94 protein-coding genes and 2 pseudogenes (2 of these 96 cut by a window edge) are annotated in these 115343 nt (G+C 44.4%); 60 read left to right on the forward strand and 36 right to left on the reverse strand.

Translation table 11 applies throughout. From position 1 onward, the window contains the following. Positions 1 to 154, forward strand: partial view of a TolC family protein gene (locus tag HMPREF1536_RS19300; RefSeq protein WP_028729512.1) — the 3' end only. 1142 nt of this gene lie to the left of the window's left edge; the window shows 154 of its 1296 coding nt (coding positions 1143-1296); the start codon falls outside the window, past its left edge; its stop codon occupies positions 152 to 154. Positions 155 to 565: 411 nt separating this feature from the next. Then, positions 566 to 1105 carry a GNAT family N-acetyltransferase gene (locus HMPREF1536_RS19305; RefSeq protein WP_028729511.1) on the forward strand — a complete coding sequence of 180 codons (540 nt, stop codon included), beginning with the start codon at positions 566 to 568 and terminating at the stop codon, positions 1103 to 1105. A gap of 43 nt (positions 1106 to 1148) precedes the next feature. Here HMPREF1536_RS19305 and HMPREF1536_RS19310 read toward each other — a convergent pair whose 3' ends face one another. The 16 genes and pseudogenes from HMPREF1536_RS19310 to HMPREF1536_RS19385 all read right to left on the reverse strand — a co-directional run bounded on the left by HMPREF1536_RS19310 (position 1149) and on the right by HMPREF1536_RS19385 (position 19081). Continuing rightward, positions 1149 to 2267, reverse strand: a complete 1119-nt coding sequence (locus tag HMPREF1536_RS19310; protein WP_028729510.1) for a hybrid sensor histidine kinase/response regulator — start codon at positions 2265 to 2267, stop codon at positions 1149 to 1151. A gap of 110 nt (positions 2268 to 2377) precedes the next feature. Then, positions 2378 to 3562: a glycosyltransferase family 2 protein gene (locus HMPREF1536_RS19315; RefSeq protein ID WP_028729509.1), complete on the reverse strand. Its 1185-nt coding sequence runs from the start codon at positions 3560 to 3562 to the stop codon at positions 2378 to 2380. A 16-nt stretch (positions 3563 to 3578) separates the two neighbouring features. Beyond that, positions 3579 to 4472 carry a glycosyltransferase family 2 protein gene (locus tag HMPREF1536_RS19320; RefSeq protein ID WP_028729508.1) on the reverse strand — a complete coding sequence of 298 codons (894 nt, stop codon included), beginning with the start codon at positions 4470 to 4472 and terminating at the stop codon, positions 3579 to 3581. Beyond that, positions 4465 to 5640, reverse strand: coding sequence for a glycosyltransferase family 2 protein (locus HMPREF1536_RS19325; protein ID WP_028729507.1), 1176 nt, complete (start codon positions 5638 to 5640; stop codon positions 4465 to 4467). The genes HMPREF1536_RS19320 and HMPREF1536_RS19325 overlap by 8 nt, the downstream gene beginning before the upstream one ends. Positions 5641 to 5821: 181 nt before the next feature. Next, positions 5822 to 6586, reverse strand: a complete 765-nt coding sequence (locus tag HMPREF1536_RS19330; RefSeq protein WP_028729506.1) for a class I SAM-dependent methyltransferase — start codon at positions 6584 to 6586, stop codon at positions 5822 to 5824. Between the two features lie 20 nt (positions 6587 to 6606). Beyond that, on the reverse strand, positions 6607 to 7722 hold the full coding sequence (locus tag HMPREF1536_RS19335; protein WP_028729505.1) for a glycosyltransferase family protein: 1116 nt from the start codon (positions 7720 to 7722) through the stop codon (positions 6607 to 6609). Further along, positions 7719 to 9164 (reverse strand): lipopolysaccharide biosynthesis protein, encoded by a 1446-nt coding sequence (locus HMPREF1536_RS19340; RefSeq protein ID WP_028729504.1) that lies wholly within the window; start codon positions 9162 to 9164, stop codon positions 7719 to 7721. Before HMPREF1536_RS19340 ends, HMPREF1536_RS19335 begins: the two co-directional genes overlap by 4 nt. A 5-nt stretch (positions 9165 to 9169) precedes the next feature. Beyond that, positions 9170 to 10102: a glycosyltransferase family 2 protein gene (locus HMPREF1536_RS19345; protein WP_028729503.1), complete on the reverse strand. Its 933-nt coding sequence runs from the start codon at positions 10100 to 10102 to the stop codon at positions 9170 to 9172. 10 nt (positions 10103 to 10112) lie between these two features. Beyond that, positions 10113 to 10736, reverse strand: a complete 624-nt coding sequence (locus tag HMPREF1536_RS19350) for an acyltransferase (RefSeq protein WP_028729502.1) — start codon at positions 10734 to 10736, stop codon at positions 10113 to 10115. Positions 10737 to 10745: 9 nt separating this feature from the next. Next, positions 10746 to 11858, reverse strand: a complete 1113-nt coding sequence (locus HMPREF1536_RS19355; RefSeq protein ID WP_028729501.1) for a glycosyltransferase family 4 protein — start codon at positions 11856 to 11858, stop codon at positions 10746 to 10748. Next, positions 11842 to 13070, reverse strand: a pseudogene (locus tag HMPREF1536_RS19360) (glycosyltransferase). Before HMPREF1536_RS19360 ends, HMPREF1536_RS19355 begins: the two are co-directional and overlap by 17 nt. A 22-nt stretch (positions 13071 to 13092) precedes the next feature. Next, positions 13093 to 14550, reverse strand: coding sequence for an O-antigen ligase family protein (locus HMPREF1536_RS19365; protein WP_028729500.1), 1458 nt, complete (start codon positions 14548 to 14550; stop codon positions 13093 to 13095). 2 nt (positions 14551 to 14552) lie between these two features. Further along, the gene (locus tag HMPREF1536_RS19370) at positions 14553 to 16712 is read right to left on the reverse strand and encodes a GumC family protein (RefSeq protein ID WP_028729499.1); all 2160 of its coding nucleotides are present in this window, start codon (positions 16710 to 16712) and stop codon (positions 14553 to 14555) included. A 3-nt stretch (positions 16713 to 16715) separates the two neighbouring features. Next, positions 16716 to 17501 (reverse strand): TolC family protein, encoded by a 786-nt coding sequence (locus tag HMPREF1536_RS19375; RefSeq protein WP_028729498.1) that lies wholly within the window; start codon positions 17499 to 17501, stop codon positions 16716 to 16718. A 12-nt stretch (positions 17502 to 17513) separates the two neighbouring features. Further along, positions 17514 to 18683 carry a sugar transferase gene (locus tag HMPREF1536_RS19380; RefSeq protein ID WP_028729497.1) on the reverse strand — a complete coding sequence of 390 codons (1170 nt, stop codon included), beginning with the start codon at positions 18681 to 18683 and terminating at the stop codon, positions 17514 to 17516. A gap of 32 nt (positions 18684 to 18715) precedes the next feature. Next, positions 18716 to 19081, reverse strand: a complete 366-nt coding sequence (locus tag HMPREF1536_RS19385; protein ID WP_028729496.1) for a response regulator — start codon at positions 19079 to 19081, stop codon at positions 18716 to 18718. Between the two features lie 193 nt (positions 19082 to 19274). On the opposite strand from HMPREF1536_RS19385, the gene HMPREF1536_RS19390 reads away from it, so the two are divergent. Next, complete coding sequence (locus tag HMPREF1536_RS19390) at positions 19275 to 21743, forward strand: alpha-L-arabinofuranosidase C-terminal domain-containing protein (RefSeq protein ID WP_044193244.1); 2469 nt, start codon at positions 19275 to 19277, stop codon at positions 21741 to 21743. Between the two features lie 239 nt (positions 21744 to 21982). Here HMPREF1536_RS19390 and HMPREF1536_RS19395 read toward each other — a convergent pair whose 3' ends face one another. Together HMPREF1536_RS19395 and glyA are read right to left on the reverse strand one after the other, a co-directional pair. Continuing rightward, positions 21983 to 24331: a family 20 glycosylhydrolase gene (locus tag HMPREF1536_RS19395; protein ID WP_028729494.1), complete on the reverse strand. Its 2349-nt coding sequence runs from the start codon at positions 24329 to 24331 to the stop codon at positions 21983 to 21985. Positions 24332 to 24511: 180 nt separating this feature from the next. Then, positions 24512 to 25792, reverse strand: a complete 1281-nt coding sequence (gene glyA, locus HMPREF1536_RS19400; protein ID WP_028729493.1) for a serine hydroxymethyltransferase — start codon at positions 25790 to 25792, stop codon at positions 24512 to 24514. 205 nt (positions 25793 to 25997) lie between these two features. Between glyA and HMPREF1536_RS19405 the strand changes: the two genes are divergently transcribed. Then, positions 25998 to 26732, forward strand: a complete 735-nt coding sequence (locus HMPREF1536_RS19405; protein WP_028729492.1) for a class I SAM-dependent methyltransferase — start codon at positions 25998 to 26000, stop codon at positions 26730 to 26732. A gap of 150 nt (positions 26733 to 26882) precedes the next feature. On the opposite strand, the gene HMPREF1536_RS19410 is transcribed toward HMPREF1536_RS19405, so the two are convergent. Further along, on the reverse strand, positions 26883 to 28079 hold the full coding sequence (locus HMPREF1536_RS19410; protein WP_028729491.1) for a DUF4272 domain-containing protein: 1197 nt from the start codon (positions 28077 to 28079) through the stop codon (positions 26883 to 26885). Positions 28080 to 28216: 137 nt separating this feature from the next. Between HMPREF1536_RS19410 and HMPREF1536_RS19415 the strand changes: the two genes are divergently transcribed. Then, complete coding sequence (locus tag HMPREF1536_RS19415; protein ID WP_028729490.1) at positions 28217 to 30892, forward strand: DEAD/DEAH box helicase family protein; 2676 nt, start codon at positions 28217 to 28219, stop codon at positions 30890 to 30892. Positions 30893 to 30907: 15 nt separating this feature from the next. On the opposite strand, the gene msrB is transcribed toward HMPREF1536_RS19415, so the two are convergent. Then, positions 30908 to 32002, reverse strand: a complete 1095-nt coding sequence (gene msrB / locus HMPREF1536_RS19420) for a peptide-methionine (R)-S-oxide reductase MsrB (protein WP_028729489.1) — start codon at positions 32000 to 32002, stop codon at positions 30908 to 30910. Between the two features lie 288 nt (positions 32003 to 32290). On the opposite strand from msrB, the gene HMPREF1536_RS19425 reads away from it, so the two are divergent. The 11 genes from HMPREF1536_RS19425 (at position 32291) to dapA (ending at position 44591) form a co-directional block, all read left to right on the forward strand. After that, complete coding sequence (locus HMPREF1536_RS19425; RefSeq protein WP_028729488.1) at positions 32291 to 33349, forward strand: DUF362 domain-containing protein; 1059 nt, start codon at positions 32291 to 32293, stop codon at positions 33347 to 33349. A 139-nt stretch (positions 33350 to 33488) separates the two neighbouring features. After that, positions 33489 to 34316 carry a 3'(2'),5'-bisphosphate nucleotidase CysQ gene (cysQ, locus tag HMPREF1536_RS19430; protein ID WP_028729487.1) on the forward strand — a complete coding sequence of 276 codons (828 nt, stop codon included), beginning with the start codon at positions 33489 to 33491 and terminating at the stop codon, positions 34314 to 34316. Between the two features lie 104 nt (positions 34317 to 34420). Continuing rightward, complete coding sequence (locus tag HMPREF1536_RS19435) at positions 34421 to 35974, forward strand: SLC13 family permease (RefSeq protein ID WP_028729486.1); 1554 nt, start codon at positions 34421 to 34423, stop codon at positions 35972 to 35974. A gap of 17 nt (positions 35975 to 35991) precedes the next feature. Next, positions 35992 to 36600, forward strand: a complete 609-nt coding sequence (cysC, locus tag HMPREF1536_RS19440) for an adenylyl-sulfate kinase (RefSeq protein ID WP_028729485.1) — start codon at positions 35992 to 35994, stop codon at positions 36598 to 36600. A gap of 48 nt (positions 36601 to 36648) precedes the next feature. Continuing rightward, positions 36649 to 37557: a sulfate adenylyltransferase subunit CysD gene (cysD, locus tag HMPREF1536_RS19445; RefSeq protein WP_028729484.1), complete on the forward strand. Its 909-nt coding sequence runs from the start codon at positions 36649 to 36651 to the stop codon at positions 37555 to 37557. Between the two features lie 10 nt (positions 37558 to 37567). Beyond that, positions 37568 to 39031: a sulfate adenylyltransferase subunit CysN gene (gene cysN, locus HMPREF1536_RS19450; protein ID WP_028729483.1), complete on the forward strand. Its 1464-nt coding sequence runs from the start codon at positions 37568 to 37570 to the stop codon at positions 39029 to 39031. A gap of 3 nt (positions 39032 to 39034) precedes the next feature. After that, positions 39035 to 40138 carry a cholesterol-responsive sulfotransferase gene (locus HMPREF1536_RS19455; RefSeq protein ID WP_028729482.1) on the forward strand — a complete coding sequence of 368 codons (1104 nt, stop codon included), beginning with the start codon at positions 39035 to 39037 and terminating at the stop codon, positions 40136 to 40138. A gap of 27 nt (positions 40139 to 40165) precedes the next feature. Beyond that, positions 40166 to 41125, forward strand: coding sequence for a PCMD domain-containing protein (locus HMPREF1536_RS19460; RefSeq protein WP_028729481.1), 960 nt, complete (start codon positions 40166 to 40168; stop codon positions 41123 to 41125). A gap of 3 nt (positions 41126 to 41128) precedes the next feature. After that, a complete protein-coding gene (gene ligA, locus HMPREF1536_RS19465; RefSeq protein ID WP_028729480.1) occupies positions 41129 to 43129 on the forward strand; it encodes an NAD-dependent DNA ligase LigA in 2001 nt (666 codons plus the stop codon). Continuing rightward, positions 43126 to 43644, forward strand: a complete 519-nt coding sequence (locus HMPREF1536_RS19470; RefSeq protein WP_028729479.1) for a DUF6913 domain-containing protein — start codon at positions 43126 to 43128, stop codon at positions 43642 to 43644. The genes ligA and HMPREF1536_RS19470 overlap by 4 nt, the downstream gene beginning before the upstream one ends. Positions 43645 to 43697: 53 nt before the next feature. Further along, positions 43698 to 44591: a 4-hydroxy-tetrahydrodipicolinate synthase gene (gene dapA, locus HMPREF1536_RS19475; RefSeq protein ID WP_028729478.1), complete on the forward strand. Its 894-nt coding sequence runs from the start codon at positions 43698 to 43700 to the stop codon at positions 44589 to 44591. A gap of 62 nt (positions 44592 to 44653) precedes the next feature. Here dapA and HMPREF1536_RS19480 read toward each other — a convergent pair whose 3' ends face one another. Then, the gene (locus HMPREF1536_RS19480; RefSeq protein ID WP_028729477.1) at positions 44654 to 46318 is read right to left on the reverse strand and encodes an AMP-binding protein; all 1665 of its coding nucleotides are present in this window, start codon (positions 46316 to 46318) and stop codon (positions 44654 to 44656) included. 299 nt (positions 46319 to 46617) lie between these two features. Between HMPREF1536_RS19480 and hypD the strand changes: the two genes are divergently transcribed. After that, positions 46618 to 49026 carry a trans-4-hydroxy-L-proline dehydratase gene (hypD, locus tag HMPREF1536_RS19485; protein ID WP_028729476.1) on the forward strand — a complete coding sequence of 803 codons (2409 nt, stop codon included), beginning with the start codon at positions 46618 to 46620 and terminating at the stop codon, positions 49024 to 49026. A 2-nt stretch (positions 49027 to 49028) separates the two neighbouring features. Further along, positions 49029 to 49937, forward strand: coding sequence for a glycyl-radical enzyme activating protein (locus HMPREF1536_RS19490; protein ID WP_028729475.1), 909 nt, complete (start codon positions 49029 to 49031; stop codon positions 49935 to 49937). 13 nt (positions 49938 to 49950) lie between these two features. Here the strand turns inward: HMPREF1536_RS19490 and HMPREF1536_RS19495 are convergent, their stop codons facing one another. Then, positions 49951 to 50826: a helix-turn-helix domain-containing protein gene (locus tag HMPREF1536_RS19495; RefSeq protein WP_028729474.1), complete on the reverse strand. Its 876-nt coding sequence runs from the start codon at positions 50824 to 50826 to the stop codon at positions 49951 to 49953. Positions 50827 to 50990: 164 nt separating this feature from the next. On the opposite strand from HMPREF1536_RS19495, the gene HMPREF1536_RS19500 reads away from it, so the two are divergent. The 3 genes from HMPREF1536_RS19500 to HMPREF1536_RS19510 are packed head-to-tail and all read left to right on the forward strand — an operon-like array spanning position 50991 to position 56411. Then, the gene (locus tag HMPREF1536_RS19500; RefSeq protein ID WP_028729473.1) at positions 50991 to 52013 is read left to right on the forward strand and encodes an efflux RND transporter periplasmic adaptor subunit; all 1023 of its coding nucleotides are present in this window, start codon (positions 50991 to 50993) and stop codon (positions 52011 to 52013) included. Beyond that, positions 52010 to 55090, forward strand: a complete 3081-nt coding sequence (locus HMPREF1536_RS19505; RefSeq protein WP_028729472.1) for an efflux RND transporter permease subunit — start codon at positions 52010 to 52012, stop codon at positions 55088 to 55090. The genes HMPREF1536_RS19500 and HMPREF1536_RS19505 overlap by 4 nt, the downstream gene beginning before the upstream one ends. A 31-nt stretch (positions 55091 to 55121) precedes the next feature. Beyond that, the gene (locus HMPREF1536_RS19510) at positions 55122 to 56411 is read left to right on the forward strand and encodes a TolC family protein (RefSeq protein WP_081693405.1); all 1290 of its coding nucleotides are present in this window, start codon (positions 55122 to 55124) and stop codon (positions 56409 to 56411) included. A 63-nt stretch (positions 56412 to 56474) separates the two neighbouring features. Here the strand turns inward: HMPREF1536_RS19510 and HMPREF1536_RS19515 are convergent, their stop codons facing one another. Beyond that, a complete protein-coding gene (locus tag HMPREF1536_RS19515) occupies positions 56475 to 58496 on the reverse strand; it encodes a hybrid sensor histidine kinase/response regulator (protein ID WP_028729470.1) in 2022 nt (673 codons plus the stop codon). A gap of 25 nt (positions 58497 to 58521) precedes the next feature. Continuing rightward, a complete protein-coding gene (locus tag HMPREF1536_RS19520; protein ID WP_028729469.1) occupies positions 58522 to 59403 on the reverse strand; it encodes a helix-turn-helix domain-containing protein in 882 nt (293 codons plus the stop codon). A gap of 163 nt (positions 59404 to 59566) precedes the next feature. Between HMPREF1536_RS19520 and HMPREF1536_RS19525 the strand changes: the two genes are divergently transcribed. After that, the gene (locus tag HMPREF1536_RS19525; RefSeq protein ID WP_028729468.1) at positions 59567 to 59926 is read left to right on the forward strand and encodes an Hpt domain-containing protein; all 360 of its coding nucleotides are present in this window, start codon (positions 59567 to 59569) and stop codon (positions 59924 to 59926) included. 95 nt (positions 59927 to 60021) lie between these two features. Here the strand turns inward: HMPREF1536_RS19525 and HMPREF1536_RS19530 are convergent, their stop codons facing one another. Beyond that, positions 60022 to 60474 (reverse strand): NanQ anomerase/TabA/YiaL family protein, encoded by a 453-nt coding sequence (locus tag HMPREF1536_RS19530; RefSeq protein ID WP_028729467.1) that lies wholly within the window; start codon positions 60472 to 60474, stop codon positions 60022 to 60024. Between the two features lie 212 nt (positions 60475 to 60686). Here HMPREF1536_RS19530 and HMPREF1536_RS19535 point away from each other — a divergent pair, with 212 nt between their 5' ends. From HMPREF1536_RS19535 to trhA, 3 genes are read left to right on the forward strand one after another with little or no spacing between them, the layout of a single operon-like run. Further along, positions 60687 to 62897: a heavy metal translocating P-type ATPase gene (locus HMPREF1536_RS19535; protein WP_028729466.1), complete on the forward strand. Its 2211-nt coding sequence runs from the start codon at positions 60687 to 60689 to the stop codon at positions 62895 to 62897. 12 nt (positions 62898 to 62909) lie between these two features. After that, the gene (locus HMPREF1536_RS19540) at positions 62910 to 63116 is read left to right on the forward strand and encodes a heavy-metal-associated domain-containing protein (protein WP_028729465.1); all 207 of its coding nucleotides are present in this window, start codon (positions 62910 to 62912) and stop codon (positions 63114 to 63116) included. A 7-nt stretch (positions 63117 to 63123) separates the two neighbouring features. After that, positions 63124 to 63783, forward strand: a complete 660-nt coding sequence (gene trhA / locus HMPREF1536_RS19545) for a PAQR family membrane homeostasis protein TrhA (RefSeq protein ID WP_028729464.1) — start codon at positions 63124 to 63126, stop codon at positions 63781 to 63783. A gap of 43 nt (positions 63784 to 63826) precedes the next feature. On the opposite strand, the gene HMPREF1536_RS19550 is transcribed toward trhA, so the two are convergent. The 4 genes from HMPREF1536_RS19550 to HMPREF1536_RS19565 form a co-directional block, all read right to left on the reverse strand. Continuing rightward, positions 63827 to 65146: a TldD/PmbA family protein gene (locus HMPREF1536_RS19550; protein ID WP_028729463.1), complete on the reverse strand. Its 1320-nt coding sequence runs from the start codon at positions 65144 to 65146 to the stop codon at positions 63827 to 63829. A gap of 1 nt (position 65147) precedes the next feature. Continuing rightward, the gene (locus tag HMPREF1536_RS19555) at positions 65148 to 66680 is read right to left on the reverse strand and encodes a TldD/PmbA family protein (protein ID WP_028729462.1); all 1533 of its coding nucleotides are present in this window, start codon (positions 66678 to 66680) and stop codon (positions 65148 to 65150) included. Positions 66681 to 66686: 6 nt separating this feature from the next. Next, positions 66687 to 67928 (reverse strand): anaerobic sulfatase-maturation protein, encoded by a 1242-nt coding sequence (locus HMPREF1536_RS19560; RefSeq protein WP_028729461.1) that lies wholly within the window; start codon positions 67926 to 67928, stop codon positions 66687 to 66689. A 95-nt stretch (positions 67929 to 68023) separates the two neighbouring features. Beyond that, positions 68024 to 69037 (reverse strand): N-acetylmuramoyl-L-alanine amidase family protein, encoded by a 1014-nt coding sequence (locus HMPREF1536_RS19565; protein WP_044193175.1) that lies wholly within the window; start codon positions 69035 to 69037, stop codon positions 68024 to 68026. Positions 69038 to 69396: 359 nt separating this feature from the next. Between HMPREF1536_RS19565 and HMPREF1536_RS19570 the strand changes: the two genes are divergently transcribed. Then, complete coding sequence (locus HMPREF1536_RS19570; RefSeq protein ID WP_028729459.1) at positions 69397 to 69618, forward strand: hypothetical protein; 222 nt, start codon at positions 69397 to 69399, stop codon at positions 69616 to 69618. Positions 69619 to 69709: 91 nt separating this feature from the next. On the opposite strand, the gene HMPREF1536_RS19575 is transcribed toward HMPREF1536_RS19570, so the two are convergent. Continuing rightward, positions 69710 to 70843, reverse strand: coding sequence for an AAA family ATPase (locus tag HMPREF1536_RS19575; RefSeq protein ID WP_044193173.1), 1134 nt, complete (start codon positions 70841 to 70843; stop codon positions 69710 to 69712). Between the two features lie 178 nt (positions 70844 to 71021). On the opposite strand from HMPREF1536_RS19575, the gene HMPREF1536_RS19580 reads away from it, so the two are divergent. The 20 genes and pseudogenes from HMPREF1536_RS19580 to HMPREF1536_RS27220 all read left to right on the forward strand — a co-directional run bounded on the left by HMPREF1536_RS19580 (position 71022) and on the right by HMPREF1536_RS27220 (position 92687). Continuing rightward, on the forward strand, positions 71022 to 71936 hold the full coding sequence (locus tag HMPREF1536_RS19580; RefSeq protein ID WP_028729457.1) for a tyrosine-type recombinase/integrase: 915 nt from the start codon (positions 71022 to 71024) through the stop codon (positions 71934 to 71936). 490 nt (positions 71937 to 72426) lie between these two features. Continuing rightward, positions 72427 to 73692, forward strand: a complete 1266-nt coding sequence (locus HMPREF1536_RS19585) for a DUF3575 domain-containing protein (protein WP_233426420.1) — start codon at positions 72427 to 72429, stop codon at positions 73690 to 73692. 13 nt (positions 73693 to 73705) lie between these two features. Beyond that, the gene (locus HMPREF1536_RS19590) at positions 73706 to 74599 is read left to right on the forward strand and encodes a DUF5119 domain-containing protein (protein WP_028729456.1); all 894 of its coding nucleotides are present in this window, start codon (positions 73706 to 73708) and stop codon (positions 74597 to 74599) included. Between the two features lie 23 nt (positions 74600 to 74622). After that, on the forward strand, positions 74623 to 75579 hold the full coding sequence (locus HMPREF1536_RS19595) for a fimbrillin family protein (protein ID WP_081693402.1): 957 nt from the start codon (positions 74623 to 74625) through the stop codon (positions 75577 to 75579). A gap of 7 nt (positions 75580 to 75586) precedes the next feature. Next, positions 75587 to 76537 (forward strand): fimbrillin family protein, encoded by a 951-nt coding sequence (locus tag HMPREF1536_RS19600; protein ID WP_028729454.1) that lies wholly within the window; start codon positions 75587 to 75589, stop codon positions 76535 to 76537. An 81-nt stretch (positions 76538 to 76618) separates the two neighbouring features. Beyond that, positions 76619 to 77635, forward strand: coding sequence for a fimbrillin family protein (locus tag HMPREF1536_RS19605; RefSeq protein WP_028729453.1), 1017 nt, complete (start codon positions 76619 to 76621; stop codon positions 77633 to 77635). A 283-nt stretch (positions 77636 to 77918) separates the two neighbouring features. Then, positions 77919 to 78914 carry a fimbrillin family protein gene (locus HMPREF1536_RS19610; protein ID WP_028729452.1) on the forward strand — a complete coding sequence of 332 codons (996 nt, stop codon included), beginning with the start codon at positions 77919 to 77921 and terminating at the stop codon, positions 78912 to 78914. Between the two features lie 192 nt (positions 78915 to 79106). After that, positions 79107 to 80312, forward strand: coding sequence for an ATP-binding protein (locus HMPREF1536_RS19615; protein ID WP_028729451.1), 1206 nt, complete (start codon positions 79107 to 79109; stop codon positions 80310 to 80312). Between the two features lie 141 nt (positions 80313 to 80453). Next, positions 80454 to 81482 carry a BF2992 family fimbrillin-A clan protein gene (locus tag HMPREF1536_RS19620; protein WP_028729450.1) on the forward strand — a complete coding sequence of 343 codons (1029 nt, stop codon included), beginning with the start codon at positions 80454 to 80456 and terminating at the stop codon, positions 81480 to 81482. A 4-nt stretch (positions 81483 to 81486) separates the two neighbouring features. Continuing rightward, positions 81487 to 82608, forward strand: coding sequence for a fimbrillin family protein (locus tag HMPREF1536_RS19625; protein ID WP_028729449.1), 1122 nt, complete (start codon positions 81487 to 81489; stop codon positions 82606 to 82608). A 20-nt stretch (positions 82609 to 82628) separates the two neighbouring features. Then, entirely contained in the window at positions 82629 to 83714 is a 1086-nt protein-coding gene (locus HMPREF1536_RS19630; protein ID WP_028729448.1) for a fimbrillin family protein, read from the forward strand. Positions 83715 to 83730: 16 nt separating this feature from the next. Then, positions 83731 to 84825, forward strand: a complete 1095-nt coding sequence (locus HMPREF1536_RS19635; RefSeq protein WP_081693400.1) for a fimbrillin family protein — start codon at positions 83731 to 83733, stop codon at positions 84823 to 84825. Between the two features lie 25 nt (positions 84826 to 84850). Beyond that, on the forward strand, positions 84851 to 86929 hold the full coding sequence (locus tag HMPREF1536_RS19640; RefSeq protein WP_028729446.1) for a DUF4906 domain-containing protein: 2079 nt from the start codon (positions 84851 to 84853) through the stop codon (positions 86927 to 86929). 6 nt (positions 86930 to 86935) lie between these two features. Continuing rightward, positions 86936 to 89032, forward strand: a complete 2097-nt coding sequence (locus HMPREF1536_RS19645; RefSeq protein ID WP_157395734.1) for a DUF4906 domain-containing protein — start codon at positions 86936 to 86938, stop codon at positions 89030 to 89032. 44 nt (positions 89033 to 89076) lie between these two features. Beyond that, a complete protein-coding gene (locus HMPREF1536_RS19650) occupies positions 89077 to 90255 on the forward strand; it encodes an OmpA family protein (protein WP_044193170.1) in 1179 nt (392 codons plus the stop codon). Positions 90256 to 90308: 53 nt separating this feature from the next. After that, a pseudogene (locus HMPREF1536_RS28250) lies at positions 90309 to 90410 on the forward strand (HU family DNA-binding protein); the annotation flags it as partial. Between the two features lie 68 nt (positions 90411 to 90478). Continuing rightward, on the forward strand, positions 90479 to 90973 hold the full coding sequence (locus tag HMPREF1536_RS19655) for a hypothetical protein (RefSeq protein WP_028729443.1): 495 nt from the start codon (positions 90479 to 90481) through the stop codon (positions 90971 to 90973). A 186-nt stretch (positions 90974 to 91159) separates the two neighbouring features. Further along, entirely contained in the window at positions 91160 to 91612 is a 453-nt protein-coding gene (locus tag HMPREF1536_RS19660) for an HU family DNA-binding protein (RefSeq protein WP_028729442.1), read from the forward strand. A 21-nt stretch (positions 91613 to 91633) separates the two neighbouring features. Then, positions 91634 to 91840: a hypothetical protein gene (locus HMPREF1536_RS19665; RefSeq protein WP_028726708.1), complete on the forward strand. Its 207-nt coding sequence runs from the start codon at positions 91634 to 91636 to the stop codon at positions 91838 to 91840. Next, a complete protein-coding gene (locus tag HMPREF1536_RS27220) occupies positions 91830 to 92687 on the forward strand; it encodes a D-Ala-D-Ala carboxypeptidase family metallohydrolase (RefSeq protein WP_044193168.1) in 858 nt (285 codons plus the stop codon). The genes HMPREF1536_RS19665 and HMPREF1536_RS27220 overlap by 11 nt, the downstream gene beginning before the upstream one ends. On the opposite strand, the gene HMPREF1536_RS19675 is transcribed toward HMPREF1536_RS27220, so the two are convergent. The 4 genes from HMPREF1536_RS19675 to HMPREF1536_RS19690 all read right to left on the reverse strand — a co-directional run bounded on the left by HMPREF1536_RS19675 (position 92680) and on the right by HMPREF1536_RS19690 (position 94797). Continuing rightward, the gene (locus tag HMPREF1536_RS19675; RefSeq protein ID WP_028729441.1) at positions 92680 to 92994 is read right to left on the reverse strand and encodes a type II toxin-antitoxin system RelE/ParE family toxin; all 315 of its coding nucleotides are present in this window, start codon (positions 92992 to 92994) and stop codon (positions 92680 to 92682) included. The two genes, HMPREF1536_RS27220 and HMPREF1536_RS19675, sit on opposite strands and share 8 nt — an antisense overlap. Next, positions 92979 to 93200 carry a hypothetical protein gene (locus HMPREF1536_RS19680; RefSeq protein ID WP_044193166.1) on the reverse strand — a complete coding sequence of 74 codons (222 nt, stop codon included), beginning with the start codon at positions 93198 to 93200 and terminating at the stop codon, positions 92979 to 92981. The genes HMPREF1536_RS19675 and HMPREF1536_RS19680 overlap by 16 nt, the downstream gene beginning before the upstream one ends. Positions 93201 to 93310: 110 nt before the next feature. Beyond that, positions 93311 to 94135 carry a hypothetical protein gene (locus HMPREF1536_RS19685; RefSeq protein ID WP_028729440.1) on the reverse strand — a complete coding sequence of 275 codons (825 nt, stop codon included), beginning with the start codon at positions 94133 to 94135 and terminating at the stop codon, positions 93311 to 93313. Positions 94136 to 94236: 101 nt separating this feature from the next. Beyond that, complete coding sequence (locus HMPREF1536_RS19690) at positions 94237 to 94797, reverse strand: NUDIX hydrolase (RefSeq protein ID WP_028729439.1); 561 nt, start codon at positions 94795 to 94797, stop codon at positions 94237 to 94239. An 89-nt stretch (positions 94798 to 94886) separates the two neighbouring features. Between HMPREF1536_RS19690 and sucC the strand changes: the two genes are divergently transcribed. From sucC to HMPREF1536_RS19720, 6 genes are read left to right on the forward strand one after another with little or no spacing between them, the layout of a single operon-like run. Further along, a complete protein-coding gene (sucC, locus tag HMPREF1536_RS19695) occupies positions 94887 to 96032 on the forward strand; it encodes an ADP-forming succinate--CoA ligase subunit beta (protein ID WP_028729438.1) in 1146 nt (381 codons plus the stop codon). 5 nt (positions 96033 to 96037) lie between these two features. Continuing rightward, on the forward strand, positions 96038 to 96895 hold the full coding sequence (sucD, locus tag HMPREF1536_RS19700; protein ID WP_028729437.1) for a succinate--CoA ligase subunit alpha: 858 nt from the start codon (positions 96038 to 96040) through the stop codon (positions 96893 to 96895). A gap of 57 nt (positions 96896 to 96952) precedes the next feature. After that, on the forward strand, positions 96953 to 98401 hold the full coding sequence (locus tag HMPREF1536_RS19705; RefSeq protein ID WP_028729436.1) for an SGNH/GDSL hydrolase family protein: 1449 nt from the start codon (positions 96953 to 96955) through the stop codon (positions 98399 to 98401). Next, positions 98376 to 99767, forward strand: a complete 1392-nt coding sequence (locus tag HMPREF1536_RS19710; protein ID WP_044193237.1) for a GDSL-type esterase/lipase family protein — start codon at positions 98376 to 98378, stop codon at positions 99765 to 99767. Before HMPREF1536_RS19705 ends, HMPREF1536_RS19710 begins: the two co-directional genes overlap by 26 nt. Further along, positions 99757 to 101286, forward strand: a complete 1530-nt coding sequence (locus tag HMPREF1536_RS19715; RefSeq protein ID WP_028729434.1) for an MBOAT family O-acyltransferase — start codon at positions 99757 to 99759, stop codon at positions 101284 to 101286. The genes HMPREF1536_RS19710 and HMPREF1536_RS19715 overlap by 11 nt, the downstream gene beginning before the upstream one ends. A gap of 26 nt (positions 101287 to 101312) precedes the next feature. Then, positions 101313 to 102938 carry an energy transducer TonB gene (locus HMPREF1536_RS19720; RefSeq protein ID WP_028729433.1) on the forward strand — a complete coding sequence of 542 codons (1626 nt, stop codon included), beginning with the start codon at positions 101313 to 101315 and terminating at the stop codon, positions 102936 to 102938. Here HMPREF1536_RS19720 and HMPREF1536_RS19725 read toward each other — a convergent pair. Together HMPREF1536_RS19725 and HMPREF1536_RS19730 are read right to left on the reverse strand one after the other, a co-directional pair. Further along, positions 102922 to 104208 (reverse strand): mechanosensitive ion channel family protein, encoded by a 1287-nt coding sequence (locus tag HMPREF1536_RS19725; protein ID WP_028729432.1) that lies wholly within the window; start codon positions 104206 to 104208, stop codon positions 102922 to 102924. The two genes, HMPREF1536_RS19720 and HMPREF1536_RS19725, sit on opposite strands and share 17 nt — an antisense overlap. 63 nt (positions 104209 to 104271) lie before the next feature. After that, a complete protein-coding gene (locus HMPREF1536_RS19730) occupies positions 104272 to 105441 on the reverse strand; it encodes a mechanosensitive ion channel family protein (protein ID WP_028729431.1) in 1170 nt (389 codons plus the stop codon). A gap of 161 nt (positions 105442 to 105602) precedes the next feature. Between HMPREF1536_RS19730 and HMPREF1536_RS19735 the strand changes: the two genes are divergently transcribed. The 8 genes from HMPREF1536_RS19735 to hisB all read left to right on the forward strand — a co-directional run. Continuing rightward, the gene (locus HMPREF1536_RS19735; RefSeq protein WP_028729430.1) at positions 105603 to 108467 is read left to right on the forward strand and encodes a M16 family metallopeptidase; all 2865 of its coding nucleotides are present in this window, start codon (positions 105603 to 105605) and stop codon (positions 108465 to 108467) included. Between the two features lie 21 nt (positions 108468 to 108488). After that, on the forward strand, positions 108489 to 108944 hold the full coding sequence (locus HMPREF1536_RS19740) for a DUF4268 domain-containing protein (RefSeq protein WP_028729429.1): 456 nt from the start codon (positions 108489 to 108491) through the stop codon (positions 108942 to 108944). A gap of 8 nt (positions 108945 to 108952) precedes the next feature. After that, positions 108953 to 111505, forward strand: a complete 2553-nt coding sequence (locus HMPREF1536_RS19745; RefSeq protein ID WP_044193164.1) for a M1 family metallopeptidase — start codon at positions 108953 to 108955, stop codon at positions 111503 to 111505. A 6-nt stretch (positions 111506 to 111511) separates the two neighbouring features. Next, positions 111512 to 111829, forward strand: coding sequence for a DMT family transporter (locus HMPREF1536_RS19750; protein ID WP_028729427.1), 318 nt, complete (start codon positions 111512 to 111514; stop codon positions 111827 to 111829). Positions 111830 to 112085: 256 nt separating this feature from the next. After that, positions 112086 to 112937, forward strand: a complete 852-nt coding sequence (gene hisG, locus HMPREF1536_RS19755) for an ATP phosphoribosyltransferase (protein WP_028729426.1) — start codon at positions 112086 to 112088, stop codon at positions 112935 to 112937. A 3-nt stretch (positions 112938 to 112940) separates the two neighbouring features. Then, the gene (hisD, locus tag HMPREF1536_RS19760) at positions 112941 to 114221 is read left to right on the forward strand and encodes a histidinol dehydrogenase (protein WP_028729425.1); all 1281 of its coding nucleotides are present in this window, start codon (positions 112941 to 112943) and stop codon (positions 114219 to 114221) included. Next, a complete protein-coding gene (gene hisC / locus HMPREF1536_RS19765) occupies positions 114218 to 115249 on the forward strand; it encodes a histidinol-phosphate transaminase (RefSeq protein WP_028729424.1) in 1032 nt (343 codons plus the stop codon). The genes hisD and hisC overlap by 4 nt, the downstream gene beginning before the upstream one ends. Positions 115250 to 115251: 2 nt before the next feature. After that, a protein-coding gene (gene hisB / locus HMPREF1536_RS19770) for a bifunctional histidinol-phosphatase/imidazoleglycerol-phosphate dehydratase HisB (RefSeq protein WP_028729423.1) crosses the window boundary here: on the forward strand, positions 115252 to 115343 show its 5' end (the start). 1036 nt of this gene lie beyond the right edge of the window; only the first 92 of its 1128 coding nucleotides appear in the window; the start codon lies at positions 115252 to 115254; its stop codon lies beyond the right edge, outside the window.

A 115343-nucleotide genomic window follows, 5' to 3' on the forward strand; every position in this document is an offset into this window, starting at 1 on the left:
CAGTTACAACGAAGGTAAACTTCCTATCGTCGATGTGCTCTCTGCCCAGTTGTCGTGGATACAGTCTTACAGCAGCCTGATCCAGACCTGGTATCAGCAGAAGGCTTCCCTGGCTCAATATAACAAGGCTATCGGCATTCGCCGGATGCAGTAGTCTGAAGTATTGAAATATAGTCATGTCGAAAACGGTTACCGGATAACAAGATCCGGTAGCCGTTTTTTTATTGCCGGCTTCCTGCTTGTTTGTAGTATGAAAACAGTTGTTTTATAATCCAAAGACTACTTGTCTCTAATCCAAAAGTACCTATCTATTCTATTTTTGACCTAGGTAGTAAACCTTTTCGACCTAGGTAATAAAGGTTTTCTACCTTGGTGCTAAACGTTTTTGACCTAGGTCAAAAATATAGGAAGAAGGTATCTTTATAGTAGGATACTATTACCTGAGTATTAGAAAGCTATAGTATTTCATTTAAAAGTCATAGGGAAAGAATCGCATAAAAGAGCAGGGGTAACGAATTAGTTTCTTATTAGTTTTATCTTTGTATCCGTTTAAATAAAGAATAACATGGAAATTATAAGATTGACGGCTACGGATCATCCGTTGTATAATGCTTTCAGAGACATATACGATATAAGTTTTCCGATCTACGAACAACGGACTGTGGCACTGCAGCAGGATGCATTTTCAGACAGCCGCTATCATCTGGATTGTTATACAGATACGGTGAATGATATTGTTCAGGGCTTTATCGCTTACTGGAGATTTGAGAGTTATACGTACGTAGAGCATTTTGCCATCCATCCCAATGAACGGGGGAAAGGCTTGGGAGGGATGATCCTTAGAAAGCTGATAGAGCAGGAGAGCGGACGTGTGTTGTTGGAAATAGATCCGGTTAAGGATGATATATCCGCTGCCCGTCTACGTTTCTACCGGTCTTATGGATTTATAGAAAATCCATTTCCCCATATTCATCCTGCTTACCGGAGTGAATATCCCGATCATTCATTGGTTGTCCTGTCTACGGGCGGTGAGATGACCGGCATTGAATACGATATGTTTGCTTCTGACCTGAATACGATAGTAATGAAAAAGGGAATGCAATAAATGCATTCCCTCTTACTTTATAGTTGCTGCTTAGCGTCGTTTTTTATTCTTTATTCAATGCTTTCAGTGAGAACAGGAAGGTCGAACCTTTGCCTTCTTCCGATTCAAACCATAATTTACCGTCATGCAACTCCACAAAATCTTTACAGAGCATCAAGCCCAATCCCGACCCTTTTTCATTACTTGTTCCGTAAGAGGTGAAATGCGTATTGGCTTTCAACAGTTTTTCCTGGTCTTCTTTCTTGATCCCTTTACCGGAGTCTTTCACGCTGACAATAACGTTGTTACCTTCTATACTGGTAGAAACGTCAATTGTTCCTCCTTCAAAACTGAACTTGATTGCATTTGAAATAAGATTCCTGATAACTGTCTTTATCATATCTATATCGACAGAACCGACTAGTTCTTTCTCTACATCTAACAACCGGATACTAATACCTTTCTGGGCAGCCATCGGGATATACATTTCGGCTGTACTGGAAACCAGACTGTTGATGTCGGCATCTTGTTTATATATATTTTGTTTCTTCAGACGGTTCTTTGCCCATTTCAATAAGTTATCGAGTAGAAGGAAAATCTCTTCAGATGTCTTATTCATCATCTGTAACATCTCGAATACTTCGGGGCTGACCTGACTTTTATCTACCATCATAAGGATAGCATTATTCATCATCTTCAGAGAGCCGAGTGGAGAACGAAGATCGTGTGCAATAACAGAGTAAAGCGTATCACGTGATTCGATTGTATTTTCCAGTTCCTGTTTTATGCGTTTAATACTAAATAGTTCATAACGATGGGCAACACGTTTGACCAGTTCTTCTCTTTGGAAGGGTTTTGTAACGTATTCGGTAGCTCCTAGCTGGTATCCTTTTACTATACTCTGCATATCACTAAGTGCAGACATGATGATTACAGGAATATCATTGGTGTCAGGGGCGCTTTTGAGGTGTTGTAATACCTCGTATCCGTCCATTTCCGGCATCATGATATCTAGCAGTATGAGATTGGGATGCTTGTCATGAGCGATGCGAAGAGCTTTGGCTCCGCTGTCACAGATTAATAGTGTGTATCCTTCCTTTTTTAATATAGCCTGTACTAACATGACGTTGGTTGGAACATCGTCAACGATCAATACTGTATATTCTGATGCTAAATTATCCATATTAATTTTACACTTTTCTTGATATTCAATCACTATCAGTACACAAATGTATTAATAATGTTTGAATTTACAGATGTTTTCCTTGTAGCAATTTAGAAATATTTTTCTTATTACGTTCTCTTAGCTTTTTCCCAGGCTCCATTCCCCTTATTTCCAGCTAAATAGAAAAATCCTCTTATGACATTTATATTCATAAAAGAAAAATAATAAGGTATGAAAAGTAGCTTGTTTCGTATATTTTTCTGTTCCATTGAATAACCTGTATAGGCCATTACATAAAATATGACTTGTAAAAGTAACAAAAATATATATGTAAACTCACCCGTACATGTTAATATTATATTTAATGGGATCAGCAGGAATAAAACGATGGGTGTAATAGTCCATCGTAAGACCCGGTGGCTTACGAACTGAAAACTTAAGGTACCATACCGGAAGATATTGAACAGGCTACGCAGACGCCATACGGATTGCAAACCACCTGCTGCGATACGTACTTTTCGCTTTTCCTCTTCTTTCATATTCAGGGAGGCAGTCTCTGTGGCATAAGCCTCTTTACAATAAGCAATTTTATATCCTTTCTGTGCAATACGGAGTGAGAGGATGAAATCATCGAGAAGCGTATCCGACGGCATTTGTTCAAATAATTCAGTCCGTACGGCAAACAGTTCTCCGGCAGCACCTACGGCTGAATATAGCCGGTAGTCTAATGCTTTCAGTGTCGATTCATATTTCCAGTAGATCCCTTCCCCGGCGGTTGCTCCTTGTGCGGTTATTGTTTCCACTCTTTTTTCTCCGGCAACACATCCGACTTTAGGATCGGAGAACTGGCGGACGATCTCTGTGATAGCATCCGTATTCAGCATCGTATTGGCATCGGTGAAAACTACATAAGGAGTGGTTACATACTGTATACCCCGATTTAATGCAGCTGTCTTTCCTCTGCGTTCCGGTTGAAACAGGACGGTTACATCTTCATATTTTTTCAGATATTCATTGGTGCGGTCGTTCGAACCATCGGTAACCCATACTATTTTTAGTTTATCGGCAGGATAGGAAAGAGCATGGCAATTCACCATCTTACTTGCAACGATATCTTCTTCATTATATGCCGCAATAAAGAGGGTGACCTCGGGGAAGGGATCGGGTAAGGCTTTTTTGACCGGCTTGATGAAGAGTTCTTTTATTTTTACTAATACATATAATAATATACCGTATCCCAGATAAGTATAGAAAACAATGAAGATACCTATCCAGAATAACCATTCTGTAATTGTATAAATTTCGTTTTGCATGGTGGTCTGTCAGTATTTACTTGTTAATAATAAAAGCGATTCCGTCTATTCCTCCTTTTATTAAGGGAGTGATCAGGTTAAATTTCCGGTGGCACAGATAAGTCAGAAAGCGTTTGGGCAAAGCTATGACTATCTGATAAAGATAGGAGCATCTTCTTTCAAAAGAGTTGGACAGTGTCCTTTGCGCAAATATCAAACGGTTGCGGGTATGGTAATATACCTGCAACGGGCTTTGTAATCCGACACTGGCACTTTCTTTATGTCCGACAACCGCCTGAGGTTCATACCAGATACTGAATCCGGCTTTTTGCATGAAAGAGCACCAATCCAGTTCTTCATAATACAAAAAATAATGTTCTGCCATAAGTCCGTATTTTTGAATATCGGCTGTTCTGATCATCATGGCAGCTCCGTTGGCAAAAGCTGTTTCCTGTGGAGTGTCGAATCTTCCGTCATCTTCCTGCAGATATCCTGTGAACTCGTTACGGAGAGTTATATAACTCATCTTTGTAGCTCCGGCATATTGCAGTTTATTGTTTTGTGGCCAGAATGTTGTTTTAGGAGAAACGCAACCGATCTTTTCATCACTGTTCAGTCGGTTTACTAATATCTCAAGTATCGGATGGGTGATGATCGTATCGTTATTCAGGAAAAACAGGAAATTACCGGTTGCCTGTTTGACTCCAATGTTATTTCCACCTGCAAATCCAAGGTTCTTGTCGCTTCGTATGACTTTTACATCCGGATATTTTTCTTTCAGCAAAGTATAATCATTCAGGCTGGCCGAACCGTTATCCACAACTATCAGTTCGTATGGATAATTTTCGTGTTGCTTCAATGAGTCAATCATTTCACATGTATCTGCAACGCCGTTATAGTTGACGGTTATTATGGAGACCTTGTCATTCATGATTATTGTCCTTGGTTATGTGGTGGGGAGTATTGTTAAATCTCATGTCTTTCTTTTTAACACGATAGATTGAAGCCGTATAGCTGCGTAACAAGGCAATCATCATCGATGGTAACTGGATTATACTGGCAAAAAAGTCACATGTGTACATCCTTTTGGGTATAGCTAGCAGGTAGGTCATTATTTTTATGAGTAGTAAACAATACCATTTAATAGCTACCGGAAATGCGACAAAAGACCAGAAAAGTATCATCAGGAATATTAACAGGAATCTCACCGGTCTGGGGAAAGGAACCCATTGAATAATCTTATCTATATAGGTAAGATTTATTTTCTGCAGACTAAAATCTTTGGTTATCAAAGAGAACGCAAGGATTTGGGCATGAAACCATCTTGATCTTTGTCTGATTAATATATCTTGCCGGGCTGTTTTCTCGTCATAGACATATATATCGTCGCTATAATCGACAAATATATTATCTCTAGCCAAAATAGCTTCCAGTTCTTTGTCTTCAGCAAAAGTTTTACATTCGTGCATATGCTGTTTCAGCCATTCAAAGTCGAAAACCATTCCGGATCCGATCAATGCCGATGATAACCCTACATTCACCCGTCCTTTTCTGAATATGGTATTATTTATCTCTTCCGAAATGCCATCCCATACGGCAACGGACGTATTTTCATTTTTCCGTGTTCTGTGGGCTTGCAATACTTTAACGGTTTGTGTCGCTTGATTTGTGCGAGTCAGGAAGTCTGTGTCGGTAATGTTGTCAGCGTCCATAATAATAACCCGGTCAAATCCTTCCAGATGATCCAGCGCATAAGATATGGATTTATGTTTCATACTATCCTGAAAGTCTGGAATGAAAAGAGTTATTGGCAGTTGAGCTAAAGCAAGGTTAGTTGCCTCTTCCATATGATCGGAGACTACTACTACCTGGAATTTATCCAATGGATAATCCTGCTTCAGGAAATTTTCAACGGATTCTTTTATTACCCGGTCTTCTTTATAGGCTGCAAAGATTACTGCAAATGTCTGTGTCTTAACATGATCTACCTTTTCTTTTTTTCTTTTGAACAGAGAGGCCAAAGTAAAAAAAAGATTGTATCCTGTAAATAGTACAGTGATAACAAACAGTAGAATATCAATTTTTAAAATAAGATTCATTTCCTTTTTTTTACAAAAATAGAGATAAATATTGGGAAACTTTGATTTTCAATAAGTTTTTATTGTGTCTGAAACAAAAAACTTTTGGCCAAAAGGTATCTTGTATTATATATGCAAGCCTTCGGTGAGTAAGATACTTTGCAGAAGGCTCGCTATGAATAACTTATGTCCGTGCAATGTTTTATTTACTATTATTATATTCAGCCAGAGAGATTGGTTTGTGAACGAATATCCTCCTTTTTATCATTGTTTTTATCAAATGCATAATGACCTTTATTGATATTGCAACATCTTGTTGTTTAGAACGAGTTGGAAAAATTTTATGTTGCATCTCTTCAGTCCATGTTTTTTCGAAAAAGGATCTGTAATATTCGTCTTGCGGATTGACAAGTACATCAATTGTATCACTCCATTCATATCTGACAGTATTGACCTGATGGTAGGACAAATAAAATGTTCTTAAGGCCAGACTTTGATAGGGAAGAAAATTGAGAAAAGTTCTCCCGTAGTCAGGATATATCCTCGGCAATTTTTCTTTTTCGAATAGTACGAGTTTTCCATCTATTTCCAAACAAACCCATTTGTGAGCTAATTTAGGAAACAAGGACTCCCCAACCAGACTGGGAAGTTCCAGGTATCCTTTTGATGCAACACGCTGTAACTCTTTTATAAATCCAATAGGATCATCAGTGTGTTCAAGTACCTGATTACATATAATGTAATCAAATTCTTTATTCTGGAATGGCATGCTGGCGCCATCCGCATTTATAAATTTCTGGTGGGGGAATATCTTTACCTCTCCACTTCTGTGATAGTTCGTGCTGATGTATTTCTCAACAATTACATTCGCCCGATAACTGGGATTATGCCCGCTACCTACTTCTAATACATAATCACTCTTTTTAATTTTTAGATCATAACGATCTATTGGTGTACGATGTCCCATAGCTTTTATTTTTTAGTTATTTATTCTTCTATTGCTTTTATTACCTTATTCATTTGTGCTTCCCATGAAAGTGAAAGGATAGAGTTTCTTATTTCCAGAGGAACAGGATTTAGTTTTTTGTAGAACTCTATTATTTTATTTACTTCAATAGGACTTTCGTTTGCCGGGACTTTTAAGATGTAAGGCTTGTCCTCAAAGTCACTGTCTTGTTCCGAATAGATGAAAGATAAGCCGCGAGCAGCATATTCCCGGTTCTTAAGTGTTTTTATATTGGTTATACCGCTACGATGGCGGGCCAGACTACCAATGGCCATATCTGATTGTTCAAAAAGCTGATCTAATTCTTCACCATGTTTTGCCCCATGTAGAATTATATAAGGCTCCAGATGATTTGTTTCAATCAGTGGTAAAATATCGCTTTTCTCTCTTTCTCCAAAAAAATTACCGACTAGGTGGAAAAACACTTTGTAGTCGGGGTCTTTCTTATAATAATTAACCAGGCCTTGTACAAGACGGTCGAATCCATGCCAGTAGTGTATTTCTGCGACTCCAATCAAATGGAGTTCATGAGAAATGTCATTTGTTTTTTGTTTCAATTTTATTTTGCTAAAATCGACTCCATTGGATATCTGGATTGTGGGAGTACCAAAAATACTTTTATAATCAGAGAATGTAACAATCCGACATAATTGTTTGGCTAAACTATTCCTGAAATACTTATCCAGAAATCGTTGTAGTTTCCTTCCGGAAGAGGGCTTCTCATTATCATAGGGATAAGTCGGAATTTCCATAACAACACGGATGTCCGCTTTACGCATTTTTTTTACCATTTTGATCGTAAACGGGTTGGCATTATGATCTGAACGGATATATACGAAACGAATATCTTCATTAATAGCATAATCTGCGATTGAATTGAACTCAATCCGTTTTAGTAGTTTTCCTTTTATTCCCCGTCCATAATCACATAAAATGGCATTATCGATCATCCTGTATTTGTTTCCATCGGACTCGCTCAGATAACAGGTTCGTACATCTAAACCACAGGCCTTTAATGCATCTACCTGATAATGTATTTTTTTACTGATACCATTTGTTTCACTGAAACCATGATATACGAGGAATAAGGCTTTCATCTTTTAATTTTAGATTTAATCAAATTGATAATATCATATTCTCCTTTTATTTGTATGTATGCCACATAGACTATTGCGAATATGCAGCCTTTTAATAATAGACTGATATATATAGGACATTTGTCCGGCACATAATAGATAGGTAATATGCAAACAATTAATATTCCAGTAAGCAAGATGGGAGAGACGAACTGTTTCCAGAATGTCTGAAGGCCTTGTTTAAAGGTGATTTTGTACATCCAGATATAACATTGTATAAAGTTTATTGTAAATGTGAGGGATATGCACCATGCAACAGCTTCTAATGTCTTGAAAAAAAATATTCCGGTTAATATTCCTATGATATTAAGTAGAGTAGAGAATACTCCGCAAATAAATAAACTTTTAGTATCATTTGCTGCTTGAAAAATGGATCCAGAGGTAGAAAGGATTACCTGTATACCAACCGATATAGATAGTATTTGAAAGACAGGAACAGAAGGCATCCATTGTTCACCAAAGATAATTAGGATTATTTCCCGAGAGCAGAACCATAATAATACAGATAAGGGGAATCCGATAAAAGCCAGGAAACGAACTATTTTATTATATGAAGCTGAAAGCCTGGACAAATCGTTTTGAAAGTCCGCGAATATAGGATGCATAACCGGAGATATAACATGTGTGATATTCTGAAGAGGCAACATCATAAGACGGTATGATTTTTCATAATATCCTAATGAAACCATATTCATATATTTTCCTATCAGCAATTTATCTAAATTCCGACTGAAATAATTGATCACATTGAACATAAACTGATACGTAGAGAAGCTAAGAATTTTTTTCATGGATTGAATTCCCCATGTACTGGATAACTTCTGTGGTTTTTTCTGGAAAGATATGAGAAATAGTAATATACTGGACAATATGGGATTAATGATTAATGCATATAGTCCGGCTCCCATAAAAGCGGCAGTTATGGCTAAACTTCCTCCGGCAATCTGAATTGTTAAACTACGATATGCTATGAATTTAAATTCTTTTCCTTTGAATAACAATGCATTTGGTACGATGTTGGCAGAGGCGAAGAATAGGTTCAGTGACAGTAGTTGACAGATGCTTAATAACGTATCACTTTGGTAAAAATGGGAGATTGGCCATGAGCATAAGAAAAAAATCATAGAGATGCCAATACCCAACCAAAGGGTAAAGGAAAAGATATTGCTGAGATCATTTTCGGATAATTCTTTATTTTGTATGATTGCCGGTGCTATTCCAAGATCGCTGAATATACCAAAAAAAGAAATAATAACTGTTGCAATTGCTACTACACCAAAATCTTCCGGCTCGATGAGACGAGCTAGTATCCCGGCTATTACTAAGGAGATTATTATTCCTGAATATTTAGCTATTGCAGTATAAAAAACACCGGATAGAAGTTCTTTCTTTGTAGAAGACATGTTATCTATTTTTTTAAGAATGATTTAAACAGTAAAATAAGAATGTTTTTTCCGGAGACATACCTTTTGTAGTCTTTGATACAGCGTCTTGCTATGTATAAGCGATCTTTCAATGGCATTTTGTAAGATAACCATACGGCTGCATTCAACATTTTAGACAAATGTTTATCAACTATATACCGTGTTTCTGTATGTTCAGAGGCATAAGTAAATAATCTATCCGTAATGATAAAATAACTATCTATGTTTTTTAAAGAGAATTTACGTGTCATAATGGAGTCACTGCGAAGTCTTCTCTTAAAAAAATCTTTGTGTATACACATCACTCGATTTGACTGTAAATATAATAGAGTACTGAATAACTGATCTTCATGGATAATACCGGGAAGAAAAAGAAGATTTATATCTTTCAGAAACTTAGTATTTATAAAATTTAAGCAAGCAGACGGAGTATATTTACTGTTTTCAATTAAGAGCGTAAATAATTGTATGCCATCATACAATATATCAGGATTAGTACAATCTTTACGTTGATAATTAATGTTGATATCGAAATCTGCCTCCTTGTTAAGAATATCGGCATCGAAAAAAATAAAGTCTAAAGCATTTTTCTCACATTTGAGAAAACATGACTCCAAAGCGTCAGGTTCAAGATAGTCATCGCTATCCATGAAATATAGATATTTCCCTTTAGCTAAATAAATTCCTTGATTACGAGTAGCTGACAAACCTTTATTTTCTCTGCTATAGACCTGTATTCGGTCATCTTCATTTGCTAATTTTCGGATTATGGATAAAGAGTTATCTGTAGAACCATCATTTATAATAATGATTTCTATATCCTGTAGGGTTTGATTCATGATAGACCTGACGGCCTCTTCCACGAACTCTTCAGTGTTATATACTGGTATTATAATGCTAACCATAGAGTTTGACATTGGGTTCGTGTTATATTTTGATCCATTGTTGTATACTTGGATCATATTTTTTTATGATTTTTGCAGGATTTCCCACAGCAACACAGAAATCCGGTATGTCTTTGGTTACAACACTTCCGGCACCGATTTGACACCTTTTTCCAATATGCACTCCGGCTACAACGACTGAGTTTGCTCCTATATGCGAATCATTATCAATCACAACTTCTTTTTTTACAAGAGGCTGTTCATTGGAGTCGCAAGTACCGTCTTCATATCCGTGGTTAAAACCTGAGATGAATACATGTTGTCCCAAGCCAACTTTATCCCCTAGCTTTGCCGGACCGATAACTACAGATCCTATGCCTATTCTGGCATTATTTCCAATAATAACATCTCCTGCACCATTATTTATGGTAGTAAAGTCTTCTACTAAAGAATCTGTACCAACAACAAATTGATTCCAGGGAAACACATCTATTCTTGACCGGTTTCTTCTGATAACAGCCCCTTTTCCTTTTTTATGCAAAAAAGGATTCACAAACCATTTAACCCAAAGTCTGGGCCTCGGATTTTTAGGAGATGATATTAAAAACAAAATGAAATGTTTTAGTGTCTCATTTTGTTTTATTTTTTGTTTAAGACTACTATTCATAATTTTATCCTATATATTCCGATAGATTTTTAATAAAGATAAAGCTGTACTCTTCCAGGAGAATTTATTTACTCGTTGTAATCCGTAATCGACTTGTCCGACATAATATTGATGATCATTCTCTAATAAGAGTAATTTATTTGCAATATCTTCTTCATTGAATGGATCTGCCAGTATTCCTTTTTCACCTGCAATTTCCGGCATGGCAGAAGTATTTCCCGCAATTACAGGTGTGCCGCAAGCCATTGCTTCAAGCATAGGGATACCAAAACTTTCCCGGAGTGATGTATATAGAAAAGCATATGCTCCATTATATAAATAAGCCAAATCCTTGTTGGGAATGTATCCCGGATAGGAGAGATAAGGTTTGATATCTTCTATTCCTTGTTCTTTAAGTATAATATCTAGCTTGTCTTCTTTTAAGTCGGCAATCAGTAGAGGACGTTTTTTCTCTGACTTCTTTAAGTAGATACTATAAGCCTTTAATGTGCGTGGCACATTTTTTTTAGGATCAGTATTTCCTAAAAAGAAAAGATACTCTTGGCCTGCTATATATTTTTCTGTAACAGATGCTACATCAGGTATTGGATGGAAATGCTGATTATAGCCATTGTATATTGCCGTTATCTGATTCTCACAAAGATGTAATGCCTTTTTAATACGGTTACATTCAAAATTGGAGACTGTGATGATCTTTTTGCATTGAGGTAGAATGCGCGGAACAACCCAGCGACGATAATACCATCCCATATTTTGATACCATGATTTATTTCCACTTTGCCGTGGTTCTAAAAATATAATATCATGTAGCGTCAGTACCAAGGGTACCGGGCAATAAATAGGGGCTGTGTTACTTGTACAATGTAGTAAATCAGCTTTTATCTTTGCTACAGCACGAGGTAAAGCAATCTGTTCCCAAAGTGGATATGTTGGACAGTTGACTTCTATGATATGCATATTTGGAGTCTCCTCTAGACAGTGATCATCTCCCGGACTTACAAAAATATAATACTCATTCTCTTTATCTATTTTTTGTAATTCCCGTATGCTTTCTAAGGCAACAAAGTCCATTCCATGTTTATTAGAACGGAATATGCGTTGAGCTTCAATGGCTATTTTCATGTTTTGCAGAGTGTTTAGTATGGATAAATTTTTTACTTCCTCCTCTTAACCGGAAAAGGTTTAGAAACATAAGAAAAAACAGAATTGGCAAGCTGATGATTGCCCTCTTAAATTGCCTATCAACCAGATAATCGGGAACTGCTAAACTGAAGGTTATACCAATGAAAAGTAATAACCCCCACCATTTAATTGATAGAAATATATTTATTACAGTTAAAAAACAAGCGATAAGGATAACGAATCCCAGCAACAAAACACGAGGGGGCATCATCCATTGGAATAGCTTATCACAATAATCCCATTTCCCGCTCAACATCGCTCCGGGTAATTGGGATATCCCCGAAAACAAATTACTGAATTGAGTCGCTAACCAACGGCGTCGTTGGTTGTAAAATTCTTTTTTACCTCTTACTTTTTCATCATAGGTATAGACATCTTCCAGATATTCAATATATATATTTTGTAAAAGTAATTTACGTTCCATGTGTTTGTCTTCACCTATTTCATCAATTCCCTGGATTATTTTTTTGAATAGATCATATTCAAAAGCCATCCCTGATCCGCTTAAACCGGAGGAAAATCCAAGCCGTGTATGCCCTTTTCTAAAAATAGAGTTATTAATTTCTTCACTGACAGCATCTAGCACAGCCGTATTTGTATCCCGGTTTTTAGCAACTCTATGTGTTTGTATTGCCAGGCACCCGGAATAGAAGGCATCGTTTATTTTCTCCAGGAAATGAGGATTTACTACATTATCCGCATCGAGTACAACCGCCATATCATAAGATAATTTTTTATCTTCTATGTATTCGATCGCTTTTTGTAATGCATATATCTTAGTACTCATCGGATCAGATATTTGAGTCACCATTGCTGTTATTCCCTTCAATCTGGCGATTGTATCTTCTCGCATTTGATCGGATATCACAATCACATCATATAACTCCCTGGGATAATCCTGTTTGAAAAATGATTGTACAGAATCTATAATCACATCATCTTCCATATAGGCAGGGAACAATATGGCGTACCTGTGTTTTTTATTTGTTTGAGGATAAGAATAAACAGCCTTTTTTTAGAATAGGCTGCGAAAATGAATAGATATAAGACTGCTATAAGGAAAAGTAAAAACAAAACAGCATCTATAAGCAGAAATAAATACTCCTGTTTATCTATCCAGTTATTCTTTAAGTTAAATAATAGTTCTATCATGTTTTATTATCAACTAGTCGGTTTATGAATAATTTTTGATTTTATCGCTGAGTTCTTTATCAAAGTATTTACCATTCAAAATGAAACTCATTCCCATGAATGCTATAACCATCGTGGGGAATTGTCCCCAAAATGAATTCCCATATGCACTTAAAAACATACCAAATATAGCACATAGCCATCCCGTTAATATTCCTTTTAGCTCGGGATCATGTATATTAAACATTAAAATCCATGTTCCGCGAGCTATAGTAATAAAAACCATACCCATATATAATATTAAACCAATGATTCCTGTTTCAACCCATATCTTGACATACCAAGAATCAGTAGGGATGGATGTTGTAAAACGTCTGGATACTTTTACTCCCAAACCATCACCGGATAATCCTAATCCTTCTCCGAAAGGTTTGTATTTTAAATATTCCTTTAATTTTTTCTGGTTCTCTTTACGGACAATATATGAAGCATCTTCACTTGGTGTAAAAGCTGTTCTCATTCTTCTGATAGTCGCATTACTTTGACCGATCATTGTAAAAGCGAAGAACACGTAAATCAGAACCAAAGAAGCTGTTCCTATTAAAATAGACCGAGTCTGTTTGCTTACTACGGTATAAAGTGCTAATCCGGCCAATGGTACAATTATTGCACCTCGAGTACCGGAAAGCATCATTGTATACAAAGAAGCAACAGCTACGCTTGCATAATAAATCCTGAATGCTTTATTTTTCATATACAAAGAAGTTATACCCCAAATAATACCAGCACCTCCCATATTGGATCCCATGTTACTCGCATCTGTGAAAAATGAGAAATAACGTATACCGGAATGAATTATATGGGTCGTTGCACCTCCATTGTTGAGCCATCGGGTTTCATAGGTATCAAAACCAAAAAATTTTTGCATAAAGGTTTTTAATATGGCCAATACTGTGAATAATGAAAATGTAAATAAAAGAGCTTTCAATGTTTTGTATCTGGTACATAATAGTGATGTAAGAATTGTTATAATTAGCCCGTTAATGATTAACCCTCTGGATAAAATCCACCCTTCAAATACAGCACTTGGATTCATCACTTCCAAAATGCAATAGAAGGCCCATACTGCTGATAATGCACTTAAAATGTGAAAGCATCTTTTCCATTCGATACTATGATAGAGTGCACTATGCACAAAAATAAGTACAAGGGTAAGTACATATAAAATATCCATGATTATACTTATTCCTTCTATAGGCACATAACGGGTAATCCCCAAAATGAAATAATTGATAGTAAAGATTATGAATAACATTAATTGAGGATATCTTAAGATTAGAATTCCTGCAATACATATTAGTGGAAATACTGTAATTACTGCAAAAAGTGCCATATTCATGGATAATAAAGCCATGAGAATGCCAACCAGTCCTATCAATATAATAAGATAGAGAAGCTTTATTGAACGAGTTTCAACAGGTATGTAATTACTATTATTCATGCTTATCTCTTTATAGCAGAATTTCTTGCTGTTAATCCCATATATATAATACGATTGGAGAATGAACGTATAGAAGTTTCCGGAGGTAATTGGCCTGTAAAATCTTCTACAGCTTCACGACTTGCATTATTTAAATAAAGGAATAACGGCTTGTCTTGAGCCATGTCCATTAGATATTTCACAAATTCTTCATCACTATTCTTCCATACTCTACGGGCATTAGCTATTAAAAGATTTACATCAGCCTTATTTAATAGACAAATCGGCAGACTATTATCTTTAATAGAAGGATATTCCAGCAGGAGAATATCCATTTGATCATAGTCTTCTATGTAGGAACTTATTTCTCCTGAAGATAGATATGCCGCATCAATTGGAAAATCTATTCCCGCTACCAGATATTTGACATTGAATCCGATTTCTTTCCAATATTCTAATAAATATTGACAAACAAAACTTTTCCCTTCTTTTTTTTCTATGCTTAGTATATTAATATGAAATGTTTTTCCTTTTTTCATGTGTTGAACAAGTCGATTACATGTGTAGGCAGCAGATATTCTGTTACAAGCTTTTATAAATCCTCTGTATTTTAATTGCTGGTTACCTGTGAAAGCTCCTAAAACATTCATTTTAGTTAGCCTGCGGGCACGTTCTGCATCCCGTAGGGTTCTGTCTAATAACTCTACGATTAAATTCAGACCGATAATGAATATTATACTGCCGGCAAACGCAGCTATGATTAACAACATTCGTTTGCTTTTATCGCTGAAAAGAGGGAATGTCGGTTCTGATATTGTGTTCAATGTTGCAGTAGTTAATTGCAAATTCTTTTGTTTCATTTTTGCCATATTCAGGGCATGTAATACCTGCAAATAAGCTTCTTCTGTCACATGTATTTCACGCTCTTGCCTGTTTATCTGGGTTCCTACAGGAGAATATGTTTTATATTGTTCTGTGAATTCTTTTTTCCTTTGGTCTAATATCTTCAATTCAGCTTTTGCTTTTATATTGATAATGGTTTGTGCCAACCACTCATTGACTAATCCATCGATAGAAATACCTTCCTTACTTTCTTTATAATTATTGATTTGTTCTGTCAGTGTTGCTACTTTTTTTTCTGCATTTTTTAAATCATCTTTGTATTTCAATAATTCCAGATCGTCATTTTGAGTATCTTCCGTTGTAAATATTTCTATTTCCGTTATTTTCCCATTTATTTTGGATATTTCTTCTAAAGCTTTGATAAACTCGTCATTAGCTTGTACTAACTTGACACGAACTCGCATATATTGTTCAAGGCCTTCAAGTAATTGTGAAGAACTATTGATTCTACGAATTACTTCTTCATAGCGATTCTCAAAATCTGAAAATGAACCGGCGATAGCTTTTGTTTGTTCCTGATAATTTATTACGCTATTCTTGATATTGTAATCCGTAAGCTCATTTTCGAGATTATTTAATTGACTGCGTAATCTCTTTTGTTCATCTTCGTAATATTTTACGATGTCGTCAGCTGTTTTATATTTTAGTTGATTATAAGAAATACGTAATTCTTCACTAAGGAGTTTCACTGTTGTTAATGTAATACCCGGGTCTGTAGATGTATAGGCAATATCAATCAGATCGCTATTACCCAGGCGTTTTACAATGATTTGGGATAATGCACCATAACTATAATAAGGGGTAAATCCGTTAAATAACTTATACAAGAAATTATGCGTATCACTTTGCTTATATTTCTCAAGGTTACTTATCGTTCTCTCAAAAGAATCTTTGTCAATTAAATTCAGGACTTCTTTGGGAACAAAGCTAACCAGGTTCTGATAGTTTTTGGCAGTTATATATTTATTATCTACACTGGGATCTCCATTAATAAGATTCAGTACTAATAATTTCATTGATACGGTTTCTAAAGTACCTTTTGATTTGGTGAGGTTTACCAAATTGTCGAAAGTATTGTTTACACTCATCCAATCCGGTTTACTTTCACTTTCTAATCCGGTATTAGATGTAATGCCGGTATAGATAGACGTATTCACGGTATATTTTTTTTGCATGAACTGTGTGAAGTATGCAACCAATGCCGTGACAACTAACGCACCCAGTATTAGCTGATAGCGAATGCGATGTAGAAAACGGGATATATAGAGTGTGATATCCATAGGTTATCTGTTTATGATCTTTACATTAGTGAGCATCTCTAGTAGAGTGACAGCATTATGTAAAGCAGTTCGCCCTTCCTGGTAAAGAATGATTGCATTGGTACGTCTTCCTTTCTCGATAGAGAGTTCGCCGATACCAATTTTTCCATTAATGAAGTCTTGTTCGGATATTTTCATTTGGGCATTATATAATGCGGCAGCATCAGATTTAGCTTTCAGGGTAGCTAAAGATTGTAATACATTATTATAAGCTTCCAATATCTTTAGTTTTCGTTCTTCTATTGACATCTCATATTCGTAATCCAATTGGCGGAAATGTGCTTTCTTGGCTCTTATCTTTTGCTTGCGGCTGGCCAAATCACCGAAAGGTATTGATATGGATAGTCCTGCGCTATAAGTACTTTTATTACTTCCTAGACTTGTCGTAAGTAAAGGATCATCAACTGTTTCTGTTGATGATAATTGCACGATTCTTCCATATTGGTATTGTCCGTATATCCTGAAATAGTTTAACCATTCCCTCCTTGAAACTTTCATTTCAGCATTTGCCTCTTCTCTCTTTGCTTCATAAATTTTAATGGAAGGATGGTCATAAACTGATTGCAGGAAAACAGAAAGAGGAGGGAGCTGAACTCGTTCATAGTCATCCAACATAGCTTGTATAGAGTCTGAATTAGCCATGGCTGTTACTTCAACAGTTGTAGCTTTGTCAAAGTAGTTGCCTCCCTTTTTCTGACTAAAACAGCAGAGAGTATTTATTGATAGCAATATAATGAGAACTTTTTTCATCAGATTAGATCTCTATACATTCTCCTTTTGGATGAACGCTGTGAATGTTTTGATAATAATCATCATATCCATTCGGAAAGAAAATTCTTTCGCATACTTGATATCCAGTTGTTTTCGTTCTTCAGCAGACATTTTTCCTGCATCACCGCGTTTCTCAACCTGCCAAAGGCCTGTCAGACCCGCAGGTGCCATGAAACGTTGTACATACTCATCGCTGGTAAGCAACTCGGCCTCATAAAGAGGGAGGGGACGGTTACCTACGATAGACATATCTCCTTTCAGAATATTGAATAACTGGGGAAGTTCATCTATACTGTATTTTCTGATAAAGCGTCCCATGTGAGTGATACGTGGGTCGTTCTCTATTTTGAAAAAAGCGTTGGAACGCTCATTGCGTTTGGTTTTCAGATAATTATTTTCTGAAGTACTTAAGTCATCAGAAAATAAAAGAATATCCTGACTACTCTCTGTTGGATGATTCTCTAGGGATATCCCTAGAGCTGAAGAAGATGACGCAGACTCTTCTTCAGCTGTTTCTTTTGTATATTGGTTTAGTTTTTTGTATTCTGCAAGACGTTTATCTGCATCCGAATACATCGACCGGAATTTGTAAAAATCGAAGATCTTATAATTGCTACCTACCCGCTTAGACTTATAAACAACCTTTCCATCACTTTCAAATCTGATCAGGAGCGCTGTAGATATCAATATAGGAGACAGCATAAGTATGGCTGCTGAAGATGCCAGTATATCAAAAGTACGTTTCCACAGGGGTAATTTAAATTCTGCCAAGGAAGATACTTGATTACTTTTCTTGATTTTTGTTTTCTCCTTGAAATCAATAACGACAGAGAGTAATTTTTGTAAGTCCTCTTTTGAATATTCTTTGGAGATCATACAATCAATGCCAGCCTTTAAATAAGGTAGCTTTTCTTCTTTACTCAGAGTCTCGCTTATCAGTATGATATACAACTCAGGGTATAACTTATGAAGTTGGGTAATTGTCGGTATATCTGTCGTCATTTCCTGCTTTTCAAGAAATACACAGAAATCAATGTCTCCTAAAGAGGATAAGCTTGATTTTATTTGCTGAAAAGTAATGCATTCGGAAATTCTGCACTGCAGATTCTCCCGCAAATGAGCGGCCAAGGGAATATTATTTCCCCAAAAGATGTACTCCATACAAGTTTAAAATTAACCCTAGTGTTTATTCTTTATCTCAATAATCTTTTAACCCTTACCCTTAATTCTTCCGGGTTAAAAGGTTTCAGAATAAAGTCTTCTGCCCCTTCTTCAAATAGACGTATTCTGTTGGAACTACTTTCTACACTCGATAGAATTAGTACAGGAATATGACTAAAGAGAGCATTTGCTTTTAAATAACACAAAAACTCCTCTCCATTCATCTCCGGCATATTCAAGTCGGAAATAATCCCGTCCGGCATGTTGCCTTCATTAAGCCATGCAATAGCTTTAATCGGATTTTCCTCGTATCTGACATCATACAATGAAGACAGATAGAGCATTATAATCTTCGCTATTTCAGGCTTATCATCAACCAAAAGAATCGACTTCTTCATGCTTTTTTGTATATATTGCAATTTTTTGTTTTCTCCACCGCGCAAAATTAAAATAATAATTTGATAAAAGCATATAAAAATCAAAGGTTTTTCTGTGTAAATACTCTTTATTGCAAAGAACAATATATATGAAAATTATTCTTTAAGTTTGCAGAATGAATTTTATCGTGCTATTGAATTGATAAACGTAGAGATGAATATACCCTTTAAGATATTAAGTATAAATATAATACTTGTTTTTTTGCTTTCCGGATGTCAGCCTGAAATGCCGGTGACATCTTTGATAACTGTTGATGTAGAAAGTTTTTCTGTTCCTGTTAATAAGAATTTATATGGATTGACTATCGAGGAGATTAACCATGCAGTCGATGGAGGTATCTATGCTGAAATGATACAAAATCGTAGCTTTGAAGATGGTGTACCTCCTCTGAACTGTCCGTATGATGCCAGCCGGAATGTTTTGACTACGCCTAATGGTTGGTCTATTCCTTTTATGCGTTCAGATTCAGTGCCGGGGTGGAAGCGTATTTCTACCGGGACTTATATATATCCGGATACAAAGGAGCTTATCAATGACAAAAACCGTCGTTCCTTGCTGGTATCTGCGTCCGTTACTCCGGAGTCTGGTAGAGGAGGAGTTATTGCTACGGGGTATAATGGCCTTTCTATCCGTAAAGGAGAAAAATATGATTTGTCATTATATATGAAAGGGGCGACAATGACTCCAAAGACAATTAATGTTGCTTTGTCTGATTCAACAGCAGAAACAGCCTTGAGTGAGGTGTTTAAAATCTCTACCGTGTTTGGATGGAGAAAATACCAACATACTTTTACTGCCACGGAAAATACGGATAATGCGGTCTTGACTATCACTTCGGATAGTTCTGCCGTATTCTGGTTGGATGTTGTTTCTTTATTTCCCCAGAAAACATGGAATGACCGGCCTAATGGATTGCGCCCGGATCTAATGGAAAAGGTTGCCTCTCTGAATCCACAATTTATTCGTTTTCCGGGGGGGAGCTTCGTGGAAGGATATACTGCCGGGACATATCCTATCTGGCGTGAAACAGTCGGAGCGGTTTCTGAACGTAAGCATTTCTGGAATATATGGGCATATGGTTCGACCAATGGGATGGGATATCATGAATATCTGCAAATGTGTGAAGATCTGAAAGCTGAACCTTTGTATGTAATCAACAGCGGTGTGACGAGCCAGAGTCGTCGTCCGCGTTATGAAGATATTACAGCCATGAACAAACTGGTACAGGATGCTTTGGATGCTATCGCTTACGCTAATGCACCGGTCGATTCTGCTTTCGGAGCTATGCGTGCCAAACAGGGACATCCGGAACCTTTCAACCTGAAATATGTGGAGATCGGCAGTGAGAATTACGGACAGGAATACTCTAAACGTTTCGAGCTATTCAAAAAAGCTATTAATGAAACTTATCCGGAGATCACAGTGATAAAAAGCTCCTTGATCGCCGGGCAGAACAGGACGGAGTGGACGGACTATCATTTTTATTCCGGAGAAGATTTTCTTATTGCCAACCATAACCGTTATGAAACCGGGCAATACTTAAGACGTTTCCCTGCTGTTTTTATTGGTGAGTTCAGTATGGGAGATGCTTCCTTGCAGGGCACTTTGCGTGCTGCAATAGGAGAGGCCTGCTTCCTGGTGGGGATAGAGAATAGCCCGGAAGTGGTGAAACGTCTGGCATATGCGCCGGTATTAGGAAATGTGGATTACGAATTTCAACGGTATCCGGCTCTTTCTTTTAATAGCCATCAAGTGGTGGGGTCACCTTCGTTTTATATGATGCAGATGTTTGCGAATAACCGTGGAGACGAATTACTTAAGACTGAGGTCGATACGTATAGCCGTCCGCAGGTGACGTTTGGGCGTGCTTCGATAGAACTGTTCGATAATAGCTATGACTTTGAGAATGTACGGATCGATGATAAACCTGTAACTGAAGGTACGGTGAAGAGTGGAGGTTGGCAAGTGGATAACGGGAAACTTATCCCGGTTCCGAACCGTTGGAACTATCTGTTAATGGGAGATTCTACGGCTCACGATTATACATTATCCATGCGGGTCAGACGAACAAAAGGCAGTGGACAGATTCAGCTTCGCGTCCGCGATAATGGTAAGGCCGGAGAGGCGAACGATCATATAGCTTTATCGATAGCCCCGGGTTCTTGCGAGCTGTATCGCCAGGCAGGTGCTGTGAGGGATACTTTGAGCGCTCCCCGCATTCATTCTTTTGAAAGTAATCGCTGGTATGACATCAAGATCGTTTGCAAAGATGAAAACATTAGCTGTTATGTAGACGATACACAGATATATAAGGTCGAATTGCCTCCGTTGCCTTCACTGGTTTCAGTTGCAACTATGGATAAAGAAGCGAATGTTATATTGCTGAAAGTGGTAAATACGACTCAGCATGAAGAGAAAACGGAGTTGAATATAAAAGGGGTGAGTATAAAGAATGATGCAGAGGTTATCCAGTTGACCGGGGAGCCTTTGGGACGGAATACATTTACGGAGCCGGAAAAGATTGTTCCTGTACAGAAAAGTATTTCTTTTTCTTTAGGAGGCCCGATGGTTTATTCATTCCCGCCGAACTCAATCACTATAATGAAACTACATATCGATTAAAAACATCTTCCGAGACTTCGGAAAGCAGGGAAAACGTTTAAAGTTGGCTCTCGAAGTCTCGGAAGCTAACTTTAAATGGTGAAAGTTCGTTTCCGAATTTCCGGAAAGCCGTTTAAACGTTTAAAGTTTATTTCCGCAAACCCGGAAGTCGGTTTACACCATTAAAAAATGCCTTCCGGAAATCCGGAAAGCATTTTTAAACGTTTGATTGGAGTTTCCGGATTTCCGGAAAGATTTTTTTAATGAACTAACATTTCCGGAGTAATGCGAGTGAATTTCTCAGCACCCTCTTTGCGTAGTTTTACACTACCGTCGTTCCAGTTGGAAGGCCATCCGCCGATGATATGTCCGAGGAATACCACTTTGATCTCGTGCAGGCCGGCAGCCAGAGCAACAGATGTGTCGTGACGTGAGAAACGTTTCACTTCACCGCCATTGTTGATAAGCAGTTTACCGTCGATCCAAACTTCTTCGTTGTCAGAAGAGATATAGTAAACGCCATCTTCTGGGATATTTACGTAACCGGTCGCAACGGCAGCATACTGTTTAACACCTCTCATGGATTCGGGAGCAGGTACCTGGTTGGTCAGCTGGCGCAGATCTTTTATTGCCAACTTCTTCCATTCTTTCACGTCAGCCAATTTGGATGATTCAAGGAAGATGCCGTCGGTTACCTGCATTTCCAGACCCGGAGTTGTCTTGGCTACTTCTTTAGCCGGAGCCAATGCCTGTTTTTCTACAGTGATCGTACGAGTCTTGCTCATTTTACCGGAAGGTAGTACGGAACGGATCTTCAATACGCCAGATTCAGTGAACTCGATAGGAGCGGAATAAACAGTCGATTCGGCAGTAGGTTCTGTTCCGTCGATTGTATATACAACCTTAACCGGGCGAGTTGTCTTGAAGGCAAGAGAAGCCTTGTCGGTAAATGCAACGAGGTTGGTTGAGCCGTTCGGCTGTTCTGGCTGCGGGATGTAGTAGTTGATATTGTGTGCATCCAAACGAACCAGCGCATTATCCAGTCTGCGTTCGAAATCCTTGTAGTCTTTGCGTGTCAGCGGGCTCCAGCCTATTTCAGCTACGGCCAGGGCACGAGGATACATACGGTATTCCATCAAGTCGGTGTTGTACATGTACTCAGACCAGTTGTTGCACTGAACACCCAGAATATGCTGGGCTTTGCCTGTTGCAACCAATGTGTCGGGGATCGGATTATAGCTGTACACTTTTTCGATCGTAGCATATCCGCCGATAGTTACCGGTTCAATCTTAGAGTCTCCCTGGTATTGGTCAAGATACATACCACCGCTTCCCGGAGTCATAATCACATCGTGATCCATGTTAGCTGCGGCGATACCACCGGCTTCACCACGCCATGACATAACAGTTGCAGACGGTGCCAGACCTCCTTCAAGTATCTCGTCCCAACCGATGATCTTCTTTCCATATTTACCGGAAAGATATTTTTCCATGCGCTGTACGAAGTAGCTTTGCAGGCGTTCTTCCGCACTGTGCTGTTTGTCACCCTTCAAGCCTTCTTCTTTGATGCGTTTCTGGCAAAGCGGGCATTGTTTCCAACTGATCTTCGGACATTCGTCACCTCCGATGTGGAAGTATTCGCTGGGGAACAACGGAGCGATTTCGTCGATCACATCTTCCAGGAACTTGAATGTTTCCTCTTTACCGGCACACATGACGATGTCTTCAACGCCCCAGATGATACGCGGAGTACTTTGTTCGCCTTTACAAGACAATTCAGGATAACCGGCGATAGCGGCCATTTCGTGTCCCGGGAGTTCCAGTTCGGGAATAACCGTTACGAAGCGGTCGGCTGCATATTTTACAACTTCCTTGATTTCTTCCTGAGTATAGAAGCCACCGTATTCGGTACCTTCGCCTTCGATGCGTTTAGCACCTACTTCAGTCAGCTTCGGATATTTCTTGATTTCGATACGCCAGCCCTGGTCGTCTGTTAAGTGCCAGTGCATACGGTTGATCTTGAACAGCGACAGTACGTCGATTTGTTTCTTTACGTTTTCTACCGGGATGAAATGACGGCACGGATCAAGCATGAATCCGCGGTAGCCGAAACGCGGTTCGTCTTTTACAGAAACACACGGAGCAGTCCATGCGATTCCACTGACAACCACCGGGCTTTCGACTTCAGCAGGCAATAACTGCATGAATGTTTGCATACCATAGAATAAACCTTGTGGAGTTTTAGCCTTTACAGTTGCTCCGTTGGCCGTTACGTCGAGTGTATACCCTTCGTTGTTTACGTCCAGCGATTCGTCGATAATCAATGAAATACCGTTAGATACTTCTTTATCGCCGACCGTTACCTGATAACCTGTTGCCAGGTTCAGTTTGGAAGCGAAAAATTCAGCTACTGTCTTAGCCTCCGGAGTGGAAGCCTGGAAAGCCATGTTTTTGCCAACTTTAAAGACTCCTTCGTTCTGAGTCAGACTAACAGGTACAGGAATTACATTGATACCTTGGTTGTAAGGCATCTGTTTTGTAGGCCCTTCGCTGCATGACGCAAGGATACATAGTGCTGCGCCTGCACACATTGAAACGAGCTTCTTCATGTTTTAAAGAATAAGTTTATAGATAATTGTGAATTTTGTTTTTCGTAGGGGCGGCCCTAGCGGTCGTCCCGGTATTTATGCCGGTTAAACAGATATTTTTGCCGCTTATACGGTTATTTATATACTATATATAATAATGTATAGGGCGGCAGTCGATAGCCGCCCTTATACCATGTGTTTTTACCATGCGAAGATAGGATATTCTTTCATGATGCTGTTTACCTTTTCGCGAACAGCAGTGATCGTTTTATCGCATTCAGGTGCAGAAAGAACTGTGTCGATCAATTCCACGATCTCAGCCATCAGCGGCTCTTTGGCACCACGGGTAGTGATAGCCGGAGTACCTACGCGGATACCTGAAGTCTGGAAAGCTGAACGGCTGTCGAACGGAACCATGTTCTTGTTGACGGTGATATCAGCGGCAACCAAAGCTTTTTCAGCCACTTTACCGGTCAGTTCGGGGAATTTCTTACGCAGGTCGATCAACATACTGTGGTTGTCGGTACCGTCGGAAATGATCTTGTAACCCTTATCGATAAATGCTTTTGCCATAGCAGCGGCATTTGCCTGTACCTGTGCCTGGTATGTTTTGTATTCTGGTTCCAAAGCTTCGCCGAAAGCAACGGCTTTAGCAGCGATTACATGTTCCAGCGGGCCTCCCTGGATACCCGGGAATACGGCTGAATCGAGCAACTGTGACATCTTTTTGATCTCGCCTTTCGGAGTCTTCTTTCCCCACGGGTTTTCGAAATCTTTGCCTAACAGGATGATACCACCGCGCGGGCCACGCAACGTCTTGTGTGTAGTAGAAGTTACGATATGGGCATATTCCAACGGGTTGTTCAACAAACCGGCAGCGATCAGACCGGCCGGGTGAGCCATATCGATCATCAGCAAAGCACCTACTTTGTCGGCGATTTCGCGCATACGTTTGTAATCCCATTCACGAGAATAAGCAGATCCACCACCGACGATCAATTTCGGTTTTTCACGCAAGGCAACTTCTTCCATCTGGTCGTAGTCTACGCGTCCGGTTTCTTCTTTTACGTTATACTCTGTTGCTCTATATAGGATACCTGAACTATTTACTGGAGAACCATGAGAAAGGTGGCCGCCATGTGCCAGATTCAAACCGAGGAATGTGTCCCCAGGGTTAAGGACTGCCAGGAATACGGCTGCATTAGCCTGTGCTCCCGAGTGAGGCTGGACATTTGCCCATTCTGCATTGAAGATTTGTTTCAACCGTTCGATAGCGATAGTTTCGCTCTGGTCGACAACCTCGCAACCACCATAATACCGCTTGCCGGGATAACCTTCGGCGTATTTGTTGGTCAGGCAGCTTCCCATGGCTTGCATCACCTGGTCGCTCACAAAGTTTTCAGAAGCAATCAGCTCGATGCCTTTCAACTGGCGCTGATGTTCTTTCTCAATGATGTCGAAAATGATCTTGTCTTGTTTCATTACATGTAAAATTGGTTATTGCAATGAGTTCCCTGCTTATTAATGTGAGGGAATCGTCGCAAATTTACGATAAAATTCTGTATATATAGCCTAATTGTTATCAAAATATAAATAGAGAACCGGGAGAAAAGGAACGTTTTTGTATGTATCTTTGCCGTTCTCCGGATTTAGGGGTAATTTCCGGTTAAATCAATGAAATTAAGTTATGAAAGAGAATAAATACGATGATGAGAAATTCTTCAGCCAATATAGCCGGATGTCGCGTTCGGTGGACGGGCTGAAAGGAGCAGGTGAATGGCATGTGTTGAAGACCATGCTGCCTGATTTTAAAGGAAAGAGAGTGCTCGACCTCGGCTGCGGATTCGGCTGGCATTGCGTGTATGCGGTAGAGCAGGGGGCTGCATCGGCATTGGGGATCGATCTTTCGGAAAAGATGTTGGAAGAGGCACGCAAAAAAAATTCTTCTCCAAAGATAGCATACAGATGTATAGCCATAGAAGATTTTGAGTACGAGCCGGATACTTTCGATGTCGTGATCAGCTCGCTGACATTCCACTACCTGGAATCTTTCGAGACCGTTTGCCGGAACGTTCACCGCTGCCTGAGCAAAGGCGGCTCTTTTGTCTTTTCCGTTGAGCACCCGGTCTTTACGGCCTACGGCACGCAGGATTGGTATTACGAGGCTGACGGACAGGCTATCCACTGGCCGGTAGACCGTTATTTCACCGAAGGCAAGCGCAACGCCATTTTCCTGGGTGAAGAAGTAGTGAAGTATCACAAGACACTGACTACCTATGTGAACGGCTTAATCCGGGCAGGCTTCGAGATCACCGGGCTGATAGAGCCGGAACCCGACCCTGCTTTGCTCGACACCATCCCCGGTATGCGGGATGAATTGCGCAGGCCGATGATGCTGCTTGTTTCTGCTGTGAAGAAATAATATAAATGGTGATACCGATCAAGCTTCGGATAGTAGTTTTAATATTGTGCCATGCCTGTTGCACAAATGTGCACTAGTAGCCGCACTTTTGTGCAACAGGCATGGCACAAAAATGGGACTACCGGTACACACTTGAAAATGACTATCGGTTTACGTATTCGGATGGATGTTGTCCCAGTCTTCACCGCCGTTCGCCCCGACGATCCAGTTGAAAGCATAATGGCGTTCGCCCACGACCCCGCTTTCGAGTCCGCCCGGTACTTCTTTTTTATGGATACGCGCATCCACGCAAGCCCAGTCGTAACGGAACGTCAGGTCTGCCACATCCAGTATTTCTTTTGCCGGACGCGAATAGCCTTTGCCTAAGAGGTCTTTCAGCCCTTTATGCTGCCAGAAGATGGCGGCGAGGATGGGGACGTCGATAATCTCGGAAGGATAGGATAGGTCGTCGACTACTCCGGCGGCCCATAGTAATACGCCGCAACATTCGTAACGCCATACGAACTGGATGCAGGTTTGTTTTTCCGGTTCCGGATCGTTGATGTAGGCAGCCTCTTTTTCCGTGAGGTGTGCTTTTACGCCGTACAGGTCGTCCATCTTATTAAAGTAGAAGAGGGCTTTCTCGCGGTCGGAATCTTCCGAGAGTATGACTTCCGAATAGACGGCGACGGCGAACAGGGCGGCGGCACGCTCGACCATCTCCTCACGGTTTTTCAGGTGGACTTCGCTTTCCAAGGCTTCGCAACGCAAGTGTTCTAGGTAAGGGATATTTTTTGCTTCGAGCTGCACGATGGAGCGCAGGCGGCGTTCCACGTCGGCGGATGCTTCTGTATGGCGGTTCCTGTCCAGATAATCATTATTGGCAATGGGGATGAATTCCGTCAGCTCACTCTCGCCCGTGATGGAGAACAGGAGCTTGCCCTCTCTGGTGTATATCTGCATGCTGGGGTAGAGCAGGAAGCCGTTTACATCGTTTGCGATGGCGAAAAGGCGGTTGATGATGTAGTTGGTACGGTCTTCGTTTTCGTCTATTTCGAAGGTGATGCCGGTCACGCAGTTGAAGAGGCGGATTTGTTTCAGGACGCTCTCTTTCAGTTCCGCCAGCGGTGTTTCTGCGGAAGAGAAGTAGTTGGCCATACCGGCTGTGTGAGAGGCGATAAAGTCAGGCTTGTTCTGCTGGTGGCTGATGTTGAAGGTGATGGACGAGTCGTCTGCGAGCCAGAGGGCGATGTTCCCGTTTTCGGATGTGATCTCTTGGGTCATTTCCTTGAAACGATCCCGGACAGCTGCTTCGATGCGGCTCGGATTACCGATGACCGTATATAGCGTGATGTTTGCTTTTTCCATATTATTGTTTTTTATATCCTGTTTTCACGGGATGATTATTGAATCGGACAAAAATAAGAAAATAAAGGTAGTTTGTCGGTTCATACGGATGAAAAGTTTATCTTTGGCTCCCGGTTGATGATAAACAGTCTCTCTATATGAAAACTTTCCCCGGGGGAATAGCATTTAAGTACACCTGGCGCAATTATCAGCAGCGCGTGTTATCTGAACTCGACAGTTATCTGGATGACGGGGCTCTCCATGTAGTGGCTCCTCCCGGTTCGGGAAAGACCGTACTCGGCCTGCAGGTAATGCTGAAACTGAATAAACCCGCCCTGATCATTGCCCCGACGATAGCCGTGCGGAACCAGTGGGTGGATCGCTTCTGTGAACTGTTCCTGCAAACGGATCAGGTGCCCGAATGGATCTCGTACGATATACACCGTCCGGCTTTTGTCACGGTGAGCACTTACCAGGGGCTGCATGCCGCTTGCAATGACCTGAAAGGGAAACATTCGGGAGATGCGAACCTGGCGGAGATCGTCCGGCTGCTCAAGGAGCAGAACGTGCAGACTTTCATTGCAGACGAAGCGCATCACCTCAAAAACGAGTGGTGGAACACGCTTACGAAGTTGAAGGCAGCTTTGTCACCGACCCTTGTCGGCCTGACAGCTACACCGCCCTACGATGTGACGGGGGCCGAGTGGGAGCGTTATATCGACCTGAACGGCCCGATCGATGCGGAGATTACCGTCCCGGAGTTGGTGCGCGAAGGGGATTTGTGCCCGCATCAGGATTATATTTATTACTCGCAGCTTTCGCCGGAAGAATATCAGGTGATTTGCGAGTACCGCGAGAACATAGATCGTCTTTTTACGGATATACAGAAGGATGAAGAGTTGATCGCCGCCCTGGAGTCGTTGCCGGCCTGGACTGATCCTGAAGGGAATATCGAATGGATTTACAGTAATATGGCATCGTATTCTTCCTTATTGATCTTTTTCCATTCATTGGGGCACAACATCCCTGCGTGCCATTATAAAGTGCTGAATGAGAAGAAGCCGGATTTCCCTCCGTTCGATTATGAATGGGCGGAAACCTTACTCGATTTTTATCTGAACAAAGGGCATGATCTATTCCCCGCCTTTGCCGGACATCAGGAGCAGTTAAAGAATAAGCTGGTCTATCACGGTGCGACGGATAAGAGCCAGATTTCTTTCCGTTACAACGCTAAGATAACAAAGACATTATCGACCTGCCTGGAAAAGCTGAACAGTATACGTGATATTGTCCGTTTCGAATATGAGCAGTTGGGTAGCGACCTTCGCCTGGTAGTCCTGACCGATTATATCCGCAAGGAATTTCTTGCCAATACTCCCGTGAACGATATGAAGTTGAGCAAATTCGGTGTGATGCCTGTTTTCGAAAAGCTCCGCCGCGAGAATAAGCTGGATATGCGTATCGGGGTGCTGACCGGGGCGATCGTGATAATCCCGGCTGTTGCGTTGCCTGAATTGGAGCAATTGGCCAGCAAACGCGGAATAGAGAATATCTCCTGCTCCCCGTTGCCTTACGATAACGCTTATCTCCAGATTTCGCTGACGGAAGGGATTAAGAACGAGGTCGTGAAGATTGTCACCGACCTGTTCCAGCAAGGCGGCATCGAAGTATTGGTCGGCACAAAATCGCTCCTGGGCGAGGGTTGGGATGCTCCGGCATTGAATTCGCTTATATTGGCCAGCTTTGTCGGCTCCTTTGTCCTGTCCAACCAGATGCGCGGCCGGGCTATCCGTGTCCAGAAAGGGAATGAGCAGAAGACGGGTAACATCTGGCACCTCGTATCCATCGACACGACAACGTTGGACGGGGGCAATGACGTCGATATGTTGAAAAGGCGCTTCCGCAGCTTCTCCGGTATTTCTTGTCGGGAAGGCGGTGGGATAGAGAACGGACTGGATCGTATTCATATCCCCTGCGACATCACGAACCGGGAAACAATCGACCGGCTCAATGCGGAAACGCTTCAACGGGCTGCCTGCCGCAACGAGCTGAAACACCGCTGGCAGTCCGCTTTGGAGCAGGGAACGAGATTGGTGGAAGAGATACGTCTGCCGCCGGAGACTGTTTATCAGCGTACTGCCAGGCAGAAGGAGGTTTGCCTGCATCGTACGATCGGTTGCCTGTTTGCCGATTTGTTTTTCGGCGTATTGTCATTTGCGGGTGATACGATTGTCGACTTTTTCCGCTCGGCGCGTGGGCTGAGCTCTTCCAGGGATATCAAGCTCTGGCTATTATTGGTCGGGATCAGCGGCCTGTTATATTTCGGCCGGCAGACCTTGCATGCCTTCAGCATGTATATCCGTTACCGGGACATCTCCAAAGACATCCGGCGGATAGGGGAGGCGTTGCTTCGATCCCTGCATAAAGCCGGCATGATCCGGACGCCGATGCAGGAGCTTTCGGTTAAGGCTTCCACCGGGACAACGGGCGTTCATTGCTACCTGGAAGGTGGTTCGCGCTATGAGCAGTCGTTGTTTACGGATTCGTTGCATGAGATTGTCTCGCCTGTCGATAATCCCCGCTACCTGATACTGCGGAAAAGCCGGTTTTTGTTTTTCTATCCGCAAATAGATTATCATGCCGTCCCTGAAATCTTAGGCCGGAAGAAGGAACTGGCCGTCTCCTTCTTCCAGTTATGGCGGAAGTACGTCGGCAATTGCGAACTGGTCTATACCCGGATAGCCGGAGGACGGCGGACTCTTTTACAAGCCCGTGTCCGTTCGCTTGCCGCACGTTTGTCAGAAGAGGTGGAGCACCTGAATAAATGGAGGTGAAAGCTGCAAATAGAATTAATTACCTTCCAGTAGGTACAGGTAATCGGCATATCCTTCCTCTTTCATCTTTTCCTGGGGGATGAATTTCAGGGATGCACTGTTGATACAATAGCGTAATCCGCCTTTAGCTATCGGGCCGTCTTCGAAGACATGTCCCAGATGGGCGTCTCCTGTTTTACTGCGTACCTCTGTCCGTTTCATTCCGTGAGAGTGGTCTGTTTTCTCCATGATCAGCTTTTTGTCGATCGGTTTGGAGAAACTGGGCCAGCCGCAGCCGGAGTCGAATTTGTCTGTGGATATGAATAACGGTTCTCCGGTTGTGATATCCACGTAAATACCTTTCCGGTTTTCGTTCCAGTATTCATTTTTGAAGGCTCTTTCTGTTGCATTCTGTTGTGTGACTGCATATTGTTCGGCCGTGAGTGTAGAGCGTAGTACCGCATCGCCCGGCTTTTGGAATTTCTTTTCCCCTGAATTTGTATCGACGGTCTTTCCTCTCATATTGGCCTTTCGGGCAAAGTCGAACAGATCCGGGCTTATGTGGCAATAGCCATCGGGGTGCTTGTCCAAATAATCCTGATGGTAGTCTTCTGCCTGATAGAAGTTTATCAATGGTTTGACTTCGACTACTACCGGTTTGGAATAATTTTTGGCTAAGGCATTTACCGTTTCTTCAATAACAGGAAGATCGGCTTTATCCGTATAGTAGATGCCTGTACGGTATTGTGATCCCCGGTCGTTTCCTTGCCGGTTCAGGCTTGTCGGATCTATGGTTTTGAAGAAAAGTTCTATCAGTAGTTTCAAGTCGGCTTCTTGCGGGTTGTAACTGACTTTTACTGTTTCTGCAAATCCGGTATTATCATTGCATACTTGTTCGTAGGAAGGATTTTTAATGCTTTCTTTCCCATTTGCATAACCTGCCTGAGTACTGGTTACACCGTTGATTTGCTTCATGAAATGCTCTGTACCCCAGAAACATCCCCCGGCAAAATAGATATCGCTTTGAGACTTCATTTCCTTTTCTTTTGATAGTTGATAATCCTTTGTCGCTTGTGCCATTGCTATTGCACTCGCTAATAGCAAAACGGCCGCAAATATAAAACTCTTCATATATGATTATTGTTCCTTTAGCAGTTTAGTTTATTTGTTTCTTAAGAATCTGATTAATACTAATCCTATTAAAAACAATATCGCAACGAAGATAGTTTGTTTATATACAAAGAATATTCAGATCTTATAGGATCTTAACTTTACAGCCTTTTTCCGGGGAACCAAAAAGCGCCACCGCTTTAATACCGAGAATAAAACAGTAATTCGGGTATAAATATCTGTAATGTATATACAAAACAATAGGTTGAATAGGGATATATTTGTAGCATAAATAAAAATGTATAAATCATGGGCGAAAAAAGAGAAAGGACGCCACTCACACGGCGTGGATTTATTAAAACTTCGGTAGCTGCCGGAGGAGTTTTACTAGCATCAAACCTGATACCGTTAGCCGCTTGTTCAGCAAATAGCAGGCGTGAAGAAGAACCGGAAGAAAACGGTGGCTTGACCAATACTCCGTCAGGCGAAGCTGCTACTGTCTACATGTTAACGGAAATATCTCCGGATAGTCTGCTGCGGATTTATGATGCACTTGGACGTTCAGCATCCGGAAAAGTAGCTGTAAAGTTAAGTACAGGAGAGCCGGGAGGCAATAATTACCTGAAGCCTGCACTGATCGGCGATCTGGTACGGAAAGTAAACGGTACTATTATAGAATGTAATACAGCTTATGCCGGTGGACGTTCCGACACGGAAGCTCATAGAAAGGCCGTGGCAGATCATGGTTTTACGGCTATTGCCGATGTCGACATAATGGATTCGGCTGGGGAGATCAGTTTACCGGTGAAAGGAGGAAAACATCTTACCGAAGATATCGTAGGCGCTAACTATGCCAATTACGATTTTACGGTCGTTCTTTCCCATTTCAAAGGACATGCGATGGGGGGCTTCGGCGGAGCGATAAAGAATATTTCTATCGGTATTGCTTCTGCTTCAGGAAAAGCATGGATTCACTCTGCCGGTAAAACCAGAAATGCGGGAGAGATGTGGGGAAACCTTCCGGAACAGGATATTTTCCTTGAATCAATGGCTGAAGCAGCTAAAGCCGTAGTTGATCATTGCGGTGATAATATTCTTTATATCAGTGTGATGAATAACCTGTCGGTTGACTGTGATTGCGATTCGCATCCGGCTGACCCTCAGATGGCTGATATCGGTATTCTGGCTTCTCTCGATCCGGTTGCTTTGGATAAAGCTTGTGTGGATATGGTCTATAACTCACCCGATGAGGGGCGTAGCCATTTGATTGAACGCATGGAATCGCGTCACGGCATTCATACGCTCGAACATGCTGAAGCGATCGGTATAGGCAGCCAGAAATATAATCTGGTCAGGCTGGATGCCTAAATTATGGATTGCGCCTTAGGTCAAAAAGGCGCAATTTATGTTTTAATAGGCAATACCGCTTGAAATAATTCGGTTCAGGAGTATTTTGTTTGAAAAAAACATTATATTTGTATTATTACAAACTAAATAGATATGAGTGATGATGACCTATTCGAACTATCTTTACATTGCTATCCGGGCAGCAATTGATGCCGGAAAAGCTATCATGGATATTTATACAGATCCTGAATCTGATTTTGAAATTGAACGCAAAGCTGATAATTCTCCGCTGACGAAGGCCGATAAAGCTGCTCACATGTTGATTGTGAATGTTCTTTCTGTAACCCCTTTTCCGATATTGAGCGAGGAAGGAAAGGATATTCCATATGCAGAACGTTCAGCCTGGGAAACATTCTGGTTGGTTGATCCGCTGGATGGAACCAAGGAGTTTATTAAAAGGAACGGCGAGTTTACTGTAAATATCGCTTTGGTTCAAAAAGGAGTGCCTATCCTGGGCGTAATCTATGTCCCGGTACGGAAAGAGTTGTATTTTTCAGCCGATTCGTTAGGTGCTTACAAGTTGGCAAATATCGACTGCTCACATCAACCGTCAATGGATGAAATTATGCAGAAGGCAACGCGCCTGCCGGTGTCTATGGGACATCAGGGAATAGTGGTTGTCGCTTCCCGTTCTCATCAAAGTCCGGAAACAACCGATTTTATAGAGAACCTGCGTAAGCAAGGACAGCCGGTTACGTTGATCAGTAGTGGAAGCAGCCTGAAAATATGTCTGGTGGCAGAGGGCAGTGCGGATATTTATCCACGTTTTGCTCCGACAATGGAATGGGATACGGCAGCCGGACATGCAATAGCAAGAGGGGCGGGATGTGATGTTTTTCATATCGATGGTCGAACGCCGTTGAAATACAATAAGGAAGATTTGCATAATCCCTGGTTTATTGTAAAACCCCTTTCTTCCATATCCTGATTATTTTGGTCAATAAGATTAAAATAGCACTTTGGCGTACGAATAACGTTAATTTTCTTATTACATTTGCACCTTATCTGAAAAACTAGACAGATTAGGAACGCATGAATTTTGAAATATTATTTGTATTACTAGCCCTGGCCGGAATGGTTGCGGCGTTAATATGGGATAGGATGCGACCGGGAATGATACTACTTTCTGTAGTAGTATTATTCCTTGTGGCAGGTATATTGAGTCCCAAAGAAATGTTGGAAGGGTTTAGTAATAAAGGGATGATAACCGTTGCCATGCTCTTTCTTGTGAGCGAAGGTATCCGTCAGAGCGGTGCTTTGGGGCAAGTGATCAAGAAACTTCTTCCGGAAGGTAAAACGACTGTACTGAAAGCACAGGTGCGTATGTTGCCTCCAATTGCTTTCATCTCTGCTTTTCTGAATAATACACCGGTCGTTGTAATCTTTGCCCCGATTATTAAGCGTTGGGCAGAATCGGTGAAACTTCCCGCTACCAAATTTCTCATCCCGCTATCTTATGTAACTATTTTAGGAGGTATCTGTACACTGATCGGAACATCTACTAATCTGGTTGTGCATGGAATGGTGTTAGATGCCGGCTATGAAGGATTTACAATGTTTGAACTCGGAAAGGTCGGTATTTTTATTGCTATTGCAGGTATTCTTTACCTGTTTGCTTTCTCTAATAAGTTATTGCCAGACTCTCGCCAGGATAATTATGTTGATGAAGGAGAGGAGGAGGGACCGGGTAATCTACATCGTGTGGAAGCCGTTTTGGGTTCACGTTTTCCCGGCATCAATAAGACATTGGGTGAGTTTAACTTTACCCGTCATTATGGTGCTATAGTAAAAGAAGTAAAGAGCGGCGGCGAACGATTCACCCATGATCTGGATAAAGTAACCTTGCATGAAGGGGATACGCTGGTACTTTGGGCGGACGATTCATTCATTCCGACTTGGGGAGAATCAAGCGTCTTCCTTATGTTGGCAAATGGTAGCGAAAATACCGAACCTGTATCGAAAGGCAAACGTTGGTTGGCGCTGGGGCTTCTGATCTTTATGATCGTTGGTGCAACGGTTGGAGAGTTACCGGCAGTAAAAGAAGCTATACCCAATATGCGGTTGGATATGTTTTTCTTTGTCTGCATCACAACGATTATTATGGCCTGGACAAAGATATTTCCACCCAAAAAATATACCAAATACATTTCATGGGATATTCTGATTACGATTGCCTGTGCTTTTGCTATCAGCAAAGCGATGGAAAACTCCGGTTTTGCAGCATTGGTAGCCAGCTATATCATTAATATGGCCGATAACTTCGGGCCTTATGCCTTGCTCGCGATCATATTTATTATTACAAATATATTTACAGAGTTGATAACGAATAATGCGGCGGCGGCATTAAGCTTCCCGATCGCATTATCGGTAGCCACACAGCTAGGGGTCAATCCGACGCCATTTTTTGTGGTGATTTGTATGGCTGCTTCGGCCAGTTTCAGTTCGCCGATCGGTTATCAGACGAACCTGATTGTACAAGGTATCGGCAGTTATAAGTTTACCGACTTCGTAAGGATCGGTTTACCACTGAACCTGATCACTTTTTTGATTTCTATATTTGTAATACCAATGATCTGGAAGTTTTAATTTAAGGGTAACTAATAATGAGTAATACACAAACGAATAACATATATCCGATCTTCGATAGAATGATGGGAAGAGAGGATAAAGAAACTCTTCTGAAACAACGTAGTGTAATGGTCTGGTTTACGGGACTGAGCGGCTCTGGTAAAAGTACCATTGCAATAGCACTCGAAAGGGAGTTGCATCAGCGGGGATTATTGTGCCGTATCCTGGATGGCGATAATATCCGTAGCGGCATCAATAACAACCTGGGATTTTCGGCAGAAGACCGTGTGGAGAATATCCGTCGTATAGCCGAGGTTAGCAAACTATTTATCGATACCGGTGTTATAACTATAGCGGCTTTTATCAGTCCGAATAACGAACTAAGGGAGATGGCTTCGTCTATCATCGGAAAAGAGAATTTCCTTGAGATTTATGTAAACACACCGATTGAAGAATGCGAACGACGCGATGTGAAAGGATTGTATGCAAAGGCCCGCAAGGGAGAGATAAAAGATTTCACAGGTGTTTCGGCTCCGTTCGAAGCTCCGGAGCATCCGGCGTTATCGTTGGATACATCCGTTCTCAGTCTGGAAGAATCGGTCAATAAATTATTAGAATTGATATTACCCAAAGTGGGGGCGTAACATTTTACGCCCTTCTTAATGAATAGGAACAAACAAATATATTGAAATATGTCAGATTACAAATTAAGCCATCTACAGGAACTGGAAGCAGAATCCATCCATATCATACGGGAGGTTGCTGCTGAATTTGAAAATCCTGTAATGCTTTATTCTATCGGTAAAGACTCGTCGGTGATGGTTCGGTTGGCAGAGAAGGCCTTTGCTCCGGGCAAAGTTCCGTTTCCTTTGATGCACATCGATTCAAAATGGAAGTTTAAGGAAATGGTGCAGTTCCGTGATGAGTATGCAAAGAAGTTCGGATGGAACCTGATCGTCGAATCAAATATGGAGGCCTTTCACGCTGGTGTCGGGCCTTTTACACATGGTAGCAAGGTACATACCGACCTGATGAAAACGCAGGCTTTGCTGCATGCCCTCGATAAGTATAAGTTTGATGCCGCTTTCGGTGGTGCCCGTCGTGACGAGGAAAAGAGCCGTGCCAAAGAACGTATCTACTCGTTCCGCGATAAGTTCCACCAGTGGGATCCGAAGAACCAGCGTCCGGAATTATGGGACATCTATAATGCCCGTGTACATAAAGGCGAAAGTATCCGTGTGTTCCCGTTGTCAAACTGGACAGAGCTGGATATCTGGCAGTATATCCGTCTCGAAAATATTCCTATCGTTCCGCTGTATTATGCCAAGGAACGCCCTATCGTAGAACTCGATGGCAACCTGATCATGGCTGACGACGACCGTTTGCCGGAGCAGTATCGCGATCAGATCAAGATGCGGATGGTACGTTTCCGTACCCTCGGTTGCTGGCCTTTGACCGGAGCCGTAGATAGCGAAGCCGATACAATCGAGAAGATCGTGGAAGAGATGATGACAACCACCAAGAGCGAACGCACCACCCGTGTAATCGACTTCGACCAGGATGCCAGCATGGAACAGAAAAAGAGAGAAGGTTATTTCTAATTAAAAGAATATGTCAACATTAAATATAAAAGAATTCCTGGATAAGGACGAACAGAAAGACCTGCTCCGTTTCCTTACGGCAGGTTCGGTGGATGACGGTAAATCGACATTGATCGGACGTCTTTTGTTTGATAGTAAAAAGTTATATGAAGATCAGCTGGATGCTCTGGAGCGCGACAGTAAGCGTATGGGAAATGCCGGCGATCATATTGACTATGCATTGTTATTGGATGGCCTGAAAGCAGAACGCGAACAGGGTATCACGATCGATGTGGCTTACCGCTACTTCAGTACGAACAACCGTAAATTCATCATTGCCGATACTCCGGGACACGAGCAGTATACGCGAAATATGATTACCGGCGGGTCGACAGCCAACCTCGCTATTATCCTGGTGGATGCCCGCACAGGTGTGATCACACAGACCCGTCGCCATACTTATCTGGTATCTTTGCTGGGTATCAAGCATGTAGTACTGGCAGTAAACAAGATGGATCTTGCCGATTTCGACAAAAAGGTATTCGACCGGATCGTTGCCGATTACAAAGAGTTTGTTGCTCCGCTGAATATCTCTGATATCACTTACATCCCGCTTTCGGCGTTGGATGGAGACAATGTGGTGGAAAAGAGCGACCGTACTCCCTGGTATGACGGCCCTTCTTTGCTGGACTTCCTGGAAACGGTGCCTATCGACCAGGATCGTAACTTCGAAGACTTCCGCTATCCGGTTCAATACGTATTGCGTCCGAACCTGGACTTCCGTGGTTTCTGCGGTAAAGTATCGAGCGGTATTATCCGCAAGGGGGATACGGTGATGGCATTGCCTTCACGTAAAACGTCGAAGGTGAAAAGTATCGTAACATACGATGGCGAACTGGATTATGCATTCCCACCTCAATGTGTTACTATTACATTGGAAGACGAGATCGACGTTTCCCGTGGCGAAATGCTGGTACATCCGGATAACCTGCCGATAGAAGACCGTAACTTCGAATCGATGCTGGTATGGATGGATGAAGAACCGATGGATCTGTCGAAACAGTTCTATATCAAACACACAACGAATCTGACGCGTGCCCGTGTTGACAGTATCCGTTACAAGGTGAATGTTAATACAATGGAGCAGCTGTCTGTTGAGAATGGACAGTTAACCGCAGACACTTTGCCGATGAAGCTGAACGAGATTGCCCGTGTAGTCTTTACAACAGGTAAGGAGCTGATATTTGATCCGTATCAGAAAAATAAGCAGACAGGTGCCTTTATTCTGATCGACCCGATTACCAATAACACATCGGCAGTCGGAATGATCATCGACCGTGTGGATGCGAAAGATATGGTAACGGAAGATGCCCTCGCGGTACTGAACCTACCCGAACTTGGAATAGGCGAAGAGCATTACGAAGCAATTCGCACGATATGTAAGGATTTGGAACGCCAGGGTGTTCCGGTAAAATGTATAACTGAAAAACAATAGTTTATGGGGTTGATGGAATTCGATAAGCTACCAATTAATACATTGGTAGGAGCAGACTGGAAAACATTTAAGGCTGTGACAGCTAACAAAACGATCGACAAAGGTTTCCGAAACAAATATTTTCTGACCAAGTCGGTATGCCGTCTGCTTAGTTTATTGCAACCTTTTGAAGATGCCCGTTACCGTAAAATAGCGGATAAGCCGTTGGAAATGGATCCGGTATTCATACTGGGCCATTGGCGTAGCGGGACAACATTCGTACACAATGTATTTTCGTGCGACAAGCATTTCGGATACAACACCACGTATCAGACGGTGTTTCCGAACCTGATGCTTTGGGGACAACCTTTCTTTAAGAAGAATATGTCGCTTCTGATGCCCGACAAACGTCCGACCGACAATCTGGAACTGAAGGTCGATCTTCCGCAGGAAGAGGAGTTTGCATTGGCAAACATGATGCCCTATTCCTACTATAACTTCTGGTTCTTCCCGAAACATATGCTGGAATATTGCGACCGGTATCTGTTGTTCGATAACACGACCGAGCATGAACTGGAAGTATTCAAGGAAACTTTCCTGAAGCTTATCAAGATTTCGCTTTGGAATACACACGGCACACAGTTCCTGAGTAAGAACCCGCCGCATACCGGCCGCGTGAAAACATTGCTGGAAATGTTTCCGAATGCCAAGTTTATTTATTTGAAGCGTAATCCTTATACCGTATTTGAAAGTACCCGCAGTTTCTTTACAAATACGATACAGCCGCTTCGTTTGCAAGACATCACTAATGAACAGATTGAAAGCAATCTTATTGAAGTATATCGCCGCTTATTCTACAAGTTTGAAGAACAGAAAGGGCTGATCCCCGAAGGAAACCTGGTGGAAGTGAAGTTTGAAGATTTCGAACAGGATGCTTATGCAATGACTGAAGACATCTATCGCAAATTAAACCTGCCGGGATTTGAATCGTCTAAAGCCGAGATTGAGAAATATCTGGGAAAGAAAAAGGGATATAAGAAGAACCAGTACAAATACGACGACCGTACCATACAGATCGTTGAAGAGAACTGGGGCATGGCTCTTAAGGAGTGGGGTTATTCTTTATAATATTCTTTCAACTTTTAAGCAAAGCTTATGAATTATATAAAGAATATATTATTATTTTTGTTTACGGGCAGCCAGCTGTCTACTGTGACCGGACAGGAAAAGGTCGTACCTTTAGCTTTCGGTGATATGGATCAGTGGGTTGTACGCGAGATTCAGGAATCGGGAATCATAGGTGGAAATAAGAAACACCTGTATGAGTTGGGACCGACCGATACGATTGTCGGCAATGTGGCTTACCACAACCGGGGCGGCTCTCCGTGGGCCAACTCGAATGTGATGGCTAAAGTGGCCGGAGTGGTAAAGACCAACACCTCTGTTTTCCCGGAAAAGAGGGGAGACGGTTGGTGTGCACGTCTGGAGACACGTATGGAAAGTGTGAAAGTGTTCGGTTTGGTGGATATTGAGGTAGTAGCTGCCGGTTCGGTCTTTTTAGGAAAGGTACATGAGCCGATCAAGGGAACGAAGAACCCGCAAAGTATGTTGGGGAGCGGTGTTCCTTTTACCAAGAAGCCGGAAGCGATCCGTTTCGATTATAAGATCAAGGCAGCTCCGGAGAAAGACCGTGTACGCAGCACAGGTTTCAGCCGTAAGTCGAAAGTAGCCGGGCAGGATTCGATCGCAGCCATTCTGTTTTTACAGAAACGCTGGGAAGATAAAGAAGGAAACGTATATGCCAAACGGGTAGGAACAATGGTGCAACGTTATATATCGTCGACAGACGGTTGGGTAAACGATGCTACATATCCGATCCTTTACGGAAATATTACTTCCCATCCCGATTACAAACCTTATATGTGCATACAGGTTGAAGAACGTTATACACTGAACAGTCAGGGAAAAAGTGTTCCCATTCAGGAGATCGGCTGGGCAGAAGAAGGAGAGGAACCGACACACCTCGTGTTGCAATTCACTTCCAGTCACGGAGGGGCCTATATCGGTTCGCCGGGTAATACGTTCTGGATTGATAATGTAAAATTGGTATATTAAAATATGGGAGTAGAGGCAAATATTAAAGCACTTCGTGATGAACTGGAACAGCATAATTATAATTATTATGTGCTTTCCACACCGACTATATCAGACCGGGAGTTTGATGAGAAGATGAAAGAATTGCAGGCATTGGAAGAAGCCAATCCTGAATTTGCCGATCCGCATTCGCCGACGCAACGGGTAGGAAGCGACCTTTCGAAGGAATTTGAACAGGTAGTGCATCAATACCCGATGCTCTCTTTGGGGAATACTTATTCCGAAGATGAGATACGCGATTTCTACGAGCGGACCGAGCGTGCTTTGAACGAGCCTTTCGAAATAGTTGCCGAACTGAAATACGACGGGACTTCTATCTCGTTGATCTATGAAAACGGACGTCTGGTACGTGCCGTTACTCGCGGCGACGGAACCCGTGGCGATGATGTGACGGCCAACGTGAAAACGATCCGTTCCGTTCCCTTGAAGTTGCGTGGCGATAATTATCCGGCTAACTTTGAGATACGAGGAGAGATCCTGCTTCCCTGGGCGGAGTTCGACCGGCTGAACAAGGAGCGCGAAGAGCAGGAAGAACCTCTTTTCGCCAATCCCCGCAATGCCGCATCGGGAACGTTGAAACAACAGAATCCCGCCATTGTAGCTTCCCGTAAGTTGGATGCTTACTTCTATTATCTTTTAGGAGAGGTGCTTCCGGCAGACGGACATTACGAAAACTTACAGATAGCCCGTACCTGGGGCTTTAAGATACCAGATGTTATCCGTAAATGCGGCAGTCTGCAGGATATATTCGATTATATCGCTTACTGGGATGCCGAACGGAAAAACCTTCCCGTTGCTACGGATGGCATTGTGCTGAAAGTAAACTCACTTCGTCAGCAGAAGAATCTCGGATTTACAGCGAAGAGTCCGCGCTGGGCAATCGCTTATAAATTTCAGGCCGAACGGGCGGTTACTCGTCTCAACTCCGTCTCTTTCCAGGTAGGACGTACAGGGGCGGTTACTCCGGTAGCCAATCTGGAGCCGGTATTACTGGCCGGAACGACCGTTAAACGTGCCTCTTTGCATAATGCCGATATTATCGAAGGGCTGGATTTGCATCTGGGCGATAATGTCTATGTGGAAAAAGGAGGGGAGATCATTCCTAAGATTGTCGGGGTGGATATCGACTCACGTTCTATGTTGCTGGGAGCAAAAGTGACCTTTATTAAAAGTTGTCCCGAATGTGGTACGCCGTTATATCGCCCGGAAGGAGAAGCGGCACATTACTGTCCGAACGAATCCGGTTGCCCGCCGCAGATAAAAGGCCGTATCGAACACTTCGTTACCCGTCGTGCCATGAATATAAACATCGGCCCGGAAACGGTAGAGGATCTGTTCAATGCCGGTCTTGTAAAGAATGTGGCCGACCTGTATACATTGGAAATACCTGATTTGTTGCGTTTGGAACGTTGGGCGGAGAAAAGTGCACGTAACCTGATGACGAGTCTGGAAGAATCGAAACAGGTTCCTTTCGAACGGGTATTGTTCGGGTTGGGGATCCGTTATGTTGGCGAAACCGTAGCCAAACGTCTGGCATCCGCTTTCCATTCTATGAAACAACTGGAAGAAGCTTCACTCGAGACGCTTACGGAAGTGGACGAAATAGGCGAACGCATTGCCCGTAGCGTTGTCGATTATTTTGCCGACGAAGAAAACCGTACACTGGTTGCCCGTCTGGAAGAGTATGGTCTGCAAATGACGGTAGCCGAAGAGGTTTTGGCCAACCGTTCCGACAAACTGAAAGGATTATCTATCGTGATCAGTGGTACATTTACCCTGCATTCGCGCGACGAATATAAAGCCATGATCGAACAACATGGCGGCAAGAACAGCGGTTCCGTTTCCGGAAAGACAGATTATATTCTGGCTGGAGAGAACATGGGCCCGGCCAAGCTGGAAAAAGCAGCCAAGCTGGGAGTAAAGATTATCAACGAGAATGAATTCTTAAACATGTTGGCTGAATGAGACTGACAAACCATTTTATCCGAAAGAAAGTAAAGGATCTGGCCGGTGCCAAAAAGCGTCAGAGTAATTTCTGCACCCTGAAAGACGCCCGCCATATCCTGGTCTTGTTTAATGCCGAAGACCGTGACATTGTTGAGCCCTGTCTGGAAACGTTGCGTATGATGCATAAACATATTAATGTCTGTGCATATGTGGCAAGTGATGTGGTTCCCGAAGTGAACCCGGCATACATGGTTATACACGGAAAGACCGACCTGGATCTGTGGTGTATTCCCAAAGATGAAATACAAAAGAAGTTCTATGGTTGCGATGCGGACATACTGATCGACCTAACCCGCAGAAATGATTATGTGATGCAATATTTGCTGTTACGGCATCCCGCCACATTTAAAGTCGGAGCCCGAAGCAGTGAACTGGATTTATACGATCTTACTATTTCTGTGACAGAAGAGGCTGATATTAAGCACATATTCGGACATATCTTATTTTATTTGCAGACAATCCGTTCTAAATGATATAATTTCGTTATTTTTGCAGTGCTAAATAACAAAAAAGGAATATTTTCCCCATGGCAGACATAAATTTAAAAGGAATGGGTGTGGCCCTGATCACTCCCTTCAAGGAAGACGAAAGTGTGGATTATGATGCGTTAAGTAAACTGGTAGACTATCAGGTGCAGAACGGAACAGATTATTTGGTCGTGTTAGGAACTACCGCAGAAACGCCAACCCTCACTGAAGAAGAAAAAAAGAAAATCATCAGCCTTGTTGTAACAAAGGTGAATGGTCGTATTCCCATCGTTTTGGGAGTTGGTGGCAACTGTACCCGTACGATCGTTGAAAAGTTGAAAAACGATAATTTTGATGGTATCGACGCTATCCTGTCTGTCGTGCCCTATTATAATAAACCTTCACAGGAGGGAATCTATCAGCATTATAAGGCAATTGCCGAAGCAACCAAACTTCCTATCGTATTGTATAATGTACCGGGAAGAACCGGTGTGAATATGACGGCTGCTACAACGCTCCGCATTGCACGCGAATTTAAGAATGTGGTTGCCGTGAAAGAAGCTTCCGGTAATATTACTCAGATGGATGATATTATTAAGAACAAGCCGGCTAACTTCAATGTAATTTCGGGTGATGATGGTATTACATTCCCGCTGATCACTTTAGGGGCAATCGGTGTTATCTCGGTTATAGGTAACGCTTTCCCGCGTGAATTCAGCCGCATGGTTCGTCTGGCACTAGCCGGAGATTATGATCATGCCCGCACGATTCACCATCGTTTTACAGAATTGTTCGAACTGCTGTTTGTCGACGGTAACCCTGCCGGAGCAAAGAGTATGTTGAATGCAATGGGATTTATCGAGAACAAATTGCGTTTGCCACTGGTTCCGACACGTATCACGACTTTCGAAAAGATCCGTGATGTGTTGCGCGAACTGAGTATTAAATGCTAATATAATGATATTGTAAAAAAGGCAGGGATGAAAATCCCTGCCTTTTTTATTTCTTTTTACCACTAACTCTCTTCAGCCGGTTGATACAAATACCGTTTGATGCTGCGTTTAGGAGTCTTTTCAAATTCTTCCTGATATAATTTGAAGCAGGAGACCTTGCTGTATGAAGGCATTTCGTTGTTCAGCTGGTTGATGTTCTGTTGCATTAACCCTTCTATCTCGGAGTGCTGGATACCGGCTTTGTCGACCTGTTCCCAGTCCGGGTAAATGAGGGCGACCAGTTTACCGCCTTGCGAGATTACCAACGATTCAGCAACGTAAAGCATATTATTCAGCCGGTCTTCTATCTCCTCCGGATAGATGTTCTGTCCGCTCGGTCCCAGGATCATAGACTTGCTGCGTCCGCGGATATACAGGAAACCGTCGGAGTCGATCGTTCCCAGGTCGCCCGTACGCATCCAGCCGTCGGGCATCATGACCGCTTTCGTAGCATCCGGGTTCTTATAATATCCCAACATAACATTCATGCCGCGAACCAGTATTTCACCAACTTCGTTTTCGGGGTCGGCCGAATCGATGCGTGCTTCCATACGGTCGACGATACGGCCAACGGAACCCTGTTTGAAAGTATCCCATTGCTCGTAAGCCACCAACGGGCCGCATTCCGTCATACCATAACCTACCGTGTAGCGGAAATTGATCGAACGCAGGAATGATTCTACCTCCTTATTGAGGGCTGCACCGCCGATCACCACCTCTCCGAACTTGCCACCGAAAGAGTCGTTCAGCTTTTTGGCGATCGTATCGAGCACCTTCTGGTCGAGATACGGAACTTTCAGCAGCAATTTGATAAGCGGCTTCTCCAATTCCGGGAATATTTTGTTCTTGACGATCTTCTCTATGATAAGAGGGACGGCCAGTATCAATGCCGGTTTCACGCGGGCAAAAGCCTCTGCGATGATCTTCGGACTGGGCGTGCGGGTAAGGAAATGCACATGGCATCCTTTATTCACACAGTTCAGTATCTCGAAAGCCAGGCCATACATATGCGCCATCGGCAACATACAAACCACACTGTCTCCCGGATGGATAAACGGCAGGTTATCGTAAGCAAACTGGGTGTTGCTCCACAAGCTGCGGAAAGGGATCATCACACCTTTGGAGAAACTTGTCGTTCCCGAGGTATAATTAAGCACTGCCAGCTCTTCCGGTTTCTCTACATGATATTTCACGTCGGCGGAGGTGAAGGAGCGGGGATATTTCTTACCGAAATATTCGTTGATCCTGTCGCGTACCACACGTACTTCCTTATTCTTACTCTTGATGATCGAGAAGTTATCGAGCAGCATGAACAGTTTAACATCCGGCATCATTTGTTCATTCATATTCTCCCAGTTGTTTGCCCCGGCCAAAACGGCTTTGGCTCCCGAATGGTTTACGATATGATGGATGTTATCCGGCTTGAAATCATGCAGGATAGGTACGGCAACGGCTCCATAGGCCAGGATGCCGAAGAAACAAATCGCCCAGTTGGAAGAGTTACGGCCAACAAGTGCCACTTTATCCCCTTTCTTTATTCCGGCATGTTCCAGTATGATGTGAAATTTTTCTATACGGCGGGCCACATCTTTATAATGGTATGTATGTCCATTATAGTCTGAGAAAGCAGGCAAGTCCCAATGTTCCTTGATGCTGTTCTCTATAAGTCCTAAAAAACGATTTTCCATGAAGATGTATTTAGATGAATAACCATGAAAACTAAACGAATGTTGCAAATATAGCAAAAAATACAGACGCAGTTATTTTGTTTATTCATGAAAAGTATTTATGTTTGCGGTGTTCATATAACACCTTGTAAATAGCATGGTAATAAAAGGTTACAGGAAACTTTTCAATTGCTTGATGTTCTATCTTTAAACATCGCATTCTCTCCCGGGTTCAGCCGCCTGCGGTGCGGCCGGTTCTTTTGTTATTCTTAATTATTCATTCAAAAATACTGTGTATGTTAACAGCTCAACGTGCACCTATGAGTGCGTCAAACTTTGCTCCCGCAGTGGAAGCAAATGCTTATGGTATGAACGACCGTATTAAACGTTTGCGTCAGCTTTCTTTCGAAGCCGAACCGTCTTTGTCTATTGAACGGGCCTTGATCGAGACCCGCTTTTATAAAGAAAACTACGGTAAATATCCTATCCCTATCCTGAGAGCGTTGAACTTTCTGGAAATATGCAAACATAAGACGATATATATAGGAAAAGACGAACTGATTGTCGGCGAACGCGGGCCGGCACCGAAAGCCGTACCGACCTTCCCCGAACTGACCTGCCATAGTGTGGAAGACCTGCATGTGCTGAATACCCGCGAATTGCAGCGGTACACGATCAGCCAGGAAGATATCGATACCTACGAACGCGAAGTAATCCCTTACTGGAAAGGCCGTACGCAGCGCGAACGCATCTTCAGCCATGTTCCGCAAGAATGGAAGGAAGCTTATGAAGTCGGCATGTTTACCGAGTTTATGGAACAACGTGCGCCGGGACATACGGCTCTCGACGGCAAAGTATACCGGTTCGGCCTGCTCGATCTGAAGGAACGGATTGAGGGTGAACTGGAAGGCCTTGATTTTATGAATGACCCCGAAGCGACGGACAAACAGGAAGAACTGACGGCCATGTCTATCTCCTGTGATGCCGCTATCCTTTTCGCCGAACGTCATGCCGACCTGGCAGACGAGATGTCGATGACGGAGAAAGACCCGAAACGTGTGGCCGAACTTCGTAAAATAGCGGAAGTTTGCCGTTGGGTTCCGGCACATGCTCCCCGTACTTATTGGGAAGCCATTCAAATGTATTGGTTCGTTCACTTGGGAACTATTACGGAACTGAACGGATGGGATGCTATGAATCCGGGGCATTTCGACCAACACCTGGCTCCTTTCTACGAAAAAGAGATTGCCGCAGGAACACTTACCCGTGAGGAGGCTAAAGAGCTGATGTCGTGCTTCTTCATTAAGGTAAACAACCATACGGCACCCCCCAAAGTCGGCATTACGGCCAAGGAAAGCGGAACTTACAATGATTTTACGAACCTGAATATCGGTGGCGTAAAGGCCGACGGCAGCGACGGAGTAAGCGAGGTTTCCTATATTATGTTGGAGACAATCGAGGAACTGCATATCCTGCAACCCGGTAGTGCGATCCACGTCAGTGCCCGTACGCCGGAACGTTTCCTGCGTGCCGGATGTAAGGTGATCCGCCAGGGACACGGTTATCCTTCCGTCTTCAATCCCGATGTATATATCCAGGAACTGATGCGCCAGGGAAAATCCTTGCAGGATGCCCGTGAAGGCGGTTGTAGCGGTTGTATCGAGGTGGGTGCTTTCGGTAAGGAGGCATACGTATTGACCGGCTATCTGAATGTGCCGAAAATACTGGAAGTAACGCTTCATAACGGCATCGACCCTGTATCCGGCCGTAAGGTGGGACTGGAAACCGGCGATCCGCGTAACTTTGCAGATTACAACGAGCTATACGCTGCCTTTATGAAACAAATCCATTATTTCGTGGATATGAAGATGCGTGTAAGCAATTATATCGACCGGATGTTTGCCAAATATGCCCCGGCAACATTCCTGTCGCTGTTTATTGACGATTGCATTGCCAAAGGGCGCGACTACTATAACTGTGGCCCCCGGTATAACACCACTTATATACAATGTACCGGGTTGGGGACTATTACCGACAGCCTGTCTTCCTTGAAGAAGCATGTCTATGAAGATAAACGCTTCTCGATGGATGAAATGCTGAAAGCGATGGCAAACAATTTTGTCGGTGCGGAAGTGATGCGCCAGACCATTCTTAACCGCACTCCGTTCTTTGGGAATGATGATGAATATGCGGATACGATCGCTGTAAAAGTATTCGACGATCTCTACGATGCTATCGAGGGCAAGCCGAACACGAAAGGCGAATGTTTCCATCTGAATATGCTGTCGACTACCTGCCACGTTTATTTCGGTAAGGTGATGGGAGCCACCCCGAACGGCCGCTTGGCTGAAAAGGCCATTTCCGACGGTACTTCCCCTTCGCATGGCGCCGACACGCACGGGCCGTCTGCCGTGATCAAATCGTTGGGTAAGCTGGATCAGGTAAAGAGTGGAGGTACCTTGCTGAACCAACGTTTCCTGCCGAGCCTGTTGAAACGGGAGGAAGATATATCCAAACTGTCTTCCCTGATACGCAGCTACTTCGCTCTGGGTGGACATCATATCCAATTTAATATCGTAGATACGGAAACCTTGTATGCAGCACAGAAATGTCCGGAAGATTACCGTGATCTGTTGGTACGTGTAGCCGGTTACAGTGATTATTTTAACGATATGAACGCTGACCTGCAGGCTGATGTGATTGCCCGCACGGAACAGGATAACTTCTGAGAATGGGTTTGATATTTGATATTAAGCGCTATGCAATAAACGACGGGCCGGGTATCCGGATCACTATCTTTATGAAAGGATGCCCGCTGTCGTGTGTATGGTGCCATAATCCGGAAGGACTGTCCAGCCGGAAACAGAAGCTGTATACAAAGAAGAAATGTATCGGATGCCGTACTTGTGTGGATAACTGCCCGCAAAAAGCGCTGTCATTGACTCCCGACGGGGTTGTGACCGACCGGTCGCTTTGTGATCTGTGCGGCAAATGTGCAGAGTTGTGTCCGGCTATGGCGATGGAGATTTCCGGAACGGAATACTCCATTGATTACCTGATCCATGAGATCGAAAAGGAAACGGTTTTTATGGATCGTTCGGAGGGAGGCGTTACTTTCTGCGGAGGAGAACCCTTGCAGCATCCGGATATGCTGCTGGAAATGCTTCGCCGTTGTGGGGAGTTGGGTATTCACCGTGCCGTCGATACAACGCTATTGGCCGTGCCGGAAGTGGTCAGGAAAGTAATGGAACATTCCGAACTTTTCCTGGTGGATCTTAAGCATATGGATACAGTTAAACATAAACTTTATTGTGGTGTTCCTAATGAGTTGATATTGTCTAACTTACGAATGGTTGCGGAAGCCGGGCACGAGTTCCATATCCGTATTCCCCTGATTGAAGGTGTGAATGCCGATGAAGAAAATATAACCCGCTCGGCCGAGTTTCTCGCTTCTTTACCCTGGCAACATCATACGGTCAATTTGCTCTTATACCATGACATAGGTAAGAACAAGCATGAGAAATTGGGAACGATATATAACCCGGATCATTATCCGATGGCTACCCCTTCGGAAGAGGTAGTGCAGCGTTCCGTAGATATATTCCATAAGTATGGCATTGAAGTAATGATAGGGGGATAATCCGGTTTATCCCCTATATCTTTCTATATTCTTTGGGTGATACGCCTGTATGGTGCTTGAAATATTTCCCGAAGAACGACTGGTTGGCGAAGTTAAGTACATCGGCAATCTCCTGAATGGTCATATTGCTTGATTTCAGCAAGGCCTTGGCTTCCAGTATAACATATTCGTCGATCCAGTCTCCGGCAGACTTTCCACTGACATCTTTAACTACCAGCGATAGATATTTGGCTGTAACACAAAGTTTGTCTGCATAAAAACCTACGCTTCTTTCCTGTTTGTAGTTTTCCATCACTACCCGCATGAATAACCCGAACAGTTCTTCTTTGCGGGATCTTTTTCCACCGTCTATCGGCTGATGCCTGCGGAAGATATTGCAAATATCATAAAACAAGGCCAGAAGCAGGCTTTGCATAACTTCTTTCCGGTACACATGCTCTTTCATCTTCACTTTCTTCCACAGGAAGGAATGGTATTCTTTCAGGCTGTCCAGCTCTTCATCGGTGATAGTTGTACATGGATGTTCTTTCACATAAAAGAAGGCCGATAAAAGGTTCTGTACTCCCGGGATCGTGTCGTCGATGAACTGTTTGGATACTCCGAGGAAGATAGCTTCGAAGTCGTCGCTGCGTTCATGTTGCTGGACGATCTGGTCGGGTAAAAGAACAACCATACTACTGGATGAAATGAAATACTCTTTCAGGTTGATACTGAAACGGATATGTCCTTTCAGGCAGATTGCGAAAACGGCAGCATCCACCCGGTTGGGGTAATCCAGGAGGGGGATTTCGTTCAGGTCGTCGAAGATCACGAAATCGTCGTCGAGGAAGTCCATCTTCGATGAATGCTCGACATTGGATAGATTTATGGTCGGTACTGTTTGATCCATCTTTTCTTAATTTATATGCAAACATACATAAATAATTAGTATGTGATGTAAGCTAAAGCGACTTTCGGAACAATTATCTTGGTTAACTGACCTTTTATAAAATAAGGAAACTCTACACTTTTGCATCGTTTTAGTTTAAGTAAATTACTAATATGTAGATAGGTATGAAAGTAGTCAATTATGCAGGTGTTTCTTTGATGGTGATCCTTGCTGTCAGTTGTTCAGGCCAAAAGAACGAATCGGCAGCAGAGCGGGAGATACCGGTGAAGGTGGTAGAGGTAGTGGGTTCCGGCTTTGTCAACGGGCAAAGTTATGTAGGAACGGTAGAGGAAGAATCGGCATCTTTGCTGAGCTTTCAGGTGATGGGGAATGTAGAAAGGATCTTTGTCCGCGAAGGGCAACAGGTTAGCCGGGGGCAGCTTTTGGCTTCTTTGGAACAGAGTGTGCTTCAGGATACCTATGATGCGGCCCTGGCTTCTTTAGGACAGGCGCAGGATGCGTCGGATCGTATGAAGATATTGTATGAGAACAAGAGCCTTCCGGAGATTAAATGGGTGGAGGCGCAAAGTAAGCTTCAGCAAGCCCGGTCGATGGAAAGTATCGCCAAAAAGAATCTGGAAGATGCCCGGCTGTATGCCCCTTTCAGTGGTGTGATCGGAAAGCGGAATGTAGAAACCGGCGAGAATGTACAACCGGGTAAACCGGTCTTTACCTTACTGAATGTGAGGACAGTCAACGTTAAAATAGCAGTTCCCGAAAAGGAAATATCGGCCATAGAGAAGCGTAAGGCAACCCTGACGGTAGCAGCTTTGAATAACCGAGTATTTGAGGGTACGGTCACGGAAAAAGGGATTACAGCCAATCCGGTATCGCATACATATGAAGCAAAGATAAAGCTGGATAACGACCAGGGGGTATTGTTACCGGGAATGGTTTGCAGCGTAAAAGTGGAGAATGAAGATACTTTATCGGCTATCTCCCTGCCAAACAATGTCATTCAGATCTCCCATACCGGCGAACGGTATGTCTGGTGTATGCGCGACGGAAAAGCAAAGGCCGTACCTGTACGTGTCGGCGGGCTGACAGACAACGGATTGCTGATAACAGACGGTTTGAAGGAGGGTGACCTGGTGATTACCGACGGTTACCAGAAAGTGAGTGAGGACATGAAAGTAAAAGCCTTATGAAAAGCAAAAAAGGAATTATAGAGTGGGCCATGCATTATTATCAGATCACGCTTCTGGTTCTGACGATATTGGTCGGCCTTGGAATTTATGGTCTGGTAGATATGCCGAAACAGGAGTTCCCGGAGTTTACGATCCGGCAGGGTGTCGTTGTCGGCGTATATCCCGGAGCTACGTCGGCAGAAGTGGAAGAGCAGCTGGCCAAACCGCTTGAACGGTATTTGTTTACTTTCAAAGAGGTGAAAAAGAAAAAGACCTATTCCATGTCGCGCGACGGGATGGTGTATATCATGGTGGAGTTGAACGATGAAGTGAACAATAAAGATGAAGTCTGGTCGAAGATCAAGCTGGGATTGCAGAACTTCAAGTCGCAGTTGCCTTCCGGTGTCCTGGCGGTGATAGCGAATGACGATTTCGGGGATACGTCGGCTTTATTGATCACGCTCGAATCGGAAGACAAGACTTATCGTGAGCTGGAGAAATATATGGAAACGCTTGAAGACCGTCTCCGTCGCATCGAGTCGGTTTTAAACCTGCGCCGCTATGGTATGCAGAAAGAACAGATCAGTATTTATCTGGATCGTGACAAGCTGACAGCATACGGGGTCGATACACGGATGCTGCTGACAACCTTATTTACACAAGGGTTTACTACTTCCGGCGGTTCGCTGGAAAGTGAAGAGATTGAGATCCCGATCCATTTTACCAACACTTATTCTTCTGAAAAAGAGATATCCGACCAGATCATATATGCAGATGGCAACGGGAATATGATCCGTTTGAAAGATATTGCGCGGATTGTCCGTGAATATCCCGAACCGGACAGTTATATAATGAATAACGGGAAGAAAGCGATTATTCTTTCTATGGAGATGCGCGAAGGGAATAATATCGTGCAGTATGGGCGTGAGGTGGATAAAATCCTCACTGCATTCCAGGAAGAGCTGCCGGAAAGTGTTTCCATAAAGCGTATAGCCGACCAGCCGAAAGTGGTGGACGACTCGGTCAGTTCATTTGTGCGCGACCTGTTCGTCTCTATTATAGTGGTGATCCTGGTCATGATGTTTCTGTTCCCTTTCAAGTCGGCTGTTGTGGCGGCAACCTCTATTCCGATCAGTATCTTTATCTCTGTCGGGATCATGTATGCTGTCGGCATCCCGTTGAATACGGTTACACTTGCCGCCCTGATCGTTGTGTTGGGAATGATCGTGGATAACTCGATCATTGTCATCGATGCGTATCTGGAAAGGTTGGATAAAGGGATGTCGCGCTGGCATGCGGCTGTATCGAGTGCCAGGAACTATTTCTCGTCTATCTTCCTGGCAACCCTGAGTATTTGTATCATTTTCTATCCGTTGCTGTTTACAATGACAGGGCAGATGCTTGATTTCGTGAACTGGTTTCCCTGGACAATTACGATCTCTTTAATGACTTCCCTGGTTATTGCCATGATATTCATCCCCATGCTGGAACATGTACTTATAAAAAAAGGATTGAAGGGAGGACAGGATCAAGCGGGGAAGAAGAAGTTCAATTTACTGGATTATGTGCAGGCACTCTATGAAAAGGTGTTGACGTGGACTTTCCGTTTCCCTAAGACGACACTCGGTATCGGAGTCCTTTCCGTTGTATTGGCGATCCTGATCGTAATACATATACCGTTACGGATGATGCCGACAGCCGATCGTGACCAGTTTGCCATCGAGATCTATTTGCCCCAGGGGGCAGCGCTCGATAAAACGGCTGCCGTATGTGATAGCGTATATGCCTTATTGAAGAACGATGAGCGCGTTCTATCCGCCACTGCCTTTATCGGAATGGCTTCTCCTCGTTTCCAGGCCACTTATGCGCCGAATATGGGGGGCAAGAACTATGCCCAGTTCATTATTAATACGACCTCCGTGAAGGCGACGACGGAGTTGCTGGATGAATATACCAATGCATATGCGGATCATTTCCCGGATGCTTATGTCAAATTCAAGCAACTGGATTACCAGAATGTTACTTCCCCGTTGGAAATACGTTTTATGGGGGATGATATAGTTGCCTTGAAACAATCGGCCAATACACTGATGGCGGCTTTGCAGGATGTGGAAGGGCTTGTCTGGATACATACGAATTTTGAAGAAATATTGCCGGATGTACGTGTGACCCTCGATCCGGTAGAGTCTTCCCGGTTAGGTATCTCAAAGGCGATGGCTGCTGCCGATATGGCTATCCGATATAATGGCATGTCGGTAGGTTCAGTCTGGGAAGGCGATTACCCGTTGGCTATCTGTCTGAAGTCGGAGAAGGATAAAGGAGAAAAGGATTCGTTTTCCCGGGTGGGAGATACCTATTTGCCTACGGCCGCTCCGGGTATCAGTGTTCCACTTCGTCAAGTTTCCGAAATAGAAGCGGGGTGGAATGAGGGGCAGATCGTCCGCCGTAACGGTGTACGTACGCTTAGCGTGATCGCCCAGGTAAAACGGGGTTACAATGAAACCAATATGCAGAAAGAGGTGGAAAAGGTTATGGACAGCCAGGTTATCCCCGGCCTTCCCGATGGCGTCAGCTATGAATATGGCGGTGCCAGGGAGTCGGATGAAGAAGTGATCACCCCCTTGGTAAAAGGACTTTTTATTGCTGTGATCATTGTGTTCTTCTTCCTGCTGATCAATTACAAGAAGATCGGCCTGGCTATGGCGGCCCTTTCTTCCATACTCCTGTGTCTGTTTGGTGCCGCTTTCGGACTGTGGGTGTCCGGACTGGAATTCAGCCTGACCTGTGTTTTGGGGATCATCAGCCTGATAGGTATTGTGGTGCGTAATGCAATTATGATATTCGACCATGCGCAGGATCTGCGTATCAATAAACACATACCGGTTAAAGATGCGGCGATGGATGCGGGCAAACGCCGGATGCTGCCGATCTTCCTGACATCGGCTACGACAGCTGTAGGCGTAGTACCTATGATAATAAGCAATAGTTCGCTGTGGACGCCAATGGGGGTAGTGATCTGTTCGGGTACTGTATTTGCCATGATCTTTGCAGTCGTTGTGCTTCCGGTATTTTATTGGATGATATTCGGTGCGAAATAATAAATAGAGTTGTAACTAAATGAAAAAGAATATGCTAAATAAAAGAACTGCCGCTGTTTTCAGTGTTCTTCTTGGTTTCTTTCTTATCCAGGCTTTGCCTGTAAAGGCTCAGCGAAGTCTGACTTTGGAGGAGTGTAGCGGGTTGGCTTTGGAGAATAATGCCAGAATGAAGAATGCCCGTCTGGATGTAAAAGGAGCGGAGGAAGAACGGAAAGAGGCTTTCACCAAATATTTCCCGTCTGTAAGTGCTACGGGAAGTGCCTTTACTTCAGATAACGGAATGGCCGAACTTGTATTGATGCCGGGGATGGAAATGACAATGGCTAAAAATGGTATCGTAGGAGGGATCACGGCCGTTCAGCCGATATTTACCGGAGGACAGATCCTGAATAATAATAAGCTGGCCGGTTTGGCTGTGGAGGTAAGCCGTTATCAGATGAAACAATCCGAGAATGAAGTATTGCTTACTGTCGAGCAGTATTACTGGCAGCAGGTATCTTTGCTGGAAAAAAGAAAGACGATTTCTATCATGGAGTCGTTAATCGATAACCTTTATAAGGATGTGGAGGTTTCCGTACGTGCCGGTGTGGCAAACCGAAACGAGTTGCTTCAGGTTCAGTTGAAAAAGAACAGTATTGCCAGCGACCGGCTGAAAGTAGAAAACAACCTGCGCTTGTCGAAGATGATCCTGGCTCAGTATATCGGGTTGCCGGAAGATGATTTTACGATTCAGGTAACCATACAGGAACCTTTGTCTTCGCCGGAAACCTACCGGGTCGATCCGGTAACAGCCCTGCCGACAACGGTCGCCTATAAATTGCTGGATAAGAATATTGAGGCAAACCGGTTGCAATACAAACTAAAGGTCGGTCAGAATTTGCCGACAGTCGGAGTCGGTGCCGGTTATATGTATCATAATGTGTTGGATACAGACCATTCGTTCGGGATGATCTTTGCTACGGTCTCCATACCTATCACAGATTGGTGGGGAGGTTCTCATGCCATAAAGAAGCAGAAACTTCAGTTGAAAGCCGCCGAATATACCCGGCAGAATTCAAATGAACAGCTACTTATACAAATGCAGAAACTATGGAACGAACTGGAGGAGACGTATAAGCAGGTAAGTATTTCGGAAGAGTCGGTAAAAACGGCAGAAGAGAATGTGCGTTTGAGTACGGATTATTATCAGGCAGGAACAGAAACATTGAGCGACCTGCTCAATGCCCAGTCTCTATTGCAGCAAAGCCGGGATCAGTATACGGAGGATTATACCAACTACCTGATCAAACGGACACAGTATCTGCAGGCTACCGGTAGATAACCGGAAAAGTCATGGAAAGTAAAAATGAGGGTACCCTTATTGATAAGGAGTACCCTCGTTTTCTTATTGCAGGTATTTACCGAGTACGCTCATCAAAGCTGAAATATCGATCGGTTTTGCCAAATGATAATTCATGCCGGCTTTTAGCGCATTGGTTACATCTTCCGAAAAAGCATTTGCAGTCATGGCTATAATTGGCATGCCGGAAATATCGGAACGCTTCAGGGAACGTATCTGGCGGGTGGCTTCATAACCATCCATTACAGGCATTTGGATATCCATCAGTATCATTTGGTAAAAGCCTTCCGGTGACCGGGATACTATATTTACGGCATCCAGTCCGTTCACCGCCGTATCGATGGAAACGCCGGTACTTCCAATAATCTCTACTGCTATTTCACGGTTTAGCTCGTTATCTTCCACCAGCAAGATACGCTTGCCGGAATAATCGGCATCGGAGAGTTTGAACTGTCTGACCGGCTCCGATCGGCTTCCTTCGTGGAGGAATCGTTGTAGTACTTTGAGCAGTTTCGATTTATAGAGGGGCTTGGTTATGAATCCATTGGCTTTTGCCGCTTTGGCTTCCGCTTCATATTCCTCGATGTCATAGGCGGAAAGGATAATAATGGGTATGTCTGTCCCTATAATTTTTCTGATCTGCCGTGTCGCTTCTAAACCATTCATATCCGGCATCTTTAAATCAATGATAACAGCAAAGTAATCGTTCCTTTCCTGATGGCGTAGCTGCACTTTGTTTATCGCTTCACTCCCGGAACAGACATAATCACTGTTTATGCCTATTTCCTGTAGACAATTGCAGGTGCTTTGGCAAGCCGTTTCATCATCGTCAACAACAAGTATCTCCAATCCGTCTGTCCCTATTTTTTCGATAGGAGCAAATTCCTGGTAGTGCAACGGCATATTGATTGTAAAACAGGAACCTTTACCGTATTCGCTTTCTACTTTGATATCTCCCCCCATCATTTTTATGATCTTATGGCTGATAGCCATACCGAGTCCGGTTCCTTGAATATTTCTGATCTCATTATCATCGGCCCGCTCAAACGGTAAGAATATTTTATCGAGGAAATCAGGTTTCATTCCTCTTCCGCTATCCTTAAATACAAATTCATAGTTCCCGGTGCCGTCTTTTGGCTCTTTCTCATTGATATCTATTGTTATCTGTCCCTTTTCCGGAGTATATTTAACTGCATTTGACAGGATGTTCATCAATACCTGTTTAATTCTTTGCGTATCCCCTGTTACATACTCATGTTTTAAGTCCTTGACATGAATGTCCAACGTTTGCTGTTTATTCTTTATTTCAGGCTGCATCATAATGACCAGATCCTGTAAAAGCTCTCCTATATTAAAATCATCTTCGGAAAGGATCAATCTGCCGCTTTCGATTTTCGACATATCCAGCACTTCATTGATCAGGCTGAGCAACAGTTTTGAGGAGCCATCGATTTTCTCCATGCAATCGAGCACCCTTTCCTGTTCGTTTATATGAGCTTTTGCAATAGCCGTCATCCCTATAATGGCATTCATCGGTGTCCGGATATCATGACTCATGCGGGCAAGGAAATCAGATTTGGCCTGATTGGCTTTTTCGGCCGAGTCGAGCGCTTCTTTCAGTTGCTTCGATTGTTGTTCGAGTTTCTTTTGCAACTCGCGTTGTTCAGTGATATCGGTGATATCGATCATTACCGTATAGGAGATCGGGACTCCATTTTGCAGTTGGTCTGTGAAGGTGGCGGTGAGCTTTACCCATTTCGAACCATCTTTTACCGGCATCTTCATGATCGCTTCGTAACCGTTGGTATTATTGGCTATTGCATCATATACTTTCTGTCCCAATATGTTCCAGGCTTCTTTATGCTCTTTAAAATATATGTCAGGGCGGTTCTGGAAAAGTCTTTCATACTCTTCTTTGGGATAACCTATCAGGTCATAATAGAAATCGTTTGCCCATAGAAGGGTAAAATGTTCGTCCAGCAAATGTTTACTGACACTGACCCCCATAAGGCCCATTAGTAAACTGTACTCGATATTTGTTCCTGATTGTTGAGCTTCTTTTTCCATATTATTCTTTTCTAAGAGATATTTATTAACTGAAATCTTTTTGATAGCAGGAGTAGGTATATTGTTTGCCTCTATATTCCTGAGGCGTCATTCCTACGTGTTTGCGAAAGAATCTGTTGAAGAATGACAAGTTGTTGAAACCTAGTTCCATTGCTATATTTTTAATTTCCTGATTAGTCCCTTTTAATTGTACTTTGGCATCGATAAGTATTATCTGTGTTAAAACATCGAGAGGGGTCTGGCCGATTGCCTTTTTTATGCAAGTCGCTAAATAGGAGGGCGTCAATCCCAGCCGGTCAGCATAGAATGAGATATTATGCTCTGCTGTATAGTGTTTTAAAGCTTGATTTATAAAATCCTGATAGATCTCCGTGTAGCGGGTTCGCTCTTGTTTTTTCAGCAGTTGTTTACTATCGTATAATTCAATAATACCCTGACTGCATATCGTGAAAATAGCTTTTATCATCTCTTTATTGCTCACAATATTAGGATATACTGCATATCGGCGTAAAAGATCGTAGAAACTGGCAATCAGTTTAGACATGTTCTGGGAAATGGGTATGACCGGATGTCTGTAAATGGACGATAAACAACTCATTGTACTTTTAAGAAAGTTGGCATAACTCATAAAGTCTGAAGAAAAAGCTGCGAAGTATATTAAAATGTCGTCTGACATTTCATGTACTTGTATGTAACTGTTGGGTGTCAATGTTATGACATTATATTTAGTTGTTTTATATTCGGATAGATTAATAGTCGAGCGGACGTATCCTTTCATACAAAGGATAAAAACTCCCGCTTTGATCTTACAGGGAATACCTATATATTGTTTTATTTCATTGGCGGAGACATATTTCCCGACCATAAAATCAGTAGGAGAATCAAGACAGATAATTTGTTTATCCATGTAGGTACAATTTATTTAGGTGTCAAATATAGAACTTATTTGAAAAACAAATGATGTAAGAAAAGAAATGGAACATAAAAAGCAAAGAATGAATTTGTTTATTGTTGCCGATAACCGTTAATTTGCATTCTTATACAAACAACTTCTTCTTTATATAATTAATATGACAGACAAATATAAGTGTCAGCTGCAGGAAGCTGGCGTTAATTTAGATAGCGCCCTGAATCGTTTTATGGGAAACGAAATGTTGTATGCAAAGTTTCTCCGGAATTTTGTTCAGGACGAAAGTTTTCAAAAGCTGGAAGAGAGTCTGAAAGCAAAAGAGATTCACGACGCTTTTATGTATGCCCATACAATGAAAGGGATAGTAGCGAATTTAGGTATCCAGTCTCTTTGGGACATATTGACTCCGATGGCCGAACAGTTGAGGAATGAAGACCCGGAGAACATCCCGGATCAACAGGAAATACTAAAAAGGCGATATAATGAAATCTGTAATATAATTAATGAAAATCAGCTGTAACCTGCTTGGTTAATGATAGATATGACCGATATTTTCCGGATAAAGACAGTAAATCTATCTTTAGAGAAAATACCGGTCTGTCGTATCTGGCAATATTATTCTTCTACCTGTACTTTTACGATCATTTTGCGGATGCTTCCTTCGCCTATGCCGGGAGCATGGCCGTCTTCCGGGAAATAGACGGCAAACTGTCCTGGATAGATTTTCGTGTAAGCCGTAGGACGATCCACATAGAAAGCAATATCTTTTTCTTCATCATAGGGGATAGATACTTCCTGCAGTTCGCAACCGGGTTTCCAACCGATCTTTTCTACTCCCAACAGAGGCAGTTGTATGTCGATATACTTTTTGTGTGTTTCAACGGCAGCCTCTTTCTTGTCTTTACCGGTCAGCGTTACAACGCTGATGAATAAGCGTGAGCCTTCCAGTTCATACTTTCCGTCTTCTAATTTGGAGAAATCAGTAGCTTTTATGTAATCGAATGCTTTTTTGAATAAAGGGTGCAAGCGTTCTACCTTTTCTGTGTTGTTTAAAGAATCAAGTATCATACGTATTCGTTTTTATAAATTCATCCGTTAATTATAGTTTGACAAAGGTCGTATATCCGAATGTTAAATAATAGGACAAATATACCAAATAAATCTATTTATTTAGTACATATCTTAATGGGGAGGTTTGGAAAATCCGCAACTTTGTTGCAACTGTTTTATTTGTATCTTTGTTCTTCTATTGAGGAATCAGAATAAAAACATATATAATAATGAAAGAGGTAGAAAGTAAGGTACTGCCTGTTCTGGAGATGAGTTGTGCTGTCTGTGCCAACAATGTAGAGAGTACCGTTAAAGCACTTCCCGGAGTAGAGGAGGCATCTGTCAATTTCGCGGCGAACACTTTATCCGTTACATATTCCCCGTCTGTTATATCCTTGCAGAAGATACAGGAGGCTGTACAGGCTGCCGGATACGATTTGATAATAGAATCGGAAGACCCGCTCGCCGAGCAGGAAGAAATGTCGCGTAAACATTATAAAAAGTTGAAACGTAATACGATCGGCGCATGGGTGCTGTCCGTGCCGTTGGCGTTGCTGGGTATGGTCTTTATGCACATGCCGTATGCCAATTGGATTATGATGGTGCTGGCATTGGCCATCATGCTGCTGTTCGGCCGATCGTTCTATGTTAGCGGTGCGCGCCATGCGATCCAGGGGAAAGCGAATATGGATACTTTGGTCGCCCTTAGTACGTCTATCGCTTTTGTATTCAGCTTTTTCAATACGGTATATCCTCAGTTCTGGTACGAACGGGGCCTCGAACCGCATGTTTATTATGAGGCTTCGGGGGTGATCATAGCATTTGTCCTGTTAGGAAAATTGATGGAAGAACGGGCAAAGAACAGCACTTCTTCCGCCATTAAGGGACTGATGGGTTTACAACCTAAGACTGCCCGTCGGGTGATAGACGGCAAAGAGGAGGAAGTTCCTATTTCATCCCTGCAAAGAGGATATGTGCTAAGTGTACGCCCGGGTGAGAAGATCCCGGTAGATGGCATTCTGTTGGAGGGTTCGTCCTCTGTCGATGAAAGCATGTTGAGCGGCGAACCTATTCCGGTAGAGAAATCGGGTGGCGACCGTGTCCTGGCCGGAACGATCAACCAGAAAGGGGCTTTCACTATGGAGGCAACCGGGGTTGGAAATGAAACGATGCTGGCGCAGATCGTACAGATGGTACAGGCCGCCCAGGGTAGTAAAGCTCCGGTACAGCGTATCGTTGACAAAATAAGCGGTATATTTGTTCCGGTGGTAGTGCTTCTTTCCGTGATCACGTTCGTATGCTGGATGGTGATCGGGGGAGGAGATTATTTTTCCTATGCACTGTTGTCTGCCGTGTCCGTACTGGTTATAGCCTGCCCTTGTGCCTTAGGCCTGGCTACACCGACCGCCTTGATGGTAGGGATGGGAAAAGGAGCCGAAAGGCATATCCTGATAAAGGATGCGTTTGCTCTGGAAAATCTTTGCAAGGTAGATACGGTCGTTCTGGATAAAACCGGAACTTTGACGGAAGGCGTTCCGGTGGTAACGGACTCTTGCTGGCTGTCAGAGTCAAATGTTTGCTTTCTGGATATCCTTTATACGGCTGAACTGAAGTCTGAACACCCGCTGGCATCTGCCATTATCCGTTGGCTGGAAGATTCGGGCGCTTCGACCTGCGAAGCCGGAAATTTCGAAAGCCTTACGGGGCGGGGTATCCGTCTGGAGGTAGAAGGTGTTACGTATTGGGTTGGAAGCCAGGGATTACTGGAACTGTTCGGAGCCCAAATTCCGGAAAAGACATCGGAACAAATCGCAGGCTGGCAGGAGAACGGCCAAAGCGTGGTTTATTATGGAAAAGGAAACGAATTGCTGGCTGCGTTGGCTATTTCCGACCGTATAAAACCGACTTCGGCAGCAGCCGTAAAGGAGTTGACCGGAATGGGTATCGAGGTGCATCTGCTTACCGGAGACGGAGTTAAAACGGCAGAGAGAGTAGCCGATACATTAGGCATAAAATATTTCAAAGCAGAAGTAATGCCCAATGACAAAGAGGAATATATAATGGCTCTTCAGAAGTTGGGAAAGAAAGTGGCGATGGTAGGCGATGGTATCAACGATTCGCAGGCACTGGCTCGTGCGGATGTCAGCATAGCGATGGGAAAAGGAACGGATATTGCTATGGATGTGGCTATGATCACATTGATCACTTCCGATCTGTTGCTGTTGCCCGAGGCGATTAAATTATCCAGACGGACAGTGCGGTTAATTCATCAGAACCTGTTCTGGGCATTTATATATAATCTGATAGGTATTCCGTTGGCTGCAGGTGTCTTATTCCCAGTGAACGGATTGCTTTTAAATCCGATGCTGGCGAGTGCGGCAATGGCATTCAGTTCCGTATCGGTTGTTCTTAACAGTTTGCGATTGAAATTTATGAAGTAATATTTTAAAGTTATGGCAACAATGAAATTTAAAACAAATGCAAAATGCGGTGGCTGTGTAGCCGCTATCGGTGCTAAACTGAATAAGTTGGTAAAAGAAGATCAATGGTATATCGATCTGAAATCACCCGAAAAGGTATTGGAAGTAACTGCTGATATTCCTGCCGGTACGGTTGTTGCTGCAGTAACGGAAGCCGGCTTCAAGGCCGAGCAACTGTAAACCGGGAATGGTCAGGGCCAGACAAAGACAAACCTATGGCGAGGAAATCGCTAATGTGCTGACTCACGGGGCAGGCATGACGTTCGGGATAGTCGCTATCATCGTATTATTGGTAGCCTCTGTCCGGAGTGGAAATCCCTGGTCTGTGGGTAGTTCACTTGTTTATGCGCTTAGCATGACCTCTTCCTATGTCACATCGACCTTTTACCATGCATCTGCCAATGCACGGCAGAAAAGGCTGCTTCGGCGTCTCGATCACAGTGCTATTTATTTGCATATAGCAGGAACATATACGCCCTTTACATTGGTGGCGCTTCGGCAGGAAGGATATTGGGGATGGTCATTGTTTGCTATTGTTTGGATTGCAGCGGTAATAGGTATTGCGCTTAGTTTCCGGAAGATGAGAAAGACCGATCATTTAAAAACGGTCTGTTACCTGGCAATGGGGTGGGTGGTTATTATCGCTTTTAAACCTTTGCTGGACGTTTGCCGGCGAACCGACTCGATGGATGTATTAAACTGGCTGATCGCCGGAGGTGTTTTTTACACGGTAGGCTGTATCTTTTATGCTTTGGATAAATATAAGTATATGCATCCAATCTGGCATTTCTTCGTCCTGGGCGGCAGCATCTGCCATTTCATTTCGGTCTATCTGTTAGTAAAATGAAAAGCCGTTTCAAATAAAACTGAAACGGCTTTTTATTTATTACTTACAATCCACTAAAATCAACCCCATCGAACAGTAATGAAGGAATACGCCAGCTGGAGAACAGGCGGGGATCGTTCCCGGTTTCTACCAGGTTGCTCCATAAGGAGATCATATTACCTGTTACGTTCATTTCCGAAATAGGCTGTGTCAGTTTACCTTTTTCAATCAGGAAGCCCTCTACGCCATAAGAGAAATCTCCTGTCGTACTGTTACAGTTACCTCCGTTGAAACCGGTGATCAGAATACCTTTATCGACTGAAGCGACCAAAGCGTCAGTATCTTTGTTCCCCATCTGCATCGTCAGGATGGAAGGAGAGGCGATAGTCGGTTTTACTTCCATTTTATTCGCGGAATAGGTATCGATATAATACGTTTTCAATACACCGTTCTCAAATACCGGCAATCGGCGGGTGGCAACACCTTCTCCGTCGAAATAACGGGCACCGGAGGCTTTAGGCATGTGCGGTTCGTCTATCAGCGTCAGTTTGTCGCCCAGCACTTTCTGATCCAGTTTATCCAATAGGAAAGAGTTCTTTTGCTGGATGGAAGAACCATATAAAGCATCGAGCACCGGAGATAACAGGCGGCCGGAGTTCATATTATCTACAACCATCTGGTATTTGCCGGAAGCGACTTTCTTTTGTCCCAGTTTGCGGAATACACGTTCGAGAGCCTGCTTTCCTAATCCCGTCTTGATCATTGTATCATAATACAATGCAGAGTCGTACCAGTACGATTCAGGACGGGCATCCCCTTCGCCGCGAATGCTTACGCTGGCTACCAGGCTGAAAGAAGAACCACAGGCTTCCCCTTCGAAACCGTTACTGGCTACCATATATTTAAAATCTTTCTCGTCGCTGTAGGAAGAGTTGGCGGAAATGATACGATCGTCTTTTCCCATCATCTCGTCACAGGTATTCATGGCAAGTGCCACTTTATCATCCGGGAGGATCGAGTCGAATGTAGGATCGATCAGCTGCAGGTCGGCACCACCCCCTTTATAATAAAGCGATGCATCAGGTAATGTGCGGGCTTTGTCTTCGGCCAGGTAACGAGTCGAGTCTATTCCGTTGCGGATAAACTTTTCCAGTTCTTTTTTGTCCAGGCGATTGGTAGAAAAGGAGCCGTAGCGGCCATCTACAAACAGGTGAATGACCATGCTGTTTTCAGATGCCTGCTGCAGACGGTCTATTTTCATATCCCGTATTTCAAACGAACTACTGGAACCATTGTACAGACTTACGCGTGAGGCCTGGCAACCGTTTTTCAGAGCGAACTCCAGGGCCCATTGAGCCAGTTTTTTATTTTCGTTAGTTATCATATCAATTTTCTCCTCCTACTGTAAGTTTACTAACCAGAGCGGATGGCATACCGCAAGTTACCGGACAAGACTGGCCGTCTTTACCGCATGTCCATGTCCCGTTATCCATTTTATAATTATTTCCGACCATCGTTATATCGGCCAGCGCTTTCGGGCCGTTACCGATGATGTTGATATCCTTGATTGGTTGCGTCAGTTTGCCGTTTTCGATCAGGTAACCGTCTTTTACGAAGAATGTAAAGTCGCCGGCACCGATCTGCACCTGTCCGTTGGTAAAGCTGGAAGCATAGATACCCTTCTTTACCGTCGAGATCATATCTTCTTCCGTTACGTTGCCGGCCTCCATATAAGTGGCACGCATACGGGGGATAGGCATCTGGCGGAACGACTCGCGGCGGCCGTTACCCGTTGAAGGGATGCCATAATGCTTGGCGCTGATGCGGTCGTGCAGGTAGCTTGTCAGGACACCCTCTTTCACGATATATGTTTTCTGTCCTTCCACCCCTTCGTCGTCGATGTTGACTGAACCACGGTTGAACGGGATCGTTCCGTCGTCTACAACGTTGATATGCTCGTTACATACCTTCTTATTCAACTGGTCGGAAAAGATAGACGTATTTTTGCGGTTGAAGTCCGCTTCAAACGCATGTCCGATTGCTTCGTGCAACAGGATACCCGATCCTCCGGCACCCATCACGACGGGCATTTCACCCCCTTTAGGTTTCACGGCCTGGAACAGGATAGAGGTTTTCTCTACCGCTTCCTTCGCCACTTCGGCGATGATTTCGTCGGTCAGGAACTCGGCTCCCATACGGAATGCACGGGCAGCATAGGAATTCTCTATCTTACCGTTATCTTCCATAATACAAACGGCTCCCAATGTGACCATCGGGCGATAATCGTAATACATTTGCCCTTCCGAGTTACAGAAAAGAATATGCGAAGTCGTATCGCCCAGGGAGGCCATCACTTTATGTACACGTTTGTCGAGTGCAAAAATCTGGTCGTTCAGCTTTTGCAGATAAGGCGTTTTCTCCTTAACAGCAATTTCGTCCCACGGGGTCTGCACGCCGTAAAAGTTGTTGACGATCAGTTCTTCAGTTAGTTTGGCCGGGCCTTTTCCGGCGGCTCCGTTGGCGATACGTGCAGCCGTACGTGCGGCTTTCAGCATCTCGTCCAACGAAATATTTTCTACATAGGCATAGCCTGTCTGATCTCCGGCCAGGACACGTACGCCCATTCCGAAGTCTATATTTGAAGAGGCGCGGTTCACCGCACCATCCTGCAATCCTATGTTGTTACGGTATGAATGTTCAAAGAAGAGGTCGGCATAATCTCCCCCTTTTTCCAGTGCGGCAGTCAGCACCTTTTGCATGTCACTCTCACTCAAACCAAAATGGTTTAACGCAAATGAGATACCGGCAGCTTTGTCTTCAGGACTTCCGGCACAACCTCCTAAAAAAGAGGGAACCGCTATCGAACCAAGCATAACCATACCTCCTGTTTTAATAAAATCACGTCTGTTGTATTTCATGTTGTTTTATAAAGTCTCTTTGTTTTCTTTAGCCCATTGCATCACGTTTGCGGGCGGACGCTGAGCCAATAGTTCTTTTTTCATAAAATCCATATAAGGAGCTACATGTTTAAAAAACTTCTTGTATCCTTTGCATAAATAGTTTAATCCCGGTTCGCCGCTGGCCGTATGCAGGAAGCGGTTTTTAGGACATTCGCCGTTGCAGGCAAAAAGGAACTCGCACTCTTTGCATTGCGTGGGGAGTTTATCATATTTGTCGGCGCCAAACTTCAGTTGGTTCTGACTATACATCATTTCCGTTAATGTCTGCGTATAGATATTACCCAGTTTATATTCGGGGAATACGAAATGGTCGCACGCATAAAGGTCACCGTTGAACTCCATAACACCGGCATGGCCGCAAGTACGTGCCAGCGTACAGATACCCGGCTGTTCGCCTACCCAGTTGGCTAATGTGGCATCGAATAGCTGGATATAATAGTTCCCTACATCTTCTTTCAACCATTCGTCGAAAATAGCACACAGAAAATCTCCCCATTTCCCGGAGTCGACGGAGAAGGGAGCCAGTTTGATGTTGGCATCCTGCTGTTCCGGCGAGGTAAGCTTCGTACCGTCCGTATGTGTGCCCAGCCGTTCCACAATAGGGGCGAACTGGATGAAATGGCAATCCATCTCTTTGAAGAAGTTGTAAAACTCCAACGGATAATCGACATTATAGTCGTTCACTACAGCCATTGCGTTGTATTCCACCTGGTGCTTCTTCAGCAGGTCGATCCCTTTCATCACTTTGAAGAAGGAGGGAAGACCCTGGCGGTTGCGGCGGTATTCGTCGTGAAACTCCTGCGGGCCGTCTATCGAGACGCCGACAAGGAAATTATTTTCTTTGAAGAAACGGCACCATTCGTCTGTAAGCAGGGTTCCGTTTGTCTGGATGCAATTATCGATCTGCCGTCCGCGGCCATACTTTTTCTGAAGTTCGAGCGCTTTTTTGTAAAAGCTGATCGGGCGCATCAGGGTTTCGCCACCATGCCAGGTAAAAAGCACTTGGGGCATTGTCTGGCATTCCAGATAATCTTTGATGAATTTTTCCAATAGTTGCTCACTCATGATATGATTCTTCACTTCCGGATACAGCTTCCCTTTTTCCAGGTAATAACAATATTCGCAAGCCAGGTTACATACCGAGCCTACAGGTTTCAACATCACATAAACGGGTTTCGCAAAAGGAGATATGTAAGTATTATTCATGATGATTTAAAACGATTCAACAATTAATCACAAAGATACAATTTCTTTATCGAAAAACAGCCATTCCCTGTGCTGATTCTTCATTTTCAAGAGGCTTATTTCAGTTTTTTCCTGTACCGTTTGTAATCTGTCACAAAACCTTCGCACAACCAGTTGGCCAACGCCTGGCGATTGTCGCTGAGAATAAAGCGTTTTTGGTCGAAGCTGTTTTGTATGTTGCCCAATTCCACAAAAACGGAAGGGGGAGTCGTTTTTCTTAAAACATACAATCCGCGTTGTCCTACTGTCCCTGTGAACCCGCGGCCCGGCTGATGCCTGTTGTATTTATGTTCGAAAGTAGACTTCATTGTTTTGGCCAGATGTTTACTCTCCGAGTTTTTATCCTGGTAATAGAAGAATACATCCGTTTGATGGCTTTTACTGCGACTGTCTATATGCATGAAGATAGCACGCTTATAGATCTCTTTGTCCTTCTTGAACAGGGAGTTGATCTTTTCGCTCCGTTGTTCCAGGCGTCGCACTTGGTTGAACGGGATCGGGTCGCCCATGCAGGTTTCGCGTTTGCTGTTTGTCAGAAAACGGTCGTTGCGGATACCGTCCCGCGCGTCCTGGATGATGATATGTACTTTAGCACCCCGCATAAGCAGGTTGCGTGCCAGGCGCAACATCACATCGTAGGCATATTCGTCTTCGTGAAGCTCCACATTTCCCATTTTCCCGATGGCTCCGGGATCGGGGCCGCCATGTCCGCTGACCAGATAAAAGCAGCAGCCTTTCAATTCGGAAGAAGTAACCTGATATTGTGCTAATTCCTTGCCGAATAAGGGTTCGTAGTTCGGTTTCTTCGCCGCTGCTGCTGCCGCACCTTTTAAGGGTGGCAATTGGTATTTAACCCCCATTTTCAGCGAATTCCCACTGCCGAGTTTCGTCTTGTTCAACTTGACAAATTCGTCGTGATACTCTTTTCCCACACGGTTATGACGTTTCAGAAAAAGGGTAATACCTTCTCCTTTTTTAGGGAATGATTTCTCCTGGGCCGACAAAGAACCGTTGAATATGATAGTAGCAACTAATGAAAGTAGTATGACTGTTAATCTTTTTGCGAACATGTTTAAGTAGGATATATGCCGTAAAGATAGATAAATTGGTGTAAAGTTAAAAAGAATCGGTTCGACATTTTGTCAAAATGTCAATCGATCTCTTTCTCTTTGCTTTATTTCCATACGCTCATTGGTATATAATTATTTATGGAAGTCTCCCGGAGTTGAGAAATGACAGAAAAGAAGGAAGGCGGGAAAAACGGTAACAGTATGGATGGGGCTTGTGGATAGCCCGGCAGATCGTTTTCCGTGCTGTTGCCGGAATGTAGAAAACAGGTACATTTTGTCAGTTCGATATGGAACCTTTTTTGATGCATTCCAGAGGATAATGTATGAAAAAACGGACTCCTTCTGGTATAAAATAGCAGGTGGTTGAATTTACCTCCCAGCTGATCCCAACTGCCTGCCGGGTGAATCGTAATTACCTGCCGGGTAGTTCGAACTATCTGCCGGCTGGTCGGAATTATCTGCCGGGTAACTGCCGGCAAGACCGTGGTAATAGCAGAAAAGTAAGGGTTCAGGCGGTCGAAAGGGTCGAATTTATACCGGATGCCCGCTTTTTTGAAAAGAGAGTGTTACAGATTGAATGAAAACAGGATCAATATGGTCCCTCCATTTGATAAATTTGAAACAATATGACAGACCTCGTAGCGGCTCTGTAGGAGTGTCTTTCAACGATAATTAATAAGGCTGTTGGCGTAACCAGATAGCAAAGAAGCGATCGTAAACGATATAACCGGCTTCTGTCCGGTAGACCATTTCCATTTTTGTAAGTGTACGAAGAGCGGAATTCACACTGCTGGCGGCTTTCAGTTTGTATTTGGAAATGAAAGAACCGGCATTGATCTCCGGTACGATCCGTTCCTTTGCTATCGCTTTGATTAAACGTATAGCACCGGAAGTATAAGCTGCCAGTAAATTTTGATAACCATATTCATTTTCTGCGACGATTTCGCGTATAGCACGACTCACCATTTCCTGATCGGGGTTTACGGAATATCCATACAGACGGTTTAATATGGCTTGGAGATACCATGTATGCCCTTCGAACTCATTGTAAATGCTGGAAAAAGTATCTTCACTTATAAGAAGGTTTTGTCTGGCAAACCAAGTCGCGGCGAAATCGTAATAAGCCTTTCTGTCGATACATCCGATGGTTATTGTCTGTGTACTTTGATAAAAAGGACGTTTGGTCGACAAAAACATTTCCTGCATAACATGCTGTTTACTGCCGGCAAAAATAAAACGGACATTAGGCAAAAACTGGATGTAGGAACGCAACAGGGCTTCCACCCCTTTTTCCGGATATTCCGTGATTTGCTGGAATTCGTCAATGGCGATATAGCAACGTTTTTCCGACGATTGCAGGTAGTTGAATATCTCTTTTAAAGTAGCTTCTTCTTTATCAGTGGCAATATCTATACTGACTTCCGGCATACCTGATAGCTCATCCAGTGTAAAAACAGGGCGGCAACTTTTAATGAACCGGTTGATCCGTGATATCGCTTTTTGAGGTATGGAGTCGAGACTGCCTAATACGGTACTGGCGAATACCTGTACAAATTCATTCAGGTTTTGTGTCGAATAAATATCGAGATAAAGAGTGATAATGTCGGGCTGTTGTTCGTGTAATTTATAGAAAACATGCTTGATCAATCCTGTTTTACCCATACGCCGGGGAGCAACAAGCGTCAGGTTGCGTTCGTTGTATAGAGCATTGATTATTTGCCCGGTTTCCTGTTGTCTGTCACAGAAATAATCAGGGCCGTAATATCCTGCTATCAGGAAAGGATTGTTCGGTTGAATTGTCGACATATCTCTATTGCGTAAATTACGTAACGCAAATTACGTAATAAAGATCGAAGTGTGCAAATATTCCCGGAGGAAGTTATCTGTGGTTCACTGGGATCGTGTAGGTTTATCGGTGGAGATTACTAACCTTTATCTACTGGTAAATGTTATAACTTTGTCATTTCTTAAAATAGGAAAGGTTATGAAAAACAAAGATTTTTACAAGTTGATGCGTTTGCAGGAACAGGAGAAACGCTCTGCAGGCGATGAAAGTACGGCCGACCTTTACCGGGCGGTTCGCAATCATTTTATATGCTTTACCGATAAGCGGGAGCTTTCGCTGAAGGAGGTGACTCCGCAAATGGTACAAGCCTTTGTGGAGTGGCTGCGCGAAAAAGGGCTGCGGGTGAATAGCGTAAACAGCTATCTGAGCAACCTGCGTGCCATGTATAACCGTGCATGCCAGGGATGGAAAAATCGTCCGCTCGATTCGCCTTTTGCCGGACTGCGGTTGCGACGGGAAGAGACACGGAAGCGGGCCATACCCGCCGGAGTGATCAGGCAGATCGCTCAGTTGGATTTGGGGGAGGAGCCTGATAAACAACAAGCAGCCGATCTGGCTCTTTTCTCCTTTATGGCTTGCGGAATGCCTTTTGTGGATCTGGCACATCTGACACGGGAGAACCTGAGTGAAAATGGAAAGGTGTTATCTTATCACCGGCAGAAAACCGGAACGCTGATCCGGATGGAGGTGAGCCAGGGAATGCAATGCCTGATAGATCGGTACAGCCGGCCGGATGCAACGTATCTTTTTCCAATCTTACCGGAGGGGGCTACGCACGAACAATATAAGTATTGCCTGGCCCGGCAAAACCAATATCTGGAAGAGATCCGTTTACTTTTGGAATGGGACGGGACCCTGACTACCTACGTGTTCCGTCATACCTGGGCGTCGGAGGCTTATCATAATCATATGGAGATCGGCCTTATCAGTCAAATGTTGGGACACACTACGGAAAAGATGACGCGCAATTATCTCTCGGACTTCGAGCTCGATAAACTGGCAGAAGCAAATAAGCAAGTTATTGGAAAAATAGAGTCGCTGATAAGAGGATGAATATTACCCTTATTTATATAATAAGGTAGACGCGGTGCTTTTTAATTTATATTCAGCCGTTTATAACCTGTATAAATTGTCTATAAACTGAAAAGACTCTACAAAGATAGAAATAGAAAATAAGAAAACCAAGGCCCGCCGACCAGTGACTTAAAAAAAACATACTGGCTTCATATAAATTCACACTATATCCTGTTATTCCTGTTTAACATATGAAAAATGGAATGCGCAGAGAAATAGCGCGTTATGACTGCTATTGCTTTAAAATCCGTTAAGAAATAAAGGTTATAAATATACCTTATACTTTCTCAAAAAAGACCTCAAATAATATCAATCCTACCGTCACTTCGTGTAAAAACAGCTGTTTTTACTTCTTCCCGAAGCTGCTTTTTTGTATAGTTTCCCTTATTATATAAATAAGGGTAGCGTATTTAGGGTAAACTTGAATATCAAAATCGATAAAGGAGGATATTATAATATGACGCTGTTAATGGGAAAGAGATATCTGTATTTAAAAATAATGGGAAAAACGGCATTACTGATTGTATTCTTTAATCTGCTTTGTGTACCGGATCTGATTGGACAAAATTATATCCGGACAAGCTCATTCCTGTATTCTTTTCCGGAAGGTTCCGACCTGTTGGAAGAAGACTGCGGGGATAACAAGGCTGTGTTGTTACAGATGGAGGAGGAGCTGACGGCTGCCCGTTCAAAAATCGAAACCGGTAACTACCATTTGCTGATCGTCTCACATGTCAGCGCATTCAATTATTCCAATCGACGGATTATCAATAAGGCTTCCTGTCAGGCAAGTTATCTACGCGCGTACATAATATCAAGATTATCTATCCCGGAGGAATGTATAGCCTTTTATATCGATCGCAGTGGCGATTACCGGGATAAAGTGCATGTCTACCTGGTTCGTTCCGCGCTACCGGTCTATGCCAATAAGATAATCAGCTTTAGCGAGGATGAATCGCCGGAAGCCATGCAAAAGGCAGTAGCCCGCTATGGGGGAGTACCTTATATGAACCTGTACCGTAAAGGGGAAGCGGGTGGTTACCGGCGTGAGGTATATGCAATCAACGATCCGTTGTTCGACCGTTCGGAAGTGGACGATTATCGGTTGGCTATCCCTGTGCCACAGCGGAAAGAACCGGCAGCTCCGGCGGTAGCCAAAGCAAACCCGGTCAAAGCAGCTCCCATACCCGAGCAACCCAAAGAACCCGAGCCGTCTGTAAATATAAAACCTGTGCGTGAATTGCCGTCGATTCCCCGTTTCGGAGTCTCCACCAACCTGCTGTATTGGGCGGCACTGACTCCCAATCTGACGCTCGACGGCTATTTCGGCCATGCTTTTTCCTTCCATATAGAAGGGCTTTATGCCGACTGGCAGACCAAAGGATCCCACCCGAAGACGTGGAGCGTCTGGCAGGTCAGTCCCGAACTGCGTTACTGGTTCTGGGGAAGAGACTACCGGTTTACCGGCCATTATATGGGAATATACGGACACTTGGGAGATTTCGATTTTATGTTCAACAACGCGCATGGCTTTGTCGGCTCTTACGAGGGCGGCGGCCTTTCGTACGGCTATGTTTTTCCGTTAAACCGTGCCTTGTATGTGCGTGCCGGCTTTGTCCGTGCGAAATATGATTCCTACTATTATGAGGCTCCGGATTACTACCGGGATACACCTCACAAGAAATATTATATAGGCCCTACAGGGGCACATGTTTCATTGATATACCGGTTTTAGGGAAGGAGAAGATATGGGGATAAAACAGATAGGACATACCGGAATGGCTGTTTGCCTGCTTGCAGGATGCTTGCTGTCGTGCAGGAAAGAGTTCACCTGCCCGCAGCAAAGCCGGGTGGAGTTCACGTTCGACTGGCAGCAGCTTCCTTCGGCGGCGGAGAAAGGTGAGGGGATGTCCCTTCGGTTCTATGCTTCCGACGGACAGGTGTACGATATGGAGTCGGACACCGGTAGTTTCCGTGGCAGCCTTCCGGTAGGCAGCTATCAGGTCTTGCTGCGTAACCGCCCGACGCCGGGTATTCTTTTCCGGGATGACGGCCGGTTTGAAACAGCCGAGGCCTACCTGCCGGTAGTCAGCCGTGCCTCGGGCCTGGTAGGGCAACCCGACTGGTTCTTTTCTGCCGCCCTGGCCGATTGCGAGATCGTGGAGAGAAAGGCGACCGAGCTGACAGTGGTGCCGAAACCGATGGTTCACCGGATCACATTCCGTGTGAAGATCACCGACGAGCGTCCGGTGGAGTCAGTCAGCGGCCAGTTGCAGGAGGTGGTAACGGCGTTGAACCTGAGTACGGGAAAACCGGTGCCGCAGTCTTCGGGTGAAACGGATATCCCTATCGCCCGCGAAAAGGAGACTTTCAGCGGTTCGGTACTGGTCTTTAATATCGTGAAAAAAGAGGAGACGAACCCGGATGAACCGGATAAGAACCTGAAACTGAATGTGCTCTATACCAACGGAACGAACCGGGAGATCTGGCTGGATATATCCGACGAACTGAGCGACCTGGGAGACGAAGGAGGTAGCGACGCGGAAGTAGACGTGGACATCACCCCCGAACGCGTGGGCTTTGAAGTCCGTATCATCGAATGGGTAAGCGGGGCAGGGCCCGATATATCGGTAGGTAAGTAACAAAGAGAGATAACAGGAAAGATATGAAAACAACAGCATTAATGGTATTGACGGGAGTGATCGCTTTGAGCGGCTGCTCCAAAGACAGCTTTTCAGACAAGCCGCTGAAAGCGGGTGAGATCAGTTTCGAATCGGGTATCCTGACTAAAGGCGGCCCGGTGACAGGCACGCAGTTCGCTAGCGGTGCGGAAGTAGGTGTGTACACCCTTGAGAACCCTGGCGGAACACCGACTTGGACGGATGCAACCGAAGGGAGTACAAACAACCTGCTGATGAACAACATCGCATGCACGGCCAACGGAAGCGGTGGCCTGACTTACGGGCCTGCAAAGTTATACAAAGACGGAGCGAAATACAGCTTCTTTGCTTATTATCCGTATACAAGTACTATAACGGCTCCTTCGGCCGGACAGTCTCCGAAACTGGCGTGTACCTTCAATACCACTCCTTCGGAGCAGGTCGATTATATGTATGCCACACCGTTGGAGAACCAGACTCCGACAGACAATGCCAAACTACTGAAGTTCAACCACGCGCTGACACAGATTACGGTAAAGGTGGTGAATGGAACGGAGAAGGCTATAACCCTTAATTCATTGAAGGTAAAAGCCCCGTCCGGTGCAACGCTGAATATCAGCAACGGTGTGTGGAGTTCTCCGGGTGGTGAGGCTACTTACAACCTGTATGGTCCGACCACCACTCAATCCATAGCCGTAAGCAGTTCTTTCCTTATACCGGGACAACTGATGTTATTGCCTGTTGCCAATGGCGGTACGGCTTATACATTCGATATGAATGTAACGGAAGAAGGAGAAGCGCCGACAGAAAAGAAGGATGAGACCCTGACCTTACCGTCAGGAGGGATGAAAGCCGGTTATTCGTATGAATATACTATTACATACGGTTCCTTTTCCATCCAATTGTCAACCAGTGTGGTGGAATGGCAGCATGTTTCCGGCCCGGGTATCACTGTAAAATAACCGTGAGATGAAGCGTCTACTGATATATATGGCCTGTGTTTGGGTACTTTCCGGTTGTTCACCGGAGGGCACTCCGCTGCTGCCGTCCTCGAATGCGATCCGTTTTATCTCGGGCATATCGGTGGAGGTAACGAAGTCGGGCGGCCCCGTATCGGGAACGACGCTTCCGGCGGGTGGCCGTATCGGTCTGTATGCTGTTTCGGAACAGACAGGAGAAGGAGAAAGCGATAAACAGGTGGTAATGAATAACCTTCCGGGTACGATCGGTGCTGAAGGTGCGATCGATTATGATCCGGTGAAGTATTACGAAACAGGCAGGAAGTACGCTTTCTATGCCTGCTACCCGTATACATCTGCCCCGAACTATACGGATGCAGCGCAAATGCCCTCTATATCAGTTTCTCTGGCTACCCATGCCGATGCGCAGGAAGATTATATGTGGGCTGCATTGCCGGAGGTCATAGCTGCTCCCGGTGGAACGGCAGCTCAAAAGTTCACTTTCTGTCATGCCCTTTGTCGGATACGTATCCGTGTTTGGAACGGCAGCACGGGAGAAGTCCTTTTGAACGGAATAAGCCTGACGGCTCCGGGTAGCGGAACGCTTTCGCTGTCTGATGGCAATTGGACGGAAACGAATGAAGCAGGGAGCAATATTTTTACCTCTTTCACGCTTTTCCATCCGGCCGAACCGGTAGAGCTTCAGAAGGATGCCTTTTACGAAGTCCCGGCTTCGCTGCTTCAACTCCCGATCGGAGAAGAAGCAATGAAGCAACAGACATTTTGCCTGCTGATTGCCGGAGAGACATACGACATACATCCGTCGACCCCGGCAGGAGGCTGGCAGCCCGGTCGTTCTTACCTCTATACGGTCTGGTACGCCACCGATGGCATCAGCTTCAAAGGAACGGTGGAGGACTGGAACACGGTGTCGGGTGGTGATATAGAGCCAGAAGAGTAACCTTTCCCCTCTCGAGAGGGGGCAGGGGGTGTGTAACAATACAATAGAAATAACAAGTATTAATATTAAAAGTACAACGAAATGAAAAATCTAATTTTACTAACAGCAGTCGCCCTGGCGGCCACTGCTTGTTCCGATCACGACGAGCTGAAAGTCCCGTCTGATGCGAATGCAATCACCTTCGGTACCACCGTTCAGGTGGAAACCAAAGCGGTAGTGAGTGGAACGAACATTCCCAGTAATGAGAAGATCGGGATCTATGCGCTTACGCATGCATCAACCCCGGCATGGGCGACGGAGAATGAAATGGACAACATCGAAGCCACCTCGAATGGCTCGGGAGGACTGGATTATTCTCCGTTAAAGACTTATACGGGGAATAATATCTACAATTTCTATGCTTATTATCCTTATACGGCAGTTGGTTCTGCTGATACTGATGGTATAAAAGCCGCCGCAGAAGGTGTTTCTCCCAAACTACAGGTGACCTTGGCCAAAACGCCGGATGCCCAGGCCGATTATATGTATGCCGAGCCGATCGAGAACTATCAGCGTACGGTAGCCGAATCCGGCAAGACGCAGAAACTGGTATTCAAACATGCCCTGACACAGGTACGTTTCAAGTTTAAGAATACGGAAGAATCCAATAAGGTAAGTATCGTCAGCCTCCAGGTAAAAGACAAGGATAAAGGGACGATGAATATTGCCAACGGAACATGGAGTAGTTTAAGTGAAACATCTGATAATGGAAGCACTTTCACTCTTTACCAACCGACAGTAAGTCAGGAAGTCGTAGCCGCATCCACATTCGATATCCCAAAGCAGCTGATGTTATTCCCAAAGACAGGGCAAGAAATGGCTGACAATACAACTGGAGGTTTGGAATTTGTCTTGAAACTGAAAGATAACACCAATACGAATAAAGACGTCACAATCGCCCCGAAAGTTCCGGTCAGTGGCCTTGAAGCGGGGAAATCATATCTATATACTTTATTATATAGTGAACAAGCCAAAGACTTCATCACCCTATCCACCGAAGTTGTCGATTGGGAAGATGCAGTAGGTGGCGATCTGCCGGTGACACCACCGTCAGAATAATGAGGTGATAATAGAAAAACTGAGCTATCTGATTAGTGACTGATGGTAACCAGCTCCCCTCTTGAGAGGGGGTAGGGGGTGTGTAAATGCCAGTAAATAAAACCGGCAAAAACATAGGGATGGCTTAAATATATTTATGTGTTATTAATTAAGGCCCGTTTATAGGCGGGATTATAACACACCCCCTTCCCCCTCTCGAGAGGGGAGCCAGATACAACCGGTCGCTATTATCAAAGACTCATATCTGGCAATATCTGAAACAAACAACATTAAAACAACGAACATGAAAACAACCTATTTAATATTATCCATCCCTTTCCTGCTCTTATCGGCAGCCGGGTGCACTTCGGATGAATTGCAGGACAAACCGATAACTAACGAGAAAGGGGAATATGCCATTAATTTTAACGGCAATATGGATTTGACACTGACGAAGGCTACTACAACAGAAGTTGCGACAGGTGTAAAGGCAACGATTTCCGCGTATACACAAAGTGCTGATGTTACCTCTGCGCAAGCCATTGTTTCAAAAGGCTATACGGTAGGATCTACAGCAGGCACTTTTGTTGGAGATGCTGATTTCGTCATGTACCTTCCCAAAGGCGATTATGACTTTTATGCTATATCCTGTAATTCAACTGCTACTGTTCCGACATTTACTTCCGGTGTATCGGAAGTTCTATCAAATGGCGTGGATTATATCTATGCAAAACCCACTCCGGCAACTACTGTTCCGGCAACAACGAATGTTACTTTGGCTTTTCAACGTAAAGCCGTCCTGATCGAGATAAAAGTAAAAGGATCTGATACCGATGGTCTGGAGTTAACCGAATGGCAAAGTACCAATCCGGCAACCATTACACCACCTGTAACAACCGGTTGTACAATGGCATTGGCAACCGGAATAATACCCCCTGCAGGCTCTATTGATACAGAACAAAGTGGTGAAGTATATAAAGCAGCAATGACAACTGGAGAAGTATCTGGTAAGGAAACCACAGCTACTTATACAATGCTTCCTGTTGTAGCCAGTCAAACATTGAAAGTTAAGTTCAAAGTAAAGGTTAAGATCGGCGGTCGGACTGCTGAAGATAAAACCTACACCGCTGATCTGACAGCTCCGAATAACAGTGATAATGGTAATGCAACCGCTTTCCTATCCGGCAAGAAGTACACCTATAATGCGATTTTGAAAGCAAACAAGATCACTTTTACCGGAGCAACAGTTGCAGATTGGGGAACGGTTGCCGGTTCCGATCCAACTGTTACCGAGCCATAGGGGGTAGTCAGCTCTGATCTGACTGCAACCGGGTTAGTATAACAAACAACGTTCTTTGACATATTGAGGGTTTAACCGGAAAAGGGTATCATACCCCTTTCCATTACTAGTGAAAGAAAGTTTCCATTATGAATGGAAGATATCTTTCATTTGTAATGGAAACTATTTATCTTTGTGGTAAAATCAGTGTGTATGATACAGTTGGAATACTTACAAGAGATCATGGGGCAACAGATACAATCTATTGCTTCAAAAGAAAAAGGGCTGCTCAGGGATGAACTGGCCGGATTGCCGGAAGTGCAAACGTTTGCTGTTATTGTGTCGGGTATCCGTCGTTGCGGGAAGAGCACGCTCTTGTTTCAGTTGCTTGGCGAGAAATATCGGGATGCTCTGTATCTCAATTTTGATGATCCCCGTTTGTATGGTTTCGATATCAGCGACTTTATAAAACTGGATATTCTTATAAAGGACTCAGGTACGCGTGTGTTGATGTTTGATGAGATACAGATTATCGATGGATGGGAAAGGTATGTAAGACAGAAACTCGACGAGAATTATCAAGTATTTATCACCGGATCGAATGCATCGTTATTGAGTAGGGAACTGGGTACTTCATTAACCGGGCGACATATCACGAAGGAACTGTTTCCTTTTTCATATAATGAATATTGTCGTTTTCGTGGAGAGGAGAGAACAGTCACTTCGCTGGCTTCTTACCTAAAGGAAGGAGGTTTTCCGGAGTATTTGAAAACAGGTCTGGATGAGATATTGACTTCTTTGTTGGACGATATCCTGGTGCGCGATATAGCGGTTAGATACGGTATAAAAGATGTTCGTACATTACAGCGGCTAACGCTCTACCTGATCAATAATATAGGAAACCGGGTGACAGGCAATAAACTGAAACAATCGTTCGGTATATCATCAGCAACTACGATTCTGGACTATTTTGCTTATCTCGAACAGAGCTATTTGCTGACATTTGTCCCGATGTTCGACTATTCGATAAAGAAGCAGAACATCAATCCAAAGAAAGTATATGCTGTCGATACGGGATTAGTGGAGGTTAGCATGCCTAAGTTCAAAAAAGAGGATGGACATAAACTGGAAAATCTGGTTTTTCTGTCACTCCGGCGTATGACGAAAGAGGTTTATTACTTTATGGGTAAAGGCGAATGTGATTTCGTTGTGCAGGAAAAGGGGAGTATTACAAAGGCCATACAGGTCTGTTACGAACTAAATACGGAAAATCTGGACAGAGAACTATCCGGATTGTTAGAAGCTATGAAAGCCTTTGGTCTTGAACACGGGACAATCGTAACGCTAAATCAGCGTGACCATTTTGAACAGGATGGCCTGCTGGTAGATGTTGTTCCATCCCACGAGTTTATAGAATAGGATACTGACGTAAGTAAGTCCGTTTCCACGGTTAAACCCTCAATGTCGAATAATTACGATATTGAGGGTTTTTCGTATCCGTAGGTTACGAAATCCCCCATGATATAAATAAGTTAGTAAAGTTTATTTAATAAATAAAATATGTCTCATTTCTACCCATATATCCTATCCTGCTACCTGCTGCTGACCGGCTGTGTCATCGACATTGCACTACCGGGGGAGGGTGACGATCCTGCGCCGGCACCTGTGCCTGACGGGGAAAAGGTGGCTGTGTCTTTCAGTAGTACGATCGACCTGGAAACAAAAAGCAGCAGTACGAAAGCGAATGCTCCGGTGCTGGCCGACGGGGTGCAGGTAACCGTTCATGCATATAGCCAAAATGCGGTGACTACTCCTACAGCCGCAGCGGTGGTCAGTCGCAATTATGTGGCATCGGGTGGAAATGGTAGCCTGACAGTCACCGGCAGTGAAGGTATTATGTACCTGGCTGCCGGGAGCTATACTTTTTATGCCTTGTCGGTCAATGCGGAAACTGCACCGCCTGCCCTGGCTGCCGGTTCAGTGTCGCAGACTGGGCAATTGGCTAATAACACCGACTATATCTATTGTGCCGTTAACACGGCTATCATCTCACGGCCGGGAGAAACGCAAAGCGTCTCCCTGGCTTTCCATCGTCTGGCTACCCGTCTCTCGATACAGATCGTGAGCGAGAGTGCAGGCGATGATAAGGTGACGGCGGCTACGGCTCCGAAAGTTACTTTTGCTGCCACTAATCCGGCGGGTTTGAAGATCATGCTGGGGGCTACCCCTCAGATTGAGGGTGGGACACCCGTTACCGATCAGAGTAGTTATACCCAAATTGAAAGCACCGGAGATATGACTGCTGCCGCTGGCTGTACGGCAAGCTATATCATGCTGCCGATGCAAGGGAAAAAGACCATCCCCGTCACCATCACGTTCCCCAGCATCACCTTCAACGGGCTGGTGCAGACGAGTAAAGTCTACACATTGAATCTCACGACGCCGGACGAGGGTTTCACCTCCGGCAACCAATATAATTATAAGGTAAATATCACCGGCAACGATATTGCTTTTCAGGGAGTCTCGGTTACGACCTGGACGGAAAAAACCGGTTCTCTCCCTAATGATGATGTAACAGAAGATTGGTAAACGTATGAAAGCAATCGAAATGAAATATATAGCAATGATCTGCCTCTTGTCGCTGACCGGTTGTACGGCCGACAAGATATTCAACGACCCCGACCTCTCCGGCGTTTTGCCCGAGATCCATTTCCTGACCTCTGTCGGCACGCGGGCATCCGATACGGAGAATCTGACGGACGGAGCAAAGGTACGTATCTATCCCTACCTGCAAAAGAAGGGTATAACAGCTCCGGCAGTCACCCAAAAAGATTATGCGGTCAGCGCCACAGTCCTTACGCCTTCGGGTACAGGTGATGCCGCTAAAGCGATGATCCTGCCTTCGGGAACCTTCCGTTTCTATGCCGTATCGACTAATAGTACGACTGAGGATGTTCCCGTATTCGATGTAACAGCGACAAACGGAACGCCGGTACTCGGAAATGGGGCGGGACAGGGTGGAACGACAACCGCCGCTTTAAAAAACGGTGTGGATTATCTGCATGTAACGGCTGAAAAGACAATCCAATTCGGGACAACGAGTACTGATATCCCGCTACAGTTCGCCCACAAGGGAACCCAGGTGCAGCTTACGATTATCTTCGGCGGAAATGTGGGGGCAGCGGATGCAAATGCCGCTGAAACGTTTGAATTAGCAAAGGTCTATGTGCAGCAAACCGATCCGGCCGACTCCTATATGCGTCTGAACACGGGTGATATCCGTTTCGGCAATACAACGGCGGGGCCTCCGTTGGCATGCAATACGAGTAGTGTCGGGGGTAAGGAAACGTTAACGGATAATACGAACATGGCAGAGATGAATGTCGTAAAACTGGATAACTATGTCAACGGTACTACAACGCCGGCCACCCAGGTTGCCACCTATAATATGCTGCCTCTGAAAGGAGCGGACGGGACTGGCACGCAGAAGCTGTGGGTACAGGTAACGGTAAAGGATATCAAGATAGGGGAAACGGTTCATGCCACCCATACCTATACCGGCAAACTGGATGCCAGTGCCGGATGGAAGCCCGGTGAAAGCAACCGGTATACCCTGACTTTGTCGGGAAGTGAGATCACATTCAGCGGCGTCACAGTAGAATCGTGGGTGGCCGGCGGTTCCGGCGGCGAAGTTGGCGACGTATCGGATAACTAGACTTGAACGGAGATATGCGCATGAAACAGAAACAATGGATCATCGGGACGTTTGTACTGGTTAGCCTGGCGGCCTGTACACACGATAAATGGGAGAATGTTCCGGAAGGGGATGTCGAACTGGATTTTACGGCTTCGGCAGAAACGCCTGTCACCCGTACCGTGGGCGGGACTACCGCACTCACCAATGGAGCCTATGTTGCGGTATATGTCGGAAAAGGAGGGAGAAAGCCATCCGCAGATACCGCTCCCGATTATACTAATGCTTATACGGTACAGGTCAATGCGTCGGGAATAGCCGACGAATTGATCCCCACCGGGGGCGTTATGAAAGTGGAAAGTGCTGACGGCTATCGTTTCTATGCCTTGTCGACCAACAGTGCCAGCCAGGTCGTGCCGGGACTGGCCAACGGATGTCATGCCGTTGACCTGCATAACGGGGTGGATTACTTGATGGCGGTGAATGATAATAAGGGTGGAGGTTTTAACATTGGCGCGGGGGCAGACCCGATCGCTCTGGCATTTCGCCATCTGGCAACACAAGTGATACTGACGGTAAAACCGGCAGCGACAAACGGATATACGGCTGCTTCCGGCCTGACAGTCGGCATTGCCGATATCGACAATACCGGCTGTTATATCGATCTTTCGGCTGCATGGGCAACATCGGCAACTACACCGTCGCCTATGATCTACTGGCCTGCACAGCCTACTACCGACGGAACCGATCCAACCCCGGTAACCGGAGGCGTAGCGTTGGAACAGCCGGACGGACAACGGAAAGAGGCTACACGAAACGGAACGACTTTTACCGTCTCCTTTATCCTTCTTCCGGTTTCCACCTCTGCGCGGGGAATCCCCTTGCAGCTTGACTTTTCCGGGTTAAGTTTCGAAAACGGTGGAACAAATGCCTTTCCATCAAAAAGCTATACAGCGCGGATGATGGCAACGGGAGATGCTTCCGAACTGGTCTTGAAAGGAGGATATACCTATACTTTTGAAGCAACGATAACGCGCAACTCCGCTTCGTTCTCCCTGCCCAAAATAGAACCCTGGGTGATAGACGGGGTGAATCTGGATGAAGTGGTGGAGGTAGACCCGCAATAGAAATGGAACAGACTGTATGAGACAAATAAATATAGACAAGAAAATGAAAACCGGATATATCGCCTTGTTGGTACTGCTGCTGGCAGGTTGTAGTAACCCGACGGATCTACCGGAAGAGGAAAACCGTTATCCGGTCAGCTTCAACCTGCCGGAAATTGCAGCGATGACACGTGCCTCTACCGGAGAACTGACGGAGCTTACAGCAGGCACAACATTTACGGTAGCAGCCTACAACCCCAATACGAATGCGTTCGTAGCACAAAGTCATTATAAAGTGAATGGTGCCGGTACGGGTCTGGAGCTCGATGCGTCGTCGGATATGTTTTTGTCGGCCGGTACGTATGACTTCTGTGCAATCGTCCCCGGACAGGCATTGTCTGGCGACGGGCGTACGGGAAAGATCGGGCCTGAAGTGGATGCCCTGGGCTCGACTACCCGCGCACAGATGCGCTCGGAAGCGACTGTCATTACGCTTCAACACCTGCAACATCTGGCTTCGCAGGTCAGTTTCACTGCGCGGGTGGTCAAAGAGGAAAGTCCGATCTCCACATTTGAAATCCGTCAGATTGAAATAGATAATATGGTGACGTATACGGATAACATGGGAAATGTCGTGACGGATAATTACCGTTTGCCGGAGAATGAACTGATCATACCCGCTCCGGAACAAACCGACAGGTTTACTTCTATCTATATTATAAATACTGTGGACGATCCGACATTTGATTATCAGGAGAAAGCCCCGACCGGTAAAACCGGTAAACATTATAATATCCAGAAGAAACCTTTGATTGTTTATCCGAGGGCAACCAGCTCGTTCAAAGCTACGATAACGATCAATATGCAGGAAACAGGACAGGCAACTGCCGAAGAAAAAACGGTCTATGCCAAAATCAACCGACTCGCATTCGAGCCGGGCAAACGGTATCTGTTCGAGGTGAATTACGGATGGGATTTCGTGAACTTCAAGGTAACGGTTTCACCCTGGACTTCGATCAGCAACGATCACGGTCAGGTCGGTGGCGGTGAGCAGGAGGTGGGTACCACGTTCACGGTGGATGAATGGGGAAATCTGAATGAAGTGTTGGGGGGAGATATGGGAGGTGCCTGATGTCGGATGAAAAACAGATAGGAAAATGAATAAAATACTTTATACAGGAATAATATTGGCTTTGCTTTTCTCCGTTGGCTGTTCACAGGAAGAAGTGGGAACCGGCAGGGAGGAAGGAGCCGTTGTTCAAAACTTTCGCCTGTGCCCGGAACCGGTACAGATCGTGGTAAGTTCAGATAAAGAGGGCGAAAGCCGGTTGTCGACCCGTGCAGAAGTCGAAAATGACGCCCGGATTAATAACCTGACGGTGCTCCAATTCGATTGGGATCAGGGAACTGATGGTGGTGACGGAAGTACTGCCCCGTGTGTCACTTCCCGTTATCTGCGTGCACCGGAACCGAAGGAGGGTACGGAGGATGTGTATTCTATTGGTTTGCGAGCCAAGGATAAGCAAACCCAATACCTGATCTTTATAGCCAATGCCGGTTCGGTCTTTCAACAATATGAGGGGAAAACGCTGGCGGATTTCAGGAAGGAGACTGTTTCACTGAATCAGAAAACGACCAGTAGCGATAATGTGCTGATGATTGGGGCTGTGCGTGTGCCGGTTACTGCGACAGAGAACCCGGAACCGCATAGCCTGACCTTGAAGCGGCTGGTTGCCCGTATCCGTTTTAGCTGGCAGGCAAAGCCTACAGTGACGAATACGACGTTTACCCCTTCTGTCCTTCAATTGAAAAATGTACCTAAGACGTTGGTCTATATCGATGGTGTAGAACCTGCATCGTCAGATTACCCGGAGAAAACGGAGGAAAATTTCAGGGATTATACTTCCATTGTAGACCGTATTGAGGATGGGTTTACCTGGTACATTCCGCTGAACCGCCGTTCCAAAAAAGGTAATGTTAAAAGTATATGGGAGAAAAACGGCGAAAATGCGCCGGATGATTTCTGTACTTATATCGAGCTGGCAGGTGTTTACCGTACGCCCAATATGCCTGACCAGTTGGCTACTTACCGTTTTTATGTAGGGGGCAACCTGGCGGACGATTATAATGTGTATCAGAATTATAATTATGAGGTGAAAGCGGAGATAACCGGTGTGAATACGTTCGACAAACGGGTGACGAGCAGGAATTTCAGCTATTATAAAACGGCTAACTCTTTCCTGATAGCTCCGGAAAAAGGAGAGCTGCTATCGTTCAGCCCTTACGATGCCCCGGGAACGGATGTGAATGGTACAGATATCGTTTACAAAGAACAATTGATTGAAGGCCGTTACAGCAAGGTGGACGCTGTTAAGCTGATCTGGCAGACTTCCGACAATCTGATCACGGTTTCACATGGTCAGGGAATGATCTCCGTAAAACCGAATGAAGCGGGAACATCCGGTAATGCCCTGATCGGCGCTTACGACGAAGCGGGGGATATGCTTTGGAGCTGGCATATATGGGTGACGCCTTATGCCGGTATCGTGAATGATAATGAAACGAATGTGTTGGTCGGGACTCTGCATACTTATAATAATCAGGTGTGGATGGATCGTAATCTGGGAGCTTTAAATACGTTGACACCTGCCGTCCCGGAACTGATGTACCAATGGGGCAGGAAAGATCCGTTTTTGAAAGATCAGATGTATACGGCTGACGGGAGTTCTTTTTCCTTCTCCACAAATGCAATACCTGTTGATCCGTTTCTTTCATCGGTAAAAGCCCCAACCACATTTTATACACGGAGTAATGCCGGTTCCTGGTATGGGGATGCCGGACAAATAGAAGGATTATGGCAGGATAATATAAAAACTGTTTTCGATCCTTGCCCTTATGGTTGGAGGGTTCCTCAAAATGGGAGTTGGAATGGCTTTAAGCAGAATGTAAATTTTTTTACCTGGTATTTTGATCGATATTCTGAATATACAGGAGCTGGACAAAAAGTAATTTATCGGTTAGGGGGGAAAATTCAATATGGTGATGGAAGTTTACAACCGCTAAGAACATATGGCTATTTGTGGTCTTCTACTCGCGCGGAAGGAACTGATAATGCTTATAGTCTGTATCATGAAAGTAAACCGGCTTCAGGTAATTTGTCCAATGGGGTGGTCGACCCCAATCGTTTACAAAGCCAGGCTTTTGGTTTTTCGGTACGATGTGTAAAAATAAAATAAATGGATATGAAGAAACATATATTAAATGTTATTCGGAAGTATATGCTTTTGTTACTGTTGCCTTTAATGATGGCTGCGTGTGAGAAAGTAACGAATGTGACAGGGGGGATAAATGAAGATTATGAACCGGTAGGAGTCACTGTTGGTTTGTCTGTTTCCGGTTATAAAAATCAGGAGCGGACTCGGGCTAGTCAGATTCTGCCGGGTGATATGGGGAATGAAGAAAATGCGATTCATAATATAACGGTCTTTCAGTTTGACGGGAATGGAGACGATACGAATCCATTGGTCGTATTACGATATATAAATAGTGGTCTGGATGCTTTGGTACTTGGTCTGATGCAACCTAAATCTGATCCGGATAAGGATCAGTTTCTTTATTTTGTGGCGAATACAGGAGATCAGTTGCAAAATTTCACCGGGGTGTATGGTGATCTGAAACAAAAGTTGATTTCGGTGAATGATGCGGGGATAGCTGACGGAACTATGGTTATGACAGCATCTTTGGTGACAACAATTAATGCGCTTCAACCTATTCAAATTAGCTTCAATCGTAAACTGGCTAAAATAAATGTAACTTGTTCAATCGCTGATGGTGTGAATTTTATACCGGCCCGTGTGCAATTAAGGAACGTCCCCAAGGCGTTAGCCTTGGGCAGTATTTCGTCTATCTATCCAATGGGGGATGCTAATAATTTCCAGAACTATCTCTCTGTTGCTGATAATATAATGGGGGGATATACCTGGTATATGCCTGAAAATCTGAGGGGGATAGGAACGGCTACAGATCATCGGTATAAAACAGCTTCAACGGCCCCTTCCGGACAGGGAGATTATTGTACTTATATAGAATTGAGCGGACTATATCAGGAGAGCGGAACGTCAAAACTGGTTTCTTATAAAGTGTATTTAGGAGGTAACAATACGAATGATTATAATGTTGAAGCTAACCGGATATATAACGTAAACCTATCGGTGAAGGGAGTTAATGAAGTTGATAGCAGACTTACTGTGGTAACATTACCTGAAGCCGAAACTCCTGCAAACTGTTATATGATATTACCGGGAACAACGATGGTGATCGATATGTTGAAACCACCAGGTACAGCAGTACCAGCAAGCGGTGTGGATTATGCAACCCGTGTGGGATCAGCTTCGGCTGGCACTAATAATATCAAAAGTATCGGGATTGTTTGGCAAACGGAAGATACGCCGGATGGTCTGATACAAGATCTCACTTTTCTGGAAGCAACGGGACAAGCAATGTTTAAAGCAACCCCGGGAAATACAGGGAATTTGTTACTCGCAGCTTATAGTGAACCGGAACAGCAAGGAACTATCCTTTGGAGTTGGCATGTCTGGGTGACGGATTACGATCCGGGTATAGGAGATGCAATAGGAGATGTGCCGGGGGGAAAAGTACATAGTATATCTGCAGATGGAGCAGTGTGGATGGATCGTGATTTGGGAGCTCTGACGGCAACTCCAGGAAAGGGTACAACACTTGGTTATGCTTACCAATGGGGTAGAAAAGATCCTTTCCCTATGAGTAGTAATATTTCTACAAGTGTTTTGCGTCCTTTGTATGATGCAAAAGGGAATTATTTACGATCTGGTGTTGCGGTAGAGGAAAGAAATTCTTCTAGCCAGCTTATTGTTGGTCAGTCAATTTCGGAACCTTGGGTTTTTTATACGAATACCGTAACAAATCATGGTACAGGTAGTGGATATTGGTGGGGTGGCAGTTCTATAAATATTTCTTTATGGTCTAATAGTGTAAAAACAATGTATGATCCTTGTCCTGCGGGTTGGAGATTACCTACTGGAACAATCGTAGGTAAAATGACAGGTAATATAATGCAAAGTTGGAGTGGAACAAATTATGGAGCATATTACCGGGGAACTTCTTGGTACCAGTATTACGGCTATCTACTTTATAATACGGGAGCGATTGGAGAATCGGGTCAGACAGGTGTATATTGGTCTTCGGCAGTTCGCCAGATGTATCAATTAGGCCAGAATCATACTAGCATTGGTGGTGGTGCCAGAGATTGTGATTATGGTTTTATTGGTCGTTGCATAAAGGATACAACAGGCTCGTGAATAACAAGAATAGATCGAACAGATTATGATTTAATATATATATAATGAACAAACAACAACTATTACAAGGTGGCTTGGGTATTACTCTCTTGCTAACCTCTTGCGGTAGTCCTCAGCAAATGGTTTCTGAGGATATAATATCCGATCAGGTAATCATCCCTCTTGAACAGGAAACATCGAAGCCTAAACCAACTAACCCCGATATACGGAATGTGCAAATCCCGTTAATGCGGGTCAATGCCGCTTCGGTCTATCGTGAAATGCTGGTTTATACCGATCCGGAAGAAGAAAATGCTTCGCGTAGTATAGCCGGACATCTGACCGCTTTTATCGACTATCCGGCAGGTAGCGTCACGCTAAATCCCAAATACGGGAATAACCGTGCCGAACTGGAAAAATTGAGCGACCGCCTTCGTCCGCTGCTGGCTTCCCCGAAGGGTCTGCGAATCAAACTGACCGGCTATGCGTCACCGGATGGCAGTACGAAAGAGAATGAACAACTGGCCGGTAACCGTACGATCCAGTTTAAAAACTATCTGCTGAAGCAGTATAAACTCCCCAATGACGGCACTGTGTCGGTCGACTGGGCCGGTGAAGACTGGGAGGGCTTGCGGCGGGAGGTGGTTGCATCGGGCAAAGCGTATACCCGTCAGGTGCTTGCTATTCTGGATGCAACGGCCGATGCCGACAACCGTCGCAAGCAATTGCGCGACCTGGATAAAGGTGCCGTCTACAAAGATTTGGAGAAAACATTCTTTGCCCGCCTGCGCCGTATCGAGTTAGCCGTAACGGGTGAAACGCCGGCTGCAAAAGCCTTCGAACAAGGCTCGACGGAATTAGACGAACTGGCCACCCGGGTGTACACTGCGCCAAAAACGTTGTCGCTACCGGAGTTGCTGCGGATCGCGGCGATATACCGTCCGGGAACGGAGCAATACCGTGAAGTATATGAACTGATGGCGTTTCGTTTCCCCGATTGCCGTGTGGCGCAACTGAATGCGATGGCGGCGGCGTTGTCGTTGGGAGACAAGGAGTCGGCCCATATTTTCGGACAGCGTTGCGCAGACGATCCCCGTTCGTATATCAATCAGGGCGTTTTGCTGCTGATGGATGGCGATGCAAACAGTGCCTGCGATTATTTCCGCAAAGCCATGCCCGAAAACCCGCGTCAGGCAAGGGAGAATCTGAAAGTAGCTTATGAACTGATGGGAGATAAGCGATGAACAAAAATGAACTGGCCAGTGCCATCAAGCAGGCACGCGGCTGTACTCAGGGTCGTAATCCTCGAACAGGAGAACTCGTCTTTATCCATCCACGCACCAGCGTCAAATTCCATCCCGGAAAATTCTTACTGGAAGCATTGAATAAACAGGAATGACACAATAATCGTACATAGTAGCGGGGGCAGGTCAGGGAATTTCTCCTACCTGCTAAACGCTATATATAATGTACGAAGAATTAAGAGCATTGTTCGGAAAGGAAAATCCTTCCGTCAATAAGTTTGAAACTATCCTGAGTGATTTACCCCCTGTCAGACGTTTTTATTATTATCGCCTTGCCTACAAGGTTGCCCTTTGCGAATGGGAATACCTGACTGTGCGTTACCAGATTTTCCTCACTCGTCTTTTTACCCGTAATTGGCAACGAACGCTCGACCATCTGCTGGAAAACACCGTACTCGGTACCTTGCAGTTCGATCTTCAGGCACCGGAGATCATCTTGCGCTTTATCGGCCAGATGGAAAGCCGCAAGCCTGACTACAAACCCTCTTTTGTGCATCTGGCTTTCTCTCTCCAGTTGGCCTTCGGTTATAATAACACTGTGGAGTCTTTCGGTGACAAACTGCGTAAGAGGTCTCTTACATCCGAAGACCTTCGGATGCTAAATGACAAAACATTGATAACCAACGAGCCGGGTACACGCGAACCTTGTATAAAATAAGTGTAAATTGCCGGGAGGAGGATTCAGGTAATAAGATCACGATTACTAATCCTCTTCTTCTGCTACGCTGTTTGCGTAACGTAAGTTGTGCATAACCGTCATTATTACGGCAGAAAGGTGTCTTATCCGTTATCCTATATTTGTTTTGTGTTTCAATAATGGGTATTAACTAATACATTATTTATTATGGCAATGAAGTTTAAGTTGGTAACAAGAAAGAACATGGGGCCGGACAAAGAAGAAGTACCGGAGAAAATCTATGCACAGATGGTGTGTGGCGATTATGTCCCTTTTGAAGAGTTTATTGAGGAAATAGCCGATAGTTCGGGTGTAGGCAGTGCCGGGGTAAAAGCAGTGATCGACCGTTCGGTTGTTATTTTGGTTCGCCATTTGCAGCATGGACGAAGGGTACATTTCGGGGATCTCGGTCATTTCCGGTATAACTTCGGTTCGGAGGGCGTGACGGATGAAAAGAGTTTTACTACGAGTATGATCCGCGAGCCGAAAGTTCGTTTCTTCCCGGGCAAGGAATTGCGTGTAGCCAAAAGTCGTACGAGCTTCGAAAAAGTTTCGTTGGATAAAAAGGACGAAACAGAAGGTGGCGGTGAAGGAGAAGACGACAGACCGGTCATTGAGTAATTGACAATTAAAAAGAAAGTCATGAAACGGTTGACGGTTCAGTTGATTATTGCAATCCTGCTCACATTGAGCGGGATTGTTCTTCTCTTCAGCGGATTCTGGATCGATCCGCAGGGATTGATCGATAACAGCGTATTGGTGGCTTTCGGTGAGATCAGTACGTTTGCGGGTGCCCTTTTCGGGGTTGATTATACCTATAAATTTAAAATCAATGACAATGGAAAGTAGAAGTAAAAAGATCGGGTTAAGTGAACATTTTACGCTGGAAGAGCTTACGTATAGCCGTACCGCAGTAGAGAATGCAATAGCCAATGAACCGCCTGCTCAGGCAAGGGCTTCGTTGCAACATCTGGTAAATTGTCTACTGGAACCGTTGCGACAATTATATAAGAAGCCGATCGCCATCCTGAGCGGTTACCGGAATAAAGAGGTGAACCGTTTGGTGGGCGGTGTGGCTACGAGCCAGCATGTAAAGGGGGAGGCAGCCGATTGTTATACTCCCGAAGGCCCGGAGAAGTTGCTGGAACTGTTGATGCGGTCGGGCTTACCTTTCGACCAGGCGATTTTATACAAACACCGCCGTTTCCTGCATCTGTCATTGAAGCAATCCGGCAGGAACCGGATGCAGGTGCTTGTTTATATGCTCTGTATTGCCTGTTTATTCTTTAGCTGTGGTATGAAAAAAACTGTGCGCCGGCAGGAAAATGCAAATCGGAACGAGTCAGTCAGAATAGACCGTAACGACAGCTTGTTATTACAAAGTCGCTCTATCCTGAACGACTCCTTATCGTGGGAACTAAAACAGGTCATTTTCCTTCCACCAGACAGTTCGGGCAGGCAACCCCTGCAAAGCCTTACCGTAGCCCGCCTGCAACAGGTTAGCAGCAGTATCGACAGCCTGGCCTCTACCTCTGCAACGCAACAATCCTATACCGCCAGAACAGTGGAACAAATACAAAAACAGGAAATCCATCACACCAGTAACTACCGTATTCTGATCTTAACCATAGCTGGGTTTTGCTTCTTTATAGGAGGGATGATCTATATTAGAAAGAAAAGAGTAGAACTTACTTGATGGAATATTTTAGATATTCAGGATCCCTTCGTATATCCCAAACCGCTGTGATACGTACATTATTTCCTTCTATATAATATATAAGTTTGAAGTGTTTCTCAACGACCAGCGAATGATATTCTTTTTCTCTATTGGCTAAAAGAGGTTCTACCGGTCCTGCATATGCAAATATCTTAAGAGGATCGGCGGACTCTAATAGACGGTTCCATATATCATTAGCCACCTGCTCGCTTTTGGATAGATAAAATTGATAGATATCCTCCAGGTCGAGTTGTGCAATAGGCATCCATTTTACGATATATTCCATCGATTATATTTTTTACGGAGTTCCTCTGTAGTCAATCCTAAACCTTGACGAGCTTCTTCTTCTGCCTGATCCAGGCGTTTATTCAGTTCTTCAAGAGTATATTGACAGGGAGGACGCTGGATCTCTGTATTGAATCCGTATGCAGCCTGGGGCTCATTTACATTTTGCGAAGTTTCTTCCGGTAATGGATATTCTTTTTTTGTCATGGTTGGTTATTCTTTTTTAATTATACTGCAAATGTAATGAATTCCTTATAATTAAAGGGAGATAATTAAATATTTCTTTGAAATAGGTATATAATAGGACATCGTTGGAGTCAATGCAGTTTTATATACCCTAATTTCGTATACCGTATATTTCGGGAGGTATAATGTTTGATTACTTTGGCTGAGCGGATATGCATTTTTTCCCCGATCTGATACGGATGGTCGGCGTTGCTTAATTTGCCGCTTTCCAGACTGCGGTCGGTTGCACGGATGGTGAAGAAAAACAGGTTGCCTGCTTCGTCCGAAGCAACGATTTTCTGGTCGGCGTAAAAATGGGTGGTTCCCCGGATAGTACGGGTCTTATATGGATTATCTTCCACTTTGACCCGCAGTATGGAAAGATGCAGGTCACTAAGTTTTTCGTCTATTACTCCGACAAATCGACTAACGGGTACTTTGTGCATACGGGAAGTATATAGATCCTGATGAACCCATGCATAGGTTGCCGCCAGTTCCTTAAAACGCCTTTCACTTTGTACACGCGCTTCATATTTGTTGGCAATCCATGCCACATACTTAGGGTCGATCGTCACGATCTGATATAAACGGTATCCGCGATATTTGCCGAAAGTGATAACGTCGTCGGCATTGTGGGATATGGAGTCGATACGGGGGGTAATGTTCAGCCTGGCGAAGGAGTTGGCTACGGCCTTCATCGCTTTTTCTACTGAGTTGATCGCATTGACATCCAATGTCGAAAGGAAAACATTCGGATGATATTCAGCACCCGGGTTATAGAACCAAAGCGTATAATAAGCGGTCTTTTCATTAGGCAAAAGAATATAGTACACGCCTTTGTCAGCATTTCTTCCTTCGTTAAACTCTTTCAGTTTATCCAGGACAAATTGTTCGATATAGTCTGAAATGTTACTCATAACTCATCCTCCTCATATTCTTCCTTAACAAATATATGAAAAGAGGATGAATTATCCTAATCAAATTGTGATTATTAACGGGGAAGTCTGCATCTCCCAGTCTATACCAGATGGTTTAAAGCCAGATATTTCCAGAGTGGAGCGGCATGTAATGCCTGTTTTATCTGGTCGGTTTTCAGCAGTTCGATCACTTCTTCGAGTGTAAGGATATGGACGGCCAGATCTTCCGTATCTTCCAGGTGTTGATTGCTGACTTGCTCGACATCTGTCGCCAGGAAACAATGAGTCAGATTGGTATGAGTACTGGGATTCACGGAAATTGTCATGATCTTTTTCCATTCACCTTTGCCGAAACCGGTTTCTTCCAGTAATTCCCGCTGGGCGGAAACGAGTGGCGTACCGTCTTCTTTTTCGCAAACACCGGCACAAAGTTCATAAGATGTTTCTCCCAAACCGTGGCGGTACTGGCTGATAAAAACAAACTTTTTATCTTTCGTAATGGCGATTATATTGATCCATTCCGGGTATTCGAAAACAAAATATTCCGGGATCTGGTTGCCATTGGGCAGTTCAACCCGTTCACTTCGTACGGTCAGCCACGGTTTATGGTGGAGATAAGTACTTTCAAGCACTTTCCATTTTCTGTCTTTCAAGTCTTCCATAATTCTTGTATCGTGTTAATTGATTATTTAAACTAACGGTCGTCCCGATTGTTTATTATATAAGTAGGAACCACTAAATTTATTATCCGATGAAGATACACGAATTTCAGGCAAAAAAACTCTTTTCAGATTATGGGATACCGGTCGAGCGGCATATTTTATGTAGTACGCCGGAGGAGGTTGTGGCTGCCTTCAGTCAGTTGGGGAATGAAAAAGTAGCAATCAAAGCACAGGTGCTGACCGGGGGAAGAGGTAAAGCCGGCGGTGTGAAGCTGGCTGGGAATGCCGAAGAAGCCTTGCAGCATGCCGAAAGTATTTTGGGCATGACTATTAAAGATTATCCCGTCACCCGGGTAATTGTCAGCGAAGCGGTGAATATCCATCTGGAGTATTATATCAGTTTTGTGATCGACCGTAATTCCCGCTCGGTCGTCCTGATGATGAGTGCCGAAGGGGGAATGGACATTGAAGAAGTGGCACACCGCGCACCCGAAAAGATTTTCCATTTCCGGATCGATCCGTTGATCGGAATTCCTGATTATCTGGCGCGGCGTTATGCTTTTACCCTGTTTGATAAAACTTCCCAGGTCAATCAACTGGCCGGGATTATACAGAATATGTACCGGCTTTTTATAGAGAAAGATGCTTCCCTGGTGGAGATAAACCCACTGGTTATGACACGGGAAGGTGTCTTGATCGCGATCGATGCCAAGATGACTTTCGATGACAATGCGTTGTATCGGCAGCCTCGTGTCTTTTCCCTTTTTGAACCTACCGAGGAAGAAAAGATAGAAGCCCGGGCAAAGGAAAGCGGTTTCAGTTACGTGCACATGGGCGGTGAGATCGGCTGTATGGTTAACGGGGCGGGTCTGGCTATGGCTACAATGGATATGATCAAACTATATGGCGGCGATCCGGCTAATTTCCTGGATATCGGCGGTAGCTCCAATCCGGAAAAAGTAATCGAAGCGATGAAGTTGCTGCTGAAAGATCCGAAAGTAAAGGTGGTGCTGATTAATATATTCGGTGGGATTACCCGCTGCGATGATGTGGCTTACGGCCTGCTGAAAGCTTTCGAGCAGATAAACAATGATATTCCCGTTATTGTCCGGCTGACCGGGACAAATGAGAAAGAGGGGCGCGATCTGTTGCGCAATACCCGTTTTAAAGTGGCCGAAACGATGGGTGAAGCAACCCTGATGGCCGTAGAATTATCACAAAACAGCAAAAAATAGTCATCATGAGCATACTGATCAATAAATCTACCCGTCTGATCGTACAGGGAATCACCGGACGCGACGGGCTTTTCCATGCACTGAAAATGAAAGAATATGGAACTAACGTCGTAGGTGGAACTTCGCCGGGCAAAGGCGGAACCGAGATCGATCATATTCCGGTATTCAACACGATGTACGACGCCGTGCAGCAAACGCAGGCAAATACCTCTATTATATTTGTTCCCGCCCGTTTTGCTGCCGATGCCATCATGGAGGCGGCCGATGCGGGTATCGGGCTGATTGTCTGTATCACTGAAGGAGTTCCGACAGTCGATGTGATCAAAGCCTACCGGTTCGTGCAGATGAAGGGTGCGAAGCTGATCGGGCCGAATTGTCCCGGATTGGTCTCTCCGGGCGAAAGCCTTGTCGGTATCCTTCCCGGTAAAGTGTTTATGAAAGGACACACCGGCGTGTTAAGCAGGAGCGGAACACTTACCTATGAAGTGGTTTATCATCTGACAGCCAATGGGATGGGACAATCTACCGCCGTAGGGATGGGGGGCGATCCTGTGGTCGGCCTTTACTTCCGCGAACTGCTGGCAATGTTTGAGAATGATCCGGATACGCATTCTATCGTGATGATCGGCGAGATAGGCGGTAACGCGGAAGAACTGGCGGCCGAATATATCCGTGAGCATGTAACGAAACCGGTTGTCGGATTTATTGCCGGACAGTCGGCCCCGCCGGGTAAACAGATGGGGCATGCCGGAGCTATTATCTCCGGAGGAACGGGTACGGCCGTTGAAAAGATCCGGGCGATGGAAGAAGCGGGTATACGGGTTGCTTGTGAGCCGTCTGAAATACCGAAGCTATTTTTATAACTATACATGAACATAACAACTTTATCCCTATCTTTGCACCTTCGTAAGATTGAGTAAATGAATAAAGAGGATAATTTCGGCAGATTACTGGTGTTATTACTTATCACGTTTTGTATCTGCCTGGGACTGTATTATCTGCCGGATCAGTTGTTCGGACAGAAAATAAAAAAGGTTGACTTACTTTCGGATTTACGGGTAAAGACGCAATCGTTGTCGATGGACTCCCTGCGCAGGCAGCTTGAACAGCCGGATACGTTGCAAATAGACTCGGTTGCTTTGCGCGATTCGATCATCCGCTCTACGGGGATCGATTCTGCGGCACTGGCTTTGCGTGATTCTCTGTACAATGTAATGTACTCCGTTCAGGGGGCTGACTCGCTCGGTACCCACATTGAAGACTATTCGGTCGGACATATCGGATTGAAACGTTTCTTTGCCGCACTAAAGAAAGGCAAGGAGTTGAAGCGGCCGGTTCGTGTGGCCTTCCTTGGCGACTCGTTTATCGAAGGGGATATCGTGGTTGCAGACTTGCGCTCGGCTTTACAGAAGGAGTTTGGCGGACGCGGGGTCGGATTCGTTCCGATTGCTTCCGTGGCATCACAATTCCGTCCTACGGTCGAACAGTGGTCGGAGGGATGGCATACCTGGTCGATGCTGACCGATCATGACCACGGCTATACGCTTTCGGGCATGATGTTCGAGCCGAAAGGTGAAAAGGCTTCCGTTTCGGTAAAGACGACGAACCGTTATCCGGAATTACAGACCGTTTCTTCCCTGAAATTCCTATATGAACAGAACACGGGAACCCGTATGAAACTGTTCTGCAACGGCGAACCCGATACGATCAATGAACTACTTCCCGTTACCACTGAAATAACCCAGTACGAAAGGAAAGGTACATTTACCGAAGCTTCTTTTTCGTTTACGGAAACGGACGGTTTCCGGGCTTTAGGTCTTGCCTTGGAAGATAATTCGGGCATTGTGGTAGATAACTATTCTTTGCGAGGTAATTCCGGTATGATCCTTACCCGTCTGGACAGCGCACGCTGCCGGAGTCTGAGCAAGGTGCGTCCGTATGACCTGATCATTCTCCAGTATGGGCTGAATGTGGTGAGCGACAGTGTGCTGCATTATGGATGGTATAGTAACCGGATGGTTGAAGCTGTCCGTCGTGTGCAGGTTTGTTTCCCGGAAGCAGACGTTTTGCTGCTGGGCGTTTCCGATCGCAGCCATCAGGAAGACGGCGAGTTTGAGACGATGCCTGCCGTCTTGGCGTTGCTTCATACGCAAAGACAGATCGCCCGTAAAGCGGGTATTCCGTTCTGGAATACATTTGGCGGAATGGGAGGCGAGAACAGTATGGTTCGCTTCGTGGAGAATAATTGGGCCAGCAAGGATTATACGCATCTTAGTTTCCGTGGCGGACGCGAAATCGCGACTGCGTTATTTAAAGCATTATTATTAGAAAAGGAGTTTTATGATGAAGCAGACAAAGTGGTTAATTAACTTGTCGGTCTTATTGGCGCTGATAGCGATTACCGTAGGGGCGAAGAACCTTTCGCCTTCCCGTTCGTCGGTTCGGGATGCGGGTATAGCTATGCAAGATACGCTGATCGCGCCGGATACTGTCGCTTTGCCATCTCTTTCCTATAAGATCGGTGCTGTTGTCGACTCGATCCTGTTGCCGGTTTCAGACAGCGGCGTGAAACAGTATGCTCCTTTACAGGACTTTTTTGCGGCACTCGATTCGTTACGTGCCGGGAAAGATACGGTCGTGACCATCGTTCAACTGGGCGACTCGCATATTCAGGCCGGTCATTACAGCGGACGCATGATGCGTCTCCTGCAGCAACAGTTCGGGAATGCCGGACGGGGTTGGATTGCCCCTTTCAAACTGAGCAAGAGCAATGAGCCGGACGATTATTTTATATCTTCTGTTGCCAAAGAATGGGTTGCCGGACGTTGTATCCAGAATAACCGGAAGGCACCGATCGGGCCGGGAGGGATCGGTATCCAGTCCGTATCGCCTTCTATCAACTTCGATATCAGCATGGCACCGAACAACGGGGCCGGGTATTCTTTTAACCAGGTGGTCATTTACCGGGGGGAGAAGTCTATGCCGATGCTTCCTGCCGGAAAACTGAAAGATTCGGTCAGGACGACATTAAGCACAACCTCCTGTGCGCCGGGTGTCATAGCCGACACCTTCCGTATCTTTTGCCTGGCAGATACATTGCAGCTGCACAGTACCCGCCGGAAACAAGGGACGGACAACCTGCTGCCTGCCTCTTCTTTTAAGAATGTGTATTACGGTTTCAATCTGACGAATGGCCAACCGGGTATTTTATACCATTCGGTGGGAGTGAACGGAGCCATGTATGTGAACTACACGGACGAGAACTATGTCCGCCAGCTGGCTTTGCTGAATCCGTCGTTGCTGATCATTTCGCTGGGAACCAATGAAACGTTCGGCAGACGTTTTACCCGTGGCGAGTTTGCCGGACAAATTGAAGCATTTATTTCTTTGGTAAAAAAACAGATGCCGCATACCGCCATTCTGCTTACAACGCCTCCCGAATGCTATAAGCGGGTGACTGTAAATAGGAAACGGACGTATGTGCGCAACGAAAATACGGAACGTGCCGCAAAAGCTATTACAGAAATAGCCCATCGCGAAGGCCTGGCCTGCTGGGATTTATTTGCAGCGACAGGCGGAAAGAGTTCGAGTGCCAAATGGCATAAGGCGGGACTGATGGGTAGAGACCGCGTTCATTTTACTAAAGAAGGCTATCAGGAACAGGGACTTTTATTGTACCGTGCCCTGATGCAAACTTATAACCGATATATTACAGGCAACAACGATGTTCGATAATCTGGATTTCTCAAAACTGGGCGAGATACTGACCTATCACCGTCTTTCACCGATACTGTTCAGCAGCGGGCTGTTCTTCTTTCTTTTTATTGGCTTCCTGATCATTTATATGTCGCTCAGGAAACATTTGCTGGCTCGTATTATTTATGTAACGCTGTTCTCCCTTTATTTCTATTATAAGAGTAGCGGGTTCTGGTTTTTCCTGCTGCTGTTTACTGCTACGTCAGATTTCTGTATCGCGCAGGGCATATACCATACTGCTGCCAGGTGGAAACGTAAGTTGTTGGTTGTCCTTAGTTTGTGTATCAATCTGGGGCTATTGGGGTATTTCAAGTATTTCAATTTCCTGCTTGAGATCATTGCTACCGTTACCCGGGAGTTTGGCTATCAGTTTGGGAATACCTCTATGCAGAGTGTTACGTATCAGCCTATGGATATTTTCCTGCCTGTCGGTATTTCTTTCTTTACGTTCCAGACAATCAGTTATGTTATCGATGTGTACCGGGGAAAAATAACCCCACTGACGCGCTGGGTCGATTATGTGTTCTATGTATCATTCTTCCCGCAGTTGGTGGCCGGGCCGATCGTCCGTGCCCGCGACTTTATCCCGCAGATATACAAGAATCCAACCGTTACCCGTTCTGAATTCGGGGAGGGGCTGTTTCTGGTATTGTGCGGGTTGTTCAAGAAAACGGTGATCTCCGATTATATCAGCCTGAATTTTGTAGACCGTATCTTCGATGCCCCGTTGCTTTATACCGGGGTAGAAAACCTGTTAGGCGTTTATGGTTATGCGCTGCAGATCTATTGCGATTTCTCCGGATATTCGGATATGGCCATCGGTATCGCCTTGTTGCTGGGCTTCCGTTTCAATATAAACTTCGATTCTCCTTATCAGTCTGCTACGATTACGGAGTTCTGGCGGCGCTGGCATATCTCTTTATCTTCCTGGCTGAAGGACTATTTGTATATATCGCTGGGAGGTAACCGGAAAGGCAAGATTCGTACTTATATAAACCTGATGATCACGATGTTGCTCGGTGGTTTATGGCATGGTGCTTCCATGAGCTTTATCATTTGGGGGGCCATACATGGGGTGGCGCTGGCTATCCATAAGTTTATTATGGGACGATTCAGTAGTTTCAAGCAATTAGGCTCGGAGATGAAGCCCTGGCGCAGAGTTTTAGGAATACTGATTACTTTCCATCTGGTTTGCTTCGGTTGGATCTTTTTCCGCGCCGACTCCATGCAGACGGTGAAGGAGATGCTGACGCAGATATTTACCAACTTCCATCCGGAAGTGTTCACACAGTTCGTTACAGGATATAAAGGTGTCTTTACGCTGATGGTGGTCGGTTATGTGCTTCACTTTATGCCTAAGTCGGCAGAGAATGCGGTGCAGGGTGTAGTAACCCGTTCACCTCTGTTGGTACAGGCTGTTATTCTGGCGATCATGGTCTTTGTCGTCGTGCAGTTCAAGAGTGCCGGCGTACAGCCGTTTATCTATTTCCAATTCTGATAATCGTTAAACACATTACTATTAATATGAAAACAGCTCCTTTATTCGTATTGCTTCTGACGGCTCTGCTCTGTGGATTTAGCGGAGCAGCTGCACAACAAAACAGTCTGACAGAAGAACAATTGCATCTGCGTCAGGAGGTAAAACCTTATCTGGACAGTCTGATCATCGAAGAGCCTAAGCCGGGTGATAAAGAGTTGTCCCAGTTCCGCCTGGAGGCTATCTTTCCGGCAAAAACGTTTACCCGTTTCGGAACGAATGAAGGCAAGTTTACGGCTTTCACTCCCGATAATCCGAAATTGAAAGGGATTGTGACTGAACCTATACCTCTGTTGGGTGGTGCAAGGATCAGTATTATTTATTCTTTTGCAGATGATTTTGAGAATAAAGTTCTTATTGACTGGAAATATCGTTTCGAGAGTGTCAAGGTAGAAAAATCTCCGGAAAAAGGTATGGCCCGCCAGTCTCTTTATCTCACTTTGTTGAACGGCTTGCGTTTCTCAAAGGTAAAGGTGGGATTGATGGATGTCGTGATTTTGCCACCGGATAATGAAGGGAAGAATATCAACAACCTGCCATCGTTGGGGTATCGTTCCATGAGCTTCAGTAGGATGGAAGGCGACCAATATATGCTCTCTTATCTGCTGAAAACCAGTGAGGGTGTTTACAGTCCGATTGCCCGCGAAGAAGGTTCAGACCGTACTTTTCCCGAATACACGGGAGGGTCGGCTGCACAGTTCAGGTTTATCCGGCAAAATATGGAATATCCCGAAGAAGCGATCCGGAAACAGGTGAGCGGTACGGTTCTTGTTTCTTGCACGGTCGAACCGGATGGTTCGGTAACAAATCCGCATATTTTCCTGGGTTCGGAACCGTTGTTGAATGATGAAGCCATTCGCCTGGTTGCCCTGACGAGCGGGAAATGGATTCCGGCAACCCGTAACGGGGAGAATATAGCCGACGAGAAAGTTATTCCTGTTCCATTCCGTCTGGAAGATGCAACGGGAGAGAATAATATTATTTTTGAGTCAAAGAAACCTGAAAAGAAATGGCCGATTAAAAAGATATTGTTCTTTGGTGCGATAGGCGTCGCCCTGATTCTTTATCTGCGCCGTAAATTCAACAAAGGTACCGAAACCGGGCGCCCTGATCCGTCTTTGCGTCCTGTAGCGCTTGTTAATAATGACAAAATGGTGATAGTGGCCGGAGTGAGTGAAGAACAAATGGATGTGATGTTGTGTACGTTCGCTGACATATATAATTCCCGCGATTACGATGCGATCATCCGTATGCATCCGATAAACAATCAGGTCTTTGCTCTTACATTCCCTTATGATATGAAGTGGGAGATTTTTACTGAGCTGATCGACCATCTTATTTATTTTGACGAAAGCGAACAGAAGGCACAGACTAAAGCCTGGTTAACTTTGCCGGAACAATGCGAACCAGTTGCCGGTGAACATGGCATGTTGTCTATCAAGGAGGATGATGAGAACTATGATCTTATCCGGATCACCACCCAATATAACCGTGGCTGGAAAGTTGATTACGAAACCGAGCGATTGGTGGAAACGGAAGTTTTCGAAGAATACGTCAAACCTCCGTTCCCTTATTATGAGATTATTCAGAAGCCTTTCAAAGAGATAGATTGAGGTCGCTTTTCTCAATTCTTATATGGTGTAAATCAGCTCCTGATACACCCTGGAATACGCTTAATCCGAATTCCGGTACAACGGCCAGCAAGTGGTCGAATACATCTGACTGGATATCTTCATACGGTATCCATTGCGTGGTGGAAGCGAAGAAATAGAGCTCCAGCGGTATTCCCTTTTCTGTAGGCTGTAACTGGCGTACCATACAGGTCTGCGTCTGGCTTACATTCGGATTGCTTTTCAGGTAGTTTACCAGGTAAGCACGGAATACGCCCAGATTAGTCTGACGGCGGCCGTTTACCCAGATGGAGGCATCGATGTTATGCTCTTCGTTATATTTTTCCAGCTCCTGTTGTTTACTGTCCACATAGTCGGTGATCAGGGATATCTTGCGGAACTTCGCCAACATTTCTGGTGTGCAGAAATGTACGCTGTTCATGTCGATATTGATGGAACGCTTGATGCGGCGTCCTCCTGACTCCAGCATTCCCCGCCAGTTCTGGAAAGAATCGCTCACCAGCGCATAAGGCGGTATAGTTGTGATTGTATTATCGAAGTTCCGTACTTTGATGGCATTCAGTGTGACTTCAATAACCGTACCGTCGGCCCCATATTTGGACATCGTAATCCAGTCGCCCGGACGAAGCATATCGTTTGCGGATAACTGGATGCCTGCCACGAAGCCGAGTATCGTATCCTTGAAAACCAACATCAGGATAGCGGCAGAAGCACCTAGTCCGGCAAATAACGTAGCGGGCGATTTACCGATCAGGATGCTGATGATGATTATTCCACCGACAAAGAACACAATCACCTGAATGATCTGTACAAACCCTTTCAACGGTTTGTTCTTCATCGATTCTTTCCGGTTGTATATCTCTAATAATAGGTTCAGTGAAGCGTTAATGAATCGTAGTACAACGGCTACAATATAGATACTGCATACCATTTGAAGGATACCGAGTAAAGTCGGCATTTCCTCTCTGGGAAGTGCCAGCGGAAGCATGATATAAACCAAGATCGCCGGGATCAGATGCATCAGTTTATTGATGATCTTCCGTTCTACGATCAGGTCGTCCCACTGATTTTTGGTTTTCTTGGCGAAGCGTTTAAATAATCCGAGGAAAATGTAACGGCAAGTGTAATCGATACCGACGGTTATTGCTATTAGAAGCAGTAAGACGACCAGGTTGTCCCAAATGTTTGCCGAATCGTGTACTAATCCCCATTTAATCAGGTAACTATTGATCCATTGTTGTAATTCACTCATATATTTGTATTTAAAGTTATGAACACAAATGTAGGGAAAAAATCGTTGCTGCCCAAGTCTGCATTAATCAGAGTATTGATACACTTTCAGTTCAAACTGAGGGATCATCGCAAAGAAATGGTCGAATATATCCGACTGGATGCGTTCGTATTCCTTCCATACTTTATTGCGGGAAAAGAAATAGATCTGGATAGGCACACCGTATTCTGTCGATTGCAACTGGCTGATGATCAGGTCGAGGTCGGTGTTTACGACCGGCAGACTGGTCAGGTAACGCTCTACATAGATACGGAACATCTGCGAATTGGTGGGTGTCACACCTTCGTCCGGCTTATAATCTGCAAGCAGGGGGATTTCTTTGCGCATATTATCGAGCATATCGGGTGTGCAGAATTTGATTGTGTTCAGATCGAGGAAAATGGATTTCATTACGCGCCGTCCTCCCGATTCAACCATTCCCCGCCAGTTCTGGAAAGAGTTATTGACCAGCGTATAGGGTGGGATCGTAGAGATCGTATTATCGAAGTTTTGTATTTTTACGGTGTTCAGTGTGATTTCCTGTACGACTCCGTTGGCGTTCGATCCGGGAACGGTGATCCAGTCGCCTGGCCGTAGCATATCGTTTGCCGATAACTGTATGCCTGCCACGAAGCCAAGTATCGTATCTTTGAACACCAACATCAGGATGGCGGCCGAAGCGCCCAGTCCGGCAAATAACGTGGCCGGTGATTTACCGACCAGGATGGCGATGATCACAATCCCTCCGATAAAGAAAGCGAGTACCTGTATGACCTGTACAAATCCTTTAATAGAATGATTTTTGTTTACTTCCCGATGGTTGTAAATGTCCATAATGACAAGTATGAAACCATTGATAGCCAGTAATAAAACGATGACGATATAAACCGCACATATCTTTTGGGAAATCAGCAGTAACTCTTTCCCCCGGATAAACGCCATCGGAAGCAAGGCGTAAACGATAATGCCGGGAATGGCATGTACCAGGTTATGTACCACTTTGCGTTTAATCAGCAGCGAATCCCAGAAGAAACGGCTTTTCTCTGACAGTTTCTTGACACTGCCTACAAAAATATATTGACATAAATAATCGATCCCGACTGCTACCGCAATCAATAATACGGCAATAATAATTTCATCGAATGTATCAGCAATCTTCGGATCCACGCCCCAACCGATAAGGAGTTTGTTCATCCAGCTACCTAAATTAACCATAAGCAAATCGTTTTTTTATATTGATAACATTTGACGGGACGTTTGGTTGAGTGAGAAGGGCATAAATATTGTTCCCGGCACACCGTTTATTCGCAGGAATCCGGTATCTTTGCTATTTATAATGTAAATGTGGCAGAAGACCCATGAAAACACTGTTGACGATGATGTTATTTGCAACTGGAACAAATCTGTTGGCTGCTCAGAGTTCAAAAGCGCTGGAAGTTAAAGAATACAAACTGAATAACGGGCTGACCATCTGGCTGAATGAGGATCATAGCCAGCCGAAAGTTTTCGGAGCTGTGGTCGTGAAAGCGGGAGCGAAGGACTGTCCGGATACAGGGATTGCACACTATTTCGAACATATGATGTTTAAGGGTACCGATAAGATCGGAACCATCAACTATGAAGCGGAGAAGGTTTTACTTGACTCTATCTCTGCAAAATATGACGAACTGGCAGCCACGGAAGAGGAAGAAGACCGTACCCGTATCCAGAAAGAGATCAACGAATTAAGCATCCGTTCTTCCGAATATGTGATACCGAATGAATTCAATCGTCTGATCTCAAAGTATGGCGGTTCGGGGTTGAATGCTGCAACATCTTACGATGCAACTATCTATTTCAATACTTTTTCACCTCAATATATGGCACAATGGGCGGAGATAAACAGCGAACGTTTGCTGAATCCTGTTTTCCGTCTGTTCCAAAGCGAACTGGAAACGGTTTATGAAGAGAAGAATATGTATGGCGACTTTATCGGCGGCCCTGTGATGGATCGCTTGCTTGCCCGGTATTTTGCTCCGCATCCGTATGCCTATCCGATTATCGGAAGCACAAAGAATCTGAAGAATCCGCGCCTGACAGAGATGCGGAAGTTCTTTGAAGAATACTATGTGGCATCCAATATGGCTCTGATCCTGAGTGGCGATTTTGATACGGAGGCCGTTTTGCCTATTCTGGAACGAACATTTTCGCGTATCCGTCCGGGCGAAGCGCCTAAAAAGGAGATGGTAGCTATACCGCCATTTAAAGGAAAAGAGAAGATGAAGGTTAAATTCCCCGTTCCGTTGGTAAGGGCGATGGGATTGGGCTTTCGCGGTGTGCCGGCTAATCACGAAGATCAGGCGGCGTTGGCTATCGCGGTTAATATGCTGAACAATGCCAACGGCACCGGGTTTCTTGACAAGCTGATGGTAGACCGGAAGATCATGGCCTGTATGGCAATGAACGAAAGCATGAATGAAGCCGGGATACTGGCTGTAGCGGTTATACCTAAACTAATGCTTCAAACCTATGGCGGAGCTGAAAAGCTGGTCTGGCGTGAGATAAACCGTGTGAAGGAAGGGGATTTTACTGATGAAATATTCAATAGCCTGAAGCAGGAACAACGTCGCCAGTACGCATCCAATCTTGAAAATATCGATTCGCGTGCACGCATTATGATGTCGCTCTGTTCGCAGGGGAAAAGCTGGGACGAGTATTTGCAGGAAGTAGCAAAGATAAATGCCCTGACACGGGAAGATATTATGCAGGTTGCCCGGAAGTATTTCAGTGAGAATTATCTGTGTGTGACGAAAAAGACGGGGAAATATCCGAAAGATAACCTGAAGAAACCAGACTTCACTCCGGTGGTTCCCAGAAATTCAGAGTCTGTTTCCGAGTATGCGAAGAAGTTGGAGCAGTTGCCGACACAGATCGTGAAATCTCATTTTATCGATTTCGAAAAAGATGTACAAACGGCAAAGTTGAGCCCGCTGGTTACTTTATATACGGTAGCCAACCCGGTGACAGATATTTTTACGCTTAATCTGATCTACCAGATCGGAACGTTAGAACAACCTAAATTAGGACTTCTGGCTAATTACATGCAATTTCTGGGGACTGACTCTTTATCGTTCCAGGATTTCCGTACACGTTTGCAGGTGCTGGGCAGTACGATGTCTTTCGATGCAAGCGATAAGCAGTTTGTTGTGCGTATCACAGGCTTCGATAATCATTTTAAAGAAACTGTTCAGTTGGCCGGGGATTTCATTTTGCAAGTAAAAGCAGACGATAAACAGATCCGTCAGGTTATTAATGATGCGAAAGTAACAGAAAAGGCTTTCTTTGAATCCAGTGATAATATTGTAAATGCTTTATTGGAGAAAGTGAAATATGGGGAACAGTCACGCTATCTTCGTAAATTACCGCTTTCGGAAGTAAAGAAATTGAAAGGAAAAGACTTGCTGGATGTTTTTGCAGATGTCCGCCGAATGGAGTGTGACCTGCATTATTGCGGAACACTTTCTATTGAACAGGTTGAAGAACAGCTAAATGCATCCATGTCGTTAAAGGATATAACGATCGCGGCTGATGCCACTTATTTCCGGGAACCGAAGGAATACGACAAACCAGCCGTTTATTTTATGGATATGCCGACTGCTTCGCAAAGTATTGTCTATGGGTTTGTAAAAGGAGAGGTAACGGATGATTTGTGGTCGCGCCAGGCATCCCGTTTATTTTCCGTTTATTTCGGTGGAGATATGTCATCGTTGATGTTTCAGGAGATCAGGGAATTTCGTTCGTTGGCTTATCGTGTCAGCGGACGTTATTTATTGCCGCCTCGTAAGCTGGAAGGGAAGGCTGGAGAGTTCGTTACGATGCTGTCTACACAAAGCGATAAGACGCTGGATGCAATGGCAGTGATGAATTCCCTGATTCGTGAAATGCCGGAGAAACCGGAGCGGATATCTATGATCAAACAATCGATCATCAATCAGGTGAATAATGATTATCCTTCGTTCCGGGATTTGTCGGATAAAGTGGCCAGTTATAAGAGGAACGGTTTTGATTGTGATCCGAATGAGGCTTTATTATCTGGTATTTCGGGTATGGAGATGATGGATATTATCCGTTTCTACCGTCATAACATCCGGCTTAAACCAATCGTTTACGTCATTGTTGGAAATTCCAGACGTATCGATATGAAGACGCTGGCCGATTATGGAGAGATTATAAGACTGAGAAAAAAAGATGTTTATAAGTAACAGAAAGAGCTATTATATATAATGTATAGTAAAGACGAATTGAAGAACCTGAAACTGGAATTCTGGGAAAGCTTCGCCGCATTTTGCGAAGTCCAACCCAATCTGAGAGGGCGTAAGAAGATATGGACGCTCTATGATACGAAGGTGAAAGGGGTGGAGTTGAAGTTTGACGCGAACCGTACAGGAGCTTATGTGATCCTTGAAGTGAATCACAAGAGGGAAGATCTCCGGTTGGAAATGTTTGAACGCCTTACATGGTATAAGGAAACGCTCGAACAGGATTTTCCGGAAGGCCTGATCTGGGATATTTGTTTCGTGAGAGATACGGGAAAAGAAGTTGCCCGTATCTATATCGCTAAAGAAGGAATCGACTTTCACCGTAAACAGGATTGGGGAGAATTTTTTACTTTTATGGCGTCGCAGATGTATATTCTGGAACGTAACTTTATGTCGATAGCTGAATATTTGAGAGAGTAATAAAGAATATGGAACACATTCATACGATATGCAGGATTGCCGGAGTGGCAGCCGTCGGTCTGTTAGCTGCCTGTGGCACACAACAGAGGGACGCTTTGTTGCAGGAGGCCGGAGTAAGCCGTGAACTGGCGCAGTTCAGAAAAGAGCATTTCGAACAGGTTAAATACAATCTGTTTTTCTCTATCCCGGAAACGAAGCGCGAACCGGTGAAAGGGAATGCCGAGATCCAGCTGTCTTTAAAGAAAAAGCAGCCGATCATCATCGACTTTCGTGGAGAAGCTTCGCAAGTGGCTTTAGTGCTGCTGAACGGTCAGCCGGTGCCCTATGAGGTTAAGAATGAGCATATCCTGATCCCTGCCGACCGAAGTATAGTCGGAGTAAATAAGATTACTGTCGATTTTATTCCTGCCGACCAGTCTTTGAACAGGAGGGACGAGTTCCTTTATACCTTGTTGGTCCCGGATCGGGCGCGGACGGCTTTCCCCTGTTTCGACCAGCCGGATATGAAGTCCCTGTTCACCTTGTCACTGGAAGTTTCGGGAGAGTGGCAGGCGGTTTCGAACGGTGCTGTTGAAAGTACGGATACAACTTCAGTTCCCGGCCGTAAGATAATATCATTTAAAGAGACAGAGCCGTTAAGTACTTATCTGTTCGCCTTCACAGCCGGAAAGTTTGTTCGCGAAACGTACAATCGGGATGGAAGGGAAATCTCTTTATATCATCGGGAAACAGATCCGAAAAAGAAAGCCCAATGTCCGGAAATTGCATCGGAAGTGTTCGATGCTTTGACCTGGTTGGAAGATTATACCGATGTTCCGTATCCTTTTGCCAAATACGATCTGATAATCCTTCCCGGATTTCAGTTTGGCGGCATGGAGCATACCGGAGCTACCTTTTATACCGATCGGCGGATGTTCCTGAACGAGAATCCGACGTTGAACGAGCAGTTGAGCCGCAGTGCCCTGATCGCCCATGAGACGGCTCACATGTGGTTTGGGGATTATGTCACTATGCAGTGGTTTGACGATGTATGGACGAAAGAGGTTTTTGCCAATTATTTTGCTTCGCAGATCGTGGCTCCCCTTTATCCGAATGTGAATCATGCGTTGAATTTTATGCAGGATTATATTCCACCGGCATACGCTGAAGACCGTACTGCCGGTGCGAATCCGATCAAGCAGGATCTGGACAATCTTCGCAACGCAGGTTTGGTTTATGGTAATATCATTTATGATAAATCGCCTGTTGTTCTTGAGATGCTGATTAAGAAAATGGGAAAAGAGCCGTTCCGTAAAGGTATTCAGGAATATTTAAAAACTTATGCGTACGGAAATGCCACTTGGGACGGTTTGATCGAAATTCTGGATAAACAGACGGATGACGATCTGGCAACCTGGAGCCATATCTGGGTTAATGAGAAAGGCATGCCGGAAATCACTTCTTCTATCGTTGGAGACAGTCTGGTGGTGACTCAAACCGATCCTTTTAACCGAGGGCTTCACTGGCCGCAGGATTTGTCTTATCTGATCGTCCCCAAAACAGGGGATCCGGAGGAAATTTCCGTTTCATTCGGAAGAAATTCGGATTTCACCCGGGAGAAACTGAAAATACATCCGGAAGAGGGTTGTTTCATTATTCCGAATATAGATGGAAAAGGATATGGATTTTTCCGTTTGAATGAAGCAGATGCCCGGGCGTGTGCCGCTTATCTTCCTGGTTGCGATAATGAGTTATTGAGAGGTTCGATATTGATCACTTTGTACGAGAATCTGTTGAATCAGGCAATCACTCCGGATTTCTTTATGGAAACGATGCTGAATTATCTGCCACAGGAAAATAACTCGTTATTATTCTCCGCAGCTTTGGGCTATATCGGAAATTGTCAGCGTTTGTATCCGACAGAAACGGAATTATTGGAAAAGACTTTATGGCAGATTGTAACGACATCTTCTGTCCCGCAGCATCGATTGCAGGCTTTCCGTTCCTATCGTTCTTTGGCAAAATCGCCGGAAGCAATCGCTACATTATATAATATATGGAAAAAAGAACAGGCTCCGGCAGGTTGTTCGTTGAGTGAGAACGATTATATCAATCTGTCTTATACACTGGCACTTTGTTTACCGGGGCAGGCGGACGATATTGTCGGCATTCAGCAATCCCGCATCACAAATCCTGACCGGAAGCGGGAATATGCTTTTATTTCGCCTTCTGTTTCTCCTCATAAGGAGGTGCGTGATAGTGTTTTTGCTTCTTTGCTGATAGCGGATAATCGTCGTGTCGAGCCCTGGGCTTCCGCTGCATTGGCCAATTTAAATCACCATTCACGTCAGGAAGAAGCTATTGCATATATCCGCCCGGCTTTGGAAGCGATGCAGGAAGTGCAGCGAACCGGCGATATCTTTTTCCCGACAGCCTGGGTGCGTGCTTTGCTATCCGGACATACATCGCCTGAAGCAAGAGCGGAAGTCGATGCTTTCTTCGCCGTTAATCCGGATTATCCGAAGATGCTGGCAAACAAAATACGGCAACAAGCCGATCATTTATATAGAATTAAACACTAATGAAGTATGGGATGGATTTATTTATTGCTGGGTGGTCTTTTTGAAATGGGATGGCCCGTAGGTATGAAACTGGCGCAAACAACGGGATCGCGTTTTCTTTATCTTTCGGTGGCTGTTATCTCAATGGCACTGAGCGGATATTTTTTATATCTGGCACAACGGACGATACCGATAGGGACTGCTTATGTGGTGTGGACTGGAATAGGTGCTGTAGGCACCTTGCTGATCGGGATCTTTATTTTCGGTGACTCGACAGGTTTATGGCGTATCCTGTCCGCTATGTTGGTCGTGATAGGTATTATAGGCATCAAACTGGCTTCCTAGAAAAAAAGTAAGCTTATTTGCTAATCTTTTGATAGATTTATTTGCAGTTTCAATTATTATTGTAACTTTGCGGCATCAATAAAATAAAAAATGAAAATAAGAGTATCACATCACCATCATCATCATTACAGCGGGCAGTAGTTCGGTGGGCTGATTGGTGTGTAGATACGCATAATATTAATAATAAGGCTTGCCGTCATTCGGTAAGCCTTATTTTGTTTTCGGAAAGTATATAATTATTAAAACAAAGATAAACATGTTACGAATTGCAGTACAATCGAAAGGTCGTTTATACGACGAGACAATGCTATTATTGGAAGAAGCGGGTATCAAACTGAACAGAGGCAAACGTATTTTGCTGTTATCGGCAAAGGGGTTTCCGGTAGAGGTTTTATTCCTTCGCGATGATGATATACCTCAGTCTGTGGCTAATGGTGTAGCAGATATAGGTATTGTTGGTGAGAATGAGTATGTAGAAAAAGGGGGAGAGGCTCGTCTGGTTAAACGATTGGGCTTCAGTAAATGCCGTGTATCGCTGGCTATTCCTAAAGATGAAGATTACCAAGGTGTGGAATGGTTTGAAGGAAAGACTATCGCTACTTCCTATCCGGAAATACTGAAAGCTTACCTGAAAGAAAAAGGTGTAAAGGCAGATTGCCATGTGATCAGTGGTTCGGTTGAAATTGCTCCGGGTATCGGTCTGGCGGATGCTATCTTTGATATAGTAAGTTCAGGTAGTACGTTGGTAAGTAACCGCTTGAAGGAAGTTGAAGTCGTAATGCAGAGCGAAGCGCTTCTGATAGCGAACAATAACTTGTCGGAAGAGAAGCTGGCTATTCTCGATGAACTGCTGTTTCGCTTCGAAGCCATACAGGTGGCGGAAGGTAAGAAATATGTATTGTTGAATGCACCGAAAAGTAAACTGGATGAAATTATCGAAGTATTGCCCGGTATGAAAAGTCCGACGGTAACACCTCTGGCTAATGGCGATTGGGTTTCTGTTCAGTCTGTTATCGCAGAAAAACATTTCTGGGAAATTATTGGCAAGTTGAAATCTTTGGGTGCTGAAGGTATTTTGGTTATTCCGATCGAGAAAATGATTCTTTAAGCTATGGAAGTAATTAAATATCCGTCGAGAGAGGACTGGGCGTCATTGGCAAAACGGCCGGCATTGGATGTTACGACTTTATTCGATACAGTCCGTACCGTATTGGACGAGGTGCGCCTGGAAGGTGATACTGCGGTTAAACGGTATGAAGAGAAATTCGATAAGGTTCGTCTGGCCGATCTTCAGGTTTCGGAAGCCGAGATACAGGAAGCCCGTGAACTTGTTTCTGAAGATCTGAAACAAGCCATCCGTACGGCTAAAGATAATATAGAGAAGTTTCATGCTTCCCAACGTTTCACCGGACAAAAAGTGGAAACGACATCAGGTGTGACCTGTTGGCAAAAGGCAGTTGCGATCGAAAAGGTTGGATTATATATTCCGGGAGGGACAGCCCCTTTGTTCTCGACCGTCTTAATGTTAGCGGTTCCGGCACATATCGCAGGATGTAAGGAGATTGTGTTATGTACGCCTCCCAATAAAGAAGGTAAAGTACATCCGGCAATCCTGTTTGCCGCAGAGACGGCCGGCGTTAGTAAAATATTTAAAGCCGGTGGAATACAAGCTATTGCCGCTATGGCATACGGAACGGAGTCTGTTCCTAAGGTTTATAAAATATTTGGTCCCGGAAATCAATATGTAACAGCAGCCAAACAGCTTGTAAGTTTGAAAGATGTTGCAATCGATATGCCCGCAGGCCCTTCTGAAGTGGAAGTAATTGCTGACGAAACGGCTAATCCGGACTTTATTGCCGCTGATTTCCTTTCGCAGGCTGAACACGGAGCCGACAGCCAAGCCATATTGGTTACCTCTTGTGAAGGTATTGTCGCACCGGTGATTAAGGCTATCCAGGAGCAATTATCGAAATTATCCCGTAAGGAGATAACAGAAAAAGCTTTGGAACACAGCCGCATAATCGTCCTGAAGGATGAACTGGAAGTAATAGACTTTACAAACGCGTATGCTCCGGAACATTTGATCATTCAGACAGCAAATTATTCCCATATTGCCGGACAGATTGAAAATGCAGGCAGTGTATTTATGGGGCCTTATACGCCGGAAAGTGCAGGTGATTATGCTTCCGGAACAAATCATACTTTACCGACCAACGGCTATGCTAAAGCATATAGCGGTGTAAACCTGGACAGCTTTATCAAAAAAATAACTTTCCAGGAGATCACAGCCGAAGGTCTTAAAAATTTGGGTGGAACAATTCAGATCATGGCCGCTGGCGAACAGCTGGATGCCCACCGTAATGCAGTAACTATTAGATTGAATACAATATGATGGATTTAAAAGACCTGGTAAGACCCAATATTTGGGAGTTGAAACCGTATTCTTCAGCAAGAGACGAGTTTCATGGAAGTGCATCTGTCTTTTTGGATGCTAACGAGAATCCTTATAACGAACCTTATAATCGTTATCCCGATCCGTTGCAATGGGAACTGAAAGACCGTATTGCCGAGTTGAAAGATGTAGACCGTAATTCAATCTTTCTGGGGAATGGAAGTGATGAACCGATCGACCTTGTTATCCGTGCATTTTGTGATCCGGCGGTCGATTGTATCGTCAGTATCACGCCCACTTACGGAATGTATGAAGTGGCAGCCAATGTGAATGACGTGGAGTTCAGAAAAGTCACATTGACTCCCGATTTCGAACTCGATGCGGATAAATTACTGGCAGAGGTGGACGAATGGGTGAAAATCATCTTCCTTTGTTCACCTAATAATCCGACAGGGAACAGCCTGAACCGGGATGAGATTTATAAAATACTGAACAACTTCGAAGGGATTGTCATATTGGATGAAGCTTATATCGATTTCTCGGAAGAACCTTCATTCCTGCCTGAACTGAAGAAATTCCCGAACCTGATCATTTTACAGACGCTTTCCAAAGCGTGGGGAGCCGCGGGTATTCGTTTGGGTATGGCATTCGCCTCTCCGGAGATTGTTGCTATCCTCAATAAGATTAAATATCCTTACAATGTTAATGTCCTGACACAGGAGCGTGCATTGGATATATTGAATAATGAAACAGAAATGTTGAGACAACTGCGTAGCATCATGTCTGAGCGTATCCGTTTACAGGCTGCATTGCCGGAACTTTCTGTTGTAAACAAAATGTATCCGACCGATGCCAACTTCATTCTTGTCGATGTAGGCAAAGCGGATTCGGTATATAATAAATTAGTTAAGAAAGGTGTTATTGTACGTAACAGAAATAATGTAACTTTGTGCCACGGTTGCCTGCGCATAACTGTTGGTACACCTGAAGAAAACGATGCATTATTGAAAGCATTAAAAAGCATATAAGCATGAAAAGAGCCCTCTTTATAGACAGGGACGGAACATTGGTGATAGAACCGCCGGTAGATTATCAATTGGATAGTCTGGAAAAACTGGAGTT

The sequence above is a fragment of the Parabacteroides gordonii MS-1 = DSM 23371 genome (assembly GCF_000969825.1).
GTDB lineage: Bacteria > Bacteroidota > Bacteroidia > Bacteroidales > Tannerellaceae > Parabacteroides > Parabacteroides gordonii.

Coding starts and splice junctions, on each gene's coding strand:
- HMPREF1536_RS19305 (WP_028729511.1), top strand. CDS start 566: ATGGAAATTATAAGATTGACGGCTACGGATCATCCGTTGTATAATGCT.
- HMPREF1536_RS19310 (WP_028729510.1), bottom strand. CDS start 2,267: ATGGATAATTTAGCATCAGAATATACAGTATTGATCGTTGACGATGTT.
- HMPREF1536_RS19315 (WP_028729509.1), bottom strand. CDS start 3,562: ATGCAAAACGAAATTTATACAATTACAGAATGGTTATTCTGGATAGGT.
- HMPREF1536_RS19320 (WP_028729508.1), bottom strand. CDS start 4,472: ATGAATGACAAGGTCTCCATAATAACCGTCAACTATAACGGCGTTGCA.
- HMPREF1536_RS19325 (WP_028729507.1), bottom strand. CDS start 5,640: ATGAATCTTATTTTAAAAATTGATATTCTACTGTTTGTTATCACTGTA.
- HMPREF1536_RS19330 (WP_028729506.1), bottom strand. CDS start 6,586: ATGGGACATCGTACACCAATAGATCGTTATGATCTAAAAATTAAAAAG.
- HMPREF1536_RS19335 (WP_028729505.1), bottom strand. CDS start 7,722: ATGAAAGCCTTATTCCTCGTATATCATGGTTTCAGTGAAACAAATGGT.
- HMPREF1536_RS19340 (WP_028729504.1), bottom strand. CDS start 9,164: ATGTCTTCTACAAAGAAAGAACTTCTATCCGGTGTTTTTTATACTGCA.
- HMPREF1536_RS19345 (WP_028729503.1), bottom strand. CDS start 10,102: ATGTCAAACTCTATGGTTAGCATTATAATACCAGTATATAACACTGAA.
- HMPREF1536_RS19350 (WP_028729502.1), bottom strand. CDS start 10,736: ATGAATAGTAGTCTTAAACAAAAAATAAAACAAAATGAGACACTAAAA.
- HMPREF1536_RS19355 (WP_028729501.1), bottom strand. CDS start 11,858: ATGAAAATAGCCATTGAAGCTCAACGCATATTCCGTTCTAATAAACAT.
- HMPREF1536_RS19365 (WP_028729500.1), bottom strand. CDS start 14,550: ATGAATAATAGTAATTACATACCTGTTGAAACTCGTTCAATAAAGCTT.
- HMPREF1536_RS19370 (WP_028729499.1), bottom strand. CDS start 16,712: ATGGATATCACACTCTATATATCCCGTTTTCTACATCGCATTCGCTAT.
- HMPREF1536_RS19375 (WP_028729498.1), bottom strand. CDS start 17,501: ATGAAAAAAGTTCTCATTATATTGCTATCAATAAATACTCTCTGCTGT.
- HMPREF1536_RS19380 (WP_028729497.1), bottom strand. CDS start 18,683: ATGGAGTACATCTTTTGGGGAAATAATATTCCCTTGGCCGCTCATTTG.
- HMPREF1536_RS19385 (WP_028729496.1), bottom strand. CDS start 19,081: ATGAAGAAGTCGATTCTTTTGGTTGATGATAAGCCTGAAATAGCGAAG.
- HMPREF1536_RS19390 (WP_044193244.1), top strand. CDS start 19,275: ATGAATATACCCTTTAAGATATTAAGTATAAATATAATACTTGTTTTT.
- HMPREF1536_RS19395 (WP_028729494.1), bottom strand. CDS start 24,331: ATGAAGAAGCTCGTTTCAATGTGTGCAGGCGCAGCACTATGTATCCTT.
- glyA (WP_028729493.1), bottom strand. CDS start 25,792: ATGAAACAAGACAAGATCATTTTCGACATCATTGAGAAAGAACATCAG.
- HMPREF1536_RS19405 (WP_028729492.1), top strand. CDS start 25,998: ATGAAAGAGAATAAATACGATGATGAGAAATTCTTCAGCCAATATAGC.
- HMPREF1536_RS19410 (WP_028729491.1), bottom strand. CDS start 28,079: ATGGAAAAAGCAAACATCACGCTATATACGGTCATCGGTAATCCGAGC.
- HMPREF1536_RS19415 (WP_028729490.1), top strand. CDS start 28,217: ATGAAAACTTTCCCCGGGGGAATAGCATTTAAGTACACCTGGCGCAAT.
- msrB (WP_028729489.1), bottom strand. CDS start 32,002: ATGAAGAGTTTTATATTTGCGGCCGTTTTGCTATTAGCGAGTGCAATA.
- HMPREF1536_RS19425 (WP_028729488.1), top strand. CDS start 32,291: ATGGGCGAAAAAAGAGAAAGGACGCCACTCACACGGCGTGGATTTATT.
- cysQ (WP_028729487.1), top strand. CDS start 33,489: ATGATGACCTATTCGAACTATCTTTACATTGCTATCCGGGCAGCAATT.
- HMPREF1536_RS19435 (WP_028729486.1), top strand. CDS start 34,421: ATGAATTTTGAAATATTATTTGTATTACTAGCCCTGGCCGGAATGGTT.
- cysC (WP_028729485.1), top strand. CDS start 35,992: ATGAGTAATACACAAACGAATAACATATATCCGATCTTCGATAGAATG.
- cysD (WP_028729484.1), top strand. CDS start 36,649: ATGTCAGATTACAAATTAAGCCATCTACAGGAACTGGAAGCAGAATCC.
- cysN (WP_028729483.1), top strand. CDS start 37,568: ATGTCAACATTAAATATAAAAGAATTCCTGGATAAGGACGAACAGAAA.
- HMPREF1536_RS19455 (WP_028729482.1), top strand. CDS start 39,035: ATGGGGTTGATGGAATTCGATAAGCTACCAATTAATACATTGGTAGGA.
- HMPREF1536_RS19460 (WP_028729481.1), top strand. CDS start 40,166: ATGAATTATATAAAGAATATATTATTATTTTTGTTTACGGGCAGCCAG.
- ligA (WP_028729480.1), top strand. CDS start 41,129: ATGGGAGTAGAGGCAAATATTAAAGCACTTCGTGATGAACTGGAACAG.
- HMPREF1536_RS19470 (WP_028729479.1), top strand. CDS start 43,126: ATGAGACTGACAAACCATTTTATCCGAAAGAAAGTAAAGGATCTGGCC.
- dapA (WP_028729478.1), top strand. CDS start 43,698: ATGGCAGACATAAATTTAAAAGGAATGGGTGTGGCCCTGATCACTCCC.
- HMPREF1536_RS19480 (WP_028729477.1), bottom strand. CDS start 46,318: ATGGAAAATCGTTTTTTAGGACTTATAGAGAACAGCATCAAGGAACAT.
- hypD (WP_028729476.1), top strand. CDS start 46,618: ATGAGTGCGTCAAACTTTGCTCCCGCAGTGGAAGCAAATGCTTATGGT.
- HMPREF1536_RS19490 (WP_028729475.1), top strand. CDS start 49,029: ATGGGTTTGATATTTGATATTAAGCGCTATGCAATAAACGACGGGCCG.
- HMPREF1536_RS19495 (WP_028729474.1), bottom strand. CDS start 50,826: ATGGATCAAACAGTACCGACCATAAATCTATCCAATGTCGAGCATTCA.
- HMPREF1536_RS19500 (WP_028729473.1), top strand. CDS start 50,991: ATGAAAGTAGTCAATTATGCAGGTGTTTCTTTGATGGTGATCCTTGCT.
- HMPREF1536_RS19505 (WP_028729472.1), top strand. CDS start 52,010: ATGAAAAGCAAAAAAGGAATTATAGAGTGGGCCATGCATTATTATCAG.
- HMPREF1536_RS19510 (WP_081693405.1), top strand. CDS start 55,122: ATGCTAAATAAAAGAACTGCCGCTGTTTTCAGTGTTCTTCTTGGTTTC.
- HMPREF1536_RS19515 (WP_028729470.1), bottom strand. CDS start 58,496: ATGGAAAAAGAAGCTCAACAATCAGGAACAAATATCGAGTACAGTTTA.
- HMPREF1536_RS19520 (WP_028729469.1), bottom strand. CDS start 59,403: ATGGATAAACAAATTATCTGTCTTGATTCTCCTACTGATTTTATGGTC.
- HMPREF1536_RS19525 (WP_028729468.1), top strand. CDS start 59,567: ATGACAGACAAATATAAGTGTCAGCTGCAGGAAGCTGGCGTTAATTTA.
- HMPREF1536_RS19530 (WP_028729467.1), bottom strand. CDS start 60,474: ATGATACTTGATTCTTTAAACAACACAGAAAAGGTAGAACGCTTGCAC.
- HMPREF1536_RS19535 (WP_028729466.1), top strand. CDS start 60,687: ATGAAAGAGGTAGAAAGTAAGGTACTGCCTGTTCTGGAGATGAGTTGT.
- HMPREF1536_RS19540 (WP_028729465.1), top strand. CDS start 62,910: ATGGCAACAATGAAATTTAAAACAAATGCAAAATGCGGTGGCTGTGTA.
- trhA (WP_028729464.1), top strand. CDS start 63,124: ATGGTCAGGGCCAGACAAAGACAAACCTATGGCGAGGAAATCGCTAAT.
- HMPREF1536_RS19550 (WP_028729463.1), bottom strand. CDS start 65,146: ATGATAACTAACGAAAATAAAAAACTGGCTCAATGGGCCCTGGAGTTC.
- HMPREF1536_RS19555 (WP_028729462.1), bottom strand. CDS start 66,680: ATGAAATACAACAGACGTGATTTTATTAAAACAGGAGGTATGGTTATG.
- HMPREF1536_RS19560 (WP_028729461.1), bottom strand. CDS start 67,928: ATGAATAATACTTACATATCTCCTTTTGCGAAACCCGTTTATGTGATG.
- HMPREF1536_RS19565 (WP_044193175.1), bottom strand. CDS start 69,037: ATGTTCGCAAAAAGATTAACAGTCATACTACTTTCATTAGTTGCTACT.
- HMPREF1536_RS19575 (WP_044193173.1), bottom strand. CDS start 70,843: ATGTCGACAATTCAACCGAACAATCCTTTCCTGATAGCAGGATATTAC.
- HMPREF1536_RS19580 (WP_028729457.1), top strand. CDS start 71,022: ATGAAAAACAAAGATTTTTACAAGTTGATGCGTTTGCAGGAACAGGAG.
- HMPREF1536_RS19585 (WP_233426420.1), top strand. CDS start 72,427: ATGGGAAAGAGATATCTGTATTTAAAAATAATGGGAAAAACGGCATTA.
- HMPREF1536_RS19590 (WP_028729456.1), top strand. CDS start 73,706: ATGGGGATAAAACAGATAGGACATACCGGAATGGCTGTTTGCCTGCTT.
- HMPREF1536_RS19595 (WP_081693402.1), top strand. CDS start 74,623: ATGAAAACAACAGCATTAATGGTATTGACGGGAGTGATCGCTTTGAGC.
- HMPREF1536_RS19600 (WP_028729454.1), top strand. CDS start 75,587: ATGAAGCGTCTACTGATATATATGGCCTGTGTTTGGGTACTTTCCGGT.
- HMPREF1536_RS19605 (WP_028729453.1), top strand. CDS start 76,619: ATGAAAAATCTAATTTTACTAACAGCAGTCGCCCTGGCGGCCACTGCT.
- HMPREF1536_RS19610 (WP_028729452.1), top strand. CDS start 77,919: ATGAAAACAACCTATTTAATATTATCCATCCCTTTCCTGCTCTTATCG.
- HMPREF1536_RS19615 (WP_028729451.1), top strand. CDS start 79,107: ATGATACAGTTGGAATACTTACAAGAGATCATGGGGCAACAGATACAA.
- HMPREF1536_RS19620 (WP_028729450.1), top strand. CDS start 80,454: ATGTCTCATTTCTACCCATATATCCTATCCTGCTACCTGCTGCTGACC.
- HMPREF1536_RS19625 (WP_028729449.1), top strand. CDS start 81,487: ATGAAAGCAATCGAAATGAAATATATAGCAATGATCTGCCTCTTGTCG.
- HMPREF1536_RS19630 (WP_028729448.1), top strand. CDS start 82,629: ATGAAACAGAAACAATGGATCATCGGGACGTTTGTACTGGTTAGCCTG.
- HMPREF1536_RS19635 (WP_081693400.1), top strand. CDS start 83,731: ATGAGACAAATAAATATAGACAAGAAAATGAAAACCGGATATATCGCC.
- HMPREF1536_RS19640 (WP_028729446.1), top strand. CDS start 84,851: ATGAATAAAATACTTTATACAGGAATAATATTGGCTTTGCTTTTCTCC.
- HMPREF1536_RS19645 (WP_157395734.1), top strand. CDS start 86,936: ATGAAGAAACATATATTAAATGTTATTCGGAAGTATATGCTTTTGTTA.
- HMPREF1536_RS19650 (WP_044193170.1), top strand. CDS start 89,077: ATGAACAAACAACAACTATTACAAGGTGGCTTGGGTATTACTCTCTTG.
- HMPREF1536_RS19655 (WP_028729443.1), top strand. CDS start 90,479: ATGTACGAAGAATTAAGAGCATTGTTCGGAAAGGAAAATCCTTCCGTC.
- HMPREF1536_RS19660 (WP_028729442.1), top strand. CDS start 91,160: ATGGCAATGAAGTTTAAGTTGGTAACAAGAAAGAACATGGGGCCGGAC.
- HMPREF1536_RS19665 (WP_028726708.1), top strand. CDS start 91,634: ATGAAACGGTTGACGGTTCAGTTGATTATTGCAATCCTGCTCACATTG.
- HMPREF1536_RS27220 (WP_044193168.1), top strand. CDS start 91,830: ATGGAAAGTAGAAGTAAAAAGATCGGGTTAAGTGAACATTTTACGCTG.
- HMPREF1536_RS19675 (WP_028729441.1), bottom strand. CDS start 92,994: ATGGAATATATCGTAAAATGGATGCCTATTGCACAACTCGACCTGGAG.
- HMPREF1536_RS19680 (WP_044193166.1), bottom strand. CDS start 93,200: ATGACAAAAAAAGAATATCCATTACCGGAAGAAACTTCGCAAAATGTA.
- HMPREF1536_RS19685 (WP_028729440.1), bottom strand. CDS start 94,135: ATGAGTAACATTTCAGACTATATCGAACAATTTGTCCTGGATAAACTG.
- HMPREF1536_RS19690 (WP_028729439.1), bottom strand. CDS start 94,797: ATGGAAGACTTGAAAGACAGAAAATGGAAAGTGCTTGAAAGTACTTAT.
- sucC (WP_028729438.1), top strand. CDS start 94,887: ATGAAGATACACGAATTTCAGGCAAAAAAACTCTTTTCAGATTATGGG.
- sucD (WP_028729437.1), top strand. CDS start 96,038: ATGAGCATACTGATCAATAAATCTACCCGTCTGATCGTACAGGGAATC.
- HMPREF1536_RS19705 (WP_028729436.1), top strand. CDS start 96,953: ATGAATAAAGAGGATAATTTCGGCAGATTACTGGTGTTATTACTTATC.
- HMPREF1536_RS19710 (WP_044193237.1), top strand. CDS start 98,376: ATGAAGCAGACAAAGTGGTTAATTAACTTGTCGGTCTTATTGGCGCTG.
- HMPREF1536_RS19715 (WP_028729434.1), top strand. CDS start 99,757: ATGTTCGATAATCTGGATTTCTCAAAACTGGGCGAGATACTGACCTAT.
- HMPREF1536_RS19720 (WP_028729433.1), top strand. CDS start 101,313: ATGAAAACAGCTCCTTTATTCGTATTGCTTCTGACGGCTCTGCTCTGT.
- HMPREF1536_RS19725 (WP_028729432.1), bottom strand. CDS start 104,208: ATGAGTGAATTACAACAATGGATCAATAGTTACCTGATTAAATGGGGA.
- HMPREF1536_RS19730 (WP_028729431.1), bottom strand. CDS start 105,441: ATGGTTAATTTAGGTAGCTGGATGAACAAACTCCTTATCGGTTGGGGC.
- HMPREF1536_RS19735 (WP_028729430.1), top strand. CDS start 105,603: ATGATGTTATTTGCAACTGGAACAAATCTGTTGGCTGCTCAGAGTTCA.
- HMPREF1536_RS19740 (WP_028729429.1), top strand. CDS start 108,489: ATGTATAGTAAAGACGAATTGAAGAACCTGAAACTGGAATTCTGGGAA.
- HMPREF1536_RS19745 (WP_044193164.1), top strand. CDS start 108,953: ATGGAACACATTCATACGATATGCAGGATTGCCGGAGTGGCAGCCGTC.
- HMPREF1536_RS19750 (WP_028729427.1), top strand. CDS start 111,512: ATGGGATGGATTTATTTATTGCTGGGTGGTCTTTTTGAAATGGGATGG.
- hisG (WP_028729426.1), top strand. CDS start 112,086: ATGTTACGAATTGCAGTACAATCGAAAGGTCGTTTATACGACGAGACA.
- hisD (WP_028729425.1), top strand. CDS start 112,941: ATGGAAGTAATTAAATATCCGTCGAGAGAGGACTGGGCGTCATTGGCA.
- hisC (WP_028729424.1), top strand. CDS start 114,218: ATGATGGATTTAAAAGACCTGGTAAGACCCAATATTTGGGAGTTGAAA.